The 114,461-nt window shown below is 74.0% G+C and carries 97 protein-coding genes; 63 read left to right on the forward strand and 34 right to left on the reverse strand.

The features are described from left to right. Positions 1–154: 154 nt before the first annotated feature. Both ACH4OA_RS20130 and ACH4OA_RS20135 read right to left on the reverse strand, forming a co-directional pair. On the reverse strand, positions 155–505 hold the full coding sequence (locus tag ACH4OA_RS20130) for a hypothetical protein (protein ID WP_397970009.1): 351 nt from the start codon (positions 503–505) through the stop codon (positions 155–157). Between the two features lie 111 nt (positions 506–616). Next, positions 617–1,399 (reverse strand): SDR family NAD(P)-dependent oxidoreductase, encoded by a 783-nt coding sequence (locus ACH4OA_RS20135; RefSeq protein WP_397970011.1) that lies wholly within the window; start codon positions 1,397–1,399, stop codon positions 617–619. Positions 1,400–1,466: 67 nt separating this feature from the next. On the opposite strand from ACH4OA_RS20135, the gene ACH4OA_RS20140 reads away from it, so the two are divergent. From ACH4OA_RS20140 to tsaE, 5 genes are all read left to right on the forward strand, one after another. Beyond that, positions 1,467–1,838 carry a holo-ACP synthase gene (locus ACH4OA_RS20140; RefSeq protein ID WP_365880130.1) on the forward strand — a complete coding sequence of 124 codons (372 nt, stop codon included), beginning with the start codon at positions 1,467–1,469 and terminating at the stop codon, positions 1,836–1,838. Between the two features lie 53 nt (positions 1,839–1,891). Next, the gene (locus ACH4OA_RS20145) at positions 1,892–3,325 is read left to right on the forward strand and encodes an NAD(P)H-hydrate dehydratase (protein ID WP_397970013.1); all 1,434 of its coding nucleotides are present in this window, start codon (positions 1,892–1,894) and stop codon (positions 3,323–3,325) included. Between the two features lie 364 nt (positions 3,326–3,689). Beyond that, the gene (alr, locus tag ACH4OA_RS20150; RefSeq protein WP_397946696.1) at positions 3,690–4,853 is read left to right on the forward strand and encodes an alanine racemase; all 1,164 of its coding nucleotides are present in this window, start codon (positions 3,690–3,692) and stop codon (positions 4,851–4,853) included. 105 nt (positions 4,854–4,958) lie between these two features. Then, complete coding sequence (locus tag ACH4OA_RS20155; RefSeq protein ID WP_397938252.1) at positions 4,959–6,224, forward strand: alpha/beta fold hydrolase; 1,266 nt, start codon at positions 4,959–4,961, stop codon at positions 6,222–6,224. Then, the gene (gene tsaE, locus ACH4OA_RS20160) at positions 6,184–6,702 is read left to right on the forward strand and encodes a tRNA (adenosine(37)-N6)-threonylcarbamoyltransferase complex ATPase subunit type 1 TsaE (RefSeq protein ID WP_397970015.1); all 519 of its coding nucleotides are present in this window, start codon (positions 6,184–6,186) and stop codon (positions 6,700–6,702) included. The genes ACH4OA_RS20155 and tsaE overlap by 41 nt, the downstream gene beginning before the upstream one ends. Before the next feature lie 565 nt (positions 6,703–7,267). Here tsaE and ACH4OA_RS20165 read toward each other — a convergent pair. Both ACH4OA_RS20165 and ACH4OA_RS20170 read right to left on the reverse strand, forming a co-directional pair. Continuing rightward, complete coding sequence (locus ACH4OA_RS20165; protein WP_397970017.1) at positions 7,268–7,444, reverse strand: hypothetical protein; 177 nt, start codon at positions 7,442–7,444, stop codon at positions 7,268–7,270. Between the two features lie 26 nt (positions 7,445–7,470). Then, positions 7,471–8,031, reverse strand: coding sequence for a hypothetical protein (locus tag ACH4OA_RS20170; protein WP_397938248.1), 561 nt, complete (start codon positions 8,029–8,031; stop codon positions 7,471–7,473). A gap of 113 nt (positions 8,032–8,144) precedes the next feature. On the opposite strand from ACH4OA_RS20170, the gene tsaB reads away from it, so the two are divergent. The 5 genes from tsaB (at position 8,145) to ACH4OA_RS20195 (ending at position 12,020) form a co-directional block, all read left to right on the forward strand. Beyond that, positions 8,145–8,801: a tRNA (adenosine(37)-N6)-threonylcarbamoyltransferase complex dimerization subunit type 1 TsaB gene (gene tsaB / locus ACH4OA_RS20175; RefSeq protein WP_365880142.1), complete on the forward strand. Its 657-nt coding sequence runs from the start codon at positions 8,145–8,147 to the stop codon at positions 8,799–8,801. Between the two features lie 29 nt (positions 8,802–8,830). Then, a complete protein-coding gene (gene rimI / locus ACH4OA_RS20180; protein ID WP_365880152.1) occupies positions 8,831–9,331 on the forward strand; it encodes a ribosomal protein S18-alanine N-acetyltransferase in 501 nt (166 codons plus the stop codon). After that, the gene (gene tsaD, locus ACH4OA_RS20185; protein WP_365880144.1) at positions 9,324–10,418 is read left to right on the forward strand and encodes a tRNA (adenosine(37)-N6)-threonylcarbamoyltransferase complex transferase subunit TsaD; all 1,095 of its coding nucleotides are present in this window, start codon (positions 9,324–9,326) and stop codon (positions 10,416–10,418) included. The genes rimI and tsaD overlap by 8 nt, the downstream gene beginning before the upstream one ends. Continuing rightward, a complete protein-coding gene (locus ACH4OA_RS20190) occupies positions 10,415–10,672 on the forward strand; it encodes a hypothetical protein (protein ID WP_365880146.1) in 258 nt (85 codons plus the stop codon). The genes tsaD and ACH4OA_RS20190 overlap by 4 nt, the downstream gene beginning before the upstream one ends. A 310-nt stretch (positions 10,673–10,982) precedes the next feature. After that, positions 10,983–12,020: a LacI family DNA-binding transcriptional regulator gene (locus ACH4OA_RS20195; RefSeq protein WP_397946691.1), complete on the forward strand. Its 1,038-nt coding sequence runs from the start codon at positions 10,983–10,985 to the stop codon at positions 12,018–12,020. Between the two features lie 65 nt (positions 12,021–12,085). Here the strand turns inward: ACH4OA_RS20195 and ACH4OA_RS20200 are convergent, their stop codons facing one another. After that, positions 12,086–13,252, reverse strand: coding sequence for a methyltransferase domain-containing protein (locus ACH4OA_RS20200; protein WP_397970019.1), 1,167 nt, complete (start codon positions 13,250–13,252; stop codon positions 12,086–12,088). A 90-nt stretch (positions 13,253–13,342) separates the two neighbouring features. Between ACH4OA_RS20200 and ACH4OA_RS20205 the strand changes: the two genes are divergently transcribed. The 4 genes from ACH4OA_RS20205 to groL all read left to right on the forward strand — a co-directional run bounded on the left by ACH4OA_RS20205 (position 13,343) and on the right by groL (position 17,350). Further along, positions 13,343–14,242: a polysaccharide deacetylase family protein gene (locus ACH4OA_RS20205; protein WP_365942175.1), complete on the forward strand. Its 900-nt coding sequence runs from the start codon at positions 13,343–13,345 to the stop codon at positions 14,240–14,242. Further along, the gene (locus ACH4OA_RS20210; RefSeq protein WP_397938241.1) at positions 14,239–15,051 is read left to right on the forward strand and encodes a polysaccharide deacetylase family protein; all 813 of its coding nucleotides are present in this window, start codon (positions 14,239–14,241) and stop codon (positions 15,049–15,051) included. The genes ACH4OA_RS20205 and ACH4OA_RS20210 overlap by 4 nt, the downstream gene beginning before the upstream one ends. A gap of 249 nt (positions 15,052–15,300) precedes the next feature. Further along, the gene (groES, locus tag ACH4OA_RS20215; RefSeq protein ID WP_004955293.1) at positions 15,301–15,609 is read left to right on the forward strand and encodes a co-chaperone GroES; all 309 of its coding nucleotides are present in this window, start codon (positions 15,301–15,303) and stop codon (positions 15,607–15,609) included. A gap of 115 nt (positions 15,610–15,724) precedes the next feature. Further along, the gene (gene groL, locus ACH4OA_RS20220; RefSeq protein WP_397938238.1) at positions 15,725–17,350 is read left to right on the forward strand and encodes a chaperonin GroEL; all 1,626 of its coding nucleotides are present in this window, start codon (positions 15,725–15,727) and stop codon (positions 17,348–17,350) included. 114 nt (positions 17,351–17,464) lie between these two features. Here the strand turns inward: groL and ACH4OA_RS20225 are convergent, their stop codons facing one another. Further along, positions 17,465–18,238: an SDR family NAD(P)-dependent oxidoreductase gene (locus ACH4OA_RS20225; protein WP_397970021.1), complete on the reverse strand. Its 774-nt coding sequence runs from the start codon at positions 18,236–18,238 to the stop codon at positions 17,465–17,467. Between the two features lie 105 nt (positions 18,239–18,343). Beyond that, complete coding sequence (locus tag ACH4OA_RS20230) at positions 18,344–19,012, reverse strand: MOSC domain-containing protein (RefSeq protein WP_397946688.1); 669 nt, start codon at positions 19,010–19,012, stop codon at positions 18,344–18,346. 80 nt (positions 19,013–19,092) lie between these two features. Here ACH4OA_RS20230 and ACH4OA_RS20235 point away from each other — a divergent pair, with 80 nt between their 5' ends. Further along, positions 19,093–19,992, forward strand: coding sequence for a LysR family transcriptional regulator (locus ACH4OA_RS20235; protein ID WP_365881252.1), 900 nt, complete (start codon positions 19,093–19,095; stop codon positions 19,990–19,992). 94 nt (positions 19,993–20,086) lie between these two features. Here ACH4OA_RS20235 and ACH4OA_RS20240 read toward each other — a convergent pair whose 3' ends face one another. Further along, complete coding sequence (locus ACH4OA_RS20240; protein WP_365881250.1) at positions 20,087–20,416, reverse strand: WhiB family transcriptional regulator; 330 nt, start codon at positions 20,414–20,416, stop codon at positions 20,087–20,089. Between the two features lie 381 nt (positions 20,417–20,797). On the opposite strand from ACH4OA_RS20240, the gene ACH4OA_RS20245 reads away from it, so the two are divergent. From ACH4OA_RS20245 to ACH4OA_RS20260, 4 genes are all read left to right on the forward strand, one after another. Next, on the forward strand, positions 20,798–21,409 hold the full coding sequence (locus tag ACH4OA_RS20245; RefSeq protein ID WP_003948568.1) for a response regulator transcription factor: 612 nt from the start codon (positions 20,798–20,800) through the stop codon (positions 21,407–21,409). Between the two features lie 606 nt (positions 21,410–22,015). After that, positions 22,016–22,603, forward strand: coding sequence for a sigma-70 family RNA polymerase sigma factor (locus ACH4OA_RS20250; protein ID WP_365881248.1), 588 nt, complete (start codon positions 22,016–22,018; stop codon positions 22,601–22,603). Between the two features lie 162 nt (positions 22,604–22,765). Continuing rightward, positions 22,766–24,274 carry an IMP dehydrogenase gene (guaB, locus tag ACH4OA_RS20255; protein ID WP_397946685.1) on the forward strand — a complete coding sequence of 503 codons (1,509 nt, stop codon included), beginning with the start codon at positions 22,766–22,768 and terminating at the stop codon, positions 24,272–24,274. A gap of 137 nt (positions 24,275–24,411) precedes the next feature. After that, complete coding sequence (locus tag ACH4OA_RS20260; protein ID WP_365942249.1) at positions 24,412–25,536, forward strand: GuaB3 family IMP dehydrogenase-related protein; 1,125 nt, start codon at positions 24,412–24,414, stop codon at positions 25,534–25,536. Positions 25,537–26,092: 556 nt separating this feature from the next. On the opposite strand, the gene ACH4OA_RS20265 is transcribed toward ACH4OA_RS20260, so the two are convergent. Continuing rightward, positions 26,093–27,301, reverse strand: coding sequence for a nucleotide sugar dehydrogenase (locus ACH4OA_RS20265; RefSeq protein WP_365880838.1), 1,209 nt, complete (start codon positions 27,299–27,301; stop codon positions 26,093–26,095). Positions 27,302–27,583: 282 nt separating this feature from the next. On the opposite strand from ACH4OA_RS20265, the gene ACH4OA_RS20270 reads away from it, so the two are divergent. The 8 genes from ACH4OA_RS20270 to ACH4OA_RS20305 all read left to right on the forward strand — a co-directional run bounded on the left by ACH4OA_RS20270 (position 27,584) and on the right by ACH4OA_RS20305 (position 42,774). Beyond that, a complete protein-coding gene (locus tag ACH4OA_RS20270; RefSeq protein ID WP_397938229.1) occupies positions 27,584–29,290 on the forward strand; it encodes a glycerol-3-phosphate dehydrogenase/oxidase in 1,707 nt (568 codons plus the stop codon). A 221-nt stretch (positions 29,291–29,511) separates the two neighbouring features. After that, positions 29,512–31,560 (forward strand): serine/threonine-protein kinase, encoded by a 2,049-nt coding sequence (locus ACH4OA_RS20275; protein WP_397970023.1) that lies wholly within the window; start codon positions 29,512–29,514, stop codon positions 31,558–31,560. A 164-nt stretch (positions 31,561–31,724) separates the two neighbouring features. Continuing rightward, positions 31,725–34,256, forward strand: a complete 2,532-nt coding sequence (locus ACH4OA_RS20280; RefSeq protein ID WP_397970025.1) for a protein kinase — start codon at positions 31,725–31,727, stop codon at positions 34,254–34,256. A gap of 161 nt (positions 34,257–34,417) precedes the next feature. Continuing rightward, the gene (locus tag ACH4OA_RS20285) at positions 34,418–36,166 is read left to right on the forward strand and encodes a serine/threonine-protein kinase (protein WP_397970027.1); all 1,749 of its coding nucleotides are present in this window, start codon (positions 34,418–34,420) and stop codon (positions 36,164–36,166) included. A gap of 100 nt (positions 36,167–36,266) precedes the next feature. Then, positions 36,267–37,982 (forward strand): protein kinase, encoded by a 1,716-nt coding sequence (locus ACH4OA_RS20290; protein WP_397970029.1) that lies wholly within the window; start codon positions 36,267–36,269, stop codon positions 37,980–37,982. 119 nt (positions 37,983–38,101) lie between these two features. Next, the gene (locus tag ACH4OA_RS20295; protein WP_397970031.1) at positions 38,102–39,163 is read left to right on the forward strand and encodes a protein kinase; all 1,062 of its coding nucleotides are present in this window, start codon (positions 38,102–38,104) and stop codon (positions 39,161–39,163) included. 127 nt (positions 39,164–39,290) lie between these two features. Then, a complete protein-coding gene (locus ACH4OA_RS20300) occupies positions 39,291–40,904 on the forward strand; it encodes a succinic semialdehyde dehydrogenase (RefSeq protein ID WP_365878053.1) in 1,614 nt (537 codons plus the stop codon). Positions 40,905–40,968: 64 nt separating this feature from the next. Further along, positions 40,969–42,774, forward strand: a complete 1,806-nt coding sequence (locus tag ACH4OA_RS20305; RefSeq protein ID WP_397970033.1) for a GMC oxidoreductase — start codon at positions 40,969–40,971, stop codon at positions 42,772–42,774. A 400-nt stretch (positions 42,775–43,174) separates the two neighbouring features. On the opposite strand, the gene ACH4OA_RS20310 is transcribed toward ACH4OA_RS20305, so the two are convergent. Beyond that, entirely contained in the window at positions 43,175–43,450 is a 276-nt protein-coding gene (locus ACH4OA_RS20310; RefSeq protein ID WP_365878057.1) for a chorismate mutase, read from the reverse strand. Positions 43,451–43,732: 282 nt separating this feature from the next. On the opposite strand from ACH4OA_RS20310, the gene guaA reads away from it, so the two are divergent. Continuing rightward, positions 43,733–45,313, forward strand: a complete 1,581-nt coding sequence (gene guaA / locus ACH4OA_RS20315; RefSeq protein ID WP_365878059.1) for a glutamine-hydrolyzing GMP synthase — start codon at positions 43,733–43,735, stop codon at positions 45,311–45,313. Between the two features lie 24 nt (positions 45,314–45,337). Here the strand turns inward: guaA and ACH4OA_RS20320 are convergent, their stop codons facing one another. After that, a complete protein-coding gene (locus ACH4OA_RS20320; RefSeq protein WP_365878061.1) occupies positions 45,338–45,805 on the reverse strand; it encodes a pyridoxamine 5'-phosphate oxidase family protein in 468 nt (155 codons plus the stop codon). Positions 45,806–45,947: 142 nt separating this feature from the next. Between ACH4OA_RS20320 and ACH4OA_RS20325 the strand changes: the two genes are divergently transcribed. From ACH4OA_RS20325 to ACH4OA_RS20335, 3 genes are all read left to right on the forward strand, one after another. Then, positions 45,948–46,742, forward strand: coding sequence for a class II aldolase/adducin family protein (locus ACH4OA_RS20325; RefSeq protein ID WP_365878063.1), 795 nt, complete (start codon positions 45,948–45,950; stop codon positions 46,740–46,742). A gap of 241 nt (positions 46,743–46,983) precedes the next feature. Next, positions 46,984–48,264: an IPT/TIG domain-containing protein gene (locus ACH4OA_RS20330; RefSeq protein WP_397970035.1), complete on the forward strand. Its 1,281-nt coding sequence runs from the start codon at positions 46,984–46,986 to the stop codon at positions 48,262–48,264. 127 nt (positions 48,265–48,391) lie between these two features. Further along, complete coding sequence (locus ACH4OA_RS20335) at positions 48,392–48,916, forward strand: DoxX family protein (protein ID WP_397970037.1); 525 nt, start codon at positions 48,392–48,394, stop codon at positions 48,914–48,916. Here the strand turns inward: ACH4OA_RS20335 and ACH4OA_RS20340 are convergent. Both ACH4OA_RS20340 and ACH4OA_RS20345 read right to left on the reverse strand, forming a co-directional pair. Continuing rightward, on the reverse strand, positions 48,907–49,122 hold the full coding sequence (locus tag ACH4OA_RS20340) for a hypothetical protein (RefSeq protein WP_397938211.1): 216 nt from the start codon (positions 49,120–49,122) through the stop codon (positions 48,907–48,909). The genes ACH4OA_RS20335 and ACH4OA_RS20340 overlap by 10 nt on opposite strands. Next, entirely contained in the window at positions 49,109–50,617 is a 1,509-nt protein-coding gene (locus tag ACH4OA_RS20345; RefSeq protein ID WP_397970039.1) for a PspC domain-containing protein, read from the reverse strand. The genes ACH4OA_RS20340 and ACH4OA_RS20345 overlap by 14 nt, the downstream gene beginning before the upstream one ends. Before the next feature lie 221 nt (positions 50,618–50,838). On the opposite strand from ACH4OA_RS20345, the gene ACH4OA_RS20350 reads away from it, so the two are divergent. Continuing rightward, positions 50,839–52,128 (forward strand): PspC domain-containing protein, encoded by a 1,290-nt coding sequence (locus ACH4OA_RS20350; RefSeq protein WP_397938207.1) that lies wholly within the window; start codon positions 50,839–50,841, stop codon positions 52,126–52,128. Then, a complete protein-coding gene (locus ACH4OA_RS20355) occupies positions 52,125–52,868 on the forward strand; it encodes a response regulator transcription factor (RefSeq protein ID WP_365878074.1) in 744 nt (247 codons plus the stop codon). Before ACH4OA_RS20350 ends, ACH4OA_RS20355 begins: the two co-directional genes overlap by 4 nt. Before the next feature lie 41 nt (positions 52,869–52,909). On the opposite strand, the gene ACH4OA_RS20360 is transcribed toward ACH4OA_RS20355, so the two are convergent. Then, the gene (locus ACH4OA_RS20360; protein ID WP_397946675.1) at positions 52,910–53,971 is read right to left on the reverse strand and encodes an NlpC/P60 family protein; all 1,062 of its coding nucleotides are present in this window, start codon (positions 53,969–53,971) and stop codon (positions 52,910–52,912) included. 585 nt (positions 53,972–54,556) lie between these two features. On the opposite strand from ACH4OA_RS20360, the gene ACH4OA_RS20365 reads away from it, so the two are divergent. Beyond that, complete coding sequence (locus tag ACH4OA_RS20365) at positions 54,557–54,910, forward strand: hypothetical protein (protein ID WP_397970041.1); 354 nt, start codon at positions 54,557–54,559, stop codon at positions 54,908–54,910. 65 nt (positions 54,911–54,975) lie between these two features. Here ACH4OA_RS20365 and ACH4OA_RS20370 read toward each other — a convergent pair whose 3' ends face one another. Beyond that, on the reverse strand, positions 54,976–56,757 hold the full coding sequence (locus tag ACH4OA_RS20370; RefSeq protein WP_397970043.1) for an NlpC/P60 family protein: 1,782 nt from the start codon (positions 56,755–56,757) through the stop codon (positions 54,976–54,978). 428 nt (positions 56,758–57,185) lie between these two features. Between ACH4OA_RS20370 and pcrA the strand changes: the two genes are divergently transcribed. After that, on the forward strand, positions 57,186–59,675 hold the full coding sequence (gene pcrA, locus ACH4OA_RS20375) for a DNA helicase PcrA (RefSeq protein WP_397970045.1): 2,490 nt from the start codon (positions 57,186–57,188) through the stop codon (positions 59,673–59,675). Positions 59,676–59,722: 47 nt separating this feature from the next. Here pcrA and ACH4OA_RS20380 read toward each other — a convergent pair whose 3' ends face one another. Next, on the reverse strand, positions 59,723–61,267 hold the full coding sequence (locus tag ACH4OA_RS20380) for a peptidoglycan DD-metalloendopeptidase family protein (protein WP_397970047.1): 1,545 nt from the start codon (positions 61,265–61,267) through the stop codon (positions 59,723–59,725). Between the two features lie 253 nt (positions 61,268–61,520). Next, positions 61,521–62,369: an esterase/lipase family protein gene (locus ACH4OA_RS20385; RefSeq protein WP_397938194.1), complete on the reverse strand. Its 849-nt coding sequence runs from the start codon at positions 62,367–62,369 to the stop codon at positions 61,521–61,523. 219 nt (positions 62,370–62,588) lie between these two features. On the opposite strand from ACH4OA_RS20385, the gene ACH4OA_RS20390 reads away from it, so the two are divergent. Beyond that, the gene (locus ACH4OA_RS20390) at positions 62,589–63,011 is read left to right on the forward strand and encodes a cobalamin B12-binding domain-containing protein (RefSeq protein WP_365882343.1); all 423 of its coding nucleotides are present in this window, start codon (positions 62,589–62,591) and stop codon (positions 63,009–63,011) included. Between the two features lie 534 nt (positions 63,012–63,545). On the opposite strand, the gene ACH4OA_RS20395 is transcribed toward ACH4OA_RS20390, so the two are convergent. Both ACH4OA_RS20395 and ACH4OA_RS20400 read right to left on the reverse strand, forming a co-directional pair. Further along, positions 63,546–65,261 (reverse strand): DUF5691 domain-containing protein, encoded by a 1,716-nt coding sequence (locus ACH4OA_RS20395; RefSeq protein WP_397970049.1) that lies wholly within the window; start codon positions 65,259–65,261, stop codon positions 63,546–63,548. A 59-nt stretch (positions 65,262–65,320) separates the two neighbouring features. Further along, positions 65,321–66,676: an SWIM zinc finger family protein gene (locus tag ACH4OA_RS20400; protein ID WP_397970051.1), complete on the reverse strand. Its 1,356-nt coding sequence runs from the start codon at positions 66,674–66,676 to the stop codon at positions 65,321–65,323. A gap of 132 nt (positions 66,677–66,808) precedes the next feature. Here ACH4OA_RS20400 and ACH4OA_RS20405 point away from each other — a divergent pair, with 132 nt between their 5' ends. The 5 genes from ACH4OA_RS20405 to sucD all read left to right on the forward strand — a co-directional run bounded on the left by ACH4OA_RS20405 (position 66,809) and on the right by sucD (position 74,025). Continuing rightward, complete coding sequence (locus ACH4OA_RS20405) at positions 66,809–67,939, forward strand: AAA family ATPase (protein WP_365883536.1); 1,131 nt, start codon at positions 66,809–66,811, stop codon at positions 67,937–67,939. Then, positions 67,936–70,476 (forward strand): DUF5682 family protein, encoded by a 2,541-nt coding sequence (locus tag ACH4OA_RS20410; protein WP_397970052.1) that lies wholly within the window; start codon positions 67,936–67,938, stop codon positions 70,474–70,476. Before ACH4OA_RS20405 ends, ACH4OA_RS20410 begins: the two co-directional genes overlap by 4 nt. Then, on the forward strand, positions 70,473–71,678 hold the full coding sequence (locus tag ACH4OA_RS20415; RefSeq protein WP_397970054.1) for a VWA domain-containing protein: 1,206 nt from the start codon (positions 70,473–70,475) through the stop codon (positions 71,676–71,678). Before ACH4OA_RS20410 ends, ACH4OA_RS20415 begins: the two co-directional genes overlap by 4 nt. Before the next feature lie 260 nt (positions 71,679–71,938). Next, positions 71,939–73,114, forward strand: a complete 1,176-nt coding sequence (sucC, locus tag ACH4OA_RS20420; protein ID WP_365883080.1) for an ADP-forming succinate--CoA ligase subunit beta — start codon at positions 71,939–71,941, stop codon at positions 73,112–73,114. A gap of 26 nt (positions 73,115–73,140) precedes the next feature. Then, a complete protein-coding gene (gene sucD / locus ACH4OA_RS20425) occupies positions 73,141–74,025 on the forward strand; it encodes a succinate--CoA ligase subunit alpha (RefSeq protein ID WP_161288794.1) in 885 nt (294 codons plus the stop codon). A gap of 116 nt (positions 74,026–74,141) precedes the next feature. On the opposite strand, the gene ACH4OA_RS20430 is transcribed toward sucD, so the two are convergent. Next, positions 74,142–75,101, reverse strand: a complete 960-nt coding sequence (locus tag ACH4OA_RS20430; protein WP_397938182.1) for an RNA polymerase sigma factor — start codon at positions 75,099–75,101, stop codon at positions 74,142–74,144. A gap of 93 nt (positions 75,102–75,194) precedes the next feature. On the opposite strand from ACH4OA_RS20430, the gene ACH4OA_RS20435 reads away from it, so the two are divergent. Beyond that, complete coding sequence (locus ACH4OA_RS20435; protein ID WP_397970056.1) at positions 75,195–77,006, forward strand: DUF6350 family protein; 1,812 nt, start codon at positions 75,195–75,197, stop codon at positions 77,004–77,006. Positions 77,007–77,012: 6 nt separating this feature from the next. On the opposite strand, the gene ACH4OA_RS20440 is transcribed toward ACH4OA_RS20435, so the two are convergent. Beyond that, the gene (locus ACH4OA_RS20440; RefSeq protein WP_397970058.1) at positions 77,013–78,116 is read right to left on the reverse strand and encodes a hypothetical protein; all 1,104 of its coding nucleotides are present in this window, start codon (positions 78,114–78,116) and stop codon (positions 77,013–77,015) included. Positions 78,117–78,399: 283 nt separating this feature from the next. Between ACH4OA_RS20440 and purN the strand changes: the two genes are divergently transcribed. Together purN and purH are read left to right on the forward strand one after the other, a co-directional pair. Beyond that, positions 78,400–79,038 carry a phosphoribosylglycinamide formyltransferase gene (purN, locus tag ACH4OA_RS20445; protein ID WP_365884142.1) on the forward strand — a complete coding sequence of 213 codons (639 nt, stop codon included), beginning with the start codon at positions 78,400–78,402 and terminating at the stop codon, positions 79,036–79,038. After that, a complete protein-coding gene (gene purH / locus ACH4OA_RS20450; protein WP_397970059.1) occupies positions 79,035–80,597 on the forward strand; it encodes a bifunctional phosphoribosylaminoimidazolecarboxamide formyltransferase/IMP cyclohydrolase in 1,563 nt (520 codons plus the stop codon). Before purN ends, purH begins: the two co-directional genes overlap by 4 nt. A 74-nt stretch (positions 80,598–80,671) precedes the next feature. Here the strand turns inward: purH and ACH4OA_RS20455 are convergent, their stop codons facing one another. Then, positions 80,672–81,283: a hypothetical protein gene (locus tag ACH4OA_RS20455; RefSeq protein ID WP_397938174.1), complete on the reverse strand. Its 612-nt coding sequence runs from the start codon at positions 81,281–81,283 to the stop codon at positions 80,672–80,674. A gap of 242 nt (positions 81,284–81,525) precedes the next feature. Here ACH4OA_RS20455 and ACH4OA_RS20460 point away from each other — a divergent pair, with 242 nt between their 5' ends. The 4 genes from ACH4OA_RS20460 to ACH4OA_RS20475 all read left to right on the forward strand — a co-directional run bounded on the left by ACH4OA_RS20460 (position 81,526) and on the right by ACH4OA_RS20475 (position 85,735). Beyond that, complete coding sequence (locus tag ACH4OA_RS20460) at positions 81,526–82,380, forward strand: bifunctional methylenetetrahydrofolate dehydrogenase/methenyltetrahydrofolate cyclohydrolase (protein WP_365876117.1); 855 nt, start codon at positions 81,526–81,528, stop codon at positions 82,378–82,380. Continuing rightward, a complete protein-coding gene (locus ACH4OA_RS20465) occupies positions 82,370–82,843 on the forward strand; it encodes a DUF3017 domain-containing protein (protein ID WP_397970061.1) in 474 nt (157 codons plus the stop codon). The genes ACH4OA_RS20460 and ACH4OA_RS20465 overlap by 11 nt, the downstream gene beginning before the upstream one ends. A gap of 194 nt (positions 82,844–83,037) precedes the next feature. Beyond that, positions 83,038–84,321: a DUF2690 domain-containing protein gene (locus ACH4OA_RS20470; protein ID WP_397970063.1), complete on the forward strand. Its 1,284-nt coding sequence runs from the start codon at positions 83,038–83,040 to the stop codon at positions 84,319–84,321. 424 nt (positions 84,322–84,745) lie between these two features. Then, the gene (locus ACH4OA_RS20475) at positions 84,746–85,735 is read left to right on the forward strand and encodes a malate dehydrogenase (RefSeq protein WP_397938168.1); all 990 of its coding nucleotides are present in this window, start codon (positions 84,746–84,748) and stop codon (positions 85,733–85,735) included. Positions 85,736–85,953: 218 nt separating this feature from the next. Here the strand turns inward: ACH4OA_RS20475 and ACH4OA_RS20480 are convergent, their stop codons facing one another. Next, complete coding sequence (locus tag ACH4OA_RS20480; RefSeq protein ID WP_397970114.1) at positions 85,954–87,354, reverse strand: MFS transporter; 1,401 nt, start codon at positions 87,352–87,354, stop codon at positions 85,954–85,956. A 101-nt stretch (positions 87,355–87,455) separates the two neighbouring features. Here ACH4OA_RS20480 and ACH4OA_RS20485 point away from each other — a divergent pair, with 101 nt between their 5' ends. The 7 genes from ACH4OA_RS20485 (at position 87,456) to ACH4OA_RS20515 (ending at position 97,193) form a co-directional block, all read left to right on the forward strand. After that, positions 87,456–88,382: a LysR family transcriptional regulator gene (locus tag ACH4OA_RS20485; protein WP_397946663.1), complete on the forward strand. Its 927-nt coding sequence runs from the start codon at positions 87,456–87,458 to the stop codon at positions 88,380–88,382. Positions 88,383–88,448: 66 nt separating this feature from the next. Then, positions 88,449–89,702 carry a PQQ-binding-like beta-propeller repeat protein gene (locus tag ACH4OA_RS20490; protein ID WP_397970065.1) on the forward strand — a complete coding sequence of 418 codons (1,254 nt, stop codon included), beginning with the start codon at positions 88,449–88,451 and terminating at the stop codon, positions 89,700–89,702. Positions 89,703–89,916: 214 nt separating this feature from the next. Continuing rightward, entirely contained in the window at positions 89,917–91,437 is a 1,521-nt protein-coding gene (locus tag ACH4OA_RS20495) for an aldehyde dehydrogenase family protein (protein ID WP_397946661.1), read from the forward strand. 69 nt (positions 91,438–91,506) lie between these two features. Then, positions 91,507–93,042, forward strand: a complete 1,536-nt coding sequence (locus ACH4OA_RS20500; RefSeq protein WP_397938160.1) for a GMC family oxidoreductase — start codon at positions 91,507–91,509, stop codon at positions 93,040–93,042. Continuing rightward, positions 93,039–94,307, forward strand: a complete 1,269-nt coding sequence (locus ACH4OA_RS20505) for a glycine betaine/L-proline ABC transporter ATP-binding protein (RefSeq protein ID WP_397970067.1) — start codon at positions 93,039–93,041, stop codon at positions 94,305–94,307. The genes ACH4OA_RS20500 and ACH4OA_RS20505 overlap by 4 nt, the downstream gene beginning before the upstream one ends. Beyond that, on the forward strand, positions 94,307–96,241 hold the full coding sequence (locus tag ACH4OA_RS20510; protein ID WP_397970069.1) for an ABC transporter permease: 1,935 nt from the start codon (positions 94,307–94,309) through the stop codon (positions 96,239–96,241). The genes ACH4OA_RS20505 and ACH4OA_RS20510 overlap by 1 nt, the downstream gene beginning before the upstream one ends. Before the next feature lies 1 nt (position 96,242). Then, positions 96,243–97,193 carry an ABC transporter substrate-binding protein gene (locus ACH4OA_RS20515; RefSeq protein ID WP_397938154.1) on the forward strand — a complete coding sequence of 317 codons (951 nt, stop codon included), beginning with the start codon at positions 96,243–96,245 and terminating at the stop codon, positions 97,191–97,193. 6 nt (positions 97,194–97,199) lie between these two features. On the opposite strand, the gene ACH4OA_RS20520 is transcribed toward ACH4OA_RS20515, so the two are convergent. From ACH4OA_RS20520 to ACH4OA_RS20530, 3 genes are read right to left on the reverse strand one after another with little or no spacing between them, the layout of a single operon-like run. Beyond that, positions 97,200–97,922: an isocitrate lyase/phosphoenolpyruvate mutase family protein gene (locus ACH4OA_RS20520; RefSeq protein WP_397946658.1), complete on the reverse strand. Its 723-nt coding sequence runs from the start codon at positions 97,920–97,922 to the stop codon at positions 97,200–97,202. Beyond that, a complete protein-coding gene (locus ACH4OA_RS20525) occupies positions 97,919–98,389 on the reverse strand; it encodes a carboxymuconolactone decarboxylase family protein (RefSeq protein WP_397946657.1) in 471 nt (156 codons plus the stop codon). The genes ACH4OA_RS20520 and ACH4OA_RS20525 overlap by 4 nt, the downstream gene beginning before the upstream one ends. Next, positions 98,386–98,886 carry a carboxymuconolactone decarboxylase family protein gene (locus ACH4OA_RS20530; protein WP_397970071.1) on the reverse strand — a complete coding sequence of 167 codons (501 nt, stop codon included), beginning with the start codon at positions 98,884–98,886 and terminating at the stop codon, positions 98,386–98,388. Before ACH4OA_RS20530 ends, ACH4OA_RS20525 begins: the two co-directional genes overlap by 4 nt. A 47-nt stretch (positions 98,887–98,933) precedes the next feature. Here ACH4OA_RS20530 and ACH4OA_RS20535 point away from each other — a divergent pair, with 47 nt between their 5' ends. From ACH4OA_RS20535 to ACH4OA_RS20545, 3 genes are all read left to right on the forward strand, one after another. After that, a complete protein-coding gene (locus ACH4OA_RS20535) occupies positions 98,934–100,325 on the forward strand; it encodes a PLP-dependent aminotransferase family protein (RefSeq protein WP_365878160.1) in 1,392 nt (463 codons plus the stop codon). 176 nt (positions 100,326–100,501) lie between these two features. Continuing rightward, on the forward strand, positions 100,502–100,933 hold the full coding sequence (locus tag ACH4OA_RS20540) for a hypothetical protein (RefSeq protein WP_365878158.1): 432 nt from the start codon (positions 100,502–100,504) through the stop codon (positions 100,931–100,933). A gap of 11 nt (positions 100,934–100,944) precedes the next feature. Then, the gene (locus ACH4OA_RS20545; protein WP_397946655.1) at positions 100,945–102,132 is read left to right on the forward strand and encodes a glutathionylspermidine synthase family protein; all 1,188 of its coding nucleotides are present in this window, start codon (positions 100,945–100,947) and stop codon (positions 102,130–102,132) included. Positions 102,133–102,172: 40 nt separating this feature from the next. Here the strand turns inward: ACH4OA_RS20545 and rocD are convergent, their stop codons facing one another. Continuing rightward, positions 102,173–103,378, reverse strand: a complete 1,206-nt coding sequence (gene rocD, locus ACH4OA_RS20550) for an ornithine--oxo-acid transaminase (protein WP_397970073.1) — start codon at positions 103,376–103,378, stop codon at positions 102,173–102,175. A 224-nt stretch (positions 103,379–103,602) separates the two neighbouring features. Here rocD and ACH4OA_RS20555 point away from each other — a divergent pair, with 224 nt between their 5' ends. The 4 genes from ACH4OA_RS20555 to ACH4OA_RS20570 all read left to right on the forward strand — a co-directional run bounded on the left by ACH4OA_RS20555 (position 103,603) and on the right by ACH4OA_RS20570 (position 107,891). Next, entirely contained in the window at positions 103,603–105,057 is a 1,455-nt protein-coding gene (locus tag ACH4OA_RS20555; protein ID WP_397938144.1) for a glycine hydroxymethyltransferase, read from the forward strand. Positions 105,058–105,157: 100 nt separating this feature from the next. Next, positions 105,158–106,171: a tryptophan--tRNA ligase gene (gene trpS / locus ACH4OA_RS20560; protein WP_397970074.1), complete on the forward strand. Its 1,014-nt coding sequence runs from the start codon at positions 105,158–105,160 to the stop codon at positions 106,169–106,171. 149 nt (positions 106,172–106,320) lie between these two features. Continuing rightward, positions 106,321–106,902: a 2'-5' RNA ligase family protein gene (locus ACH4OA_RS20565; protein WP_365878148.1), complete on the forward strand. Its 582-nt coding sequence runs from the start codon at positions 106,321–106,323 to the stop codon at positions 106,900–106,902. An 80-nt stretch (positions 106,903–106,982) separates the two neighbouring features. Further along, complete coding sequence (locus tag ACH4OA_RS20570; RefSeq protein WP_397938140.1) at positions 106,983–107,891, forward strand: YihY/virulence factor BrkB family protein; 909 nt, start codon at positions 106,983–106,985, stop codon at positions 107,889–107,891. Here the strand turns inward: ACH4OA_RS20570 and ACH4OA_RS20575 are convergent. Further along, positions 107,839–109,089, reverse strand: coding sequence for a D-alanyl-D-alanine carboxypeptidase family protein (locus tag ACH4OA_RS20575; protein ID WP_397970075.1), 1,251 nt, complete (start codon positions 109,087–109,089; stop codon positions 107,839–107,841). The two genes, ACH4OA_RS20570 and ACH4OA_RS20575, sit on opposite strands and share 53 nt — an antisense overlap. Before the next feature lie 82 nt (positions 109,090–109,171). Here ACH4OA_RS20575 and ACH4OA_RS20580 point away from each other — a divergent pair, with 82 nt between their 5' ends. Continuing rightward, entirely contained in the window at positions 109,172–109,411 is a 240-nt protein-coding gene (locus ACH4OA_RS20580) for an SCO4848 family membrane protein (protein ID WP_365879928.1), read from the forward strand. On the opposite strand, the gene ACH4OA_RS20585 is transcribed toward ACH4OA_RS20580, so the two are convergent. The 6 genes from ACH4OA_RS20585 to sdhC form a co-directional block, all read right to left on the reverse strand. Next, a complete protein-coding gene (locus ACH4OA_RS20585; protein ID WP_397970077.1) occupies positions 109,406–110,137 on the reverse strand; it encodes a TetR/AcrR family transcriptional regulator in 732 nt (243 codons plus the stop codon). The two genes, ACH4OA_RS20580 and ACH4OA_RS20585, sit on opposite strands and share 6 nt — an antisense overlap. Positions 110,138–110,255: 118 nt before the next feature. Further along, entirely contained in the window at positions 110,256–110,666 is a 411-nt protein-coding gene (locus tag ACH4OA_RS20590) for a VOC family protein (protein WP_365879924.1), read from the reverse strand. 188 nt (positions 110,667–110,854) lie between these two features. Continuing rightward, complete coding sequence (locus ACH4OA_RS20595; protein ID WP_365879922.1) at positions 110,855–111,634, reverse strand: succinate dehydrogenase iron-sulfur subunit; 780 nt, start codon at positions 111,632–111,634, stop codon at positions 110,855–110,857. After that, positions 111,634–113,388: a succinate dehydrogenase flavoprotein subunit gene (sdhA, locus tag ACH4OA_RS20600; RefSeq protein WP_397946651.1), complete on the reverse strand. Its 1,755-nt coding sequence runs from the start codon at positions 113,386–113,388 to the stop codon at positions 111,634–111,636. The genes ACH4OA_RS20595 and sdhA overlap by 1 nt, the downstream gene beginning before the upstream one ends. Before the next feature lie 19 nt (positions 113,389–113,407). Further along, positions 113,408–113,890, reverse strand: a complete 483-nt coding sequence (locus ACH4OA_RS20605; protein ID WP_365879918.1) for a succinate dehydrogenase hydrophobic membrane anchor subunit — start codon at positions 113,888–113,890, stop codon at positions 113,408–113,410. Positions 113,891–113,895: 5 nt separating this feature from the next. Then, complete coding sequence (sdhC, locus tag ACH4OA_RS20610) at positions 113,896–114,276, reverse strand: succinate dehydrogenase, cytochrome b556 subunit (RefSeq protein ID WP_365879916.1); 381 nt, start codon at positions 114,274–114,276, stop codon at positions 113,896–113,898. Positions 114,277–114,461 lie beyond the last annotated feature (185 nt).

Consider the following 114,461-nt stretch of genomic DNA (forward strand, 5'->3'; position numbering starts at 1 on the left):
GGGCCCCGCCGTGGACCGGGGGGGGGCCGGGCGCGGGGGGGGGGGGGCCGGGCGGGGGGGGGGGGGGGGGGGGCGGGCCGGCCGCCCCCCCCGGGTCCGGCCGGCCGTCCACCCCGGGTCCGGCCGGCCGCCCGCTCCGGGGCCGGCCGGCCGGTCACCAGTTGATGCAGGTCTTCGGCACCCAGCCGGTCTTCTTGTCGCCGCCGTAGTACCACAGGTTGCTCTTCTTGCCGCAGGCCGTGTACGAGCCGCCCTTGAACGCCTTGCCGTCGTTGCAGACCGCGCCCTTCTTGCCCTTGCCCCAGATGCCGACGGCCGTGGCGGTCGTCTTCGGGGAGGTGCGGACGTTGACGGTCTCCTTGGCCTTGACGTTGACGATCGCCTTGCTGCAGTCCCGGGGCAGGGACGCGGCGGAGGCGGTGCCGGCGGCGGCGACGCCGCCGGTGAGGGCGGTGCCCACGAGGGCGGCGGTGGTGAGCGCGGTGCCCAGAGACTTCAACTTCACAGTGGTTCCTCCCGTTTGCGGTGCACGGGCGTTCCGTCGCTCGACGGAAAGCCGGTCACCCGGAAGGCTACTGGGCACGCGGCTCGCGATGATCTTCGGGTCGGCGGGAGGTCAGTGCACGGAGAAGCCGCCGTCCACATGGACCGACTGGCCCGTGACGTAGGCGGAGGCGCGGCTCGCCAGGAACACCGCCGCGCCCGCGAAGTCCTCGGCGAGCCCGTTGCGGCCGGTCATCGTGCGCGCGGCCAGCGCCGCCACCCGCTCCGGATCGGACGACAGCCGCGCGTTGAGCGGCGTCATCACGAAGCCCGGCACCAGGGTGTTGCAGGTGACGCCGTACGGCGACCAGGCCTCGGCCTGCGAACGGGCCAGCGACTCCAGCGCGCCCTTCGACACGCCGTACGCGCCGCTCTGCACGAACGCCCGGTGCGCCTGCTGGGAGGTGATGTGGATGATCCGGCCGAAGCCCCGCTCCGCCATGCCGGGCCCGAACCGCTGGCCCAGCAGGAAGGGCGCGTCCAGGTTCACCGCCATGGTGGTGTCCCACACGTCCTCGCCCAGCTCGCCCAGCGGCGGACGCAGGTTGATCCCGGCCGAGTTGACGAGGATGTCCGGCTCCCCGAAGACGGCCGCGGCCTCCTCGGCGGCCGCCCGCACCCCCGCGCGCGTGCCCAGATCCGCGCTCACCCAGGCCGCCCGGCGCCCGTCCGCCGTCAACTCCTCGACCGTGGAGACCAGTTCCTCCTTGCGCCGGGCGACGACCACCACCTGGGCGCCGGCCCGTGCGAGCGCGCCCGCGACGGCCCGCCCGATGCCGGAACTGCCCCCGGTCACGACGGCGACCCGGCCGTCCAGCGAGAAGAGGTCGGAGAGATACGTGTGTGACGAGGTCATCCCCGCAGCGTAGGCGACGTGGTGTCGCCCGGGTGCCGCCCGCCGGGGCCGCCGTAGGGTGCTGGACATGAGCATTATCGGGGTGGGCATCGACGTCGCCGAGATCGACCGGTTCCGGGCGTCCCTGGAGCGGACGCCCGGGCTGGCCGACCGGTTGTTCGTCGCCCGGGAACTGCTGCTGCCCAGCGGCGAGCGGCGCGGCATCGCCTCGCTGGCGGCCCGGTTCGCCGCCAAGGAGGCGCTGGCGAAGGCGCTGGGCGCGCCGCCGGGACTGCGCTGGACCGACGCCGAGGTGTACGTGGAGGGCAGCGGGCAGCCCCGCCTGCGGGTGACCGGCACGGTGGCCGCGCGCGCCGCCGAGCTGGGCGTCCGGTCCTGGCACGTGTCGCTCAGTCACGACGCGGGCGTGGCCTCGGCCGTGGTGGTCGCCGAGGGCTGACCGGCGGCCGGCCCGGGTGTGGACGGCCGGGTTTTCGGGGCAGACTCGGTGCCATGCGTACTGCGTACAGCGTGGAGACGGTGCGGGCGGCCGAGCAGGCCCTGATGGCGCGGCTGCCGGACGGCGCGCTGATGCAGCGGGCCGCCGCCGGGCTGGCCGCCGCCTGCGCCGAACTGCTCGGCCGGGTGTACGGCAGCCGGGTGGTGCTGCTCGTCGGCAGCGGCGACAACGGCGGGGACGCCCTGTACGCGGGGGCCCGGCTGGCCCGGCGCGGCGCCGGTGTGACGGCGGTGCCGCTCACGCCCGGCCGCGCGCACGCCGGCGGGCTCGCCGCGCTGCGCCGGGCGGGCGGCAGGGTCGTCCCGGCGGACCGCGCCGAGGAGCTGATCGAGCGGGCCGGCCTGGTCGTGGACGGGATCGTCGGCATCGGCGGCCGGGGCGGCCTGCGGCCGGACGCCGAGCGGCTGGCCGGGGCGGTGGCCCGGTCCCGCGCCGCCGTCGTCGCCGTGGACCTGCCGAGCGGCGTCGACGCCGGCACGGGCGAGGTGCGGGGCGCCGCGCTGCGCGCGGACCTCACCGTCACCTTCGGCGCGTACAAGCCCGCACTGCTGGTGGACCCCGCGCGCGCGTACGCCGGTGTGGTCCGGCTCGTCGACATCGGACTGCGGCCGCCGCCCGCCGACGCCGAGCTGGAGGCCCTGCAACACGCCGACGTGGCACGGCTGTTGCCGTCCCCGTCGGCGGAGAGCGACAAGTACCGGCGGGGCGTCGTCGGGATCGCCGCCGGGTCCGGGCGGTACCCGGGCGCGGCCGTGCTCGCCGTGGCCGGGGCGCTGCGGGGCGGCGCCGGGGCCGTACGGTACGTCGGCCCGGCCGCGGACGCGGTCCTCGCGCGCTTCCCCGAGACCCTGGTCTCCGCCGCCGGGCCCGCCAAGGCCGGCCGGGTGCAGGCGTGGGTGACCGGGCCGGGCGCCGGGGACGACGCGGCGACCGTGGCCGAGGTGCTGGCCGCCGACGTGCCGGTGCTGCTCGACGCGGACGGGCTGCGGCTGGCCGACCGCGAGGCGGTACGGCGGCGTACGGCGCCGACACTGATGACCCCGCACGCCGGAGAGGCCGCCGCGCTGCTCGGGGTGCGGCGCGAGGAGGTCGAGGGCGCCCGGCTGGCGGCGGTGCGGGAACTGGCGTCGGCGTACCGGGCGGCGGTCCTGCTGAAGGGCTCGACGACGCTGGTCGCCGGGCCCGGCGGCGGGCCGGTGCGGGCCAACGCCACGGGCACGCCCTGGCTGGCCACGGCCGGCAGCGGCGACGTGCTGTCCGGGCTCGCCGGGTCCCTGCTGGCGGCCGGTCTTGACCCGGTGGACGCCGGCAGCGTGGCGGCGTACCTGCACGGCCTGGCAGGCCGCTTCGCCGCGACCGGCGCCCCCACGGGCGCCCATGACGTGGCCGCACACATCCCCCAGGCCTGGCGAGAGGTACGCACCTGACCCCGGGGGAGGGGCCGGGCAGCGCCCCGAAGGGGCGCGGGGAACTGCGCGACCGGCCACGACGGTCCGGGGGCCCGGTGACGGGCGTGGGGCCCACGGCGGGATCGAACGGACGGGCATCCGGGGGGAGGGCCGGGCGGCGCCCCCGAAGGGGCGCGGGGAACTGCGCGACCGGCCACGACGGACCCGAGGCCCGGAGACGACCATGGGCCCCACGGCGGAGCCGGACGGACCGCCCCGGTCGCAAGAAGCCCGGGTCCGGTGACGGCCGGGCAAGGGGCACGGTGGAGCCGGGCGGACCGGTGTCCGGGGCCGGAGCCCACCGCCGGGGGCGGCCGGCGGGCTCTGAGAGACTGGGGGCGCCATGACTGAGACAGCAGCTGTGCCGACCGCCGCCCTGCGCGCCCGCGCCGAGATCGATCTGGGCGCCCTGCGCGCCAACGTGGAGACCCTGCGCGCCCGGGCGAAGGACGCCGCCGTGATGGCCGTGGTCAAGTCCGACGCGTACGGCCACGGCGCCGTGGCGTGCGCCCGGGAGGCCGTCGCCGCCGGCGCCACCTGGCTCGGCACGGCCACGGCCGAGGAAGCCCTCGCGCTGCGCGCGGCCGGCCTGTCCGGGCGCGTCCTGTGCTGGCTGTGGGTGCCGGGCGGCCCCTGGCGGCAGGCCATCGAGGCCGACATCGACGTGTCGCTGAGCGCGATGTGGGCCCTGCGCGAGGTCACCGCCGCCGCCCGCGCGGCGGGCCGCCCCGCGCGCGTCCAGCTCAAGGCCGACACCGGGCTCGGCCGCAACGGCTGCCAGCCCGGGGCGGACTGGGCCGAACTGGTCGCCGCCGCCCTGCGCGCCGAGGCCGAGGGCCTGGTCCGGATCACCGGACTGTGGTCGCACTTCGCGTGCGCCGACGAGCCGGGCCACCCGTCCATCGCCGCCCAGCTCACCCGGTTCCGGGAGATGGTGGCGTACGCCGAACAGCGCGGCGTACGGCCCGAGGTGCGGCACATCGCCAACTCGCCGGCCGCGCTCACCCTGCCCGAGTCCCACTTCGACCTGGTCCGCGCGGGCATCGCCGTGTACGGCGTCTCGCCCAGCCCGGAGCTGGGCACCCCGGCGGACTTCGGACTGCGCCCGGTGATGACGCTCAGCGCCGCGCTGGCCCTCGTCAAGCGCGTCCCGGGCGGACACGGCGTCAGCTACGGCCACCACTACGTCACCCCGGGCGAGACCACCCTCGGGCTGGTGCCGGTCGGGTACGCGGACGGCATCCCGCGGCACGCCTCCGGCAGCGGGCCGGTGCTGGTCGACGGCAAGTGGCGGACGGTCGCCGGGCGGGTCGCGATGGACCAGTTCGTGGTGGACCTCGGCGGCGACGAACCCCCGGTGGGCACGGAGGCGGTGCTGTTCGGGCCGGGCGACCGCGGCGAGCCCACCGCCGAGGACTGGGCGCAGGCCTGCGGCACCATCGCGTACGAGATCGTCACGCGCATCGGCAGCCGTGTTCCCCGCGTCCATGTGAACGGGTCCACGTGAGCGCGTCCCGCGTCCCGGTGGACCGGCGCGGGTGAACCGGGTGCGCGGCGGCACCGTCCGCCCCGCCCCTCCAGGCGGACTCCGGCAGGCGAAGAGGAGCGGTACGTGAGCGACAGCAGCGCGGAGGCCGTGGCGGACGTCGTCGCCGCGGCTGCCGCCGCCTCCGCCGCGGGGGCGGCCGGGAGCTGGCGCAGGGCGACCGGCATCGCCGGCGCCGCGGTGGGCGTGCTCGCCGCCGGCGCGGCGGCCGGTGTCGCCCTGGAGCGGATGACGGTGAGCCGCGGGATGCGCCGCAGGGCCCGGCTGGCACTGGACGCGACGGGACCGTACGGCACCCTGCGCGGCACGCCCGGCAAGGCGTACGCCGACGACGGCACCGAGCTGTACTACGAGGTCGACGAGGCCGAGCCCGATCCGGGACCCGAGGTCTCGCCGCGCCGGCGCCGCCTCTTCGGCCGCAAGGCGCCCGCCCCGGTCACCGTGGTCTTCTGCCACGGCTACTGCCTCAACCAGGACTCCTGGCACTTCCAGCGGGCGGCCCTGCGCGGGGTGGTGCGCACCGTGCACTGGGACCAGCGCAGCCACGGCCGGTCCGGGCGGGGCGTGGCCCAGAGCCGGGACCGCGAGCCCGTCACCATCGACCAGCTCGGCCGCGATCTGAAGGCCGTGCTCGACGCCGCCGCGCCGGACGGCCCGCTGGTGCTGGTCGGTCACTCGATGGGCGGAATGACGATGATGGCCCTCGCCGCCCACTACCCCGAGCTGATCCGGGACCGGGTCGTCGCCACCGCCTTCGTGGGCACCTCCTCAGGGCGGCTCGGCGAGGTGAACTTCGGCCTCCCGGTGGCCGGCGTGAACGCGGTGCGCCGGATACTGCCCGGGGTGCTGCGGGCGCTCGGCCAGCAGGCGGAGCTGGTGGAGAAGGGGCGCCGGGCCACCGCCGACCTGTTCGCCGGGATCATCAAGCGGTACTCGTTCGCGGGCCGGGACGTCGACCCGGCGGTGGAACGGTTCGCCGAGCGGATGATCGAGTCCACGCCGATCGACGTGGTCGCCGAGTTCTACCCGGCCTTCACCGAGCACGACAAGACCGAGGCGCTCGCCTTCTTCCGGGGCATACCGGTGCTGGTGCTGGCCGGGGTGCGGGACCTCGTCACGCCCAGCGAGCACAGCGAGGCCATCGCCGGTCTGCTGCCCGACGCCGAGCTGGTGCTCGTGCCGGACGCCGGGCACCTGGTGATGCTGGAGCACCCGGAAGTGGTCACCGACCGCCTCGCCGACCTGCTCACCCGTGCGGGCGCGGTGCCGGCAGGGGCTACCGTAAGTGGCTATGGAACGACCAGCAGCACCAGCAGCACACGAGGCCGCTGAGACCCGGTTGACCATCACCTCGCCCGACCGGATGCGGGAGCTGGGCCGGCGGCTGGCCACGCTGCTGCGCGCGGGTGACCTGGTGATGCTCTCCGGGGAACTCGGCGCGGGCAAGACCACCCTGACCCGCGGGCTCGGCGAAGGACTCGGGGTACGCGGCGCGGTCACCTCGCCCACCTTCGTGATCGCCCGGGTCCACCCGTCCCTCGGCGCCGGCCCGCCCCTGGTGCACGTCGACGCCTACCGGCTCGGCGGCGGCCTGGACGAGATGGAGGACCTGGACCTCGACGTCTCGCTGTCCGACTCGGTGATCGTCGTGGAGTGGGGCGAGGGCAAGGTGGAGGAGCTGACCGACGACCGGCTCCAGGTCGTCATCCACCGGGCCGTGGGCGACACCACGGACGAGGTACGGCACGTGACCCTGACCGGACTGGGCGAGCGCTGGGCCGGCGCCGGCCTGGAGTCCCTGACGGACTGAGGCACACCCGCGAACCCGGGGGCCGTGCCGGACACCCGCCCCCGGCGCCGCACCCGCCCGACGCCCCGCGCCGTTCGTCGCGCCCGGCTACCCACGGGCCACCGGCACGCCGTTCGTCGCGCCCGGCTACGCGGAGGACCGGCGGATGGCGGCCCTCGGCACGCTGATCGTCGCGTCCGGCCGGCGGGTGGCGGCCCTCGGTACCCCGGGCGCCGCGCTCGGCCGGCGGATGACGGTCACCGGCACGCCGGGTGCCGCGCCCGGCCGGCGAATGGCGGTCCTCGGCCCCCTGGCGTCGCGCTCGGCTACTCGCGGGCCACCGACGTGCCGGTCGCCGCGCCCGGCCGGCGGATCACGGCCGTCGGCATGACGGCCCTCGGCACGCCGGGCGTCGCGCTCGGCTACACGGACGACCGGCACCCCGAGCGCCGCGTCCGGCCGACGGATGACGGCCTTCGGCATGGCTGGCGCCGCACCCGCCCGGCGCCCCGCCAGGCTCCCTGCGGAGCGACCACGGAACGGCTGGCGGACCACGGCCGCTCCGGGCGCCGGGCGCCGCGCCCGGCTACCCACGGACCATCGGCGCGCCGTTCGTCGCGCTCGGCTGTTCGTGGGCCATCGGCGCGCCGGTCGCCGTGTCCGGCGGGCGGATGGCGGCCCCCGGCGCGCCGATCGTCGTAGCCGACTGGCGGATCACGACCACCGGCACTCCGGGCGTCGCGCCCGGTTGCTCGCGGGCCACCGGCCGTAGCCGATCGCCGCCGTCGGCTACCGGATCACGACCACCGGTACGCCGATCGTCGCGAACTGCCACAGCGCGTCCCCGTCCGCCCGGCTCTCCCGGATGCCGCCCGTCTTCACGCTCGGGTCGGCCATCATCGTGCCCGAGCCGCTGTTCACCGCCGCGCTGAACCCGATCACCACCCCGTCCACGCTGGTGAACCGCACCACGTGCTCCACGGGCAGCCCGTCCGTTCCGGTGGCCGCGTTCGACCGGGACGTGACCCAGTACGTGCCCGGCACCGGGTCGACGGTGCCCGGACGCACCGGGAAGGTGTGCCGTACCCGGTTCCCGGGCGCGACCAGCCAGACCCGGTCGTCGTCCACCGAGTACACCACCCGTTCACCCGATCCGGAGCCGCCCGGCAGCGCCGTCGGGTTGTGCCGGTCCCGGGGCGCCTTCGTCGCGGCCGCCGCGGACGCGCTCGCCGCCGGTCCGCCGCGCAGAGCCAGGGGAGCGGTCGCCTGCGCCCGGTACGCCAGGAAGCCGACCGTTCCCAGGGCCACCGCGGTGAGGCCGGCCACGATCCCCGAGCTGGTCCCTGCCACCTGCGCCCACCTCTGCGTCGAGCGATATGTCGTACTTCGTACAGACCGTAGCAGCCGGTGAGCGTTCGCCCCGGGCGGCCGTGCGCGAGCCGCGGGAGCCGTAGGCTGTTCGCGTGCTCTTGCTCGCTCTGGATACCGCAACACCCGCCGTCACCGTCGCGCTGCACGACGGCACGGACGTCATCGCCTCGTCGAGCCAGGTGGACGCGCGCCGGCACGGGGAGCTGCTGCTGCCGGCCGTCGACCGGGTCCTGGCCGAGGCCGGACTGAAGCTGGAGGCCGTCACCGGCATCGTCGTCGGCACCGGTCCCGGCCCCTACACCGGGCTGCGCGTCGGCCTGATGACCGCCGACACCTTCGGCCTGGCGCTCGGCGTCCCGGTGCACGGCGTGTGCACCCTGGACGGCCTCGCCTACGCCGCCGACATCGAGGAGGGCCCCTTCGTCGTGGCGACCGACGCCCGGCGCAAGGAGGTCTACTGGGCGACCTACGCCGACTCCCGGACCCGGCTGACCGGCCCGGCCGTGGACCGCCCCGCCGACATCGCCGAGCGGGTCGCGGGACTGCCGGCCGTCGGCGCGGGCGCGCTGCTCTACCCGGACACGTTCCCGGTCGCCCACGAGCCCGCGCACGTGTCCGCCGCCGCCCTCGCCTCGCTCGCGGCCGAGAAGCTGGCCGCGGGCGGGGAACTGTCCGCGCCCCGGCCGCTGTACCTGCGCCGCCCGGACGCCCAGGTCCCCAAGAACTACAAGGTGGTCACCCCCAAGTGACACAGCCGGCCCCTCCCCGACTGCGCGAGATGCGCTGGTGGGACATCGACCCGGTCCTGGAGCTGGAGAAGGACCTGTTCCCCGAGGACGCCTGGTCCCGGGGGATGTTCTGGTCCGAGCTGGCCCACGCCCGGGGCCCGCAGGCCACCCGGTGCTATCTCGTCGCCGAGTGCGACGGCGGCCGGATCGCCGGGTACGCGGGCCTGGCCTCGGCCGGCGAGCTGGCCGACGTCCAGACCATCGCCGTCGCCCGCGACCACCAGGGCACCGGCCTCGGCGCACGGCTGCTGACCGAGCTGCTGCGCGCGGCGACCGCGTTCGAGTGCCACGAGGTGATGCTCGAGTGCCGGGTCGACAACATCCGCGCCCAGAAGCTCTACGAGCGCTTCGGCTTCGTGCCCATCGGCTTCCGGCGCGGTTACTACCAGCCCGGCAACGTGGACGCCCTGGTGATGCGTCTGACCACGGGATCCGACAGCGGCCCGGCCGCGGGATCCGCCCCCGTACAAGGAACCGAGATCAATGACTGACTCACGCGACGAGCCTCTCGTACTCGGCATCGAGACCTCCTGTGACGAGACCGGCGTCGGCATCGTGCGCGGCACCACCCTGCTGGCGGACGCCGTCGCCTCCAGCGTCGACGAGCACGCGCGCTTCGGCGGTGTCGTGCCCGAGGTGGCCTCCCGGGCCCACCTGGAGGCGATGGTGCCGACCATCGACCGCGCGCTGAAGCAGGCCGGGGTCAGCGCCAAGGACCTGGACGGCATCGCGGTCACCGCGGGCCCCGGCCTCGCGGGCGCCCTGCTCGTCGGCGTGTCGGCGGCCAAGGCGTACGCCTACGCCCTCGGCAAGCCCCTGTACGGCGTCAACCACCTGGCCTCCCACATCTGCGTGGACCAGCTGGAGCACGGCCCGCTGCCCGAGCCGACGATGGCCCTGCTGGTGTCCGGCGGCCACTCCTCGCTGCTGCTGTCCTCGGACATCACCTCCGACGTGCGCCCGATGGGCGCCACCATCGACGACGCGGCCGGCGAGGCGTTCGACAAGATCGCCCGCGTGCTCGACCTGGGCTTCCCCGGCGGCCCGGTCATCGACCGGTACGCCAAGGAGGGCGACCCGCGGGCGATCGCCTTCCCGCGCGGCCTGACCGGCCCCCGCGACCCGGCGTACGACTTCTCCTTCTCCGGTCTGAAGACCGCCGTGGCCCGCTGGATCGAGGCCCGGCGCGCGGCCGGCGAGGAGGTCCCGGTCCGCGATGTGGCCGCCTCCTTCCAGGAGGCCGTGGTCGACGTGCTCACCCGCAAGGCCGTGCGCGCCTGCAAGGACGAGGGCGTCGACCACCTGATGATCGGCGGCGGGGTGGCGGCCAACTCCCGGCTGCGCGCCCTCGCCCAGGAGCGCTGCGAGGCGGCCGGCATCCGGCTGCGCGTGCCGCGCCCCAAGCTGTGCACGGACAACGGCGCGATGGTGGCCGCGCTGGGCGCCGAGATGGTCGCCCGGAACCGGGCCCCCTCCGGCTGGGACCTGTCCGCCGACTCCTCGCTGCCGGTGACCGACCCGCACGTGCCGGCCCACGACCATGTGCACGAGGTGAGCAAGGAGAACCTGTACTCGTGACCGTGGCACTGATGTGGGAGGCGCGGGCGGCCGAGGGGCGGGGCGCGGAGCTGCTCGCCTGGGTGCGCGGCCGGCGCCTGGAGCGGGAGCCGCTGCGCCGGGAGATCCTCCGCGCGCCGCAGGACCGGGTGCTGGTCATCACGTGGTGGGAGGCGCCGTACGACGCCCCGCTCCCGGAACTGCCCGACCCGGACCCGGAGCTGGTGACACGGGCCGTGCACCGGTGGCGGTTCGAGGCGGTGGCGGACGGCTGAACTTGCGCCCGGCACCCCCGTCTGCGCTATGATCATCACACAGCGAACGGCCGGAACACCGGCCCGGACGCCGTGCGTTGGTGGTCCAAGGAAAGACGTCCCGCTTCCTGCGGGGAGATGCAGGTGCAAGGCCTGCCCGGCGCTCCACTCGTCACCCCGCCTCCCGGATTCCGGGAGGCGGGGTGTTCGCGTTCCCCCGTCCGGTGCCCTCGGCTGATCGAATCTTTCGCAATGTTTCCCGAATGTTGCGTCGGGCCCTTGGCGTGCGCGGTGCTTCGTGGAGAGGACCCGCGGCGCTACGATCGCGGATATGAAGCCTTCGAAGCCCGCAGAAACACAGACGGCGACCCTCGCCGAGATCGCCCGTGAGGCCGGTGTCTCCGCTCCGACTGTTTCGAAGGTCCTCAACGGCCGTGCCGACGTCGCCCCGGCGACCCGCAGCCGGGTCGAGGAGCTGCTGCGCTCCTACGGCTACCGGCGGCGCCGCGCCGAGGCCTCCCGCTCGCCCCTGATCGACCTGGTCTTCCACGAGCTGGAGAGCGCCTGGGCGATGGAGGTCATCCGGGGTGTGGAGAACGTGGCCAGGGACGCCGGGCTGAGCGTCGTCCTGTCGGAGTCGGCGGGCCGGCTCACCCCGGGCCGGACCTGGGCCGACCAGGTGGCCGCCCGCCGCCCGCACGGCGTGGTGCTGGTGCTGTCCGAGCTGGACGAGTCCCAGCGGGCGCTGCTGACCAGCCGCTCCATCCCGTTCGTGGTGATGGACCCGGCCGGCGACCCGGGCCCGGACGTGCCGTCCATCGGCGCCACCAACTGGCAGGGCGGACTCGCCGCCACCCGGCACCTGGTGGAACTCGGCCACACCCGGATCGGCGCCATCAGCGGCCCGTCCCGCATGATGTGCAGCCGGGCCCGGGTCGACGGCTACCGGGCGGCCCTGGAGACGGCCGGGCTGCCCGCCGATCCCGCGCTCGTGGTGGCCGGCGACTTCCATCACGACGCCGGCTACCGGCTGGGCCTGGAACTGCTGCGCCGCCCGGACCGGCCCACCGCCGTCTTCGCCGGCAACGACCTCCAGGCCCTCGGCCTGTACGAGGCCGCCCGCGAGCTGGGCCTGCGCATCCCCGAGGACCTCAGCGTCGTCGGCTTCGACGATCTCCCGGTGGCCCGCTGGGTGGGCCCGCCGCTGACGACCGTACGGCAGCCGCTGACCGAGATGGCCGAGGCCGCGGCCCGGCTGGTGCTGGAGCTGGGACGGGCCGAGGACGAGCGGGCGACGACCCGGGTGGAGCTGGCGACGAGCCTGGTGGTGCGCTCCAGCACCGCCGCACCGGCGGCCGCCGCCGGGTGAGGACTGCGTTCCGCTCGTGACGCGGCACGCGGAGATCCGCGCGCGTCCGGTGCCGGGCGCGGGCGTCACCGCAGCGGGTGGCCGATCAGCATCGTCGGCGCCCCCGCCACCCGGGTGAGGAAGACGGTGGCCGCGTTCGGCCCCTCCGGCCTGACCTTGCGGCGCAGTTCCTCCGGCTCCACCGCCGAGCCGCGTTTCTTCACGGTGAGCGTGCCGACCCCGCGCTCGCGCAGCAGGGCCCTGAGCCGCTTGAGGTGGAACGGCAGCCGGTCGGTGATCTCGTAGGCGGCGGCGTACGGCGTGGGCCGCGCCTCGTCGGCGGTGATGTAGGCGATCGTCGGGTCGAGGAGCCCGCCGCCGACCTCCTCGGCCACCTCCGCCACCAGATGCGCGCGGATGACCGCGCCGTCCGGCTCGTACAGGTACCGGCCCACCGGCCGCACCGCGGGATCGGGCAGGCCGCGGCCGAGCAGCGTCCGCGGGCCCGGCAGCAGCGTGGCCCGCACCGCGCCCGGCGCCCCGGTCCCGAACCACAGCACCGCCTCCTTCACATCGCCGCCGTCGGAGATCCACTCGGCCTCGGCCTCGGCCGGGACGGTCTCGTGCGGGATGCCGGGGGCGATCTTCAGCGCGGCGCGGGGCGCGCGGCGGGCGGCCTCGACCGCCCAGGACAGCGGCGGCGAGTACGCCTCCGGGTCGAACACCCGGCCGCGTCCGCCGCGCCGGGCCGGGTCCACGAACACCGCGTCGTACCCGGCGGTGTCCACCTCCGTGACATCGGCCTCGCGCACCTCGATGAGCCCGGCCAGGCCCAGCGCCTCCGCGTTCGCCCGGGCCGTCGCGGCGGTCAGCGGGTCGCGGTCCACGGCCAGCACCCGGATTCCCGCCCGCGCCAGCGCGATCGCGTCCCCGCCGATGCCGCAGCACAGGTCGGCGACGGAGGTCACGCCCAGCTCCGTCAGCCGCCGGGCCCGGTACGCCGCCACGCTCGCCCGGGTCGACTGCTCGACCCCGTTCGGGGTGAAGAACATCCGCCCGGCGTCCCCGGCCCCGAACTTCGCCACCGCCCGCTGCCGCAGCCGGGCCTGGCCCAGCGCGGCCGAGACCAGTTCGGCGGGGTGGTCGCGGCGCAGCCGGGTGGCCACCGCGAGTTCCCGCGCGGGCTCGGTGTCGCGCACCTCGTCGAGGAGGGCGCGGCCTTCGGGGGTGAGGAGCAGAGCGAGGTCGTTCACCGGCTCATTGTGGGCCAGTCGGTGGATGACGTGCCCGCTGCGGCGGTGTCGCCCCGGACCGGGGGCCGCGGCCTGGGAGGATCCGGCACCATGCGAGCAGTAGGACAAAATGACAAAATTCCGACACGCGTCGCGCGGGTGGCGGCGGGCTCCACCGCCCTCGCACTGGCCGCCCTCCTGTCCGGCTGCGCCGGCGATCCCGCGCCCGTCACGGGCCACGGCGGCCCCGCCCGTCCGCCGGACGCCCGGGCCCGCCAGGCCGCCGAACACGCCCGGCTGGCCGCCGCCGCCCGGCGCTGGGGCCTCGCCCGCGCCCCGCTCACGCCCCCGGCCCCGCCGGCCCGCAAGCCCGTCATCACGCCCCGCGACGGCTTCGAGGTGGACGGCCAGGAGGAGGACGGCCTCCCGCCGGTCTTCACCACCATCCCCACCCGGCACAAGGTCGTCTTCCTCACCATCGACGACGGCGCCGAGAAGGACCCGGCGTTCCTGCGCATGATGAGCGAGCTGAAGGTGCCGTACACGGCCTTCCTCAGCGACTACCTCGTCAAGGAGGACTACGGCTACTTCCGCCGGATGCAGGCCCAGGGCGTCACCCTGAACAATCACACCCTCACCCACCCCTACCTGCCCGGCCTGTCCTACGAGGAGCAGAAGGACGAGATCTGCGGCATGCAGGCCGTCATCAAGAAGCAGTTCGGCAAGGCGCCCACCGTCTTCCGGCCGCCGTACGGCAACTACAACGGCGACACCCTGCGCGCCGCCCGGACGTGCGGGATCAAGTACGCGCCCATCTGGGACGAGGAGGTGTTCGTCGACCACTGGGAGTACCGCGACTGGGACCGCCGGCTGCACCCCGGCGACATCGTCCTGACCCACTTCCGCGGCCGGGACGACTGGAACGGCACGATGGTGGACGACATGCGCCGCTTCCTGGACAAGGTCACCCGCGAGGGCTACGCCGTGGCCCGCCTGGAGGACTACCTGTGAGGCGCGGGCGGGGCCCGGCCGCGGTCCTCGCCGCGGCCCTGCTCCTGACGGGCTGCGCCCAGTCCGTCGACCCCATCGAACGCCTCGGCAAGAAGGCCGCCGAAGGGGTGCGCCCGCACGCCGCCGCACCCGGCCACGCGTACCGGCGCTGGGGCCTGACCCGCCCGCTCGCCCGCTTCCCGGCGCACCCGGCCCGCCCGCTCGCCGCGCGCCCGGCGGCCCGCGGCCTGCCCGTGGTGGTCGACCGCGTCCCCACCCGCGACCCGGTCGTCTTCCTCACCTACGACGACGGCGCCGACCGCGATCCGCGCTTCGCCGACATGGTCCGCGACCTGCGGCTGCCCCTCACCCTGTTCCCCGGCGACCGCCTCGCCGCGCTCGGGGACCGCCGGCTGGCCCGGCTGCGCGCGCTCGGCGCCGGCATCGGGAACCGCACCGCCGGCCGGCGGGGCCCGGCCGGACTGCCGTACGCCCGCCGACGCGCCGAGATCTGCGGCCGGCAGGACCGCCTGCGCACCCGCCTCGGCGTCCGCCCGCGCTTCTTCCGCCCGGCCCACGGCTCCCCCGACCCGGCCACCCTGCGCGCCGCGGCCGACTGCGGCATCTCCGCGATCGTCCTGTGGCGCGCGGCCCTCACCCCGGCCGGCCTCGTCTGCGCCCACGGCCCCCGCCGCCTCGGCCCCGGCGACATCGTCCTGGTGGAGCCCGGCGAACCGGCGGACGCGCCCCTGCGCGAGCGCACGGCACGGGTGCTGAGGGAGGCTCAGGCCAGGGGCCTGACGGCGGCCCGCCTGGAGGACTATCTGTAACTCCGATTTTTCCGGCAACTCCGGGCCGCGGAACCACCCCCACGCGCTGTTCCGAGGCCGCCGCGCCGCGCGTCATTGGCACTCCGCTTGACCGAGTGCTAATCGCGGTCATAGTCTCAGCTCTGGCACTCAGCAGGTGAGAGTGCCAACAAAAGCGACGGGCAGGTCCGGCACCCGCGACGACGGATCGACCTGGTCGCCACCTCAGACAGTTAACCCCGTGAGATCTCCGAAGGGGGAGGTCGGATCGTGACGACCGCCAGCTCCAAGGTTGCCATCAAGCCGCTCGAGGACCGCATCGTGGTCCAGCCGCTCGACGCCGAGCAGACCACGGCCTCTGGCCTGGTCATCCCGGACACCGCGAAGGAGAAGCCCCAGGAGGGCGCCGTCCTCGCCGTGGGCCCGGGCCGGTTCGAGAACGGCGAGCGTCTCCCGCTCGACGTCAAGGTGGGCGACGTCGTCCTCTACAGCAAGTACGGCGGCACCGAGGTGAAGTACAACGGTGACGAGTACCTCGTCCTCTCGGCTCGCGACGTGCTCGCGATCATCGAGAAGTAATCACCTCAAGCAATCCGCTTGAGCTGCGCCCCTGGCCCCCGAGCCCGATAACAAGCCGGGCGCCCGGGGCGCAGCGTCTTTTCACCTACAGATTCCCGAGAGGGCTCCCGCTGTCATGGCGAAGATCCTGAAGTTCGACGAGGACGCCCGTCGCGCCCTTGAGCGCGGCGTCAACAAGCTGGCGGACACCGTCAAGGTGACGATCGGCCCCCGTGGCCGCAACGTCGTCATCGACAAGAAGTTCGGTGCCCCCACCATCACCAACGACGGTGTCACGATCGCCCGCGAGGTGGAGATCGAGGACCCGTACGAGAACCTCGGCGCGCAGCTGGTGAAGGAGGTGGCGACCAAGACCAACGACATCGCGGGTGACGGCACCACCACCGCCACCGTCCTCGCCCAGGCGCTGGTCCGCGAGGGCCTGAAGAACGTCGCCGCCGGCGCCTCCCCGGCCGCCCTGAAGAAGGGCATCGACGCCGCCGTCAAGGCCGTCTCCGAGGAGCTGCTCGCCTCGGCCCGCCCGATCGACGAGAAGTCCGACATCGCCGCCGTCGCCGCGCTGTCCGCCCAGGACCAGCAGGTCGGCGAGCTGATCGCCGAGGCCATGGACAAGGTCGGCAAGGACGGTGTCATCACCGTCGAGGAGTCCAACACCTTCGGTCTGGAGCTGGACTTCACCGAGGGCATGGCCTTCGACAAGGGCTACCTGTCGCCGTACTTCGTGACGGACCAGGAGCGCATGGAGGCCGTCCTCGAGGACCCCTACATCCTCATCAACCAGGGCAAGATCTCCGCGATCACCGAGCTGCTGCCGCTGCTGGAGAAGGTCATCCAGGCCGGCTCCTCCAAGCCGCTGCTGATCATCGCCGAGGACCTCGAGGGCGAGGCCCTGTCGACCCTGGTCGTCAACAAGATCCGCGGCACCTTCAACGCCGTCGCGGTGAAGGCCCCCGGCTTCGGCGACCGCCGCAAGGCGATGCTCCAGGACATGGCCGTCCTCACCGGCGCCACCGTCATCTCCGAAGAGGTCGGCCTCAAGCTGGACCAGGTCGGCACCGACGTGCTCGGCTCGGCCCGCCGCGTCACCGTCACCAAGGACGACACCACGATCGTCGACGGCAGCGGCAAGTCCGAGGACATCCAGGGCCGCGTCGCGCAGATCAAGGCCGAGATCGAGTCCACCGACTCCGACTGGGACCGCGAGAAGCTCCAGGAGCGCCTCGCGAAGCTGGCCGGCGGCGTGTGCGTGATCAAGGTCGGCGCCGCCACCGAGGTGGAGCTGAAGGAGAAGAAGCACCGTCTGGAGGACGCCATCTCCGCGACCCGCGCCGCGGTCGAGGAGGGCATCGTCTCCGGTGGCGGTTCCGCTCTGGTCCACGCCTCCAAGGTCCTCGAGGGCAACCTCGACAAGACCGGCGACGAGGCCACCGGTGTCGCCGTGGTCCGCAACGCCGTGGTCGAGCCGCTGCGCTGGATCGGCGAGAACGCCGGCCAGGAGGGCTACGTCATCGTGTCCAAGGTCAAGGACCTGGACAAGGGGCAGGGCTACAACGCCGCCACCGGCGAGTACGGCGACCTGATCAAGGCCGGCGTCATCGACCCGGTCAAGGTCACCCGCTCCGCTCTGGAGAACGCCGCCTCCATCGCCTCCCTGCTGCTCACGACCGAGGCCCTGGTCGTCGAGAAGAAGGAAGAGGAAGAGCCGGCCGCCGGCGGTCACAGCCACGGCCACGCCCACTGAGGCGACAGCTTCCGGGCGAAGGCCCGGCACCCCTCGAGGTGCCGGGCCTTCGCCTTGTCCGCCGTTCCCGCGCGTCCGGCGCGCCGGGCCGCCGCACCCCCTGCGCCACGGCCGCTACTGCGGCCCGTACTTGCGGCCCGTGCGGGAGCTGATCCCGCCCAGCAGCCCGCGCGGCGCCACCTTCACCAGACCCATCAGCGCCTTGTAGCGCGGGTCCGGGATGGAGACCGTCCTGCCGCGCGCGAGGTCGGCCAGGGCCGCCGCGACCAGTTTGTCGGCGTCCAGCCACATCCAGCCGGGGATGTTGTCCGTGCCCATCCCGGCCCGCTGGTGGAACTCGGTGCGCACGAACCCCGGGCACAGCGCCATCAGCCGGACCCCGCTGCCCGCCAGGTCCTTCGCCGCGCCCTGGGTGAACTGCACCACCCACGCCTTGGACGCGCCGTACGTGCCGCGCGGGACGAAGGCGGCCACCGAGGCGACGTTCACCACCCCGCCCCGGCCGCGCTCGCGCATCGCCCCGGCCGCCGCCGACGTCAGCCGGAGCACCGCCTCGCAGTGCACCTTGAGCATCCGCAGCTCGTCCGCCATCGACACGTCCAGATAGCGGCCCTTGTTGCCGAAACCGGCGTTGTTGACCAGCAGGTCGACCGGGTTCTTGCGGTCGCCGAGGCGGCCGGCCACCGCCTCGATGCCCTCGTCCCGCGCGAGGTCGGCGGTCAGCACCTCCACCTCGACGCCGTGCCGGTCGTGCAGGTCCGTCGCCTGTTCGCGCAGCCGCCCGGTATCCCGGGCCACCAGCACCAGGTCCTGCCCGTCAGCCGCCAGCCGCCGCGCGAACGCGGCACCGATCCCCGCGGTCGATCCCGTAATCAGAGCCGTTGTCATGGCCCAAGGGTAGTGACCCGGACCGACAGCCTCCGCTGTCCGCGCGCCCCGCGTGGCCGCGCCCGCCGACGGGCGCGGACACGCGGCCGCAGTCGCCGACGCCCCTCAGCCGCCGTGCTCCGCCACGTACTTCCGGGCCTTCTCCAGCGCCTCCGGGTGCAGCGCCGTGCCCGCCGCGAGCAGCCGGGGCAGCAGCTCGTGCTCGGTGGTGGACGCGCGGAACTCCATCGTCGCCGTCACCTCGTGGTCCGGCCGGTACACGATCTCGATCGGATCGCCCGCCCGGATCTCACCCGGCTCGATCACCCGGAGGTAGGCACCCGTCGCGCCCTTCCGGGTGAACCTCCTGACCCAGCCGCGCTCGCCCATGTGGCCCTGGAACGTGGCGCACGGGATGCGGCCGGAGGTCACCTCCAGCACCAGTTCGGCACCGATCCGCCAGCGCTCGCCGATCAGCGCCCCGGAGACGTCCAGGCCGTCCGTCGTCAGGTTCTCGCCGAAGCAGCCGTTGGGCAGCGACCGGCCCAGCTCCCGCTCCCAGTCGTCGAGGTCCTCGCGGGCGAAGGCGTACACCGCCTGGTCGTTGCCGCCGTGATGGCGCAGGTCGCACACCGTGTCCCCGGCCAGTCCGCTCGCGCCGACGCCCTTGGGCCCGGGCGCCGCGACCCGGACCGGGCCCTCGGCCGGTTGCTTGTCGATACCGGTCACACCGTCCGGCTGGTTCGTATAGGGCACCTGCCGGGGCCGGCCCACATTGACGGAGAGCAGCTTCATCCCAGCACGCTAAGCGATCGGCGCCCAAAGCGGCGACGCATTAACAGTGGCGTTATCCAAGGCTGCCTTATGCTCAAGGGGTGATCGAGGCCCGTCATCTCCGTGTCCTGCGCGCCGTCGCCACCACCGGGTCCTTCTCGGCGGCCGGCCGCGAACTCGGCTGCACCCAGCCCGCCGTCAGCCAGCAGATGAAGGCCCTGGAAGCCTCGGTCGGCACCCCGCTGCTGGTCCGCAACGGCCGCGAGCTGCGCCTCACCCAGGCCGGGGAGGCCCTGGTCCGGCACGCCGCGGGCATCCTCGCCGGGCTCACCGCGGCCGAGGAGGAGGTCGCCGCCATCGCCGGCCTGCGCGCCGGCCGGGTCCGGCTGGTCTCCTTCCCGAGCGGCAGCTCCACGCTGGTCCCGACCGCCCTGGCCGCCCTGCGCGCCGCCCACCCCGGCACCCGCGTCTCCCTGGAGGAGGCCGAGCCGCCCCGGTCCGTCGGACTGCTGCGCGAAGGGGACTGCGACGTGGCGCTGGCCTTCCGCTACGAGGGCGCCGCGGTCGCCGAGGACTGGGACGACCTCGTCGTACGCCCGCTGCTGCGCGACCGGCTGGTCGCCCTGGTGCCCGAACGGCACCGGCTCGCGCGCGCGGAGTCCGTGGCCATCGGCGAGCTGGCCCAGGAACCCTGGATCGCGGGCTGTCCGCGCTGCCGCGGCCAGCTGGTGGAGGTGTGCGAGGGAGCCGGGTTCACCCCGCGCATCGACTTCGCCACCGACGACTATCCGGCCGTGGTCGGCCTGGTCGGCGCGGGCCTCGGGGTCGCCGTGCTGCCACAGCTGGCCGTGGAGTCGGTACGGCCGCGCGGCGTGCGCACGGTACGGCTGGAACCGGCGGTACGGCGGGAGATCGTCGCCCTGACCCTGCCCGACCTGGCCCAGGTGCCGGCCGTGTCGGCGACGCTGGAGCAGCTGGCCCGGGCGGCCGGGCGCGGCTGAGGGGCACGGCGCCCGCCCGGGGGCACGCGCGCCCGTGCCCAAGGGGGCGGAACGGATGCGCCGGTCGGCGGTCCGTGAGTGCAGAAACGTTCCTTCAGTGATCCTGGGCGGTCTCCCCGCTGGTGGTGGAGGCGACCACCAGGCGGTTGCGTGCCCGCCCCATCAGCTCCTCGCGCTCGTCCTCGGTCAGGCCGCCCCAGACGCCGTACGGCTCGCGCACGGCCAGCGCGTGCGCCGCGCACTCCGCACGGACCGGGCACCTCATGCAGACCTCTTTGGCCGAGTTCTCGCGAGCGCTCCGAGCCGCCCCGCGCTCGCCCTCCGGGTGGAAGAAGAGCGAGCTGTCCACGCCGCGGCAAGCAGCCAGCAGCTGCCAGTCCCATAGGTCCGCGTTCGGTCCGGGAAGGCGGGAGAAATCTGCCATTACGTGACCCCTTGTCGCCGATCTGGGCGGGTACGGTGCCGACGACCGTACGTCTCCGGTCTAAGGAGATGAAAATATGACTCATTGCGAATCTAGCCCCGGACACTACGAAACGGGAAGAAAAGGGGCCGAATGGGGCATAGGTTGTGATGAAAAGTTGAGAGTCCGTTGAGCATGTCTGCACCGTGTCGGTGCCCTCACATAGAGTGCCGAAGACGGCACGCGGGCCCGTAACTCTTTCGAGTGACCGTCGTTGAGAGTGCGGAGGCGGTTGAAGACAGAAGCGCTCGGGCAGGCGTCCGAGACGGTCGACCGCACAGGTGACGATTCCGTACCAGCCTGGAGGCTCAAGGTGACGCGCATCAGCTGCGGAGGGCGGTCATGACATCCGTCCTCGTCTGCGACGACTCCCCGCTTGCCCGAGAAGCGCTCCGCCGCGCGGTCGCGACCGTGCCCGGTGTCGAGCGTGTGACGACGGCGGCCAACGGCGAGGAAGTCCTCCGCCGCTGGGGCGCCGACCGCTCCGACCTCATTCTGATGGACGTGCGCATGCCCGGCCTGGGCGGCGTGGAAACCGTGCGCCGGCTGCTCTCCGCAGACCCGGGCGCGCGGATCATCATGCTCACCGTCGCCGAGGACCTGGACGGAGTGGCCCTCGCGGTCGCCGCCGGCGCGCGCGGCTATCTGCACAAGGACGCCTCGCGCGCGGAGCTGCGGGCCACGGTGACGCAGGCGCTCGCCGACCCGACCTGGCGGCTGGCCCCGCGCCGGCTGCGCTCGGCCGAGATGGGCGCCGCGCCGACGCTCACCGCGCGGGAGATCCAGGTGCTGGAGGGCATGAGCCACGGCCGCTCGAACGCCGAGATCGGCCGTGAGCTGTTCCTCTCCGAGGACACCGTCAAGACGCACGCGCGCCGCCTGTTCAAGAAGCTGGGCGCCTCGGACCGGGCCCACGCGGTGGCCCTCGGCTTCCGCTGGGGACTGGTCCGCTGACCGGTCCGGCCGGGCTTGCGGTCCCGTCCCGCGCACGGCTCCCCGCCGGGCCGGCCGACGGGACGGCGGGAGCCCGCCGGAGCCCGCCGGGGAGCGGGCGCGCTCCGGCCCGGCCGCCGGGGTGCCCCGGTGAACCCCGGCCGGGTGGCACCCCGGCGGCGCGTGCGGTCGCGCCGACGCCGACGGGCGGCCCCGGCGCCGTGCCGGGCCCGTGCGGCCGCCGCACGGCTCCCGCGCGGCCCGCGCGCGCGTGCGCGGCGGAATCCCGCGGGCGGGACGGCGGTGCCGTACGCTCCGGACGGCCGCCCGGTCCGCCGTACGCCCGGACAGCGCACCGTACCCCCGTGGTGGTCCGCGGGGCACCGCGGCACGAGAGGGGTCCGGCGCGGCCCCACAGGGTCTGCGCAAGGCGGCCCGCCGGACGCGCGCTGCTCGTTTCGGCGCGGATGCCGCATCCTTGGTGATGTGGAGTCTCTCGGGGACGAGTCGGTCGAGCGGAAGGGGAGGGCGCAGGGGATGAGTGCCGGCGCACCTGCTCATAACGCTTCGGTGCACAACCACGGGCGCGATGCGACGGACCGGACGGCCGCAGGGCACCATGGACCGATGCGCGACGACGAGGCGGGCACGGCCCACGGCGGGATCGGTGCGCTCGTGCATCGTGCCGTCGACGGGGACGAGCAGGCCACGCACGATCTGCTCGCCCGGGTCCACCCGCTGGCGCTGCGCTACTGCCGCACCCGGCTGTCGCGGCTGCCCGGCGACGCGCGCCACTTCGTGGAGGACCTCGCCCAGGAGGTCTGCGTGGCGGTGCTGCTCGCCCTGCCCCGCTACCGCGACACCGGCCGGCCCTTCGAGGCGTTCGTCTTCGCCATCGCCTCCCACAAGGTCGCCGACCTCCAGCGCGCCGCGATGCGCCATCCCGGATCGACGGCGGTGCCGTCCGACGAGATGCCGGAGCGGCCCGACGACTCCCTCGGCCCGGAGGAGCGCGCCCTGCTCAGCAGCGACGCCGAGTGGGCCAAGAAACTGCTGGCCAACCTCCCGGAGAACCAGCGCGAGCTGCTCCTGCTGCGCATCGCCGTGGGCTTGACCGCGGAGGAGACCGGGCAGATGTTGGGAATGTCACCCGGCGCGGTCCGCGTGGCCCAGCACCGGGCGCTGAGCCGTCTCCGGGCGCTCGCCGAGCAGTAACACCGGGCGGGACGGCCCCACCGCCCGCCCCTTGAGCGGGCGCGTTCCCGTTTCCGTACGAACATACGAAGCCTGAAGCGACCCCGTACCGTGGAATTTGCTAGCGACGCTTCCCGTTAGCATGGACATCCGCACCGATCAAGGCCATTTGGGGAAGGTGTCATGACTGCAAACGTCGACGGAGTGCCCGGTAAATTCGCGACACTCGGGCTGACCTACGACGACGTGCTGCTGCTGCCGGGCCCGTCGGACATGGCACCCGACGAGATCGACACCGCCTCGTACGTCTCCAAGAACGTGCGGGTCAACATCCCGCTGCTGTCCGCCGCCATGGACAAGGTGACCGAGTCCCGCATGGCGATCGCGATGGCCCGCCAGGGCGGTGTCGGCGTCCTGCACCGCAACCTCTCCATCGAGGACCAGGCCAACCAGGTCGACCTGGTGAAGCGGTCCGAGTCCGGCATGGTCACCGACCCGATCACCATCCACCCGGAGGCCACGCTCGCCGAGGCCGACGCGCTGTGCGCCAAGTTCCGCATCAGCGGTGTCCCGGTGACCGACGGCGACAAGAAGCTCCTCGGCATCGTCACCAACCGTGACATGGCCTTCGAGAGCGACCGCGGCCGCCGCGTGCACGAGGTCATGACGCCGATGCCGCTGGTCACCGGCAAGGTCGGCATCTCCGGCCCGGAGGCCATGGAGCTGCTGCGCAAGCACAAGATCGAGAAGCTGCCGCTGGTCGACGACGAGGGCGTCCTCAAGGGCCTGATCACGGTCAAGGACTTCGTCAAGGCGGAGCAGTACCCGAACGCCGCCAAGGACGCCGAGGGCCGCCTGCTGGTCGGCGCCGCGGTCGGTGTGGCCGGTGACGCCTTCGAGCGCGCCCAGGCCCTGATCGAGGCCGGTGTCGACTTCATCGTCGTGGACACCGCGCACGGCCACTCCCGGCTGGTCGGCGACATGATCGCCAAGATCAAGTCGAACTCCGGCGGTGTCGACGTCATCGGCGGCAACGTGGCGACGCGCGACGGCGCCCAGGCCCTGGTCGACGCGGGCGCCGACGGCATCAAGGTCGGTGTCGGACCGGGCTCCATCTGTACGACCCGCGTGGTCGCCGGCGTCGGCGTCCCGCAGGTCACCGCGATCTACGAGGCCGCGCTCGCCGCCAAGGCCGCCGGTGTCCCGGTGATCGGCGACGGCGGTCTGCAGTACTCGGGCGACATCGCCAAGGCCCTGGTCGCGGGCGCCGACACGGTGATGCTCGGCTCGCTGCTCGCGGGCTGCGAGGAGTCCCCGGGCGAGCTGCTCTTCATCAACGGCAAGCAGTTCAAGTCCTACCGCGGCATGGGCTCGCTCGGCGCCATGCAGACCCGCGGCGACCGCAGGTCCTTCTCCAAGGACCGCTACTTCCAGGAGGGCGTCGCCTCCGACGAGCAGCTGATCCCCGAGGGCATCGAGGGCCAGGTGCCCTACCGCGGCCCGCTGTCCTCGGTCGTCCACCAGCTCGTCGGCGGTCTGCGCCAGTCGATGTTCTACGTCGGCGGCCGGACCGTGCCCGAGCTGCAGGAGGGCGGCCGGTTCGTGCGGATCACCTCGGCGGGCCTGAAGGAGAGCCACCCGCACGACATCCAGATGACGGTCGAGGCGCCGAACTACAGCGGCAAGAAGTGACGCACGCGCACGCCTGAGGTGCCCAGAGGGCGGTCCCGGAGCATCCGGGGCCGCCCTCGTCGTGCCTGAGGAGGACCGCTGTCGCAGCGGTCGGCGATACTGGAAGACGCTGCAACGCATCAGGGAAAGGCCAAGACGTGACTGAGATCGAGATCGGGCGCGGCAAGCGCGGGCGCAGGGCGTACGCCTTCGACGACATCGCCGTCGTCCCCAGCCGCCGTACGCGGGACCCGAAGGAGGTCTCGATCGCCTGGCAGATCGACGCCTACCGCTTCGAGCTGCCGTTCCTGGCCGCTCCCATGGACTCGGTGGTCTCCCCGGCCACCGCGATCCGCATCGGGGAGCTGGGCGGCCTCGGCGTGCTGAACCTGGAGGGTCTGTGGACGCGCCACGAGGACCCGCAGCCGCTGCTGGACGAGATCGCCGGGCTGCCCGCCGAGCAGGCGACCCGCCGCCTCCAGGAGATCTACGCGGCGCCGATCAAGGAGGAGCTGATCGGCGCCCGCCTCAAGGAGGTGCGTGACTCCGGCGTGGTCACGGCCGCCGCGCTCTCCCCGCAGCGCACCGCCCAGTTCTCCAAGGCGGTCGTGGACGCGGGCGTGGACCTCTTCGTCATCCGGGGCACGACGGTCTCGGCGGAGCACGTGTCGTCCTCGCACGAGCCGCTGAACCTGAAGCAGTTCATCTACGAGCTGGACGTCCCGGTGATCGTCGGCGGCTGCGCCACCTACACGGCGGCGCTGCACCTGATGCGCACGGGTGCCGCGGGCGTCCTGGTCGGCTTCGGCGGCGGCGCCGCGCACACCACGCGCAACGTCCTCGGCATCCAGGTCCCGATGGCCACGGCCGTCGCCGACGTGGCCGCGGCCCGCCGGGACTACATGGACGAGTCCGGCGGCCGGTACGTGCACGTGATCGCGGACGGCGGTGTCGGCTGGTCCGGCGACCTGGCCAAGGCGATCGCCTGCGGTGCCGACGCGGTGATGATGGGCTCCCCGCTGGCCCGTGCCACGGACGCGCCCGGCAAGGGCCACCACTGGGGCATGGAGGCGGTCAACGAGGAGCTGCCCCGCGGCAAGAAGGTCGACCTGGGCACGGTCGGCACGATCGAGGAGATCCTCACCGGCCCGTCCCGCACCCCGGACGGCTCGATGAACTTCTTCGGCGCCCTGCGCCGCGCCATGGCCACCACCGGCTACAGCGAGCTGAAGGAGTTCCAGCGGGTCGAGGTCACGGTGGCGGACAGCCAGCACCGACGCTGACCGCCGCCGGCACCCACGGCACCCGAAAGGCCGGCCGCCCCACACGGGCGGCCGGCCTTCCGCATGCCCGAGACCGGCGCTTGCGGGGGCGCTTTGCGCGCGAGGGGGCGCGTGGTTGCGTTCGGGGCGAATGTGGGCCGAACGGGCGTAGCGGGGGCGGTAACGTCCGTGATCGGCGACCGCAGCTCTCTGGGCCGCCCCCTTCCAAGGACACGGACCGGACCCCGCCCTCGGGGCCCGGCCCGAACTCCAACGGACCGTCTACCGGGGCCACTGGGCGGCAACGTGGAAGGGGGCGCGCCAATGGGCCGTCACCGCAAGCCCAACCGCTGGGATCTCATTCGGCTTCGGCTGGTGAAGTTCCGGAGGAGGTGGATCTTGCGGATCCACGGCCGGTGAGCGGCCGTCCCTATAGAGAGTAGGGACGGACACCCGGAAACCGGCCAGGAGCCTGCCGCAGTGCCCGCTGCGGTGGGCTCCACCTGATTCCAACGTACCGGCGCCGGGCCTCTCGTGCCACCGCCTCGCGGCCCCCGCACTCCCGCGCGCCCCCCCGTCACAACCGGTGCGCCGCCCCCGTCGGGGTGGCGCCCCGGGTGTCCAGCAGCAGCTGGGCCTTCACCGACAGGGCCTGCAAGTCGTACGTCCGGTGCTGCTGGAGCAGGATCGTGAGGTCGGCGTCGGCGGCGGCCTCGTACAGGGAGTCCGCGCGCGGCACGGGCCGGTCCAGGACGTTCCAGGCGGGCACGTACGGGTCGTGGTAGCTCACGGACGCGCCGAACTGCATCAGCCGGACGGCGACCTCCTGGGCGGGCGTGCCCTGGAGGTCGGCGCGGTCCGCCTTGTAGGTGACGCCGAGCAGCAGGATCCGGGCCCCGCGCGCGGACTTGCCGTGCTCGTTCAGCAGCGTGGCCGCGCGCTGGACGACGTACCGGGGCATCCGGCTGTTGACCTGCTGGGCCAGCTCGACCATGCGCAGGGTGCGGGTCGCGTGCCCGGTCAGGTCCTGCGGGACGCCGTGCCCGCCGACGCCGGGGCCGGGCCGGAACGCCTGGAAGCCGAACGGCCTGGTCTCGGCGCAGCGGATGACGTCCCACAGGTCCACGCCCAGCTCGTGGCAGAGGACGGCCATCTCGTTGACCAGCGCGATGTTCACGTGCCGGTAGTTGGTCTCCAGCAGTTGCACGGTCTCTGCCTCGCGCAGGCCGCGCGCGCGGACCACCTTGTCGGTGAGCCGGGCGTAAAACGCGGCGGCGGACTCGGTGCAGGCGGGCGTGAGGCCGCCGATGACCTTCGGCGTGCCGGCCGGCGGGTGGCCGCGGCCGCCGGGGTCGACCCGGCTGGGGGAGTAGGCCAGGTGGAAGTCGCGGCCGGCGCGCAGCCCGGAGCCCTCCTCCAGCAGCGGGCGCAGGAACGTGTCCGTCGTCCCCGGCAGCACCGGCGACTCCAGGATGACCGTGGTGTGCGCGCGCAGCCGCGCCGCCAGGGCGCGGGCGGCCGTCTCGACCTGGCCGAGGTCGAACCCGCCGTCGGTGCCGCGCGGGGTGGGCGCGCAGATCACCGCGGTGCGCACCCGGCCGAGCTGGGCCGGGTCGGTGACGGGACGGAAGCCGGCGGAGTGCATCCGGCGCAGCTCGGCGGGGCTGAGCGGCCCCGCCTCGGGGCCGGTGGCGTAGCCGAGGGTGGAGATGCCGGCGGCGACGGCGGCCTGGGCGAGCGGCGAGCCGTAGGGACCGAGTCCGATGACGGCGAGGTCTGCGGGCATGGCGTGAAGCCGTCCTTCCCAGTAACCGATGCGGGACAGGTACGCAACCGCTGTGGACAGCAAGAGCGAGTGCACTGTCAGACTAGGTACACATATGACCGCTATGTGTGATTGTGTTCGTGTGTCTTCCCAGGCTTGTGCGCGAGTTGTCCACAGGCCGGGAGCCCGTGGTGGCTGAAGCCGGGCAACCCGGTCAGACTTTGGGCATGAGGGAGGGATGAACCGGGCTACGCCCACCGGGTGCGGCCGACGCGAGCGAGGGTGCGACAGCGGGAGGCAGCGGTGAGGACAGCGACTCTGGGACCGGCGCAGCGCGCCGAGGCGCTGGCGGCCATGGCGGAACGCGAACTGGACGTGCTGGTGGTCGGCGGCGGCGTGGTCGGGGCCGGCACCGCGCTGGACGCGGTCACCCGCGGCCTGTCGACCGGCCTGGTCGAGGCCCGCGACTGGGCGTCCGGCACCTCCAGCCGGTCCAGCAAACTCGTCCACGGCGGTCTGCGCTATCTGGAGATGCTCGACTTCGCCCTGGTCCGCGAGGCCCTCAAGGAGCGCGGGCTGCTGCTGGAGCGCCTCGCCCCGCACCTGGTCAAACCGGTGCCGTTCCTCTATCCGCTCCAGCACAAGGGCTGGGAGCGGCTGTACGCGGGCTCGGGCGTCGCGCTGTACGACGCGATGTCGATGGCCCGCGGCCACGGCCGGGGCCTGCCCGTGCACCGCCACCTGAGCCGCCGTCACGCCCTGCGCGTGGCGCCCTGCCTGAAGAAGGACGCCCTGGTCGGCGCCCTCCAGTACTACGACGCGCAGATGGACGACGCCCGCTTCGTGGCCACCCTGGTGCGCACGGCGGCGTCGTACGGCGCGAAGGCGGCCAACGGCGCGCGCGTGACCGGGTTCCTGCGCGAGGGCGAGCGGGTCGTCGGCGCCCGGGTGCAGGACGTGGAGGGCGGCGGGGAGTACGAGATCCGCGCCAAGCAGGTCGTCAACGCCACCGGCGTGTGGACCGACGACACCCAGGCCATGGTGGGCGAGCGCGGCCAGTTCCACGTCCGCGCCTCCAAGGGCATCCACCTGGTCGTGCCCAAGGACCGCGTCCACTCCACCACCGGCCTGATCCTGCGCACCGAGAAGTCCGTCCTGTTCGTCATCCCCTGGGGCCGGCACTGGATCATCGGCACCACCGACACCGACTGGGACCTGGACAAGGCGCACCCGGCCGCCTCCAGCGCCGACATCGACTACCTGCTGGAACACGTCAACTCGGTCCTGGCCGTGCCGCTCGGCCGCGACGACGTGGAGGGGGTGTACGCCGGGCTGCGCCCACTGCTGGCCGGCGAGTCCGACGCCACCAGCAAGCTGTCCCGTGAGCACACGGTCGCCCATCCGGCGCCCGGACTGGTGGTCGTGGCGGGCGGCAAGTACACCACCTACCGGGTGATGGCGAAGGACGCCGTCGACGAGGCCGTGCACGGCCTCGACATGCGGGTCGCGGACTGCGTCACGGAGGAGACCCCGCTGATCGGCGCGGAGGGCTACCAGGCGCTGTGGAACGCGCGGGCGCGGATCGCCGCCCGCACCGGACTGCACGTGGTGCGCGTGGAGCACCTGCTGAACCGGTACGGCTCGCTGGCCGAGGAGGTGCTGGACCTCGTCGCCGCCGACCCCGCGCTCGGCGAGCCGCTGCACGCCGCCGACGACTACCTGCGCGCCGAGGTGGTGTACGCCGCCTCGCACGAGGGCGCCCGGCACCTGGACGACGTCCTGACCCGCCGCACCCGCATCTCCATCGAGACCTTCGACCGGGGCACCCGCAGCGCCCGGGAGGCGGCCGAGCTGATGGCACCGGTGCTCGGCTGGGACGCCGGCCAGGTCGAGCGCGAGGTCGCGCACTACGAGAAGCGGGTGGAGGCCGAGCGCGAGTCCCAGCGCCAGCCGGACGACCAGACGGCGGACGCGGCCAGGCTGGGCGCGCCGGACATCGTGCCGCTCTGAGGGCACCGCCGAGCCCGGCCGCCGCGGCACCGCGCGCCTGAAACGGGGTCAGCCGCGCGGTGCCCCGAGCACTGTGGCGGGGGTGACGGACGGAACGCCCGCTTCACGGCGGCTCCGGCAGCCGACGGGGCGGGGCCCGGCCACGGGCACCCTGGGCGTCGGGCACTTGTCGGGTGAGAGACAATGGAGGCTCTGTCAGGGCGGGTTGTATGAGGGGACGCATGTCGGAGGCGGAGCGGGCGGGTTCATCTCGTCAGGAGACTCGTCAGGACAAGAGCGAGCGGCGTCTCCTCGCCGGGCGGTACCGGCTGGGAGACGTGCTGGGCCGGGGCGGCATGGGCACGGTCTGGCGCGCCGAGGACGAGACCCTCGGCCGGACGGTCGCCGTCAAGGAACTGCGGTTCCCGTCGAACATCGACGAGGAGGAGAAGCGGCGCCTGATCACGCGCACCCTGCGCGAGGCCAAGGCGATCGCCCGGATCCGCAACAACAGCGCGGTCACGGTCTTCGACGTGGTCGACGAGGACGACCGGCCCTGGATCGTGATGGAACTGGTCGAGGGCAAGTCCCTGGCCGAGGTCATCCGCGAGGACGGCGTGCTGGACCCGACGCGCGCCGCCGAGGTGGGGCTCGCCATCCTGGACGTGCTGCGCTCCGCGCACCGGGAGGGCATCCTGCACCGGGACGTGAAGCCGTCCAACGTGCTCATCGCCGAGGACGGCCGGGTCGTGCTCACCGACTTCGGCATCGCGCAGGTCGAGGGCGACCCGTCCATCACCTCCACCGGCATGCTCGTCGGCGCCCCCTCCTACATCTCCCCGGAGCGCGCCCGCGGCCACAAGCCCGGCCCGGCGGCCGACCTGTGGTCCCTCGGCGGCCTGCTGTACGCGGCGGTCGAGGGCACCCCGCCGTACGACAAGGGTTCGGCGATCGCCACGCTCACCGCGGTGATGACCGAGTCCCTGGACGAACCGAAGAACGCGGGACCGCTGCGGGACGTCATCTACGGCCTGCTGAACAAGGACCCGGCCAAGCGGCTCGACGACGCCGGGGCCCGGGCGATGCTCAACGCGGTGATCCACGCGCCCGAGCCGCAGCCGATGGACGCCACGCGGGTGGTCCCGCTGCCGGTCCAGCCCGGCGGGCCCGCCGGGGGCCGGCGGGGCGAGGAGGCCGGGGAGAAGCTGCGCGGCGCGCTGCGCTCGGTGCGCAAGGCGGCCGGCGCCGCCGGCGGCGCGGCGGCGGCCCGTGGGCGGACCGGCGGCGAGCCGGCCGCGCCCGGTGCGGCCGGCCCCGCGGGAGCCGGGAGCGCGGTCCCCGGCGGCCCCGGCGCCGGTGCCGGAACGCGGCCGGGCGCCGTGGGCGGGCCGGGTGCCGGTCCCGCCGGCTGGCCGGCGAGCCCGGCGGCGGGCGCCGCCGCCGGGACGAAGGCCGCCGCGGGCACGTCGGGTTCCGGCTGGCCCGTGGTGCCGCCGCCGGACCTGGACCTGCCGCCGCGCGCGGTGCCGAGGGCGCCGCTGACCGATGTGGTGCCCAGGCGCACCCTGGTGGTCATCGTCGCGGTGGTCGTGCTCGCGGTGCTCGGGACCGTGCTGGCCATCGCCTTCAGCGGCGACGACGGCACGGACGGTCAGAGCAGCGGGGCCAAGGCCGGCGCCTCCGCCCGGCCGGACACGAGCACGGACGGCGGCAAGGACACCGGGACGCACACGGACGGCGCGAGCACGGCGGCCACGGCCACCGGTCCCACGGCGGACACCGGCGCGAGCCGGCCGGCCGACGGCTCCGGCGGTTCCGGTGCGTCCGGTTCCGCCGAAGCGAAGGGCGGCGGCAGCGCACCGGCCGTGACCACCCGCAAGGGCGGCCAGGGCTACTCGATCGGGCTGCCCGCGGGCTGGAAGTACCGGACCAACGGCAGCGCCGGCGACCGCTACACCGGGCCCCGCGGGCAGAAGCTGCTCGTCGCCTGGACCGGCACGCCCAAGGGCGACCCGGTGGCGGACTGGAGGAACCAGGAGCGGTACATGGTGCGCTCCCAGTACCACCGGATCCGCATCGAGAAGGTGGGCTACCGCGGCTGGAACACCGCCGACTGGGAGTTCACCTACACCGAGGGCGGCACCGGGTACCGCACGATCGACCGGGGTTTCGTGGTCGACGACCACCTCGGTTACGCGCTGATGTACACCGCCCGGGCCGCCGACTGGCACGGCGACCTGCGCAAGGACACATGGAAGACGCTGACGAAGTCCTTCGGCCCCAAGTCGTAATCATCCCGCGCCGCTTTGGTGCGTGATAATCCGTCATCCTCTCCGTGCGGGTTGCCTCTGGCACGTATCGTGAAGGGTCGCGGACCCTACGCAGCCGCATGCGTGTGCGAGACGGGTCCGTGAGACGAGCGGATGCGACGAACCGGGCGGCCGGGGGAGGCACAGTGGACGACTACGCGGGCCGGGTGCTCGCCGACCGCTACCGCCTGCCGCTGCCGCCGGCCGACGCCTACGAACTCACCGAGACCCGCGCCTTCGACACCTACAGCGGTCAGGAAGTCCTCATCCGGCAGGTGCCGCTGCCCGAGGTCGTCGAGGCCGAGGTGCTCGACGCCGAGGGGCTGCCCGACGGGTTCACCGCGCGGGAGCGCACCGTCCGCCGGGCGCCGCAGGCCAGGGCCGCCACCCGGCAGCCCGCCGACCCGGTGGTGCGGCGCGCCGTGGAGGCCGCGCAGGCGGCGGCCGGCGTCCCCGACCATCCGCGTCTGGACCAGGTCTTCGACGTGTTCGCCGAGGGCGGGTCGCTGTGGATCGTCAGCGAACTGGTGGCCGCGCGTCCGCTGGCCGCCCTGCTCACCGGCGAGCCGCTGTCGCCGTACCGGGCGGCCGAGGTCGCCTCCGACGTGCTGATGGCCCTGCGGGTGCTGCACGCCCACGGCTGGGTGCACCGCAACGTCACCCTGCGCACGGTCCTGGTCTGCGACGACGGCCGGGTGATGCTGACCGGTCTCGCGGTCGGCGCGGCGGAGGAGGCGCTGTGCGGGTACGACCCCGTACCGGCTCCGGACGGCCCGGCCGAGGACGTGGCCGGGGACGCGGAGGAGACGTCCGGTGCGGACGGCCCCCCGGACACCGGCGGGCCGTACTCCGACCCCGACCCCGAGGCCGCGCGACGGGCCGCCATCCAGGCGCGGGCGGCCGGCGCGCTGCCGGTGCCGGGCACGAACGGGGAGCCCGGCCCGGCTGGGCAGCCGGCGCTGGGCAGCGGCGCGGACGTCCGGGCGGCCCGGGCCGGGGCCATCGCCGCCTACCGCGCGGGTGCCCGGGCCGCCGCTCGGGTGCAGGAGACCCGGCAGACCCCGCGCCCCGCCCTGCCGCAGGCCGGCGACGGCACCGGCGCCGGCCGGACCGAGGGCGCGGCAGAGCCGTCGTACCCCGCGGACCCGGGCGGCCCGGTGCCGCCCGGCGGCATAGCCGGTCCCCACGCCGGGCCCGGCAACCCCTGGCACGGCGCGGCTCCCCGCCCCGGGGCCGGCGGTCCGCTCCCGGACGCCGGCCCGTTCCCCGCCCTGGACACCGGCACCCGGCGGCCGGGTCCGCCCCCGGCGCACGACCGGGAGTACGGCGCACCGCGGTCGCCCGCCGGCGCGGTCCGCCCGGCCGGCCCCGGCCACCCCGCCGGGGCACCCGCCTCGCCCGCGCGGCCCTCCGCCGGCTGGGACGCTCCCGGCGCCGCGCGCCGCGGACCCGGCAGCGCGCTCGCCGCCGAGCGGGCGCGGCAGGTGCGGATGACCGTGGTGGGGCCGGTGACCGAGCGATGGGCGCCCGAGCAGGCCGGACCCGTGCACGAGAACTGGCAGCTGGCGGCGCCGATCGGTCCCGCCACCGACCTGTGGGCGCTGGGCGCGCTGCTGTTCCGCGCCGTGCAGGGACACGCGCCGTACCCGGAGGAGTCGACGGCCGAGCTGGTGCAGCTGGTGTGCGCCGAGCCGCCCGCCTTCGCCGAGGAGTGCGGCCCGCTGCGGCCGGTCGTGGAGTCGCTGCTGCGCCAGGACCCCACCGAGCGGCCGGATGTCGAGGAACTGAGCGGCTGGCTGCGGTCCCTGGTGCGCTCGGCGCCGGAACCGGACGCCGGCACGCGTGTCGTGCCGGTGCCGCCCGCCGACCCCAGGCGGCTGCCGATCGTACGGCGCCGCGGCGAGCTGGTGCGCCGACGCCGGGCCCGGCCGCCCGCCGTGTCCGCGCACGGCCGGCACAAGCGCGGCCGGGAGGTGGCCCGTTCGCCGCGCGGCCTCGGCCGGACCCTGCTGGTGCTGATCCTCCTGCTGCTGGCCGGCGCGGTCGCGTACGCCATGCTCTTCCTGCCGAAGGAGCAGGACGGCGAGGCCCGGCGCACCGGCGGCGCCGGGGAGCCCGCGCCCGCGCACACCCGGCAGCCCGCCACCGGGCAGAGCGTGCCGGACGGCGGCGCCCCGGCCTCCGTGCCCGCCACCGGCACGGCGACCGGCGACGACCCGTCCGTACCCGACGGGTTCACCGTGCGCACGGACCCGGACGGCTTCCGGATCGCCGTCGCCCAGGGCTGGGGCCGCACCCCGAAGAACGGCAGCGGCCAAGTGGTTTACGCGCACGGGGACTTCGAGCTGATCGTCGTCCCCGGCCGGGACGGCGCGTCCGCCTACGGCACCGACCCGATGGCCTACCAGCGGGACAAGGAACGCGAACTCCAGCCGTACCGGGACACGAGCTGGGCCACGGCCACCGGTCTGCGGACCACGACGGTGGGCGAACGGACCTGGGCGGAGGGCCAGTTCACCTGGACCGACGGGCAGGGCCGGGACCGGTTCGTGCGCAATATGGCGCTGCTGCTCGACGGCCGCTACCACATCGTCCAGGTGCGCGGTCCCGATGCCGAGCGGGACGAGGTGACCCGGTTGTACGAGCAGGCGGCCGCGACGTACCGCTACACCGGCTGAAACCGTGCGCCCCGGGGCCGGGCACGGCCGTCCGGTTCCCGCTCCCGTGCCGAAATGACCATCGTCACAGTGCGGTTCCCGATGTACCCCGCCGGTTCCCTGGGTGCGGGGCGGTCCTTAGTCTGAGGCTGTCAAAAGCATTGCGGGGCAACGTGAATCAGATGCAGGGCCTGCTCATAGCGGGCCGCTACCGGCTCGCCGACTCCATCGGCAGCGGCGGCATGGGCCGGGTGTGGCGCGCCCACGACGAAGTGCTGCACCGGATGGTCGCCGTCAAGGAGCTGACCGCCGCGCTCTACGCCACCGGCAGCGACCAGACGGTGCTGCTCGCCCGCACCCGCGCCGAGGCGCGGGCCGCCGCGCGCATCAACCACTCCGCCGTCGTCACCGTGCACGACGTCCTCGAACACGACGGCCGCCCGTGGATCGTGATGGAGCTGGTCGAGGGCGGCTCGCTGGCCGACCTGGTCAAGGAGCGGGGCCGCGTCGAACCGGCGGAGGCCGCCCGGATCGGGCTGTGGGTGCTGCGGGCGCTGCGCGCCGCGCACACCGCCGGCGTGCTGCACCGGGACGTCAAGCCCGGCAACGTGCTGCTCGGCGCCGACCGCCGGGTGCTGCTCACCGACTTCGGCATCGCCCAGATCGAGGGCGACTCCACCATCACCCGCACCGGCGAGGTCGTCGGCTCCGTCGACTACCTGGCCCCCGAGCGGGTGCGCGGCCACGACCCCGGCCCGGCCTCCGACCTGTGGGCGCTCGGCGCCACGCTGTACACCGCGGTCGAGGGGCGCTCGCCGTTCCGGCGGACCTCGCCGCTGAGCACCATGCAGGCGATCGTCGAGGAGGACACGGGCGAGCCGCAACACGCCGGCCCGCTCGGTCCGGTCATCGCCGCGCTGCTGCGCAAGGACCCGGCCCGGCGGCCGGGCACGGACGAGGCGGAGCAGATGCTCGCCGAGGCGGCCGAGGGCCGCCGGCCGCGCACCGCGCAGGCGTTCGTGCCGACCCAGGGCGGGGGCGCGCCCGCCCACGGCCCGGAACACGGGGGTCAAGGCCACCCGGGCCAGGGCCACCCGGGTCAGGGTTATTCGACCCATGACCACCCGGGCCAGGGCCACGCGGATCAGGGGCACTTGGGCCATGGCCCGGCCGGATATCCGACCGGTGCCGCCCTGCCCGCGGCGGCGGGCCCGGTCCCGTTGGTGACCGCCGTGGCGCCCGTCCCGCCCGGCGGCTCCCTGCCGCCCCGGCCCCGGCGCCGGCTGCGCGTGCTCGCGCTCGTCGTCGCCCTCGCGGCCGTGCTCGGCGCCGGCGCGGCGGTGGCCGTCCGGGAGTGGAACGGCCTGGAACAGACTGACGGGACCGGCCGGACCACGAGCCAGGACGTCACCTCGCCCTCCGCGAACGGCAGCGCCACGCCCGGCTTCGACGGCACGGTGCCGGCTTCCTGGCACCGGTACGACGACGAGTGGGGCTTCAGCCTCTATCTGCCCAAGGGCTGGTCACGGCAGGTCGTCGGCGTCCCCGGCGCGCTGCGGCAGGTCGACTACACGCCCGACGGCGGCGAGCACTTCGTCCGGATCTCCATCGACACCTCGCCGGACTTCAAGGACGCCTACGCGCACCAGCTCGACCTGGACGAGCAGCTCGCGCGGCGGCTGGCCGACTACCGGCGGGTCCGGCTGGAGAAGAACGTCTACCGCGACCTCGGCGGCTCGGTCTGGGAGTGCGCCTGGACCGCGAGGCCGAAGGACACCCGCTTCCCGGGGCCGCGGCACGCCGAGGAGCAGACGTACATATCCCGGGACGGCACCGAATACGTGATCTACATATCGTCGCCCGCCGCCGACTGGGCGCGCACCGACAAGCAGTTCCGGGCGGTCCTCCAGGGCTGGCAGCAGCCGCGCTGAACGCGCCGGCGGCACCGCGCCTCACTCCGGAGACGGACCGGTGCCCGGCCCACGACCGGATTTCGAGGACGCGGACGCCCGCTGCGGCATGATGGGGCGCATGGGGACCGAGGGAGCCTTCCGGCTGATCGCGGGCCGTTACCGCCTGGAGGAACGCGTCGGGCGCGGCGGCATGGGCGTCGTGTGGCGGGCGACCGACCAGGTGCTGGGCCGTCAGGTGGCGGTCAAGGAACTGCTGCCGGACGACTCGCTCCCGGACGACGACGCACGGCGCCGCCGCGACCGTACGTTCCGCGAGGCCCGCGCCGTCTGCCAGTTACGGCACCCGCACATCATCGTCGTGCACGACGTGGTGCAGCAGGACGAGCGGCCGTATCTGGTGATGGAGCTGGTCGACGGCGGCTCGCTCGCCGAGCACATCGACCGGCACGGCCCGGTCGACGCCGCCGAGGCCGCGCGGATCGGCATCGCCCTGCTGAGCGCGGTGCGCACCGCGCACGAGGCGGGCGTCCTGCACCGGGACATCAAGCCCGCCAACGTCCTGATCGAGTCCGGCACCGACCGGGTGGTCCTCACCGACTTCGGCATCGCCCAGGTGGAGGGCGCCACCACACTCACCGAGACCGGCGCGTTCGTCGGCTCGCCCGAATACACCGCCCCCGAGCGGATGTCCGGGCTGCGCACCGGACCGGAGTCCGACCTGTGGTCGCTGGGCGCGCTGCTGTGCACGGTGCTCAGCGGCGAGTCGCCGTTCCGGCGCGACTCGCTCGGCGGCATCCTGCACGCCGTCGTCTCCGACGAGATCCGCCCGCCGGCCCAGGCCGAGCCGCTGCTGCCCGTCGTCCTCGGCCTGCTGGAGCGCGACCCCGGCCGGCGGCTGGGCGCGGCGGACGCCGAGTGGATGCTGCGGATGTACCTGGCGACCGGCCGGACACCGGCCGCGCCCGGCGGCGGCCAGGGCGCGACGGGAACGCACGGCGGCGGCCTCATGCACCGGATCGGCGGCGGCCGTACGCCGAGGATCACGCTGCCCGCTCCGCCGACCGAGCCGGACGGCACCCCGCCGTCCGGCTGGGCCGGACCGCCGGCCCAGCCGCCGCCGGCCCGGCCGGCACCGCGCGGGGTGCTGGTGGCGGCGCTGCTCGTCGCCGCGCTGACCGGGGCGGGCGTGTCGGCGGCGGCGCTGCTGCTGCACCAGGGCGGGGGCGCGGGCGGCACCCCGGGCGGTACGGCCACCACCCCGGCCACCGGGACCGGCACGGGCCCCGCCCACACGCCGTCGGGCACGCCCCCGTCCCGGGCACCGACCGGCACCCCGGCCACCCCCACGCCCACCACCCCCGGCCCGGTCACCTCCGGCGCGCACACCGCGCCCTCCGGCTACCGCACCGCCCGCGACCCGGCCGGCTTCTCCCTCGCCGTACCCGAGGACTTCACCCGCGGCCCGCAGGGCGAACGCGTCTTCTACTACTCGACGGGACGGACCTTCCGCCTCGGCATCAAGGTCACCGGCCCGCAACCGGGCGGCCCGCAGGCCGTGCTGGAACGCGCCTCGGCCAACGGCAGCGCCGACCACCCCGGTTACCACGACGGCCGGGTCACCCCGGCCACCCACCGCGGACGCCCCGCCGCGCTCTGGGAGTACACCTGGAACGGCTTCAGCACGGCGGAGGGCCCGCGCCACACGTACGACCTGTGCTGGGAGGAGAGCGGCCGGTTCTACGACGTCTGGGTGTCGGCGCCGGTCGGGAAGGTGCGCGAGGCGCGGGAGTACTTCGACGTGGCCGTCGACACGTTCTCCGTCGCCGGTCCGTGACCGGTCCGCGCCGGCCGGGGCGGGGCGAGCGGGACGGTTCCGGACGCGGACGCCACGCCGGGGCTTGGGGTACGGCGCCCGTTTCGACAACGGCGTGGCGCGCACGGTACTCATGGGACATGACCGAAGACGGCGAACACCCGCCCGGCGTACGGCTGATCGGCGGCCGCTACCGGCTGACCGGGCGCCTCGGGTCCGGCCCGGCCGGGACCGTGTGGCGGGCCCGGGACGAGCAGGGGCAGCGGACGGTCGCCGTCAAGGAGCCGCTGCTGCCCGGCCATCCGGTCTCCGACGAGGAGAGCCGGCGCGCCGCGCACCGGCTCCACCACGAGGCCCGCGCCGCCACCCGGGTGCGGCACCCCTCGGCGGTGACGGTGTACGACGTCGTCACCGAGGCCGGGATCCCGTGGATCGTGATGGAACTGGTGGCGGGCGAGTCGCTGCGCGAGGTGCTGCGGCGCGGACCGCTGCCGGCCGCGGAGGCCGCGCGGATCGGGCTCGCCGTGCTGGGCGCGCTGCGCGCCGCGCACGCCGTCGGCATCGTGCACCGGGACATCAAACCGGCCAACGTCCTGCTGGAGTCCGGCACCGGGCGCGTCGTCCTGACCGACTTCGGCATCGGCGACTCGCACGCCGAGGACGCGCCGGACGGCTTCGTGGCACCCGAGCGGGCGGCCGGGCCCGGCGCCGGACCGGCCTCCGACCTGTGGTCCCTGGGCGCGCTGCTGCGCACCGCCCTTGGGGACACGGACCCCGGGCCGCTGGGTCCGCTGCTGGCCCGGCTGCACGCCGTCGAGCCGACGGCCCGCCCGGACGCGACGGAGACCGAAACCGCACTCCGCGCCTGCCTGCCCCCCGCGGCCGTACCACCACCGGCCCCGGCCCCGGTCACTGCGGTGGCGGCTCCGGATGCGACGGCGCCGGCCCCGGACTCCGCCGTGGCGGCTCGTGATTCGGCGGCCCCGGACTCCGCCGTAGCGGCTCACGATTCGCCGGCCCCGGCCACCGCCATGGCCACCCCGGACTCTCCGGCGCCCGCCCCCGACACCGCCGTACCGTCCGCGGATTCCGCCGGGGCCGGCCCGGAGCCCGATGCCGCGCCGCCGGCCCCGGCCCCGGCCCGTCGCGCGTCCCTGGCCGCGCTCGGTCTGCGGCTCGCCAGAAAATCCGGCACCGACTGAACCGTCCCCGTCAACGCCCTGATCAGCACATTCGCTGCCAGTGATCACTGGCAGCGTGTGCATGGTCCGTGAAAGCCCGTTACCGACGGGTACACAAAGCCCCCCGGACCGGCATACCCTGCGCGTCATGACGGACACGCAGGCTCCGCAGACCGCCGGTACCAACCCGCTCGCGCCCGCCCCCGACGGTGCCCGCACCGCCGCCGACGTGGTCACGCCGGAGGTGGTGGCCCGGCTCACCAAGGGCGTCACCGGATCCGGCCGTACCGCCAACCACTCGCCGCTCACCGGCGAAAAGCTGGCGGACCTGCCCGAATCCGGCCCCGAGGACATCCGCGACGCCTTCGCGGCGGCCCGGACCGCGCAGGCCGTGTGGGCGAGGATCCCGGTGCGGCGGCGGGCCGCCGTGCTGCTGCGCTTCCACGACCTGCTGCTGGAGCGGCAGGCCGAGGTCCTGGACCTGATCCAGCTGGAGACCGGCAAGGCCCGGCTGCACGCGCAGGAGGAGGTGCAGGCCGTAACCGTCGCCGCCCGGCACTATGGCCGCCGTGCCACCGCTTATCTGCGCCCCAAGCGGCACGCGGGCGCCATACCCGCCCTGACCAAGGTCGCCGAACTGCGGCACCCGCGCGGGGTCGTGGGCCAGATCGCCCCCTGGAACTACCCGCTGGAGCTGTCCATCGGCGACGCCCTGCCCGCCTTCGTCGCGGGCAACGCCGTGGTGATGAAGCCGGACACGGAGACCTGCCTCACCGCGCTGTGGGCGCGTGACCTGCTGATCGAGGCCGGACTGCCCGAAGGCGTCTTCCAGGTCGTCCTCGGCGAGGGCCCGGCCGTCGGCCCCGAACTGGTCCGGCACGCCGACTTCGTCTCCTTCACCGGCTCCACCCGCACCGGCCGCGAGGTCGCCGTCGGCGCCGCCGCCCGCCTGGTCGGCGTCTCGCTCGAACTCGGCGGCAAGAACGCCATGCTGGTGCTGGACGACGCCGACATCGAGAAGGCCGCCGCCGGCGCCGTCCGCGCCTGCTTCTCCTCCGCCGGCCAGCTCTGCATCTCCATCGAGCGGCTGTACGTCCACGAGTCCGTGGCCGACGCCTTCCTGGAGCGGTTCGTCGCCCGCACCCGGGCCATGCGGCTGGGCAACTCCCTCGCCTACGGCGCCGACATGGGCTCGCTGGCCGGCGAACGCCAGCTGAAGACCGTCGAACGGCATGTCCAGGAGGCCGTCGCCCAGGGCGCGAAGGTGCTCGCCGGCGGCGTCGCCCGTCCCGACATCGGCCCGTACTTCTTCGAACCGACCATCCTGGACGGCGTGGAGCCGGCCATGGCCGTGTGCGAGGAGGAGACCTTCGGCCCGGTCGTCTCGGTCTACCGCTTCCGCGGTGACGAGGAGGCCGTCGAGCGCGCCAACGCCACGCCGTACGGGCTGAACGCGTCCGTGTGGACGACGAACGCCCGCCGCGGCCGGGACATCGCCGCACGGCTGCGCACCGGCACGGTCAACATCAACGAGGGCTTCGCCCCCGCCTACGGCAGCGTGCAGTCCCCGATGGGCGGCATGAAGGACTCCGGTCTCGGCCGCCGCCACGGCTCCGAGGGCATCCTCAAGTACACCGAGTCCCAAACGGTGGCGCAGCAGCGGCTGCTGCCGATGGCGCCCTCGCTGGGCATGGACGACGAGGCGTACGCCCGGTTCATGAGCACGAGCCTGCGCCTGATGAAGGCGTTCCGGTTCCGCTAGCGGTCCGCCGGGAGTTCCGCCGCAAGTTCCACGGGAAACACCCCGTTCTCGACGAGGAGAGCACGTGTCGCAGGAGAAGTCTGTCCAGACCCGGGACGAGGAGGGGTACGACTACGACGTGATCGTCGTCGGCTCCGGATTCGGCGGCTCGGTGTCGGCCCTCCGGCTCACCGAGAAGGGCTACCGGGTCGGCGTGCTGGAGGCGGGCCGCCGCTTCACCCGCGCCACCCTGCCGAAGAACTCCTGGGACCTGAAGAACTACCTGTGGGCCCCGAAACTCGGCCTGTTCGGCATCCAGCGGATCCATCTGCTGGGCAACGTCATGGTGCTGGCCGGCGCGGGCGTCGGCGGCGGCTCGCTCAACTACGCCAACACCCTCTACGTGCCGCCGAAGCCCTTCTTCGACGATCCCCAGTGGCGGCACATCACCGACTGGCAGCAGGAGCTGGAGCCGTACTACGACCAGGCCCGGCGCATGCTCGGGGTCCGGCTCAACCCGACCCTGACCCCGTCGGACGTGCATCTGCGGGCGGCGGCCCGGCGGATGGGCGTCGGCGACACGTTCCACCTGGCGCCGGTCGGGGTGTTCTTCGGGGACGGCGAGGACGCGGACGGCGCGGCGCGGGCCCGGCCCGGCGAGCGGGTGGCGGACCCCTACTTCGGCGGGGCCGGCCCGGAGCGGAGGGCCTGCACCGAGTGCGGCGAGTGCATGACCGGCTGCCGGCACGGCGCCAAGAACACCCTCAACGAGAACTACCTCCACCTGGCCGAGAAGGCGGGCGCGGTCGTCCACCCGATGACGACCGTGGTGTCCGTCACGGACGACTCGCGGGGCGGCTACGCGGTGGCGACCCTGCCGACGGACCGGAAGCGGAAGGGCGCGGGCCGCCTCTTCACCGCCCGCCGGGTGGTCCTCGCGGCCGGCACCTACGGCACCCAGACCCTGCTGCACCGCATGAAGGCCGGCGGTCACCTGCCCTACCTCTCCCGGCGGCTGGGCGAGCTGACCCGCACCAACTCCGAGGCGCTGGTCGGCGCGCAGACCGACGACCGCCGCTACCGCCGGGCCACCGGCGAGTCCCGGGCCGACTTCACCCGGGGCGTGGCCATCACCTCCTCGATCCACCCCGACGAGAACACCCACATCGAGCCGGTCCGCTACGGCAAGGGCTCCAACTCGATGGGCAGCCTGTCGATCCTCCAGGTGCCGTACGCGGAGGGTTCCTCGCGCGTGCTGGCCTGGCTGGCGAACGCGGCCCGGCACCCGCTGCTGGTCGCCCGCTCCCTGTCCAACCGGCGCTGGTCGGAGCGGACCATCATCGGCCTGGTCATGCAGTCCCTGGACAACTCGCTGACCACCTACCTGAAGACCGACGGCGTCGGCCGGGGCCTGCTCACCGCCCGGCAGGGGCACGGCGCCCCGAACCCCCGGCAGATCAGGGCCGCGACCGAGGCGGCCTCCGCACTCGCCGCCGAGATCAACGGCTTCGCCGGCAGCAACGTCGGCGAGCTGATGGGCACCCCGCTCACCGCCCACTTCCTCGGCGGCTGTCCCATCGGCGACTCCCCGGACACGGGCGTGATCGACCCGTACCACCGGCTCTACGGCCATCCCGGGATCTCGGTCGTGGACGGCGCGGCGGTCTCGGCGAACCTGGGCGTGAACCCCTCGCTGACCATCACGGCGCAGGCCGAGCGGGCGATGTCGTTCTGGCCGAACAAGGGCGAGGAGGATCCGCGGCCGGCGCCGGGAGCGGCGTACGAGCGGCTGCGTCCGGTGGAGCCCCAGGCTCCCGCGGTACCGGCGGAGGCGTTCGGCGCGCTGCGGCTGCCATTCCTCGGGATACCGGCCGTGCCGCCGAAGAAGTGACAGGGACCTGCATCCCCCTCCGAAAGCAGGTCCCTCCCACCGTTTCTTGATCCGGCAGGTTTGATCAGCGAAAAGCTGAAAGGGTTGCTTCGAAGCCCGGGACTTCTCATGTGACGTGCAGCACAAATAAGTGCCTGTCCGGCGGGGCACGGTCCGCCGGCCGGCCCCGGGCGTCCCCGGAGCCGGCCGTTTCTCCTGCCCGGCCGGACCGCTGTCCCTTGCGGTCCGGCCGGTGTTCCGGAGCGAGGTCCCACGGCGCACGGCACGACCCGTACGCCTCATCGCTCCGCTGAGCCACGCGTGGTTTCGTCGGGCCCGCCCCTGGCTGGCACGGACACTTTCCTCAACGAGGCGGTGCGCGCGCCGGTCACGCTCCGGACGGGTGAGAGCGGGACCGGGGTCAGACGCGGCCCCGGCTCAGCTCCAGCAGGGTCATGGCGAGGGCGGTGCCGGGCTTGCCGAGGGCGTCCCGGTAGCGGCCGAGGATCTCCATCTCGCGGGAGAGGTGCACCCGCCGTCCGCCGGCGGCGATCCGGGTCCGCTGGACGACGGCGGAGACGCCCATCCGCTCCTGCACGAGGGCGATGATCCGCTCGTCGAGCGCGTCGATGCGCTCCCGGGCGTCGGCGATGATCGCTTCCGGGGTGGCGGCCGCTGCCGCGGGAAGGGTGGTCATATCGGGCTCCTCGGTCGGAAGGACGGAAGCCCCGGAACGGCGGAACCCGGTGAACGACAGGCGCCCCGGGCCTTGTCGGCCCGGGGCGCCTGGGAAGTCGCTTGGCGGTTGGCTCAAGCAGCACGACCATGGCAGCCGGCGGGCCGGGTGCCATAGGTAAAGACGAAGGTCGAGTGCTTGCGCATGCGGCCAGTATGCCACGGCGGCTTGGCTCGGAGGTCTCACGGCCGCCCCGTTAGAATCGGAAGCACAGGCCCCCGCCCGACCACCAGAAGGCACCCCGTGTCATCAGCGACCCAGTCTGCCGCCTCCTCCGACACCGTCCTGGTCGTCGACTTCGGCGCGCAGTACGCCCAGCTCATCGCCCGTCGCGTCCGCGAGGCGCGGGTCTACAGCGAGATCGTGCCGAGCACCATGCCGGTCCGCGAGATGCTCGCCAAGCAGCCCGCGGCGATCATCCTCTCCGGAGGTCCCTCGTCGGTCTACGAGGAGGGCGCCCCCCGCCTCGACCGCGAGCTCTTCGAGTCCGGCGTGCCCGTCTTCGGCATGTGCTACGGCTTCCAGCTGATGGCGCAGGCCCTTGGCGGCACCGTCGACAACACCGGCGCCCGCGAGTACGGCCGTACCGGTCTGCACGTCTCCAAGGCGTCCTCCACCCTCTTCGAGGGCACCCCGGACGAGCAGCACGTGTGGATGTCCCACGGCGACGCCTGCTCCGCCGCCCCTGACGGCTTCACGGTCACCGCGTCCACGGACGTCGTCCCGGTCGCCGCCTTCGAGAACGACGACAAGAAGCTCTACGGCGTCCAGTACCACCCCGAGGTCATGCACTCCACGCACGGCCAGCAGGTGCTGGAGCACTTCCTGTACCGCGGGGCCGGCCTGAAGCCGGACTGGACCACGGGCAACGTCATCGAGGAGCAGGTCCAGGCCATCCGCGAGCTGGTCGGCGACAAGCGCGCGATCTGCGGCCTGTCCGGCGGCGTGGACTCCGCCGTCGCCGCCGCCCTCGTCCAGAAGGCCATCGGCTCCCAGCTGACCTGCGTCTACGTCGACCACGGCCTGATGCGCAAGGGCGAGACCGAGCAGGTCGAGAAGGACTTCGTCGCGGCCACCGGCGTCCAGCTGAAGGTCGTCGACGCCGAGGAGCGCTTCCTGAAGGCGCTCGCCGGGGTCTCCGACCCCGAGGAGAAGCGGAAGATCATCGGCCGCGAGTTCATCCGCGTCTTCGAGCAGGCGCAGGCCGAGATCATCGCCGACGAGGGCCCGGCCGTGGAATTCCTGGTCCAGGGCACCCTCTACCCGGACGTGGTGGAGTCCGGCGGCGGCACCGGCGCGGCGAACATCAAGTCGCACCACAACGTCGGCGGCCTGCCCGAGGACCTCGAGTTCAAGCTGATCGAGCCGCTGCGCAAGCTGTTCAAGGACGAGGTCCGCATGGTCGGCCAGGAACTGGGCCTGCCGGAGGAGATCGTCCAGCGCCAGCCGTTCCCCGGCCCCGGCCTGGGCATCCGGATCGTCGGCGAGGTCACCAAGGAGCGCCTGGACCTGCTGCGCGAGGCCGACGCCATCGCCCGCGAGGAGCTGACCGCGGCCGGCCTGGACCGCGACATCTGGCAGTGCCCGGTCGTCCTGCTCGCGGACGTCCGCAGCGTGGGTGTCCAGGGCGACGGCCGCACCTACGGCCACCCGATCGTGCTGCGCCCGGTCTCCTCCGAGGACGCCATGACCGCCGACTGGTCCCGGCTGCCGTACGACGTCCTCGCCCGCATCTCGACCCGCATCACCAACGAGGTCCGCGACGTCAACCGCGTCGTCCTCGACGTGACGAGCAAGCCCCCGGGCACCATCGAGTGGGAGTAGGCCCCCGGGGCCTGCCGGCGGGTCCTAGGCGCGCTTGAGCGTGCGCACGGGCCGGCCGGGTGTCCAGACCTGGGTGACGAGATACGCGTCGTCCTCGACCCAGGTCCGGACGACCTCCGTCAGCTCGGTGCGGAAGAGGTGGAACGGCTGCGGCGGTTCCACCTCTTTCACGTACGCCGCCTTCTCCGCGCCCTCCCCGACCTCGAACGCCCGCCCGCCGATCCGGACGTCCCCGCCGCCCATGTCCGTGCCGTCGCCGGGATTGGCCTGGAGGGTGAAGCGCGGATCGCGCCGCAGGTCTAGGGCCTTGACGGAGCCCGGCATCATGCCGAGCCACAGCTGACCGCCCAGGAAGCGGACCTCCAGACCGGAGGTGCGGGGCGAACCGTCCTTGCGGAGGGTCGCGAGGACATGGTGCCGGTAGGCGCCGAAGCGTTCCTCGGCGATCGCGGCCAGCGCGGGCGCGGCGGTGCGGAAAGCGTGCCAGTTCATGAGCACGAGCCTCCCGCACCATCCGGACACCTTCTGTCGGGTATTCGCCGCGGATCTCGTCTTTCACGGAACATCCCTGCCTTTTCGCGCCCACCGCCGGTAACTTCCGGCCCGTAACGCCACCCGCCTCGCTGGAGGATTCATGCACGGGCCCACCCCGCCCCTGCCGTTGCCCACCGACCGGCTGCACTTCGCCATGCCGCCGATGCACGAGTCGGCCGAGGCCGAACGCCGGCACCGCAAGGAGCGGCTCGCGGGCGCCCTGCGGATCTTCGGACGGGCGGGGTTCGAGGACGGGGTGTCCGGCCACATAACGGCCCGGGACCCGGAGTACACCGACTGCTTCTGGGTCAACCCGTTCGGGATGCCGTTCAAGCACGTCACGGTCGGCGATCTCGTCCTCGCCAATCAGGACGGGCAGGTCGTCGAGGGCCGCTACCACGTCAACCAGGCCGCCTTCACCGTCCACGCCCAGGTGCACGCCGCCCGTCCCGACGTCGTGGCCGTCGCCCACTGCCACTCCGTGCACGGCCGCGCCCTCGCCGCCCTCGGCGACCTGATCGACCCCATCACCCAGGAGAGCTGCGCCTTCTACGAGGACATCGCCCTCTACGACACCTACACCGGCGTCACCGTCGACGCCGGCGAGGGCCGCCGGATCGCTGCCACCCTGGGCTCCCGCAAGGCGCTCGTGCTGCGCAACCACGGGCTGCTCACCGTCGGCGACTCGGTGGACGCGGCCGCCTGGTGGTTTCTGTCCCTGGACCGCTCCTGCCAGGTCCAGCTGACGGCGAAGGCCGCGGGCCGGCCGGTGCTCATCGACCACAAGGCGGCCGTCGCCACCCGCGAACAGCTCGGCGGCGACCTGGTGGCCTGGATCAACTATCAGCCGCTGTGGCAGGACATCAGCCGCGCCGAACCGGACCTGCTCGGCTGAGCCCCCGCCGGACAGCCGCACCGCACCCGGCATCCGGTCGCCCCGGGGCTCCCGTGGCCGGGTCAACCCGGCGGCCCCGGCCTCACCCTCCCGTTCTCCCCCCAGAACCCGGACCGACCACCCCGAAGGGCCCGCGGTAGGGCACAATTCGCAGTCGGCACAGGGGAGTTGCCCGGCCGCAGCGCGCACCGCGGGTGCCGGCGGCGGGGCCGGCGGGGCGTGGGGAAGGCGGGCGTCGGGCGTGGTGGTGCGGGAGACGAGGAAGGGCACGGACGCGGACGGCGTCCACGCGGGCGGCTGCGCCTGCGGGGACTGCCCGCACGGCGCCCGGGAGGGACACCGGCGGGCCGTCGCCGCGTTCCTGCGCCGGCGCGATGAGCTCGCCGCCGGGCTGGGGCTGCCGGCGGCCGTGGCGCACTCGGCTCCGGCGTCCCGCCAGTGGGTGTCCGAGGAACTGACCCAGCGGGCCGAGGCCGTCGCCGAGCGGAGCCGGGCCGAGGGCGCGGTCCGGCTCGCCCGGCTGTGGCTGCGGACGGTGTGCGCGGTGTGGGGCGCGGTCGTCGTGCTCCTGCTCGCCGAGGCGCTCACCGCGATCGGCGCGGGCTGGACCGGCGCCCGCACCGCGGCCCTGCTCGCCGCGCTCGCCGTCGCCGGCGCGCTGACCGCCGCCTGCCTCCTGCACCGGGCGCGCGGCGGAGCGCTCGCCCCGTTGATCGGCGAGGACAACCGCATCTCCACCTCCCGTACCGTCGCCGCCTGCTGGGTGCTGTTCGTCGGCTATGCCGTCCTGCTGCTGGCCGCCCGCCTGGCCGCCGCCTCCGGCCACGCCGGACGCGACGCGCTGATCTCCGGCCTCGATCTGGCGCGCGGCGCGGGCGTGGTGACCGTCCTCGCCGTCGTCTGCGGCATCGCCGTCCTGGTCCGCCGGGTGGTGGGCGTGCGCATCCTCGCCCAGCGGCTGCAGAAGGTGCCCTCCCACCGCCCGCGCGCCGCCGACCTGCTCACCGACGACTCCGGCCGGGGCGCCTTCACCGACATCCAGTACGTCGCCATCAGCGCCGTAGCCCTGCTGTTCGCCGCCGTACGGCTGGCCCGCCGCCCCGACCGGCTGCCCGACCTGCCCTGGGGCCTGGCCGTGGTGGTGCTGATCTCCGCCGCGACCTACCTGGCCGGCAAGTACGCCGAGGGCGGCCGGCCGGTCGTCCTCTCGGTGGTCCGCGCCCGTGAGCCCGGCGCCCTCGACGGCCCGGTCCGCACCGGCGACGACATCGAGATCCGCGGCAGCGGCTTCGTCCCGCCCGGCGCGCAGTCCGCCGACCGGCTCTCCCGGCTGGTCGTCCGCATCGGCGCCGTCGACGTGCACGTCCCCCTGGTCCCCGTCACCGGCGGCTTCCGCAACCCCACGGACACCACCCTGACCGTGTCCGTGCCCGCCGACGTCGAGCCCGGCCCGGTGGACGTCCAGGTGGTGACGGCGGCCGGCGTGGCGACGAACCGGTACCCGCTCCAGGTGACGGAGTGAACACCAGGCGGCTCGCGCCGGACCCCCGAAATCCGGAAAATCATCCTGGACAGGATTGAACGGGCTCCCTTCGTCATACGTATCGTCACAAGAGGGGCGCACGGCGTGTGAAAGGCGGCTGGCAGCGATGACTTACGGCATGCGGATGGATACGCATATCCACCGGCTGGACGGCCCCCGCGGCAAGCGGGACTCCGCCACCCGCTACGCCCTGCTGCCGCTGCGCCTCTTCCTGGGTGCCACCTTCGTCTACGCCGGCCTGGACAAGCTCACCGACAGCTCCTTCCTGCGCTCTGGCGGCGCCGGCTCGATCGGCGACACCCTGCGCGCGGCCCGTGACTCCGCCGCGGTCCCGGCCCTGATCGACCTGGCCCTGGAGAACCCGGCCGGCTTCGGCTACGCCATCGCCCTCGGTGAGCTGGCCGTCGGCATCGGCACCCTGCTCGGTCTCTTCGGGCGCCTCGCCGCGCTCGGCGGCGCGCTGATCTCGCTCAGCCTCTGGCTGACGGTGAGCTGGGCGACCACCCCCTACTACTACGGCAACGACCTCGCCTATCTGATGGCCTGGCTGCCCCTCGTCCTCGCCGGCGCCCCCTACCTCTCCCTCGACGCTGCCTGGCGGTCCCGGCGGCGCTCCGGCGGCTATCTCTGACCGTCCTCGGCACCACCCCGTCTGCGGATCCCCCGGGTCAGCGCGGCCGTGAGGCCGGCCAGGCACAGGCCGCCCACGACCAGGGGGATCACCGCGGTCCACGGTGTCTCCCATAGTCCGCCCGCGTCGCCCAGATAGGCCGCGGCGGTCGCGGTGAGGAAGAGCCCGGCGACCAGCTTCCCGGGCTGGAACTCATGACGCAGCACGGCTGACCTCCACCTGTCCCACTCCGACGCCGAGCGTCAGCTCCAGCGTGCCCGGCTTCCCGGCGCCCTCGGACCCGCCCTTGACCGGCGTCAGCGTCACGTCCTTGTGCCCCCCGGGCCGTACGTCCACGTCGTTCCTTCGCTCCCCGGGCAACCGGATGTCGCCCATGCCCACATCGATGTCCATGCGCACGGTCACGTCCGCCGGCACGATCACCGTCAGCCGTCCCGCGCCCACCCGGGCGTCCGTGGCGACGGTCCGCCCCGCGGCCGGGTGCACCCGGGTCAAATCCAGGGTGGCCCGGCCCGTCCCGAGGTCGTATTCGGACCGCACCCCGGCCGCCGCGGCCGGCTTCCAGGCCGCCTCCCGCCAGTCGGCGGTGATGTCCCTGGGCAGGGCCACCGCACCGGCGAGCAGGGCCGCCGTGACCAGTGCCAGGAACACCGTCCCGGCCCCGGTCCGGCCCAGGAACGCGCTGAGCGCGATGCCCAGCCCGAACACCGCCAGCGCGCACGCCAGACCGGTCTGCAGACTGGCCCCCAGCGGTTGGGTGTGCCAGTCGGCCCTGGCGCCCAGGCCGCCCGCCAGCAGGGCGAGCAGGAACACCCAGCCGCCGATCCAGCGCGGGCCGCGCGGTCTCGGAGGCTCCGGCCAGGGCGGACGTATCGCCGCCGGGTGCGTCCAGGGAGTGGCGAGGCCGACGTCCAGGACCGAGGTGACGTCCCGCACGCGGGCCTCGCCGGGCCCCCACAGATAGCCGGTGCCGCCGACATGGGTGCCGTCCTTGACGATCGGGTCGCGCCACCACGAGGGATAGGTGGCGACGACCGGCGGCGCCTGGGCCTCCGGCGGCGCGTCGGCGGCGGCCTGCGCGGCCAGCGGATCGGCATCGGGGGCGTCCCGGTGCCGCGACCAGTACCCGGCGCCCGCGAGCAGCAGCGAGAGCACCGTGGCGAACGCCAGCACCGCGCCGTTTCTCAGCATCGTCAGGAAGATTCCGCAGCCGACCAGCGCGAACAGCACGGCGGCCAGCGCCTGGCCGTCGACCCGGCCGGTGAACAGCTTGCGCAGCTCGTTCTCCTCCTCGTCCGCGTACGGCACCAGGAGCCAGGCGAAGCCGTAGAAGATGAGGCCCAGGCCGCCGGTCGCGGACAGCACGGCCAGCGTGATCCGGAAGATCACCGGGTCCATGCCGGTCTGCCGTCCGAGTCCCGCGCACACGCCCGCGATCATCTTGTGCGCGCGGTCGCGCCGGAACCGGTCGGGAAGCGTGTCGGAACCGGTGCCCGTGTCGGTGTTGTGGTCGGTGCCGGTGTTGCTGTCCGCGTGGGTGCGGGCGTGGGTGTGGGTGTGGCTGTCGGCTGGGGTGCCGGCGCCGGCCGCTCCTGTCTCTCCCGTCGCGGCGGGCGCGGCATCCGTCGGCCCGGTGCCCGGAACCGGGCGCGGGCCGGGGCCGGGTCCCGGACCCGTCGCGGCGTGCTCGTGATCCGTCATGCGTCCATGGTGACGGCCCGTCCGCCGCCGCGGCAGTCGGGACGACCCTGGACCAACCCTGAAATCGGCCCTGAGCCGGGGCGGGGAAGCGTTCGAGCGGCACCCGCCGCCGACGGCCACCGCACGGACCGCCCACCCGGACCGGCCCCGACGGAACATCAGGGGCGTCTCCGGGACCGACCCTGATGCTCCGCCCCGCCGCCCATGTGACCATCGTTGGCATGCCGGAAGCCGCAAGCCCGCCACTCGACGACCCGCGGCCCCCGCGCAAGCTCTACCGCAGCAGCGACGGACGCTGGCTCGGCGGAGTGGCGCGGGGGCTCGCCGGCCATCTCGGGCTGCCCGTCGTCTGGGTGCGGCTCGTCTTCGTCGGCCTGTTCACCGCCGACGGGCTCGGAGCGCTGCTCTACGCCGCGTTCTGGTTCTTCGTCCCGCTGGGCATCGGCGGCGTCGGCGACCAGAAGCCGTCCCTGGTGGGCACGGAGACCTCGCCGGGCGGCCGCCGCAGACTGGTGGCCCGCAAGCCGGACCTGGGGCAGATCGTCGCCCTGCTCCTCATGGTCGTCGTCTCCGTCGCCTTCGTGGGCAGCGTGAACCTGGGCAGCGCCGCCAAGGCGTACCTGGTGCCCGTCGTGCTCGTCGCGGCCGGTGTCGCCCTGGTCTGGCGCCAGGCGGACAACGCCCGCCGGGCCCGCTGGGTCGAGGCCGGCCGCCGGCGCCGCACCCTCACCCTGCTGCGCGCGGCCGGCGGCGTCCTGCTCGTCACGGCCGGCGTCTCCGCCGTCTTCGTCCTCCAGGGCTCGACCGCCCACCTCGGTGCGGTCCTGCAGGCCGCGCTCGCCGTCCTCGTCGGCATCACCCTGCTCGCCGGCCCGTATCTGGTCCGCATGACCCAGGACCTCTCCGAGGAGCGGCTGATGCGCATCCGCGCCCAGGAACGCGCCGAGGTCGCCGCCCACGTGCACGACTCCGTGCTGCACACCCTCACCCTGATCCAGCGCAACGCCGAGAACGCGGGTGAGGTCCGCCGGCTCGCCCGCGCCCAGGAGCGCGACCTGCGCACCTGGCTGTACAAGCCGGAGGGCACCGGCAAGGACGAGGCGGACGAACCCGACACGGTCGCCGAGGCGGTGCGGCGCAGCGCGGCGGAGGTGGAGGACAAGCACGGCGTGCCCATCGAGGTCGTGATCGTCGGCGACTGCCCGCTGGACGAGAGGACGGGCGCGCAGATGCAGGCCGCGCGCGAGGCGATGGTGAACGCCGCCAAGTACGGTGGCGCGGGCGGTGCCGTACAGGTCTACGCCGAAGTCGAGGCGAAGACGGTCTTCGTGTCCGTCCGGGACCGCGGTCCCGGATTCGACCCCGAGGCGATACCCGCCGACCGGATGGGTGTCAGAGAATCGATCATCGGCCGCATGGAGCGCAACGGCGGTACGGCCCGGCTGCGGGCGGTGCCCGGCGGCGGCACCGAGGTCGAGCTGGAGATGGAGAGGGCGGAGAAGACGTCATGAGCGACGCGACCGAGGCGAACGGCACGGCGGAAGCGGCGGAGGCGGCCGAGTCCGGGAGGCCCGGCGGCGGCGCGGGCGGGCGGCACGTACGGGTGGTGCTCGTGGACGACCACCGGATGTTCCGCACCGGCGTCCGGGCCGAGATCGGCCAGACCGCCGAGACCGGGGTCGAGGTGGTCGGCGAGGCCGCGGACGTCGACCAGGCGGTCGCGGTCATCACCACCACCCGGCCCGAGGTCGTCCTCCTCGACGTGCACCTGCCCGGCGGCGGCGGGGTCGAGGTGCTGCGCCGGTGCGCGGCGCTGACGGCGGACGCCGAGCGGCCCGTCCGCTTCCTCGCGCTGTCCGTGTCGGACGCCGCGGAGGACGTGATCGGGGTGATCCGCGGCGGCGCCCGCGGCTACGTCACCAAGACCATCACCGGCGCCGACCTGATCGACTCGATCTTCCGCGTGCAGGAGGGCGACGCCGTCTTCTCCCCACGGCTGGCCGGGTTCGTCCTGGACGCCTTCGCCTCCACCGACGCCCCGCCCGTGGACGAGGACCTGGACCGACTGACCCAGCGGGAACGCGAGGTGCTGCGCCTGATCGCCCGTGGCTACGCCTACAAGGAGATCGCCAAGCAGTTGTTCATCTCGGTGAAGACGGTGGAGTCCCATGTCTCGGCGGTCCTGCGCAAGCTGCAGCTGTCCAACCGGCATGAGCTGACCCGCTGGGCCACCGCACGCCGCCTGGTCTGACCCCGGCTGAACCCCTGCGGCACCCGCCCGCGCCCGGCCTCTCACGCGACCCTGGTCGCGCCCGCGAACGGCATCTGGTCGATCGGGGCCAGGCGGACCGGTGCCGACGGGTTCGGGGCGTGGATCATGCGGCCGTCGCCCACGTAGATGCCGACGTGACTGACCCCGGAGTAGAAGAAGACCAGGTCGCCCGGTCGCAGTTCGGAGCGGGAGACTCGTCGTCCCGCGTTGATCTGGGCGTATGTGGTGCGGGGCAGGGAGATGCCGGCGGCGCGGTAGGCGGCCAAGGCCAGGCCCGAGCAGTCGAAGGCGTGCGGGCCGGTGGCACCCCACACATAGGGGCTGCCCAGCTTGGCGTAGGCGTACGCCACGGCTGCCGCCGCGCGCCCGGCCGGAGCCGGTGCGGACCCGGCCCGCTCCAGTGGCTCCCGCGCGTCCGCGGCCGACCGGGAGGCGTGTCCCGGGGTGCCGGCGCCGACGGCATCGGCGCGCTGCCGCGGATCCAGCCGTGCCAGCAGCCGCCGGGCCTCGGCCAGCTTGCCGGTGACGGTCTTCTTCTGCCGTCGCAGCTCGGCCTGCCGCGAGCGCAGCGACGTCAGCTCCAGGCGCGCGGCACCGCGCAGCCGCTCGATCTCCCGCAGGTGCAGGCGCACCCGCGACACCGCGGCGGCCTGCCGGTCGCCGGCCCGCTCGGCGAGGGCGGCGCCGTTCAGATAGTGGTCGGGGTCGCTGGAGAGGGCCAGTTGCCAGGCCGGGGCGATGGTGCCGTCCCGGTACTGGGCCGCCGCGATCGAGCCCAGCGTGTCCCGGGCCGAGTTGAGCTTCTGCTGCCGGCGGGCGGTCTGGTCCTGTAGCGCGCTCAGCCGTCGCTGGGCCGCGGCCACCTGTTCCTTCGCCCCGTCGTACGTCTCGGTCGCGGCCTCGGCCTCCCGGTACAGCGCGTCCACCTCGGTCTTCACCTGCGCCGGCGTCAGCTGTGGCTCGGCGTGCGCCGTCCCGTCGAGGCCGGTCGCGGTGGCCGCGCCCGCCAGGGCGAGCGTGGCGGCCGCGCGGACCGTATGGCCGCCGAGCGGGCGTTGCGGGGGCTTGCGGTGGGCTGCCACCTGGAACCGTCACGTCCTTCCGTATGACTCGTACGACCGGGCGGTCCGTACGTCCCGAGGCGGCCCGCGTGGAGGGGGCCGCCGCCGGATCTATCCCGGCGGGGTGACCGGTTGCCGCCCCTGGTCCGGGCGGCGGTGGGGAGCCGGGCACCTGGGGGAGGACGCTAGGCCGGACAGTGACGAGAAGGTAACGGTGTGTGCGGAACTGGCTTGGATGGGCTGTTGCGTGACTGTTTGCGACTGTCTTGCTGGCGTGAAGTCGTCGTGTTTACGGAGCGTGGTGATCGAAATGGGGAAAACAGAGGCTGGTGGGTGTGGTGGGGTGTTATGGGGGGCTTTCGGTTGGCTGGAGGCGGGGTTGCGGTGACGGTGGGAGCGGGTGGGGATGAGGGGCGGACGGCAGGGCTCGTGGTGGTGTCCGGTGCGGGTCGGCGGAAGGGGCGGTGGGGTACGGCTGCGGGGCCCGGTGGGGTCCGGTCGGGGGTGTCTGGGGCGGGTCGGTGGGGGTGTCCGGTGGGGTTCGGCTCGGGTGTCCGGTGGGCCCGGTGAGGGGGAGGGCCGGGCCGCTGGCTAGGCTCCGGCTCCATGGACGTACTCATCCATCTCTTCGTCGGCCTGCACATCATCGGTATCGCCGCACTGCTCGGCGGTTTCCTCACCCAGATGAAGGCGATGGGCCAGGGCACGGCCCGGTTCGTGCCGGGGATGCTGCACGGTGCGATCACCATGCTGGTCACCGGTGTGACCCTGGTCGGCCTCAACCAGGCCGACGACCACCACGTCAACACCATCAAGATCGGTGTGAAGCTGGCTCTGCTGATCGTGATCCTCGGCCTGGTCTACGTGAAGCGCGACGAGGAGCGGATCGACAAGGGCCTCTTCGGACTGGTCGGCCTGCTGACCATGGCCAACATCTTCATCGCCGTCCTGTGGACCTGAGCCTCCGGGGCATCCGCCGGGGCTGATCTTCGTCGCGTCCCGCGTCCCGCGTCCCGCGTCCCGGGTCAGCCCGGCCGTACCACGCTGTGGACGGCCGTCTCGCCGAGGGCGGAGACCGGTTCCTCGCGGACGTACGCGCCGGGCCTCGGGGCGTGGATCACCATGCCGTCGCCCGTGCACAGCCCGACATGGCCGGCGTCGTCGTGGAAGAAGACGAGGTCTCCGGGGCGGGCCTCGGCCGGCGGGACCGGGGTGCCGACGCCGGCCTGCTCGGCTGCCGTGCGCGGGAGCGTGACGCCGGCCGACTTCCAGGCGGCCCGCGTGAGCCCGGCGCAGTCGTACGAGCCGGGGCCCGCGGCGCCCCACACACACGGCTTGCCGAGCTGGGCGCGGGCGAAGGCGAGGGCCTTGCTGGCCTTGGTCGGATACGCGCCGGACGGCGTGGCGGCGGCCGGGGCACTCCGTTGCGACAGCAGCACGCGCGCGAGGGCGAGCTTTTTCCGCACGGCCGCCTTGGCCGCCCTCGGCCCGGCGGAGACGGCCGCGCCCTGATCGTCCGCCGGTCTGGGGTGGGCGGTGTACCGGGTGGCCGGTGGCGTGGCCGCACCGCGAGTGGGGGCCGTGGCCGCCGGGTCGGGACGGGGCGGGGTGGTCTGGCCGACGTTGCCCGCAGACCGGCCGGTGCTGTGTCCAGGTTGGCCGGTACCGGATGCCGGCTGGTCGGTACCGTGTCGGGGCTGGTCGGTGCCGCGCGCGGGTTGCCTCACGACGTTCCCTGGTTGGCCGGTGCCGTACCCGGGCTGTCCTGTGCCGCGCTGGGCCGGGACCGTACCGCCCCCGGGCTGGCTGGAGCCGTACCCGGGCTGTCTCGTGCCGCGCTGGGCCGGGATCGTGCCGTACCCGGGCTGGCTGGTGGCGTGCTGGGCCGGGACCGTGCCGCTCCCGGGCTGGCTGGTGACGTGCTGGGCCGGGACCGTACCGCTCCCGGGCTGGCTGGAGCCGTACCCGGGCTGTGCCGTGCCGCGCTGGGCCGGGACCGTACCGCTCCCGGGCTGGCTGGTGGCGTGCTGGGCCGGGACCGTACCGTGCTGCGCGGTGAGGGCGCGAAGGGCGGGAATGCTGCGGTGCCGGGCTCGCCGGGCGACCTCTTCGCGCAGCCGCTGGAGGCTGTCCGCCTGGCCCGACGGTATCCCGGCGGGCTCGGTCGGCCGGGTCGGCCCGGCCCCGTTCACCCGCCCCTCCCAGGCGGCCCATGCGGTGCGTTCGGCCGTGCCGGCCCGTTCCGTACGCCCGGTCGGCTTCGGGGGACCAGTCCGCTGAGCACGCCCAGCGGGCCACTCACCGCCCTCGGCCAGACCGGCACTCTCGACCCCGTCGGCCCGCCCGGCCGCCCAGGCCCACTGAGCACGCCCCACGGATTCCCCGCGCCGCCCCATCGGTTCGCCCAGCCTCACGGGCTCCTCGGGCCACACCGGTGCCCCAGGCCCCACCAGTTCCCCCCGCCCCACCGGTTCCCGCCCGGCCCGTTCCCCGCGCCCCGTTTCCCCGCGTCCCGTCCGCTCGCCACTCCTCGTCCGCTCGCCGCGCCCCGCCAGTTCCCCACGCCCCGTCCGCTCCCTGCCCGTACCGGACGTCATCGCCTCCGCTGCCGACTCCGCGTGGCGGTACAGGTCCTCGATCTTGCGCTCGACCTCCTCCGCGGTGGGCCGCATGTGGCCGGGCACGGGTGGGGCGTCGGCGGGCTGGGCCAGGACGGCCACGGAGGTGAGGGCGGCGGTGGCGAGGGCGGGGGCGGGCAGGCCCGCCGCCTGGGTGCCGCCGGGGCGCGGCTTGCGGTGCGACGCCAAGGGAGGCGACTCCTTCCGTGCTGCCGCCTGCCGGACCGTGGCGGGGTGGCTGCGGGCCTGCGGAGCGCCGACGGAGGTTCGGGCGGGAGCCGGCCGACGCACCCCAGGACCGTGGGTCCCGGCTCCGGGCGCCGTGCGGGCGCGCCGGATTCGGCGGAGGCCGCACGGCTCGGCGAGGTTCGCCGGAGGGGGGTCGTGCGGCCTGACGGCAACCTAGCCAACCCGTGAGTGTTCTGTGAAGGTTGGTGCACGCTATGTCCGATACATTTCCGTGACCTGGGCGCGGGCCGTCGCGTGGGTGAGCAGGTGTTTCCGCTGGGTGAGCGGCGGCGGGACGCCGGGCCCGGGAAGATCAACTGTCCGGGAAAGGGGCCATGTTCCGGGGACGGCGACCGGTTGTCGGTGGGGCGCCCTAGACTCGTAGGGCGATGAGCAGCCTCTTTGACGACAGCTTCCTGGCGGACCTCCAGCCCCCTCGCGGGCGCGAGGAGGAGCCCCCGCCGCCGCCCGAGGACGATCACCGTCCGGAACCGCTCCCGGACGATCTGTTCGGCGGGAAGTTCGACGTGCCGCCGGACCGGGACGCCCACTACCGCGACGGTGCCCCGCGGCCCGTGATCGACTCGGCGACGCTGCTGGCGGGGCTGAACGAGAACCAGCGCGCCGCGGTCGTGCACGCCGGCTCCCCGCTGCTCATCGTCGCCGGCGCCGGCTCCGGCAAGACCCGCGTGCTCACCCACCGCATCGCCCACCTGCTGGCCGAGCGGAACGTGCACCCGGGCCAGGTCCTCGCGATCACCTTCACCAACAAGGCCGCCGGCGAGATGAAGGAGCGCGTCGAGCAGCTCGTCGGCCCGCGCGCGAACGCGATGTGGGTGATGACCTTCCACAGCGCGTGCGTGCGCATCCTGCGCCGGGAGAGCAAGAAGCTGGGCTTCACCTCGTCGTTCTCGATCTACGACGCCGCCGACAGCAAGCGCCTGATGGCCCTGGTCTGCCGTGACCTGGACCTGGACCCCAAGCGCTTCCCGCCCAAGTCCTTCAGCGCCAAGATCAGCAACCTGAAGAACGAGCTGATCGACGAGGAGGACTTCGCCGCCCAGGCCGCCGACGGCTTCGAGAAGACCCTGGCCCAGGCGTACGCCCTGTACCAGTCGCGGCTGCGCGAGGCGAACGCGCTGGACTTCGACGACCTGATCATGACGACGGTCCATCTGCTGCGCGCCTTCCCGGACGTCGCCGAGCACTACCGCCGCCGCTTCCGGCACGTCCTGGTGGACGAGTACCAGGACACCAACCACGCCCAGTACGCCCTCGTCCGCGAGCTGGTCGGCACCGGGGAGCGGGCCGCCGCCGACGCCGGCGCACCGCACGGCGAGGACGACGTGCCGCCGGCCGAACTCTGCGTCGTGGGCGACGCGGACCAGTCGATCTACGCCTTCCGGGGCGCGACGATCCGCAACATCCTCCAGTTCGAGGAGGACTACCCGGACGCGACGACGATCCTGCTGGAGCAGAACTACCGCTCCACGCAGACCATCCTGTCCGCCGCCAACGCGGTCATCGAGCGCAACGAGTCCCGCCGCCCGAAGAACCTGTGGACCAACGCCGGCGAGGGCGCCCGCATCACCGGGTACGTCGCCGACACCGAGCACGACGAGGCCCAGTTCGTCGCCGACGAGATAGACCGCCTGGTCGACGCGGGCGACGCGCGGGCGGGAGACGTCGCCGTCTTCTACCGCACCAACGCCCAGTCGCGTGTCTTCGAAGAGGTCTTCATCCGCGTCGGCCTGCCCTACAAGGTCGTCGGCGGCGTCCGCTTCTACGAGCGCAAGGAAGTCCGGGACGTCCTCGCCTACCTGCGCGTCCTCGCCAACCCCGAGGACTCCGTGCCGCTGCGCCGCATCCTCAACGTGCCCAAGCGGGGCATCGGCGACCGCGCCGAGGCGATGGTCGACGCCCTCGCCCAGCGCGAGAAGATCAGCTTCCCGCAGGCCCTGAAGCGGGTGGACGAGGCGTACGGCATGGCCGCGCGCTCCACCAACGCGGTCAAGCGGTTCAACGCGCTGATGGAGGAGCTGCGCACGATCGTCGAGTCCGGTGCCGGACCGGCCACGGTCCTCGAAGCGGTCCTCGAACGCACCGGTTACCTGGCCGAGTTGCAGTCCTCCACCGACCCGCAGGACGAGACCCGCATCGAGAACCTCCAGGAACTCGCGGCCGTGGCCCTGGAGTTCGAGCAGGAACGCGGGGAGGACGAGCAGGGCACGCTGGCCGAGTTCCTGGAGCGGGTCGCGCTGGTCGCCGACTCCGACCAGATCCCCGACGAGGAGGGCGGCGACGGCGTCATCACGCTGATGACCCTGCACACCGCCAAGGGCCTGGAGTTCCCGGTGGTGTTCCTGACCGGCATGGAGGACGGCGTCTTCCCGCACATGCGCGCCCTCGGCCAGACCAAGGAGCTGGAGGAGGAGCGGCGCCTGGCGTACGTCGGCATCACGCGCGCGCGGGAGCGGCTGTACCTCACCCGGTCGGCGATGCGCAGCGCCTGGGGCCAGCCGTCGTACAACCCGCCCTCCCGTTTCCTGGAGGAGATCCCGGCCACCCATGTGGACTGGAAGCGGACGGGCGCCATGGCGCCGGTGTCCTCCGGTCCGGCGTCCGGGATCGCGGCCTCGCTCTCCTCGACCCGTTCGCGTTCCTCGGCGTCGGGCGCGTCCGGGTTCGCCACCCGGCGCACGGCGGAGAAGCCGGTGCCCGCGCTGGCCGTCGGGGACCGGGTCACCCACGACCAGTTCGGACTCGGCACGGTCGTCGGCGTGAAGGGCACGGGGGCGAACGCGGAGGCGACGATCGACTTCGGCGACACCAAGCCGAAGCGGCTGCTGCTGCGGTACGCGCCGGTGGAGAAGCTGTAGCGGACGTGCGACGGGCCCCGCCGACAGCGGGGCCCCGGCAGGACGGGCTACGTGGGGTCGAGCCCGTGGCTGCGCAGCCACGGCAGCGGGTCTATGGCGGACCCGCCCGCCGGCCGCACCTCGAAGTGCAGGTGGGGTCCGGTGGAGTTGCCGGAGTTGCCGGAGTAGGCGATGGGGTCGCCGGCCTTGACGGGCGTACCGGAGGCGACGCGGTAGCTGGAGAGATGGCAGTACCAGGTCTCCGTACCGTCCATCGCCGTCACGATCATCATGTTGCCGTAGGCACTGTTCCACTTGGTGGTGACGGTGCCGTCGGTCGCGGCCATCACCGGGGTGCCGTAGGAGACGGGGAAGTCGATGCCGGTGTGCACCGACATCCAGTTGATGCCCGCCTGCCCGAAGTAGGCGCTCAGCCCGTGCTGGCCGACCGGCAGGGCGAACTTGGGCCGCAGCCGCTCCTTGAGCGCGGCCTCCGCGGCGGCCTTCTTCTTCTCCAGCTCCTGCTGCGTCTTGAGGTCGATCCGCTCCTGCGTGCGGCTCGCCCGGTGGGCGAAGTCGGTGGCGCCGGCGGAAAGGGTCGTGAGCTGGCTGTCCAGCTTGCTGTTGGCGACGGACGGCTGGACGGGCTGGGCGTCCGCGGTCGTGGTCGAGGTGTCCTTGGAGTCGTCGGCGAGCGCCCCGACCGAGGCGGCGGCGATGCCGGCGACGCCCATCACGCAGGCCGAGGGCACGGCGACGGTCAGCAGCGCGGATCGCTTGGCGGGCGTACGGCGCCGGGAGCGCGCCGCGCCACGTGCGCCGGCGCGGGTCGTCGGCGCCGGGACGATCTCCTCCTGGCCGTCCAGCAGGCCGGTCACGGCGGGCAGTTCACCGGTGGCGTCCGGCTCGTCCGCATCGGAGGCGGAGGGCGGAGCGTCGAAGCCGGTGTCCTCGTACGGCACCTGCGCGAAGCCCGCGGTGTCCTCCGGGTCGCCGGTCCGCTCGTATGCGGCGTGCGGGTCGTGCGGGTCGCCGGTCGTCTCGAACGTCGCGGTGGCCTGCTGGTCGAACGGCTCGCCGTCCTGCCCGGGTTCCGTCCGCCCGGTCTGCCCGGCGGAGTTCCACTGCGTGGCGTCGTACGCGCCGGTGTCGAAGGTCTGGGTGCCCCACTCCCACTGCTGGGTGGGGCCGGTGGTGTCGGACCGGTCGGGCTGCTGCCAACTGCTCGTGTCCCACTGGCCGCTGGTGTGGTTTCCGGTGGCCTGAGCGGGTACTCCCCAGGTGGTGCTGTCGTAGACACCGGAGTCGTAGGCGGCGTGCTGGGCGGCGTACGGGTCGGGGGCCGGGAACTGGCCGGCGCCGGTCTGCCACTGGGTGGTGTCGTAGGCGCCGGTGGTGTGTTCGTCGCCCGGGAGGCCGCCGAAGAGCGGGTCGGCGTGGAAGGCCGTGGCACTTCCGGAACCGTCGCTGAAACCGGTGGCGTCGTAACCGCCGTACGTGGTGAGGTCGTCGTAGGAGGCTTCCTGTGCCTCGTACGGCGTGTAGTGCCCGGTGGAGGCGTCGGAAGCCGGGGCCGGGGTGGTCATGGTCCCCGACGGGTGACGGTCGTTCACCAACTTCTCTTTCGCCTCGACAACAGGGGCTGCCAGAGCAGTGCGGCGACTGTACCCGGCAGTACCTGGGCGCGACAATCTTCCGCCGGGTCCGCGTGGGCCGGAAACGGGCATTCGGCCGTGTTTCGGGGGGACCGGGACGGGACTTTGGCCTTGCGTTCGAAGGATGTTCGATGTCGAGTGGCGATGTGCCGGCTGTGTATGGCCCGTGCGAACCCCGGAACGACTCCCTCCGCTCGCGGTGCGGCCGGTGTCAGGCGACCGTCAGGCCCTCGGTGACCCGGTCTTCGGCATGCGGTGCGTCGAGGGCTTCGCGTATCCCGGCCGCTACGGCGGGATGCACGGGCAGGGCGAGGTGCCCGATGCCGGACATCCGGACGTTGTGCGCGTCGAGGTCGGGGTGCTCCAGGCAGGCCGTCTCCAGCGGGACCATCAGGGAGTCCAGGTCGCTCCAGAAGCTCACGAAGCGGGTCCGGCAGCCGGGCGCGGGCCGGGCCAGCTCCTCGATCACCGGCGAGCCCGGCCGCATCTGCCGCACGATCGGATGCGCGTCGGCCAGCGGCGCCACCCGGGTCCCGGAGTGCGGGGTACCGAGCGTGACCAGTGTGCGCACCCGCAGGTCACCGCCGAGGCACTGGACGTAATAACGCGCGATCAGGCCGCCGAGGCTGTGCCCCACGATGTCGACCCGGGGACTGCCGGTGCGCTCGCAGATCTCCTCGATGTGCCGGCCTAGCAGTTCGGCGGCGATGCGTATGTCGCAGGTGAGCGGAGAGTAGTTGAGCGACTCGACCCGCTGCCGGCCGTGCTGGGCGAGGGCGCGGCGCAGCAGGACGAACACCGAGCGGTTGTCGATGAAGCCGTGGAGCAGGACGACCGGCGGGCCGGAGCGGTCCGGCAGCCGGGCGGTGCCGTCACCGGCGGGCAGGTGCGCGGAGCGGTGCTCCTGGATCAGGCCGGTCGGATAGAGCAGCAGGTGGCCCGCCAGGATCGCGGCCTCCAGGGCGGTCGCCCGCAGCAGTGTCACGGACAGTCCGGCCAGTCTGCCCGGCCACAGGCGCCGGCAGAGCGGCAGGAGCGGCATCACCCCGGTGACCTTCATTGGCCGACCTCCTGTCGGCACACCGGGGAACGGCTCGAGCCCCGTGTGCCCTCATGTCCCACCATGTGATTTCCCCCTCGGTGGGCTCCGTAAAACTGCCCGGTGCGAGATGCTGGAGATAACGTTCGTTCACTTCGCGACGGTGGCGGAACGCGCCAAAAGTGCGGTACTTGTCGGTACGGAAGCGATCGCTTCCGTGGTCGCTTGATGGAGGCAGTGATGGGTGTGGCAGCCGGTCCGATCCGCGTGGTGGTCGCCAAGCCGGGGCTCGACGGCCACGATCGCGGGGCCAAGGTCATCGCGCGGGCCCTGCGCGACGCCGGTATGGAGGTCATCTACACCGGCCTCCACCAGACGCCGGAACAGATCGTCGACACCGCCGTCCAGGAGGACGCCGACGCGATCGGCCTGTCCATCCTCTCCGGGGCCCACAACACCCTGTTCGCCGCGGTCATCGACCTGCTCAAGGAGCGGGAGGCCGAGGACATCCTCGTCTTCGGCGGCGGCATCATCCCGGAGGAGGACATCGCGCCGCTGAAGGAGAAGGGTGTCGCCGGGATCTTCACCCCGGGCGCGACGACCACGGAGATCGTGGAGTGGGTCCGGGAGAACGTCCGTCAGCCGGCCGCGTCCGGCGGCTGAGGAGCGGTTCCCCGGGCTGGGCGCTCTTCGGACCGGCCACTGCATCTCCGTATCGGGTGGGTGAGCGCCCGGGTCCGGCGGGTGGGGTGCCCGTGTCCGGAAGGCCAGGCGCCCGTCTGCGGGCTGACCGGCCTCATTCCGGGTCGGGCCCCGCACCGTGCGGCTGGGCACCCGCACCGGCGGCTGGTCCTCCGTCCGCCGGGCTGCCCCGCTTGTGGTCGGGTTCCGGGCGTCCTCGCTCAGCGGCCGACCGCCCGTCTCCGGGAGGCCGGCGCGTGTCTGCGGCAGGCGACCGCCCATGACCGGAGGCCGGGCGCTCCTCTGCGGTAGCCCAGTGCCCGTGTCCGGGGGCCGACTGCCCGTGTCTGGGGCCGGGCGCTCGTCAGTAGTGGCTGGACTCCTTCCTGCCTCGCCTCAGGCTTCCGTCTGCGGCGGCTCACCGCGCCGGGCTCACCGCCCCGGGCTCACCGCGCCGGGCTCACCGCGCCGGGCTCACCGCGCCGGGCTCACCGCGCCGGGCTCACCGCCCCGGGCTCACCGCGCCGGAGAAGGCGACCCGGCGCTCCCCGCCACCGGCTCGTCGGCGGTAGGGGCGGGCGTCGTCGCGGATGACGCGACGGGAGGGGCGGGCGGTGTCAGTTCGCGTGCCATCGTCGCCCGCAGCCGCAGGGTGGTGACCAGCCGCTGGAACGCCTCCGCCCAGTACCCGCCGGCACCCGGCGCCGCGTCCTCCGGTTCGTCGGGTATCGCCAGCAGCGCCTCCAGTCGCACGGCCTCCGCCGGGTCCAGGCAGCGTTCGGCCAGTCCCATCACACCGCTGAAGCTCCACGGGTAACTTCCGGCGTCCCGGGCGATGTTGAGCGCGTCCACCACAGCGTGGCCCAGCGGCGCGGCCCAGGGCACCGCGCATCCCCCGAGGAGCTGGAACGCCTCCGACAGACCGTGCGTGGCGATGAACCCGGCCACCCACACGGCCCGTTCCTCCGGCTCCAGCGCGGCCAGCAGCTTCGCCCGCTCGGCCAAGGACACCGCGCCCGGGCCGCCGGCCTCCGGTGCCGACGGCGAGCCGAGCAGCGCCCGCGACCACGCGGCGTCCCGCTGCCGGACCGCCGCCCGGCACCAGGCCGCGTGCAGTTCGCCCTGCCAGCCGTCCGCCACCGGCAGCGCCACGATCTCCTCGGGCCCGCGCCCGCCGAGCCGCTCCGGCCAGGTGCCGAGTGGCGTCGCCTCCACCAACTGGCCCAGCCACCAGGACCGTTCGCCCCGGCCCGCCGGTGGTGTGGCCACCACGCCGTCCCGCTCCATGTCCGCGTCGCATTCGAGCGGTGGCTCCACCACGATCGCCGGTGCGTTCCCGGTACGGTCCAGGGCCACGCACGCCGTGGCCCGTACGGCCATCCGCGCGGCCAGCGCCGAGCCGGGCAGTGCCGACAGCAGCTCCGCCGCCGTCGCCCGGACATTGCGGCTGCGGTCACCCAGCGCCTGTTCGAGGAACGGCTCGTCCGCGGCCGACAGGCCCGTGCGCAGCGAGTCGAGGAACATCAGCCGGTCCTCCGCCCGCTCCGTCGCCCACGTCGACGCCAGCAGCTCGCGCCCCGGCGCGGGCGTCCGCGCCCGCAGCGCGCCGAGCAGCGCCGCCCGCTCGGCGAACAGCCCCTCCTGCCACAGCCGGTGCACCGCCTCGGCGTCCTCGGTGTCGGGCAGTGTCGCGCCGCCGCCGGGGGCCGCGCGCAGCGCGAACCGCCACTCCGGGTTCAGCCGGGCCAGCCACAGCGCGCGCGGGCCCGCGAACGCCAGCGCGGCCGGGCGCAGGTCGGTGCGGCCACGGGCCGCGTCCAGCAGCGCGGGCAGCGCTTGCGGAGGCGCCGCGTACCCGTGCGCGTTGGCCGCCGCGAGCCACTGCGGCAGCAACTCCATGAGGTCCGGTGAGCTGCCGCGCCGGCCGCCGCCCGCGCCGCCGGACCGGTCGGCCAGCAGGGTGGTGAGCCGGCGCGCCGCCGGTGCGGGCAGCGGCGGGCGGGGATCGGCGGGCGCGTGCGCGGGCCGGGCCGCCGCCGGCGCGGGCCGCAGCCCGGCCCGTCGTCGTACGGTCGCCACGGCCGCCGCGTCGAGCAGCGCGGCCGGGGCCGTGCGGCCCGGCGGGGTGTGCGCCGGGGCGCGCCGGTCGGTGCCCAGGAGCGCGGTGGTGACCAGCTCTTCCCAGGTGCTGTCCGGCAGCGCCGTGCCGCCGTCGGCCGGTGAACCGTTCATCGCGTTCCCTTCCCTTCCCTTCCCTTCACCTGCCCGCGCGTGTGCGGGGGCACGGCCGGTCAGCACAGCGGCACCGCCTCGCCGGTCTCGTCCGGCCAGGCCGTGAGCGGGGTGAAGCCGCGGTGGCCGCACTCCCCGAAGACGGTGACGGGGGCGCCGCCGGACAGCGCGACCAGCCGCCACAGGCCGGGCCGGGTGCGGGCGGCCCGGGTCAGCGGCAGGGCCGTGTCCGTGCCGGCGTCGGCCAGTTGCCACCGGTCGCCGTCCGGGACCGGTATCACCCGCTCCAAGGTCACCGGGACCGACTCCAACCATGGGTCGTCGCGCAGCGCCTCGCCGTACCGGGCCGCCGCCTCGGTGGTGGTCGTGCCCGGCGGGCGGAACGCGGCCGGGGCCGGCGGGGCGAACCGCTCGCCCAGGGCGGCCCGGGACTGCCCCGCGCCCGGATACCCGGACAGCTCCGCCTCCAGGGCCAGGCCGACCGGCAGCGACAGCTCCGGTGCGCGGCCCGCCGGGCCGTAGGACAGCAGCAGCCTGGTCGTGCCCGACCCGGCGCCGTGCAGCCATATCCGGCGCGTCGTCAGCTTCGGGTCCGTCACGTCGTACTGCGCGAGGACCAGCCAGTGGTCGCGCACCGGCGGGCCGTCCGGTGCGACGGGCAGGCCGAGCCGGTGGCGGACCGTGGCCGCCAGGGCGCCCGGGAGCCGGTCGCGGCGCAGCCAGCCCTGGTCGAGCAGGTGCAGCAGCGCGCACTCCTCCAGCAGCCGGGCCGGCCAGCCCGCGCCGGACGCCGGGATCGCGCCCAGCTCCCGGACGCGCGCGGCCAGCCCCGGCGCCTGGGCGTCGACCATGCGGGCCGCCGTCTCGTCCCACAGGCCGTACCCCGCCTGTTCGGCCGCGGCCAGGCCGCCGCGCAGCAGGTCCGCGAGGCGCTGCTCCAGCTCGGTCGCGCCCGCCGTGACCCGTTCGGCCCGGCGCTCGGCCCGCCGCCGGGCCGCCTCCGGATCGGCGGGGCCGGCCACCGAAGCCGCCTCGGCCTGCGTCTTCTTGGCCTCGGCCCGGCCGCGCCGGCCCGCGAGCCACTGCCCGGCCCAGTCCGGCGGGCGCGCGCCGGCCGGCACCGCGCCCTCGTCACCCGCCCACAGCAGCAGCAGTCCGAGCGCGTGCTTGCACGGGAACTTACGGCTGGGACAACTGCACTTGTACGCCGGCCCGGCCGCGTCGGCCAGGTCCACCACCGTCTGGTACGGCCTGCTGCCGCTGCCCTTGCACAGCCCCCACACCGTCCCCTCTCCGCTCCCGGTCCCGGACCACGGTCCGGCCGCGCCGAGTCTGCTCCCCGCCTTGCGTGACGCGGCGTCAGGCGCCAGCGCGAGCACCTGTTCCGCGGTCCACCGCACCCCCTGCTCAGTCATGTCACCGACGGTAGGTCCCGCCACTGACAATCGGTCCGGTGAGCGCGTTTGTGCAGGTCAGAGCGATTGTCAGTGGCGTGGTGCACGGTTGGTGGCAGATCCGAACCGGCCGAGCTGGAGGGGGCCTCAGCCATGACTGTGTCCGTGGAACCGACGACCGCCGAGACCGACCGCGGCGCGAGCGCGCAGGTGTTGCGTCCGCACGCCGAGCACGCCTTCGCGGCCGAACTCGCCGCGCTCGCCGCGCAGGACGACCGGCCGCGCCCGGCCCGCTGGAAGCTGTCGCCGTGGGCGGTGGCGACGTACCTGCTGGGCGGCACCCTGCCGGACGGCACGGTGATCACCCCCAAGTACGTGGGGCCGCGCCGGATCGTCGAGGTGGCCGTCACCACCCTCGCCACCGACCGTGCCCTGCTCCTGCTCGGCGTGCCCGGCACCGCCAAGACCTGGGTGTCGGAGCACCTGGCCGCCGCCGTCAGCGGAGACTCGACGCTGCTGGTGCAGGGCACGGCCGGCACCCCGGAGGAGGCGATCCGCTACGGCTGGAACTACGCGCGGCTCCTCGCCCACGGGCCGAGCCGCGACGCCCTCGTGCCCAGCCCCGTCATGCGGGCCATGGCCGAGGGCATGACGGCCCGCGTGGAGGAGCTGACCCGTATCCCTGCCGACGTGCAGGACACGCTGATCACGATCCTGTCCGAGAAGACGCTGCCCATCCCCGAGCTGGGCGAGGAGGTCCAGGCGGTCCGCGGCTTCAACCTCATCGCCACCGCCAACGACCGCGACCGCGGGGTCAACGACCTCTCCAGCGCGCTGCGCCGCCGCTTCAACACGGTGGTGCTGCCGCTGCCGGAGAGCGCCGACGCCGAGGTCTCCATCGTCACCCGCCGGGTGGAGCAGCTCGGCCGCTCCCTGGACCTGCCGGCCGCGCCCGACGGCATCGAGGAGATCCGCCGGGTCGTCACCGTCTTCCGCGAGCTGCGCGACGGCGTCACCACGGACGGGCGGACGAAGGTGAAGTCGCCCAGCGGCACCCTGTCCACGGCGGAGGCCATCTCCGTTGTCACCAACGGCCTGGCGCTCGCCGCCCACTTCGGCGACGGCGTGCTGCGGCCGGGCGATGTCGCCGCCGGCATCCTCGGGGCCGTCGTCCGCGACCCGGCGGCCGACCGGGTCGTCTGGCAGGAGTACCTGGAGACGGTCGTCCGCGAGCGCGCGGGCTGGACGGACTTCTACCGCGCCTGCCGGGAGGTCAGCGCATGACCGGCGCGCCCGGGAGCACGGCGTACGGCACCGGGCCGCTGCTGCTCGGCGTGCGGCACCACGGGCCCGGCTCCGCGCGGGCGGTGCGGGCCGCGCTGGACGCCGCCCGGCCCGCCGCCGTCCTCGTCGAGGGCCCGCCCGAGGCCGACGCGCTGATCCCGCTGGCCGCCGACCCGGATCTGCGGCCCCCGGTCGCCCTGCTCGCGCACGCCGTGGACGAGCCCGGCCGCTCGGCCTTCTGGCCGTTCGCCGGCTTCAGCCCGGAGTGGGTGGCCATCCGGTGGGCCCTGGAGCACGGCGTCCCGGCCCGCTTCATCGACCTGCCCGCCGCGCACACGCTTGCGTGGGAGGAGGCGGAACCGGACGGGTCCGGTTCCGGTGACGCGGAGGAGGTCCGGGTCGATCCCCTCGCGGTGCTCGCCCAGACGGCCGGATACGACGACCCCGAGCGCTGGTGGGAGGACGTCGTCGAACACCGGGGTCCGGGCGCGCGCGACCCCTTCGCGCCGTTCACCGCCGTGGCGGAGGCCATGGGCGCGCTGCGCGAACGGTACGGCGTCGGCGGCCGGACCAGGGACCTCGTCCGCGAGGCCCACATGCGGCTGCGGCTGCGGGACGCGCGCAAGGAGCACGGGGACGCCGTGGCCGTGGTGTGCGGGGCCTGGCATGTGCCGGCGCTGCGCGAGAAGACCACCGTCACCGCCGACCGGGCCCTGCTCAAGGGTCTGCCCAGAATCAAGACCGATCTGACCTGGGTGCCGTGGACGCACCGCAGACTGGCCCGGTCCGGCGGATACGGCGCGGGCATCGACGCGCCCGGCTGGTACGCGCATCTGTTCCACGCCCCCGACCGGCCCGTCGAGCGCTGGCTGACCAAGGTGGCCGGGCTGCTGCGCGAGGAGGACCGGATCGTCTCCTCCGCGCACGTCATCGAGGCCGTACGGCTCGCGGAGACGCTGGCGGCATTGCGCGGCCGCCCGCTGCCCGGCCTGGGCGAGACCACCGACGCGGTGCGCGCGGTGCTGTGCGAGGGCTCGGACGTGCCGCTGGCGCTGGTGCACGACCGGCTGGTCGTCGGGGACGTCCTGGGCGAGGTGCCGGAGTCGGCGCCCGCGGTGCCGTTGCAGCGCGACCTGGCCCGGCAGCAGCGCGCCCTGCGGCTCAAGCCCGAGGCCCTGGAGCGCGAGCTGGAGCTGGACCTGCGCGGCGGCACCGACGCCGGCCGCAGCAGGCTGCTGCACCGGCTGCGGCTGCTCGGCGTCGGCTGGGGCGAGCCCGCCCGGTCCCGGAGCGGCACGGGCACCTTCCGGGAGACCTGGCGGCTGCGCTGGGAGCCCGAGCTGTCGGTGCGGGTCGCCGAGGCGGGCGTGTGGGGGACGACCGTACAGGCGGCGGCGCAGGCCAAGGCCGAGGCCGACGCGACGGCCGCGCGCGCCCTGGCCGACGTCACCGCGCTCGCCGAGCGGTGCCTGCTGGCCGGCCTGCCGGACGCGCTGCCCGTGGTCATGCGGGTGCTCGCCGACCGCGCCGCCCTCGACACGGACGTCGGCCACCTCGCCCAGGCACTGCCCGCCCTGGTCCGCTCGCTGCGCTACGGCGATGTGCGCGGCACCGACACCGGCGCGCTGGCCGAGGTCGCCGCGGGCCTCGCCGAGCGGGTCTTCGTCGGCCTGCCCCCGGCCTGTGCCGCCCTCGACGCGGACGCGGCGGAGGAGATGCGCGGCCATGTGGACGCCGTGCACACGGCGGTCGGACTGCTGACGGAGAGCCTGACCGCGGCGGTCACGGACGACGCGGACGACCGAGATCCGGAAGGGGAGCGGGACGACCGCGCCCCAGCCGGGGAGCAGGACGGCGGCGGCTCAGGTGCGGGACGGGACGGTAGCCGGGACCACGGCGCAGGTGAGGCGCTCCGGGGTGCGGGACCGGACCGGGGCCGTGGTGGCGGGCTGCGGGAGCGCTGGCGGGGCGTGCTGCGGGTGTTGTCGCTGCGGGACACCGCGCCCGGTGTCATCCGGGGGCGGGCCGTGCGGCTGCTGCTGGACGACGGCGCGCTGCGGCCCGAGGAGGCGGCCCGGCTGATGGGGCTCGCGCTGTCGCCGGGCACGCCGCCCGCCGCTGCCGCCGCCTGGGTCGAGGGCTTCGCCGGCGGCGGGGGCGGACTGCTGCTGGTGCACGACGAGCGGCTGCTCGGCCTGCTGGACACCTGGCTGACCGGGGTGCCGGCGGACGCCTTCACGGACGTGCTGCCGCTGCTGCGGCGCACCTTCACGGCGTACGAGCCGGGCGTCCGCAGAACCCTCGGCGAACTGGTGCGGCGGGGACCGGGCGACCGTCCGGGCGCAGCCGCCGCCCGGACGGTGGCGGTCCCCGGCTTCGCCGCCGAACCGGACACCCGGCGCGCCGACGCCGTCCTGCCGGTGCTGCGCCTGCTGCTCGGCCTGGCGGAGGACGACGGCACGGCGTACGGCACGCCCCGGGACGGCACGGCTCAGGGCAGGACGGAACACGACAGCCTCGCGGGGGTGGGCACATGACGCACGGGACACACACGACACACACGACGGCCGAGCGGGCGGCGACGCCGGAGACCGACCCGGCGCGGGAGCGGCTGCGCCGGTGGCGGCTGGTGCTCGGCGGCGACCAGGCCGACGGCACCGGATACACACTGTCCGGCCGGGACGCGGCGATGGACGGCACCCTGGCCGCGCTCTACGGCCGCGGCGACGCGCCGCGGCAGGGCCGGGACCGGTCGGCGGGCCTCGGTGCCTCGGCGCCGTCCGTCGCCCGCTGGCTCGGCGACATCCGCCGGTACTTCCCGTCCTCCGTGGTCCAGGTCATGCAGCGCGACGCGATCGACCGGCTGGGCCTGGCCTCGCTGCTGCTGGAGCCCGAGATGCTGGAGGCGGTGGAGGCCGACGTGCACCTGGTCGGCACGCTGCTGTCGCTGCACAAGGCGATGCCGGAGACGACCCGGGAGACGGCCCGCGCGGTCGTGCGCAAGGTGGTCGAGGACCTGGAGAAACGGGTGGCCACCCGCACCCGCGCCACCCTCACCGGCGCCCTGGACCGCAGCGCGCGCGTCCAGCGCCCGCGCCACCACGACATCGACTGGAACCGCACCATCGCGGCCAACCTCAAGCACTACCTCCCCGAGTACCGCACGGTCGTACCGGAGCGGCTCGTCGGCTACGGCCGGGCCGCGCGGTCGGTGAAGAAGGAGGTCGTGCTCTGCATCGACCAGTCCGGTTCGATGGCGGCGTCCGTGGTGTACGCGTCGGTGTTCGGGGCGGTCCTGGCCTCCATGCGGTCGATCAGCACCCGGCTGGTCGTCTTCGACACGGCGGTCGTCGACCTCACCGACCAGCTCGACGACCCCGTCGACGTGCTCTTCGGCACCCAGCTCGGCGGCGGCACGGACATCAACCGGGCGCTCGCCTACTGCCAGGCGCAGATCACCCGGCCCGCCGAGACCGTCGTCGTGCTGATCAGCGACCTGTACGAGGGCGGCATCCGCGACGAGATGCTCAAGCGGGTCGCGGCGATGAAGGCGTCCGGGGTGCAGTTCGTGGCGCTGCTCGCGCTGTCGGACGAGGGCGCGCCCGCGTACGACCGCGAGCACGCGGCGGCGCTCGCCGCGCTCGGCGCGCCGGCCTTCGCCTGCACCCCCGACCTGTTCCCCGAGGTGATGGCGGCGGCGCTGGAGAAACGGCCGCTGCCGCTTCCGGAGCGGACGTGACGCGCGGGCGCGTCACCCGCCGGACGGCACAGGGGCGGCACTGCGTGCCAGGGAAACCGGCATCATGTGACAGGTATCACCGCTCGGGTGTGACCCTCGATTTAGGGAGGCCCCGCAAGCGGCGATAACCTGCGAGACGGACATGCCGCGCGCTCGGACACCGTGTGCGCCTCCCTTGTGACAAGCGGACGTCACGTTGCCCTTCGCGGCACGCCCACGCATCCAACGAACCGCGAGATCACTGATAGGGACGGAAGCGCGTGGACCTGTTCGAGTACCAGGCGAGGGACCTCTTCGCCAAGCACGATGTACCGGTGCTGGCCGGTGAAGTCATCGACACGCCTGAGGCGGCGCGCGAGATCACCGAGCGGCTCGGCGGCAAGTCCGTCGTCAAGGCGCAGGTGAAGGTCGGTGGCCGCGGTAAGGCCGGTGGCGTGAAGCTGGCCGCCAGCCCGGACGAGGCCGTCGCCCGCGCGACCGACATCCTGGGCATGGACATCAAGGGCCACACGGTCCACAAGGTCATGATCGCCGAGACGGCCCCGGAGATCGTCGAGGAGTACTACGTCTCCTTCCTCCTCGACCGTGCCAACCGCACCTTCCTCTCCATCGCCTCCGTCGAGGGCGGCATGGAGATCGAGGAGGTGGCGGCCACCCGCCCCGAGGCCGTCGCCAAGACCGCGATCGACGCCATCGACGGTGTGGACGAGGCCAAGGCCCGCGAGATCGTGGAGGCCGCCAAGTTCCCGGCCGAGGTCGCCGACAAGGTGGCCCACGTCCTGGTCCGGCTCTGGGACACCTTCATCAAGTCGGACGCCCTCCTGGTCGAGGTCAACCCGCTCGCGAAGGTCGCCTCCGGTGACGTCATCGCGCTCGACGGCAAGGTGTCGCTCGACGACAACGCCGAGTTCCGGCACGAGTGGGCCGAGCTGCACGACAAGGCCGCGGCCAACCCGCTCGAGGCCGCGGCCAAGGAGAAGGGCCTCAACTACGTCAAGCTGGACGGCGAGGTCGGCATCATCGGCAACGGCGCCGGTCTCGTGATGAGCACCCTGGACGTCGTCGCGTACGCCGGTGAGAAGCACGGTGGCGTCAAGCCCGCCAACTTCCTGGACATCGGCGGCGGTGCCTCCGCCCAGGTGATGGCGAACGGCCTGGAGATCATCCTGGGCGACCCGGACGTCAAGTCCGTCTTCGTGAACGTCTTCGGCGGCATCACCGCCTGCGACGAGGTCGCCAACGGCATCGTGCAGGCCCTGAAGCTGCTGGAGGACCGCGGCGAGAAGGTCGAGAAGCCGCTCGTCGTCCGCCTCGACGGCAACAACGCCGAGCTGGGCCGGAAGATCCTCACGGACGCCAACCACCCGCTGGTGCAGCGCGTCGACACCATGGACGGCGCGGCCGACAAGGCCGCCGAGCTGGCCGCCGCCAAGTAAGCACGAGGACGAGGACTCAAACCACCATGGCTATCTGGCTCAACAAGGACAGCAAGGTCATCGTCCAGGGCATGACCGGCGCCACCGGCATGAAGCACACCAAGCTCATGCTCGGTGACGGCACGAGCGTCGTGGGCGGCGTGAACCCGCGCAAGGCGGGTCAGACCGTGGACTTCGACGGCACCGAGGTACCCGTCTTCGGCACCGTCAAGGAGGCCATCGAGAAGACCGGCGCCAACGTCTCCGTCATCTTCGTGCCGGAGAAGTTCACCAAGGACGCGGTCGTCGAGGCCATCGACGCCGAGATCCCGCTGGCCGTCGTCATCACCGAGGGCATCGCCGTGCACGACTCGGCCTCCTTCTGGGCGTACGCCGGCAAGAAGGGCAACAAGACCCGCATCATCGGCCCGAACTGCCCCGGCATCATCACCCCGGGCCAGTCGAACGTCGGCATCATCCCGGGCGACATCACCAAGCCGGGCCGCATCGGCCTGGTGTCGAAGTCCGGCACGCTGACGTACCAGATGATGTACGAGCTGCGGGACATCGGCTTCTCCACCGCCGTCGGCATCGGTGGCGACCCGATCATCGGCACCACGCACATCGACGCCCTGGCCGCGTTCCAGGACGACCCCGACACCGACCTGATCGTGATGATCGGTGAGATCGGCGGCGACGCCGAGGAGCGCGCGGCCGCGTTCATCAAGGAGAACGTGACGAAGCCGGTCGTCGGTTACGTCGCGGGCTTCACCGCGCCCGAGGGCAAGACCATGGGTCACGCCGGCGCCATCGTCTCCGGTTCCTCCGGCACCGCACAGGCCAAGAAGGAAGCCCTGGAGGCGGCCGGCGTCAAGGTCGGCAAGACCCCGACCGAGACGGCGAAGCTGGCCCGGGAGATCCTGAGCGCCTGAGCGTTCCGGCTCGACGACAGGTAGGCCCGTCCCCCCGCCCGGGGCCGGGCCTACCGGCGTCTGACCGCCGCTCACCGTGGCGCACCGCCACCCGGTGCGCGTCACCCAGCCGACCGTCACCGTGGCTGGGGTGCCACCCGCTCCGGTCCGCCGGTGCGCCGCAGCTTCGCCCGCAGCGCCTGTTCCTCCCGTGACAGCGGCCCCAGCCCGGCCGGGGCAGGCACGCCCTCGACCGCCCGCGCCGGGGCCACCGGCGCCTCGTACCGCGTCGGTGCCGTCCGCAGCGTGAGCGTCGTCGCGCCGACGATCGTCACCGTGAAGGCGATGGCCGCCCGGGTCCAGAAGACGTTCCGGCGTTCGCAGCCGGTCCGGACGATCGTCGCCCCGGGCGCGCTCAGCCGCTCGGCCGAGGCCAGTTCCAGCAGCCGGCGGTGGAGCGCGGCCGGATCGGCCAGCTCGGGCAGCCGCTCGGCCACCGCCTCCCGGGCGTGGGTCAGCCGTCTCGCGGCGGCCGGTGTGCTGGCCTCCGTCTCCGCCGCCGTCTCCGGCAGGCCCAGGCCCACACCGTCGTACAGGACCAGGGTGCGCCGGTACGACGGCGGCAGTCCGAGCAGCGCGTGCAGCAGTTCCCGGTCGGCGGCGTCGGCGGGCGGGGGCTCCGGGGAGCGGTGGCGCGGACGGAAGCGGTGCCAGGGGGAGAGCGCGCAGTCGTAGGCCACCGCCCGCACCCAGCCGGCCGGATCGCGGTCCCGGGCCACGTCCGGCCAGCGCTGCCAGGCCAGCTGGAAGGCCCGTTCCACGGCCTCGCGGGCCAGCTCGCGGCGCCCGGTGAGCAGATAGGCCTGGCGTACGAGGGCCGGGGCGCAGAAGGCGTAGAGCGCGTCGAAGGCCTGATCGGGTGTCAAGTGCCGGGAGTTGCCGGTGCCGCCGTCCCGTTGCTCCGGTTCCTCGATTCCGGGGTCCGGGCCCGCCTGCCCGGACGCCGTCTGAGCCGGCGTCAGCGACCGGGACCGGCGCACGCGTCGGCGTCTGCCCGGCGGTGGCGGCGGGCCGGCAGGAGTCTGCGTCGTCACCATGCGCCCTTTCGTGGGAAAAAGAACATAAACATATATTGGGCGACACATCGGGGGTTCGCCTGTTACGCCGGGAAAGCGCGTGTCGTTGGGAGCATGGCCGGTGTGATCCAGCTGACCGTCCGCCACCCGTTGTCGTCGCCCGCGCTCTCCCGGCTCCGCGACCGCTCGCCCGGACTCGCCGCCGGCCTGCTGGCCGGTGCCGTCGCCGCCGGTCTGGGCCTCGGCGCGCTGGCGGTGCTCGTCATGGTGCTGTGGGTCAGTTCGCCGTACCCGGACAGCGGACCGGACGGCGCGCTGCACGTCGCCGCCGGCCTGTGGCTGCTGGCCCACGGCGTCGAACTGGTCCGCACCGGCACCCTCTCCGGCGCTCCCGTGCCCGTCGGCGTCACCCCGCTGCTGCTGCCCGTCCTGCCGGTGTGGCTGGTGTACCGGGCGGCGCGGGACGTCACCGACGCCTCCGCCGAACCGGACGGCCCGCCCCCGGTGCCGGCGCGCACCGCGTGGACGGGCGTGGTCGTCGGCTATCTGGGTGTCGGCATCGCCGCGGGCCTGTACTGCTCCGGCGGCGAACTGCGCCCGCACTGGGGATGGCTGACGCTCTGTCTGCCGGCCGTGACGGCGAGCGCGGCCGGCGTCGGGGTCTGGGCGGGGTACGGCCACCCGCGCGAACCGCTGTCGCGCGTGCTGGCGGTGGTGCCGGGCCGGGTGCGGCGGCTGGTGCTCGGCACCGACGAGCGGGCCAGGCTGGGCGCGGCGGTACGCGCCGCCGGTGCCGCCACGGCGGTCCTGCTCGGCGGCGGTGCCCTGCTGGCCGGGGTGTCACTGGTGTGGCACGGCGCGCCGGCGCGGGCCTCCTTCCTCCAGCTGGCGGAGGGCTGGACGGGCCGGTTCGCCGTACTGCTGCTCGCGGTGGCGCTCGTGCCCAACGCCGCGGTGTGGGCCGCGTCCTACGCCCTCGGCCCCGGCTTCGCCCTCGGCACCGGACACCTGGTCACCCCGTTCGCCTCCGGCCCGGCCCCGCTGCTGCCGCCGTTCCCGCTGCTGGCCGCGGTGCCGGACCCGGGCGCCGGTGCGCCGCAGAACTGGGCGGCGGCAGCGGTGCCGGCGGTGGCCGGGATGGTGGCGGGCTGGTTCGTGGCGCGGGCAGCCGTACGGCGGCCGAGGCCCGGGGCGGCGGCGCGGGCCCGCTGGTCGGCCGGCCAGACCGCCGGGGTGGTCCTGCTGACGGCGGTGGTCTGCGCGGCGGCCGTCGCCCTGCTCGCCGCGTTCGCGGGCGGCCCCGTGGGCGTGGCCGCGCTGGCCCGCTTCGGCCCGTTGTGGCTGCGGGCCGGGGCGGCGGCCGGGGCCTGGACTCCGGTGTGCGCGCTGCCGGTGGCGCTGCTCGCCCGGCTGTGGCACCTGCGCCGGCCCGCGCACGCCGACGGCCGTGCGGAGCGGGGCGCGGGGGCGGGGAGCACGACGCTGACGGGAGCGACGGCCAAGGGAGCCAAGACGGTGGACCGGGCCGCTGCGGCGAAGTCGAAGTCGGCGGGGCCGGCGGACGCGGGGAGGGCGGAAGGCGCGGACAAGGTGACGGCGCCCCGGCCAGCGGTCGGCACCGGGGACGCCGAGGCGGACCTCTACGATTTCGTGCCGGCCGAAGACCCCTTCCCGACGTCGTTCGCCGAGCCGCTGCCCGGTGACCGGTACGACGACGACGCCCGCACCTCCCGCTGGGCGCCCCTGACGGAGACCGAGTCCCAGCCCGCCCCCGCCCCCGCCCCCTGGCCCCCCGCGGACCAACCGGCCAGCGACCGGCCATTCACAGGCCAGCCGCCCATGGACCAACCGGCCACCGCCCGGCCGTTCACCGGCCAACCGCCCATGGACGCCGGTCCCGACTCCCGGCCGGTCTGCTCCGAGTGAGCGGCGTCAGCCGTCCTGGCCGCCCAGCACGCCCCGCAGCTCGTGCGGCAGCAGGCTGTCGCAGGACTGCTTGGCCTCGTGGGTGAGGGCGTCGCTGACGCAGGTGTAGTAGTCGCGGTAGACGAGCTGGACGGTGAAGGACGACGCCACCAGGACCAGCGCGAGGGACGCCGTGACCAGGCCGCCGACGGCCGCCGTCGTGTGGGGCCGGCCGGCCGGGGGCGCCGGAGGTGCGGGGGCCGCCGGGGGCGCGGGGGCCGCTGCGGGAGCCGCCGGTGCGTCCGGGGCCGGGCGGCGCGGCTTGGCGCGCAGCGCGCTGCTGCCCCAGTACAGGGCCAGGGCACCCAGCAGCAGGGCCACGTACGGCCAGCTGAACAGGGCGAAGAAGACGGACCACATGCCGGAGAGCAGGGCGTACCGCGCGCGGCGCTGGGCCGGGTCGGCCGGGTCCCAGCGGGCCGGCGGACCGGTGGGCCCGCCGGGACCCTGCGGGCCGCCGCCCGGCCGCTCGCCGAAGCCGCCGGGGGAGCGGCCGGGCTGCTGATCGCTCCACTGACTGCCCCAGGGCGTATAACCCCCGGGACCCTGTCCCTGACTCGGGCCGTGCCCCGGACCCTGCCCGGGACCACCCTGCCCGGCACCACCCTGCCCCGCACCGGAACCCTGCTGTCCCTGCCCCTGGCCTCCACCGGAGCCCTGCCAGGGCCCGTACCCGGGACCCGCGCCGTACCCGGGACCCGCGCCGTGCCCGGGACCCGCCGGGCCGCCGGGATGGCGAGGCCGCCACGGCTGGTCCGGAGTGCCCTCCGGCGGCGGCGCGAACGGATTGTCGTCCTGGCGCTCACCGCCCGGCCCGGAACCGCCCGCCCCGGGCGCACCGGTACCGCGCCCGGACCCGTCCGGCCCGGCCGCACCCGCACCCCGCCCGGAGCCGTTCCGCCCCGAGCCGTCCCCGTGCCCGGAGCCGCCCTGCCCCGAGCCGTCGGGGCCGCCCCGTGGGCTTCCCGCCGGCGGGGAGGAGGGGCGCTCCCGCAGCAGTGCGGCGCCACGCTCGCCTCCCTGGGCCGGGCGCGGCGGGAACGTGAGGAGTCGCAGGCTGCGATCGGGCATCAAAAGAGCGTCTTCCCCTAGGTGACGTGCGTCAGTCCGACGTGAGCTTTCCACCCCGTGAACGCACCGCACGACGACCGCGTTCCCGAGGTTGCTCTTTCGTGATTCCCCGCGAACGCTACCTTCCGGCCGGCCACCCGTCCCGAGGGGCCCGTCCTGAGTGCCGGTATCGTTGCTGACGGCCGGCCGCTTCGTAGACTTCCCCGTATCCGGGGTCGCGAAGCATTTGTACGACTGTACAAACGGCCGCACCACGGATCGCCACCCGAGAAAGGGCCCCATCGTGGCCGCCACCTCCGCCGGCCCGGCTGCCAAGCGCCTCGTCGTGCTGGTCTCCGGCTCCGGCACCAATCTGCAGGCGCTGCTGGACGAGATCGCCGCCGCCGGCCCCGAGGCGTACGGCGCCGAGGTCGTGGCCGTGGGCGCCGACCGCGAGGGCATCGAGGGACTGGCCCGGGCCGAGCGCGCCGGGATCACCACCTTCGTGTGCAAGGTGAAGGACCACGGCACCCGCGAGGAGTGGGACGCGGCCCTCGCCGAGGCCGTCGCCGCGCACGCGCCCGACCTCGTGGTCTCCGCCGGGTTCATGAAGATCGTGGGCAAGGAGTTCCTGGCCCGGTTCGGCGGCCGGTTCGTCAACACCCACCCGGCCCTGCTGCCCAGTTTTCCCGGCGCCCACGGCGTCCGTGACGCGCTCGCGTACGGCGCCAAGGTCACCGGCTGCACCGTCCACTTCGTCGACGACGGCGTCGACACCGGGCCGATCATCGCTCAGGGCGTGGTCGAGGTCCGGGACGAGGACGACGAGAGCGCGCTGCACGAGCGCATCAAGGACGTCGAGCGAAGGCTGCTCGTCGAGGTCGTGGGGCGGCTCGCCCGCAACGGCTATCGCATTGAGGGACGAAAGGTAGTTATCCAGTGACCGCCGAGAGCAACAAGCGGGCCATCCGTCGCGCGCTCGTCAGCGTCTACGACAAGACCGGTCTGGAGGAGCTGGCCCGCGGGCTGCACGAGGCCGGTGTGGAACTGGTCTCGACCGGCTCCACGGCAGGCCGGATCGCCGCCGCCGGCGTCCCCGTCACCAAGGTCGAGGAGCTGACCGGCTTCCCCGAGTGCCTGGACGGCCGGGTGAAGACCCTGCACCCGAAGGTGCACGCGGGCATCCTCGCCGACCTGCGCCTGGACAGCCACCGCGCGCAGCTCGCCGAGCTGGGCGTGGAGCCGTTCGACCTGGTCGTGGTCAACCTCTACCCGTTCCGGGAGACCGTCGCCTCCGGCGCCTCGCCCGACGAGTGCGTGGAGCAGATCGACATCGGCGGCCCCTCCATGGTCCGCGCCGCCGCCAAGAACCACCCGTCCGTGGCCGTGGTCACCAGCCCGGAGCGGTACGCCGACGTGCTCGCCGCGGTGCGCGACGGCGGCTTCGACCTCGGCGCGCGCAAGCGGCTGGCCGCCGAGGCGTTCCGGCACACCGCCGAGTACGACCTCGCGGTCTCCTCCTGGTTCGCCTCGTCGTACGCGCCCGCCGACGACTCCGGCTTCCCGGAGTTCGTGGGCGTCGCCTACCAGCGCAAGAACACCCTGCGCTACGGCGAGAACCCGCACCAGAACGCCGCCCTGTACGTCGACGGCACCGGCGGGCTCGCCGAGGCCGAGCAGCTGCACGGCAAGGAGATGTCGTACAACAACTACACGGACACGGACGCCGCCCGCCGTGCCGCGTACGACCACGCCGAGCCCTGCGTCGCGATCATCAAGCACGCCAACCCCTGCGGCATCGCGGTGGGCGCGGACGTCGCCGAGGCGCACCGCAAGGCGCACGCCTGCGACCCGGTCTCCGCGTACGGCGGTGTGATCGCCGTGAACCGGCCGGTCAGCAAGGAGCTGGCCGAGCAGGTCGCCGAGATCTTCACCGAGGTCATCGTGGCCCCGGACTACGAGGAGGGCGCGCTGGAGGCCCTCACCAAGAAGAAGAACATCCGGGTGCTGCGCTGCCCGTCCGGCCCGGCCCAGACCGTCGAGGTCAAGCCGGTCGACGGCGGCGCGCTGCTCCAGGTCGCCGACCGGCTCCAGGCCGAGGGCGACGACCCGGCCGGCTGGACGCTGGCCAGTGGTGAGGCGCTGTCCGAGGCGGAGCTGAGGGAGCTGGCCTTCGCCTGGAAGGCGTGCCGTGCCGTGAAGTCCAACGCGATCCTGCTCGCCAAGGACGGCGCGTCGGTCGGTGTCGGCATGGGCCAGGTCAACCGCGTCGACTCCTGCAAGCTGGCCGTCGAGCGGGCCGGCGAGGAGCGGGCCCGGGGCGCGTACGCGGCCTCCGACGCCTTCTTCCCGTTCCCCGACGGACCGCAGATCCTGATCGACGCCGGTGTCCGGGCGATCGTCCAGCCGGGCGGCTCGATCCGGGACGAGCAGGTCGTGGCGGCCGCCAAGGAGGCGGGCGTGACCATGTACTTCACCGGCACCCGCCACTTCTTCCACTGATCCCGAGCGGTCCGTACACACGCGTGGTCCCGCCCGTCGTCCGACGGGCGGGACCACGCGTGCGTGTGCCGCAATCAGTACCGCGGGCGCTTGAACCAGGCCGAGGCCGAGCTGTTGACCATCGACGCCAGGATGATGCCGCCGAACGCCAGCGAGATGATGCCGCCGAAGGTCCCCGAACCGCCGCCGCCGTTCACGATGTTGACCAGGCTGCCGAGCAGCAGCAGGGACGCGTACACGATCGTCGTGACGCGGATGCCGCCGCCGCCCTTCTTGAACTTCACGCCGAGGAAGATGGACAGGGTGCCCAGCGCCAGCATCAGCAGCGCGAACGCGATCAGCGCGCCGGTGGCCGTGCTGGTGTCGTCACCCGAGCCGAAGCCGTTGGAGACGTCCTGCGTGGCGCCGGCGGCGATGCCGAGGAACAGACCGGCCAGGTACTGGAAGCCCGCCAGGATGAACAGCAGCACCCGCGCGGTCTTGATCAGGCCCGGCATCTCCATCGGCACGCCGTAGCCGTACGGCTGCTGCACCGGGGGCGCGGCCGGGTAGCCGTAGCCCGGCTGCTGGCCCTGCGGGGCGGCGGGATAGCCGTAGCCGGGCTGGCCCTGCGGCTGCTGCGGCGGGTAGCCCGGCTGCTGGCCCTGCGGCGGGCCGTACGGGTTGTTCGGGTCGCCGAAGCTCATGGCGGTGTTCCTCCGTCTGCGTTGCTCAAGTGCGGGGACGACGCGCGGCACATTCGGAGGAGAAGTTCTACAGATGCGGTCCGTCCCCCCGGTACTGCCCGCGGCACTGTGCGCTCATCGTTCTTTAACAGCCTCTTACTTGTCCAGCCGGATACGTCAGGTGTTGTGCAAGTGCAACATCACTGATCAAGCCGTGACACCCGGATTGGAACCGGGGCCGGGTCATCCGCGAGGATGGGGGCATGACCGCCCAGATTCTCGATGGCAAGGCCACCGCAGCCGCGATCAAGTCCGATCTGACCGCCCGCGTGGCGGCGCTGAAGGAGAAGGGCGTCACGCCCGGCCTCGGCACGATCCTCGTCGGGGACGACCCCGGCAGCCAGAAGTACGTCGCCGGCAAGCACCGCGACTGCGCCCAGGTGGGCATCGCCTCCATCCAGCGCGAGTTGCCGGCCACCGCCACCCAGGAGGAGATCGAGGCGGTCGTCCGCGAGCTGAACGAGGACCCGGCCTGCACCGGCTACATCGTCCAGCTGCCGCTGCCCAGGGGCATCGACGAGAACCGCATCCTGGAGCTGATGGACCCGGCCAAGGACGCCGACGGCCTGCACCCGATGAACCTCGGCCGCCTCGTCCTGAACGAGCCCGCCCCGCTGCCCTGCACCCCGAACGGCATCCTCACCCTGCTCCGCCGCCACGGCGTGGAGATCAAGGGCGCCGAGGTGGTGGTCGTCGGCCGCGGTGTCACCATCGGCCGTCCGATGCCGCTGCTGCTCACCCGCCGCAGCGAGAACGCCACCGTCACCCAGTGCCACACCGGCACCCGGGACCTCTCCGCCCACCTCAAGCGCGCCGACATCATCGTCGCGGCGGCCGGCTCGCCGCACCTGATCCGCGCCGAGGACGTCAAGCCGGGCGCGGCCGTGCTGGACGTCGGCGTCTCCCGCAACGCGGAGGGCCGGATCGTCGGCGACGTCCACCCGGACGTGACCGAGGTGGCCGGCTGGATCTCCCCGAACCCCGGCGGTGTCGGCCCGATGACCCGGGCGCAGCTGCTGGTCAACGTGGTCGAGGCGGCGGAGCGCAGTGCCGGCTGAGGACGTCCGCGGGCAGGCGGAGCCGACCGTCCGCGACGCGGTCAGCGCGCCGGACGCCGAGGGGCGTCCGCGCCGCGTCACCCGCCGCTTCCCGCTCTTCACCAGGGACACCGCCCGGCCGGAGGGCGGCGGCCGGGCCGCGGCCGGCGACGCTCCGGCGCCCGCCCGGCAGTGGCCCCTGCTCACCGTGGTCGGCCTGGTGGCGCTCGGCCTGCTGGTGACCGCGCTGGACGCGTTCCGCCCGGGGACGCTGATCGTCGGCGCCGCGCTGCTGACCGGCGCGGTGCTGCGCTGGCTGCGGCCGGACGTCGGCATGCTCGCCGTACGCTCCCGCTTCACGGACATCGTGACCTACGGCGTCCTGGGCCTGGTGATCGTCCTGCTCGCCCTGATGATCCAGCCCGACCCGCTGCTGAAACTGCCGTTCCTGAAGGACATCCTGCACTTCACACTCGCCAAGTAGCGCACCCCGCACGACCGGTGGCCCGCCCTCCCTCCGGGGACGCGGGCCACCGCCGTACCTCCCGGCGCCCGGCGCGGCTCCCGCTCGGGTGCGGCCGGCCCCGGGAACTGGGATCCTTGGGCCGGCGCGGTCCCGTTGGGTGGCCGGGGAGCCGCGCGAGATCGACAGCACGACCGGGGGAAGAGGGAAGACCCATGCCTCGTTGGAACGCCTTGCCGGACGATCTGGACCCGCGGATCGAGGAGTTCACCGGCCGGCTCCGGCAACTCGTGGACCGCAGCGGACTGTCCGTCGCCGAACTGGCCGGCCGGACGGGCTACGGCGCGTCGTCCTGGGAGCGGTACCTGAGCGGCCGGCTGCTGGCGCCCAAGGGCGCGGTCATCGCGCTCGCCGAGGCCGCCGGCGCCCCGCCCGGCCCGCTGACCACCCTGTGGGAGCTGGCCGAACGCGCCTGGACCCGGGCGGAGGTACGGCAGGACAGCACCCGGGACGCGCTGCGCGCCGCCGCATCCCGGGCGGCGCTCGGGGACGTGGCGACGGCGGCGGAACCGGCGGCCGGCACGGAGGCGGGGACCGGGGCGGCCCGGCTCGTCACCAAGGGCGCGGGAGCCGCCCGGCGGGCCGGGACGGGCGGTGACAGCGCCGTGCCGGGGACCGCGGGTGTCTCCGGAGCACCGCCGGCCGTGCCCGCGACCGGGGTCATCCCCGCCCAGCCGTCGGCGGACACGCCCGTCAAGAACTCCTGGGGACTGGCCGGTTACCGGGGCCCGTCCACGGCGAGCGCCCGCCCGGTGCCCCGGCCCGCCGCCCGCCCGGACACCTCGGCGTCCACCCCGGCCGCCACCCCCGCCACCCCGGCCGCCGCCCTCGCCGCGCCGTCCGCCGGCCCCGACACCCCCGCCCGCCCGGCCCGGACGCAGGGCACCCCGGCAGCCGGGACCGTACGGCCCGCGCCGCAGCGCCCGGAGCCGGGGGAGCGCTGGTCCGCGCGCCGGCAGCAGCTGACGATGTTCCTCGCGGGCCTGGTCGGTGTGCTCGTCCTCATCGGCGGGGTCGTCTTCTTCACCCACCGGGGCGGCGACGACCAGGGGAAGGCCGCCGGACGGCCCACCCCCTCGGCCTCCGCCCGGACCAGCCTGCCGCCCGGCGTCAAGTGCGCCGGGTCCGCCTGCGCCGGCCAGGACGCCGAGGCCATGGGGTGCAGCGGGGACCTGGTGACCACCGCCAAGACCGCCACCGTGGGCACCACCACCCTGGAGGTCCGCTACAGCAAGGTCTGCGGCACGGCCTGGGGCCGCATCACCAGCGGGGCGCCGGGCGACACCGTGCGGGTCACCGCGGGCAAGGAGCGGCAGAGCGGCGACATCACCGCGGCGGGGGACACGATCGGGTACACCCCGATGGTCGTCGTACGCAGCCCGGCGCAGGCCAGGGCGTGCGCCACGCTGGCCTCGGGCCAGTCCGGCTGCACGGAGTGACGGGCGGCGCGCGGCGGCGGGGAGACGGGGGCGAGGCGCGGCGCGCGGCGGCGGGGAGACGGGGATGCGGCGCCGGGGCAGATGCCGGGGAGAAAAAAAGAAGAGCCGATTCCGGTACGCGCGCATAACGCCGCCGATCCGGGGCACACGAAACGTACCCCCACGGGAGTCCGGTACCCCGGCCCCCACGGCGGCCGTCCCCGGTCCCTCCTCTCCCTGACCCGGACGGCCGCCCCCCTCTTTTTCCGGCGCCGGCGGGCCGGTACGTCCGGGTGATCCCCTTGTGGGGTGAGCCACACGGCCCCGGACGTCCGGCCTGTCGGATGCGCGATAGCCTGACCGCTGGATCTCTCTTGATGCCAAGAGATCGATCATCCGCCCGGGGCAGGGACGCCCCACCGCCAGCTGTCATACGGAGAACGCCATGACCCGCACTCCCGTGAACGTCACCGTCACCGGCGCGGCCGGCCAGATCGGTTACGCCCTGCTCTTCCGCATCGCCTCCGGCCAGCTGCTCGGCGCGGACGTGCCGGTCCGCCTCCGCCTCCTGGAGATCACGCCGGCGCTCAAGGCCGCCGAGGGCACCGCGATGGAGCTGGACGACTGCGCCTTCCCGCTGCTCCAGGGCATCGACATCACGGACGACCCGAACGTCGCCTTCGACGGCGCCAACGTGGCCCTGCTGGTAGGCGCCCGGCCGCGCACCAAGGGCATGGAGCGCGGTGACCTGCTGGAGGCCAACGGCGGCATCTTCAAGCCGCAGGGCAAGGCCATCAACGACCACGCCGCGGACGACATCAAGGTGCTCGTCGTCGGCAACCCGGCCAACACCAACGCGCTCATCGCGCAGGCCGCCGCGCCGGACGTCCCGGCCGAGCGCTTCACCGCGATGACCCGCCTGGACCACAACCGCGCGCTCACCCAGCTCGCGAAGAAGACGGGCACCACGGTCGCCGACATCAAGCGGCTGACCATCTGGGGCAACCACTCCGCCACCCAGTACCCGGACATCTTCCACGCCACCGTGGCCGGCAAGAACGCCGCCGAGGCCGTGAACGACGAGAAGTGGCTGGCCGAGGACTTCATCCCGACCGTCGCCAAGCGCGGTGCCGCGATCATCGAGGCCCGTGGCGCGTCCTCCGCCGCCTCCGCCGCGAACGCCGCCATCGACCACGTCCACACCTGGGTCAACGGCACCGCCGAGGGTGACTGGACGTCCATGGGCATCCCGTCGGACGGCTCCTACGGCGTCCCGGAGGGCCTCATCTCCTCCTTCCCGGTCGTCTGCAAGGACGGCACGTACGAGATCGTCCAGGGCCTGGACATCAACGAGTTCTCCCGCGCCCGCATCGACGCCTCCGTCCAGGAGCTGGCGGAGGAGCGCGAGGCGGTCCGCGGTCTCGGCCTCATCTGAGCTGACGTGGTGTGACACCGGCGCCGGTGCGCTATAGTTGATCACGCACCGGCCGCCGGAAACGGCACCAGGTGATGCGTTGGTGGTCCAAGGAAAGACGCCCCGCTTCCTGCGGGGAGATGCAGGTGCAAGGCCTGCCCGGCGCTCCGCACACGAGGTCCCCTCCCGCAGCACGCGGGAGGGGACCTCGTCGTTTCCGGCGCCCTCCGCGCGCCGGTTCAGCCCACCGGTTCCCTCGTCGCCGCGGCCCGCGCGGCCGGACGGCCCGGACGCGCACCGGAGTCCCGGTACCCCGCGACGACCACGGCGGTGGCTACCAGCACCGTCACCCCCACCACCCGCAGCGCCGGTCCCATACCGCTCGCGAAGCCGGTGTGCCCGGCCAACGCGGTGCCGGCGACGGCGACACCGAGCGCGGCGCCGGTCTCCCGGGCCGAGGTGCCGAGACCGGAGCCGAGGCCCGCCTGGTGCGGCGGCAGGCAGAGCACCACGCCCAGCGTGAGCGCCGGCATGGCCAGGCCGGCGCCCGCCGAGATGACCAGCAGCCAGCAGGCGTACAGCGGGTAGGGCGTGTGCGCGTCCGCGGTGGACGCGGCCAGCAGACCGGCGCCGACGAGCCCCAGCCCGGTGCCGATCACCGGCCGCGGCCGCGCCGACCAGCGCGCCGCGAGCTTCGGCACCAGGGCCATCCCGACGATCAGCGGCACGATCGCGACCCCCGTCACCGCCGGGCCGAAGCCCTTGACCTCCTGGAGGTACCGCGCGTTGACGAAGAACAGCGCGAACAGGCCGAAGAAGCCCGTCGCCAGGCCGAGCGTGGTCGCGCGCAGGGCGCCGGAGCGGAAGACGCGCGGGTCGAACAGCGGGGCGGACGAGCGCAGGGCGCGCGCGGTGAACGCGGTCAGCAGCAGGGCGCCCGCCGTGAACGCGGCCAGGACGCGCACCGAGGTCCAGCCGCGGCCGGGGCCCTCGATGATGCCGGACAGCACCGCGACCAGGCCGGCGGTGAGCAGCAGGGTGCCGGCCGGGTCCGGGCCGCCGTGCGCGGAGCGGGCGGTGCGCGGGACGGTCACCGCGACGGCGGCGGCGAGGACGGCGGCCAGCGGCACCATCGCGGCGAACAGCGCCCGCCAGGACAGGAACTGGCCGGCCAGACCGCCGCCCAGGTTGCCCGCCAGGCCGCCGAGACCGAGGGCCAGTGTCCAGGACGCCATCGCCTGGGCGCGGCGCTCGGGCCCGGCCAGGTGCACCAGGACCGACATCGTCGCCGGGGTGATCAGCGCGGCCCCGGCGCCGGACAGGGCCCGGCCCGCGATCAGCACCGCCGGACCGGACGCCAGCGCGCCGGCCGCGGCGCCCCCGGCGAACAGGGCCAGACCGGCGAGCAGGGCGCCCTTGCGGCCGTAGCGGTCACCGAGCGCGCCGGCCGGGATCAGCAGGCCGGCGAAGACGATGACATAGGCGTCGACCGTCCACAGCAACTGGGTGTGCGAGGGGTGCAGGCCGGAGGACACGAGCTGCGGCAGCAGCAGGTTGACGGCGGCGACCATGCTCTGCGCGACCAGGACACAGGCGCACAGCGTGAGCAGGACGGGGCGGTTCAGGGCGTGCGCGGGCACGGCTCCTCCCGGGAGCTGGTGGGTGGTGGCGGGATGCGTCCTCACCGTAGGCTCGCCACCGACCTGCCTTCCAGTGCAACCTTCGCAAGGAATACCTGCACATGACGCAATCCACGGGCCTGGACCTGAATCTGCTGCTCGCGCTGGACGTGCTGCTGGAGGAGGAGAGCGTGCGGGGCGCCGCCCGGCGGCTGCACCTGTCCGAGCCCGCGATGAGCCGCACCCTCGGCCGGATCCGCAAGGCGCTCGGCGACCCCGTGCTGGTCCGCGCCGGCCGCCGGATGGTGCCGACCCCGCACGCGCTGGCCGTACGCGCCGAGGTGAGCGCCGTGGTGGAGCGGGCCCGCGCCCTGTTCGCGCCCGGCCGCGACACCGACCTGCGCACGGTGACCCGCACCTTCACGCTCCTCGGTCACGACGCGACGGCCGCCACCCTCGGCGCGGCCCTCCTCGCCCGCGCCGCGCGCGAGGCGCCCGGCATCCGCCTGCGCTTCCTGTCCGAGAGCCACGTGGACGGTCCGTTCCTGCGCCAGGGCACCGCCGACCTGGAGATCGGCGTGATCGACTCGGCCGCGCCCGAGGTGCGGGTGGAGACCGTGCGCGAGGACCGCATGCTGGGCGTCGTACGGGCCGGACACCCGCTGCTGCGGGGAGAGTTGACCCCCGAGCGGTTCGCCCGGACGGCCGGGCACCTGAGCGTCTCCCGGCGCGGCCGGCAGCACGGACCGATCGACGACGCCCTCGGACAACTCGGCCTGGAACGCGAGGTGGTGGGCAGCGTCGGCAGCTACCCGGCCTCGCTGTTCGTGCTGCGCGAGACCGACCTGATCGGGCTGATCAGCCGGTGGAGCCGGCCGCTGGCCGACGCCCTCGGGCTGGTCGTCTTCGACATCCCGCTCCCGCTGCCCGCGATGACGGTCGGGCTCGCCTGGCATCCCCGGCACGACGCCGACCCGGCCCACGCCTGGCTGCGCCGCTGCGTACGGGAGCTGCTGGGGGAGGAAGCGGCGGGCTCCGCGCGCATGTGAGGGTGCCGTGGGGGTATCGGGTGGTGGTCGTCCGACCGGGCCGACCGTCGATCAGGGGGTACTTCCATGGGAGCGTCAACTCGCCGTACTCGCAGAAGACTTGGCGTCGCCGGGGTCGCCGCCGTCATGGCGCTGGCCTTCACCGGTTCGCCCCAGGCGGCCACCTTTGTGCCGGGCCGGACCGCCACCGCGGCCGAGCTGACGGACGCGACGCTCGGCTACCGCGCCGACGGCCGGGCGGACGGCCTCGTCGCCGGGGCCACGGCGGCACCGCCGTACCGGAAGCTGTGGAGCCGGGACTTCGGGACCGTCGTCTCCGCGCCGGTCGCGGTCGGCGACAAGGTGTACGCCGTCGTGAACGCGGACGACGGCACCGAGGGCGGCCCGCGCATGATGCTCGTCGGGCTCCGGGCCGGCACCGGCAAGGACCTGTGGCCGGCCGTCTCCCTGGAGAAGAACGAGACCGGGGCCGGGGTGTCGTACGGGGGCGGCCTGCTCTACACGCAGACCTCGCGCGGCACGATCGCCGCCTGGAACCCGGCCACCGGACGGCGGATCTGGTCGGTGACCCTCGACTCGGCCTCGATGCAGTACCCGCCCGTCTGGTACGGCGGCCTGCTCTACCTCCAGGACGGCCGCGGCACCGCGTTCGCCCTGCGCGCCGACACCGGCGCCCGGGTGTGGAAGGCGCCCCTGTCGCAGTACTCCTGGGCGCCCACCGTCGTCGACGCCTCCGGTGTGTGGATCGGCTTCGACGGCGTCGCCTGGCACCACCTCGACCGCAGGACCGGTGCCGAACTGCACCGCTTCCGGGTGCCCGACGTCTCGGGCGCCTACGGCAACCCGGTCGCGCTGGGCGCCGGCGCGGCCTGGATGCGCAGCAGCGACTACGGCGACGAGTCGGTCACCGCCTACGACCGCAAGACCGGCGCCGCCGTGCGGAAACTGCCCGCGGACGCGACCCCGGCCTTCGGCCCCGGCCGGGTGTACGTGGCGTACCGCGGCAAGGTCAGGGCCTACAGCACCAGCACCTACAAGGCCGCCTGGACCTACACCAGCTCCGTCGGCGCGGCCACCGTGCGTCTCGTGGCGGGCGGCTACGTGTACGTCGAGGACGCCGACGGCCGGCTCGTCGTGCTCGACCGGACGACCGGCAAGACCGTCTGGTCGTACCGGCGTTACCCCGCGCCGCCGCCCATGTCGCCGATCCTCGCCGAGGACGACTGGCGCGGGTTCGTCGTGCCCGGCATCGCCACGGCCAAGGGCCGGCTCTTCGTACCCGGCGCCGAAGGCACCCTGACGGCGTTCGGCAAGCGGTAGGGCCCGGCCCCCCACGGCGTGCTTCCCCGGCCGCCGCGACGAGCGCGGCGCACTTCCTCTTTGTCCGCTATCACCGGCGTTTTCCGTGACCCCGCGCACTTTCCGCCATCGATTGCGCATGCGAAACCGGCGCTCTGGGCAGGCGGCGACGGTCCCCGAGCGTGACACCTGGGTGACACAGGGGCACGGAACAGGAACGGAAGGCGATACCGAGATGGCGGACAGAACCGAACGGCACGGCCGGGCGACCATCCACGCGGACGGCGAGTGGCGGGAAGCGGTCTCCGGCGCGACCCGGGAGATCCTCGATCCGGCGGACGCCCGGCCGTTCGCCGTGGTTGCGGAGGGCGACGCGCAGGACGCCGATCGCGCGGTGACCGCCGCCCGGCACGCCTTCGACCACGGCCCCTGGCCGCACACCCCGGCCGCCGAACGTGCCGCCCTGCTGCGCCGCGTCGCCGCTCTCCTGGCGCGCGACCGCGAGGAACTCGGCCTGCTGGAGAGCCGGGACGCGGGCAAGACCGTCGAGGAGGGGCGCGTCGACATCGACTGCGTCGCCGACGCCTTCCGCTACTTCGCCGACCTCGTCGCCGCCGAGGCTCCCGGCCGGGTGGTCGACGCGGGCTCCGCGGAGATCCACAGCGTGGTCGTCCACGAACCCGTCGGCGTCTGCGCGCTGATCACCCCCTGGAACTACCCGCTGCTCCAGGCCAGTTGGAAGATCGCCCCGGCGCTCGCCGCCGGCAACACCTTCGTGGTCAAGCCCAGCGAGATCACCCCGATGACCACCATCGCGCTGATCGGCCTGCTGACCGAGGCCGGCCTGCCGCCGGGCGTCGCCAACCTCGTCACCGGACCCGGCCACAGCGTCGGCGCCCGGCTCGCCGAGCACCCCGACGTCGACCTGGTCTCCTTCACCGGCGGCCTGACCAGCGGCGTCAAGGTCGCCCAGGCCGCCGCGCCCACCGTCAAGAAGGTCGCCCTCGAACTCGGCGGCAAGAACCCCAACGTCGTCTTCGCCGACGTCTGCGCCACCGACGAGGGCTTCGACACGGCCGTGGACCAGGCCCTGAACGCGGCCTTCATCCACAGCGGCCAGGTCTGCTCGGCCGGCGCCCGCCTCATCGTGGAGGAGTCCGTCCGGGACCGCTTCGTCACCGAACTCGCCGACCGCGCCCGGCGGATCCGCCTCGGCCGGGGCACCGAGGACGGCGTCGAGTGCGGCCCGCTCGTCTCCGCGGCACAGCGCGAGAAGGTGGAGGCGTACGTCGCCTCCGCGCTCGCCGAGGGCGCGGTGCTGCGCTGCGGGGGCAGGCGGCCCGGCCCGGCGCCCGAGCGCCCCGCGTCCGGCTACTTCTACGAGCCGACCGTCCTCGACGCCTGCCATCGTGACATGAAGGTCGTCCGCGAGGAGGTCTTCGGCCCGGTCCTCACCGTCGAGACCTTCCGCACCGAGGAGGAGGCCGTCCGGCTCGCCAACGACACCGAGTACGGCCTCGCCGGCGCCGTCTGGAGCGCGGACACCGCGAGGGCCCGCCGGGTGGCGTCCCGGCTGCGCCACGGCACCGTCTGGATCAACGACTTCCACCCCTACCTGCCGCAGGCGGAGTGGGGCGGCTTCGGCAGGAGCGGCACCGGACGCGAACTCGGCCCCGCCGGACTCGCCGAGTACCGCGAGACCAAGCACGTCTACCAGAACCTCGCCCCGCGCCCGGTGCGCTGGTTCGCCGGCTGAACCGCCCCGCCCGGCGCACCCCACCGCGGCGCCGGAGCAGTATCCCCACACCCCTGGAGTAGCACCCCCATGTCCGAGACCACGCCCCACGTCTACGACTACGTCGTCATCGGCGGCGGCACGGCGGGCTCCGTCATCGCCTCCCGCCTCACCGAGAACCCCGACGTCACCGTCGCCGTCATCGAGGGCGGCCCGAGCGACGTCGGCCGCGACGACGTGCTCACCCTGCGCCGCTGGATGGGCCTGCTCGGCGGCGAACTCGACTACGACTACCCGACCGTGGAGCAGCCCCGCGGCAACTCCCACATCCGGCACAGCCGCGCCCGCGTGCTCGGCGGCTGCTCCTCCCACAACACGCTCATCTCCTTCAAGCCGCTGCCCTCCGACTGGGACGAGTGGGAGGCCGCCGGCGCCAAGGGCTGGGGCGCCGCCCCCATGGAGCCCTACTTCGGCCGGCTGAAGAACAACATCGTCACCGTCGACGAGAAGGACCGCAACGCCATCGCCCGCGACTTCGTCGACGCGGCCCGGTCGGCACTCGGGGTACCCCGCGTCGAGGGCTTCAACCGCGAGCCGTTCGACGACGGCGTCGGCTTCTTCGACCTCGCCTACCACCCGGAGGACAACAAGCGCTCCTCCGCCTCCGTGGCCTATCTGCACCCGGTGCTCGACGAGCGCCCCAACCTGCGGATCTTCCTGGAGACCTGGGCGTACCGGCTGGAGCTGGCCGGCACCCGCGCCGAGGGCGTGCGGGTGCGCACCGAGGACGGCGAGGACCTGCTGATCCGGGCCCGGCACGAGGTGGTCCTGTGCGCGGGCGCCGTCGACTCCCCGCGGCTGCTGCTGCACTCGGGCATCGGACCGCGCGGCGACCTCGAAGCGCTCGGCATCCCCGTCGCGCACGATCTGCCGGGCGTCGGCGAGAACCTGCTCGACCACCCCGAGTCCGTCATCGTCTGGGAGACCCACGGCCCGATCCCGGAGAACTCCGCGATGGACTCCGACGCGGGCCTGTTCGTCCGCCGCGACCCCTCCCACGCGGGCCCGGACCTGATGTTCCACTTCTACCAGATCCCGTTCACCGACAACCCCGAGCGCCTCGGCTACACGCGCCCGGCGCACGGCGTGTCGATGACCCCGAACATCCCCAAGCCCAGGAGCCGCGGCCGGCTCTACCTGACCAGCGCCGACCCGTCCGTGAAGCCCGCCCTGGACTTCCGCTACTTCACCGACGAGGACGACTACGACGCCCGCACCCTGGTCGACGGCATCCGCATCGCCCGCGAGATCGCCGGGACCGAACCGCTGGCCGGCTGGCTCAAGCGCGAGGTGTGCCCCGGCCCGGAGATCACCGGCGACGCCGAGCTGAGCGAGTACGCCCGCAAGGCCGCGCACACCGTCTACCACCCGGCCGGCACCTGCAGGATGGGCGCCGCCGACGACGAACTCGCCGTGGTCGACCCGGAGCTGAGAATCCGCGGTCTCGACGGCGTCCGGATCGCCGACGCGTCCGTCTTCCCGGCCATGACCGCCGTCAACCCGATGGTCGCGGTCCTCATGGTCGGGGAGAAGGCCGCCGATCTGATCGGAGGTGACGTGCGATGACCCTCGCCGTCCCCACGCGCAAACCGCCCACCGCCACCGAGCCCGTCTTCTCCGTGTCCGGCCTGTGGAAGGTCTTCGGGCCCCGGCCGGGCCGCGTCCCCGCCGACCCCGCGCTCAGCGCGCTCGGCCCCGCCGAACTGCGCGCCCGCACCGGCTGCACCGCCGCCGTCCGGGACGTCTCCTTCGACGTCCGCAAGGGCGAGGTCTTCGTCGTCATGGGCCTGTCCGGTTCCGGCAAGTCCACCCTGGTCCGCTGTCTGACCCGGCTGATCGAGCCGACGGCGGGCACGATCGCCATCGACGGCGAGGACGTCCGCGCGATGGACCGGTCCCGGCTGCGCGAACTGCGCCGGCACCGGGCCGCGATGGTCTTCCAGCACTTCGGCCTGCTCCCGCACCGCACGGTCCTCGACAACGTCGCCTACGGCCTGGAGATCCAGGGCGTCGGCAAGTCCGAACGCCGGGAGCGAGCCGCCGAGTTCGTCGCCAAGGTCGGCCTGGAAGGCATGGAGAGGCGCCGGCCCGGCCAGCTCTCCGGCGGCCAGCGCCAGCGGGTGGGGCTGGCCCGGGCGCTGGCCGTGGACCCCGAGGTGCTGCTGTTCGACGAGCCGTTCAGCGCGCTCGACCCGCTCATCCGCCGCGACATGCAGGACGAGGTGACCCGCCTGCACCGCGAGGAGGGCCGCACGATGGTCTTCATCACCCACGACCTGAGCGAGGCCCTGAAACTCGGCGACCGCATCGCCCTGATGCGCGACGGCCGCGTGGTCCAGCTGGGCACCCCGGAGGAGATCGTCGGCTCCCCGGCCGACGACTACGTCCGCGCGTTCGTCCGGGACGTCCCGCGCGAACAGGTGCTGACCTGCCGTACGGCCATGCGCCCGCTGTCCCCCGAGGACACGGCCACCGGACCGGCCGTCCGGCCGGAGGCCACGGTCGCCGAGGCCATCGAGGCCGTCGCCCGCGCGGGCGCCCCGGCCCGGGTGATGGCCGCCGGCCGCTGCCTCGGCGTGGTCGACCAGGAACGGCTGCTCGGCGTGGTGGCCGGCGTGGACCCTGTCACCACGAGCGCCGCGCCGGCGCCGGGTGTGGACTCCGGGACCATGAGCGCCCCCCAGGCGCCGGGTATGGACCCGGGGACCACGAGCGCCGCCGCGCCGCCGTCCGCCCGGCCCGCGCAAGCGCCCCCGTCCGGCTCCGGCGCCGTCCCGGAGAGCCCCCGCCCCGCTCCGTCCGGCCCCCGCACCACCCCGGAGGCCGTCTGATGGCCACGCTCACCGCCCCGGTCGCCCGCTCCGCCGCCCCCCGCCTCCTGCGGAGCCGGGCCGCGGGCAAACTCCTCGTGCTGGCCCTCCTCACCGCGGCCCTCGTGCCCCTCGTGGGCCGCTGGGGCCACGGAACCTGGCCGCACGCGCTCACGGTCGACCTCTCCGGGCCGCTGGCGTCGGCCAGCGACTGGATCATCGACCACCGGGACAGCCACCCGCTGTTCCTGTACTTCTTCGGGCACGTCAGCAACGCGGTCGTCATCGCCGTACGCGCCGTCTACGTCACCCTCCTCGGCGCGGGCTGGGCCGGCGTCACCGTGTTCGGCGCCCTGCTCGCCTGGCGCGTCGCCGGTGTCCGGCTGGCCGCCGGCACCGCCCTCGCCCTCCTCGCCTGCGGCGCCCTGGGCATGTGGGTGCCGGCCATGCAGACCCTGGCGCTGATGACCGTGGCCGTCCTCGCCTCCGTGCTGGTGGGTGCGCTCCTCGGCCTCGCCGGCGGGCTCTCCGGCCGGCTCGACCGCGCCCTGCGCCCGGTCCTGGACACCATGCAGGTGCTCCCGGCCTTCGCCTACCTCCTCCCCGTCGTCCTGGTCTTCGGCATCGGTGTCCCCGCGGCCGTCCTCGCCACCGTCGTCTACGCCGCCCCGCCGATGGCCCGGCTCACCGCGCTCGGCCTGCGCGGTGCCGACCCCGAAGTCCTGGAGGCCGTGGAGTCGCTCGGTGCCACCCGCCGCCAGCGGCTGCTGACCGCCCGTATCCCGCTGGCCCGCAGGGAACTGCTGCTGGGCCTCAACCAGACGATCATGATGGCGCTGTCCATGGCGGTCATCGCCGCCGTCATCGGCGCCGGCGGCCTCGGCGACCGCGTCTACCAGGCGCTCGCCTCGGTCGACGTCGGCGCCGCCCTCGCCGCCGGCCTCCCGATCGTGCTGCTCGCGGTCGTGCTGGACCGGGTGACCGCGGCGGCGGGCGACGGCACCGCCCGCCCGAGGACCATCGGCTGGCCCTACGCCCTGGCCGTCACCGCGGCCGCCGCCCTCGGCGCCCGGCTGCTCGGCGCGTCCGACTGGCCCGCCGGCCGGGTCCTGGACATCGCCGCGCCGGTCGACCGGGCCGTCGACTGGATGACCGGCCACCTCTACTCCGGGGTCCCGGTCGTCGGCGGCACGGCCGACTGGGCGGGCCGCTTCACCACCTGGGTGCTCGATCCCGTCCGCGACGGCCTGCAAGCGCTGCCCTGGTGGGCGGTGCTGCTCCTGGTCGCCGTCCCGGCCTGGCTGATCGGCACCTGGCGCACCGCGCTGACCGCCGTCCTCGCCATGGCGGCGATCGGGGTGCTCGGCGTGTGGGAGCCGGCGCTCGACACCCTCTCCCAGGTGCTGGCCGCCGTCGCCGTCACCCTGGTCCTCGGCCTCGCCACCGGCGTCGCCGCGGCCCGCAGCGACCGCGTCGAACGCGCCCTGCGGCCCGTCCTGGACGTCTTCCAGACCATGCCGCAGTTCGTGTACCTGATCCCGGTCGTCGCCCTGTTCGGCGTCGGCCGCGCCCCGGCCGTCGCCGCCGCCGTCGTCTACGCCCTGCCGGCCGTCGTCCGGATCACCGCGCAGGGCCTGCGCCAGGTCGACCAGGCGGCACTGGAGTCCGCGCGCTCGCTCGGCGCGACCGGCCGGCAGCAGCTGTGGCAGGTGCAGCTCCCGCTCGCCCGGCGCGCGCTGCTGCTCGCCGTCAACCAGGGCGTGGTCCTGGTCCTCGCCGTCGTCATCATCGGCGGCCTGGTCGGCGGCGGCGCCCTCGGCTACGACGTCGCCTTCGGCCTCGCCCAGGGCGACCTGGCGACCGGTCTGGTGGCCGGCGCGGCCATCGTCTGCCTGGGCCTGATGCTGGACCGGGTCACCCAGCCGACCGGGCGCCGTCCCGGGAAGGGAGCCTGACATGCGCCGGAGCGCGATCACGGCCGCCGCCGCCGTGCTGACCCTGACCACCGGGTGCGGGGCCGCCGACATGACCAGGCAGGCCAGCCCGTTCGCCGACGCCCGGGGCGCGAAGACGGTCACCCTGTCCGTGCAGTCCTGGGTGGGCGCGCAGTCCGACGCGGCCGTCGCCCGGTACATCCTGGAGCACAAGCTGGGCTACCGCGTCGACACCGTCCAGGTGGACGAGGTGCCGGCCTGGGACGCGCTGAGCCAGGGCCGGGTCGACGCCCTGCTGGAGGACTGGGGCCACCCGGACCAGGAGAAGCGGTACGTCGAGGACAAGAAGACGGTCGTGTCCGGCGGCGGCCTCGGCGTGACCGGGCACATCGGCTGGTTCGTGCCGACGTACCTGGCCAAGCGGCACCCGGACATCACCGACTGGCGCCACCTGGACCAGTACGCCCCGCTGTTCCGGACCGCGGAGAGCGGCGGCAAGGGCCAGCTGATGGACGGCTCGCCGTCCTACGTCACCCACGACAAGGCCCTGGTGAACAACCTGGACCTGGACTACCGGGTCGTCTTCGCCGGCTCCGAGGCCGCGCAGATCACCCAGATCAAGCAGTTCGCCAAGGAGAGGAAGCCCTTCCTGACGTACTGGTACTCGCCCCAGTGGCTGTTCGAGAAGGTGCCCATGACCGAGGTGCGGCTGCCGCCGTACAAGGAGGGCTGCGACGCGGACGCGGCGAAGATCGCCTGCGCCTATCCGCACACCCCGCTGAAGAAGTACCTCAACGCCCGGTTCGCCGCGTCCGGCGGCGCGGCGGCGGCCTTCCTGAAGAAGTTCCGGTGGACCACCGAGGACCAGAACGAGGTCTCCTTGATGATCGCCGAGCAGAAGACCGACCCACAGGAAGCGGCGAGGAAGTGGGTGGACAGCCACCCGTCCGTCTGGAAGAAGTGGCTGCCCTGAGCGGCTTTACTCCGTCAGGCCGGCGGCGATCTCCCGCAGCGCGGCCGTGGCCCGCCGCTGGAGGCCGGGGCCGAACGTGACCCGGGTGGCCCCGAGTCCGCCGAGCGCGGCGGGCGAGGGGCCGTCCCCGTCCAGCCGGGCCAGCAGGTTCAGCGGGCCCTCGATCCCGGACCGCAGCAGCGGCACCAGCTCCGGCGGGGCGAGGATCGGGTACACGCACTCGGCGCCCGCCGCGCGGTACAGCGCGGCCCGCTCGATGGCCTGCTCCGGGTCGCCGTCGCCGTGCACGAAGACGTCGACGCGGGCGTTGACGAACAGGTGCCCGGCGGCGGCCTCCCGCACCCCGGCGAGGAACTCGGCGTGCGCGTGCGGGTCCTTCAGGACACCGTCCTCGGAGTCCTCAAGGTTGCAGCCGGCCACGCCCGCCTCCAGCAGCCGTCCGGTCAGCTCCCCGGGCGTGAGCCCGTAGCCGCCCTCGACGTCCGCCGACACCGGCACGTCCACCGCGCGCGCGATCCGGGCGACCGCGGCGAACATCTCGTCGGCCGGGGTGGCCCCGTCCTCGTACCCGAGCGAGGCGGCCACCCCGGCGCTCGGCGTGGCCAGCGCCGGGAACCCGGCCGCCGCGAAGACCCGCGCGCTCGCCGCGTCCCACGGCCCGGGCAGCACCAGCGGCCGGTCCGGCAGGCGCCCCCGGTGCAGGGCGCGGAACTCCTCCGCCCGGCTCATGGCTGCCGCCCGCCCGGCGGCACCCGGCGGCTGACCATCAGCCGGTTCCAGGTGTTGATGACGGTGATCAGGGCGATGAGGTGGGCGAGTGCGGTCTGTGTGAAGTGCCCGGCCGCCTCGGTGTAGACCCGGTCGGGCACGAAGCCCTTCCCGGACTCCGTCCGCGAGCCGTCCCCCGTCAGCAGGGTGACCGCCTCGGTCAGCGCCAGCGCGGCCCGCTCCCGGTCGCTGTAGAGGTCCTCGGTCTCCTCCCATGCGGTGAGGAAGTGGATGCGGTCCTCCGACTCGCCCTGCCGCCGGGCCAGGCGCAGGTGCATGTCGAGGCAGAACGCGCAGTGGTTGAGCTGCGAGGCGCGGATCATGACCAGTTCGGCCAGGACCGGGTCGTCCAGCCCCTTCTTCGCCGCCGCGCCGGCCGCGGCCAGCGCCTGGTAGACCTCGGGGTCCAGCAGCTGGGTACGGCTCACTTGTACTGTCCCGGCTGGTAGTGACCCGGCGGGGTCCGGGTGGTCACGCCGAACCGGTTCCAGGCGTTGATCACCGCGATCGCGGCGATCAGCTGGGCCAGCTCGGCCTCGTCGAAGTGCTCGGCCGCGCGCTCGTAGACCTCGTCCGGCACGAAGCCGTCGGTGAGGACGGTGACCGCGTCGGTCAGCTCCAGCGCCGCCAGCTCCTTCGCGGTGTAGTAGTGCCGCGACTCCTCCCACGCGCTGAGCTGCACGACCCGCTCCACGCTCTCGCCGGCCGCGAGGGCGTCCTTGGAGTGCATGTCGAGGCAGAGCGCGCAGCGGTTGAGCTGCGAGGCGCGGATCTTGACCAGCTCGGCCAGCCGCGGGTCCAGGCCCTTCCTGGCGGCGGCGTCCAGCTTGATCATCGCCTTGTAGACCTCGGGCGCGTGCTGGGCCCAGCTCAGCCGCGCGGGCTCTTCGTGGGCGTAGGTGACGGGTTCCGTTGCGGTGTTCATGTCTTCGACCCTAGAAGCCGGGCAGCCCAGGGGTATGGTCCATTCCCATGGCGAGTTCCTGGGCCACTTTGGGCGTCGACCTGCACCTCGAACCGGCCGCATCGGGCGGCCTGCGCCGGGGCCTGACCGATGCCCTGCGCGACGCGGTCCGCACCGGCCGGCTCGCGCCCGGCACCCGGCTGCCGTCCTCCCGGACCCTCGCCGCCGACCTCGGGGTCGCCCGCAACACCGTCGCCGAGGTCTACGCCGACCTGGTCGCGGAGGGCTGGCTGACCGCCCGGCAGGGCTCCGGCACCCGGGTCGCGGACCGGGTGGTGGTCCCGCCGGCCGGCCCCGCCGGGCCGGGCCGCCGGGAACCCGGCCGCCTCGCCCACAGCCTCGTCCCCGGCACGCCCGACCTCGCCTCCTTCCCGCGCGCCGAGTGGCTCAAGGCGGCCCGCCGCGCGCTGGCCACGGCCCCGTTCGACGCGCTCGGCTACGGCGACCCGCGCGGCCGGCGGGAGCTGCGCACCGCGCTCGCCGGCTACCTCGCCCGGGTCCGCGGCGTGCGCGCCACACCGGACACCGTGGTGATCACCTCCGGGTTCTCGCACGCCCTGCGCCTGCTCGGCCCGCTGCTGCGGGCGCGCGGGGTGCGCGCCGCGGCGGTGGAGTCCTACGGCCTCGACTACCACTGGCGGCTGCTGCGCGGCGCCGGACTCGCCACGCCCGCGCTGCCCTACGACGCGCTCGGCACCGACCCCCGCGCCCCGGACGGCGCCGGCGCGGTCCTGCTCACCCCGGCCCACCAGTTCCCGATGGGCACACCGCTGCACCCGGACCGGCGGGCCGCCGTCGTGGACTGGGCCCGGCGCACCGGCGGGCTGGTCCTGGAGGACGACTACGACGGGGAGTTCCGCTACGACCGCCAGCCCGTCGGCGCGCTCCAGGGCCTGGACCCGGACCGGGTGGTGTACCTGGGCACCGCCAGCAAGTCGCTGGCGCCCGGACTGCGGCTGGGCTGGGCGGTGCTGCCGCCGTCCCTGGTGGACGAGGTGGTCGCGGCCAAGGGCCACGTCGACACCTGCCCGGTGCTGGACCAGCTGACCCTGGCCGAGTTCCTCGCCTCCGGCGCCTACGACCGGCACGTCCGCTCCGCCCGGCTGCGCTACCGGCGCCGCCGGGACGCCCTCGCCGCGGCCGTGGCAGACCGGGCGCCCACGGTACGGGTCACGGGCATCGCGGCCGGGCTGCACGCGGTGCTGCGGCTGCCGCCGGGCCTGGAGCGGCCGGTGGTCCAGGCGGCCGGCCTCCAGGGACTGGCCCTGCACGGCCTGGCCTTCTACCGCCACCCCGAGGCCGTGGCCGACCCCCTGGAGGCGCTGGTCGTCGGCTACGGCACCCCGCCGGACAGCGCCTGGGCGGGCGCCCTGGAGGCCCTGTGCCGGGCACTGCCGTGACAGCCCGGACACCGCCGCGCCGCCCCCGCCGGGCGCCCCGGGGACCCGCTCCGGGGAAGCCCGCTCCCGGAATCCCGCCCGGGAAGATCCACCCCCGGCGGGCCACGCCGCTCCCGACGGCTCTAGGCTGACCGCCGAACGTCCCATCCACAGGGCCATGACGGGGGAGACACACCATGGCGCAGACCCGAAGTCAGCTCCGTTCCGGCACGGTCGTCCTCGGCGGCGTGGGACTGCTGGCCGCCGCGCTCACCGCCTGCTCCTCCGAACCGGACAAGCGCTGCGTCGACCGCGACAGCTACGACGTGGTCAAGGGCTACAAGGTCGTCGCCGACAAGAACTGCAAGACCTCCTCTCCGGCCGGCGGCACCACGACGGGCCGGAAGAAGCCCGTCAGGAAGGGCGTCAAGCGGCCGGCCGACGCGGCCTGGTACTACAAGGGCGAGGAGAAGGGCGGCTGGGTCGACGGCGGCTCCTTCACCAAGCCCGGCGGCTCGGGCGGGAGTTCGGGCGGCTCGTCGTCCGGCGGCTCGTCGTCCGGCGGTGACGACGGCAACGGGGTCCACCGCGGCGGCTTCGGCGGCGGCAAGGGCAGCTCCGGCGGCTGAGGGACACGCGCATGGAACGCCGTACCCTCACCCCCCGGCCCGGCTGGCAGCAGATTGTCGAGGCCCAGGGCCTGGTCTACCCGCTCACCCGCCACCCCGACGGCTCGCTGCGCCCCTACTGGGACGAGAGCGCCTACTACGTCTTCACCCTCGACGAGGTCGAGGCGCTGGAGGAGACGGTCGCGGAACTGCACCGCATGTGCCTCGCGGCGGCCGCGCACCTCGTCGCCGAGGACCGGCTCGCCGACCTCGGCATCACCGACCCGCGGCTGGCCGCCGCGGTCACCGAGTCCTGGCACCGCCGCGCCGAACTGCCCACCGTCTACGGCCGCTTCGACCTTCGCTACGACGGCACGGGCCCGGCGAAGCTGCTGGAGTACAACGCCGACACGCCCACCTCGCTGGTCGAGGCGGCCTCCCCGCAGTGGTTCTGGATGGAGGAGCGCTTCCCCGGCGCCGACCAGTGGAACTCCCTGCACGAACGCCTGGTGGAGGCCTGGCGCGCCCAGTCCGCCCTGCTGCCGCCCGGCAGCCCGCTGCACTTCGCGCACTCCGCCGCCGACGAACTCGGCGAGGACCTGATGACGGTCGCCTACCTCAAGGAGACGGCGGAACAGGCGGGCCTGGACACCGACTGGCTCGCCATGGAGGAGATCGGCTGGGACACCCTCTCCGGCCGCTTCGTCGACAACCGGCTCCGCTTCATCCGCGGCATCTTCAAGCTGTACCCGTGGGAGTGGCTCACCGCCGACGCCTTCGGCGGCCACGTCCTGGACACCCTGGACAACGGCGGCGGCACCGGCAGCACCCTGTGGATCGAACCGGCCTGGAAGATGCTCCTCAGCAACAAGGCCCTGCTGGCCGTCCTCTGGGAGCTGTACCCCGGCCACCCCAACCTGCTGCCCGCCTACCTCGACGGCCCCCGCGACCTGGCCGCCACCACCGGCTACGTCGCCAAGCCCCTGCTGGGCCGCGAGGGCGAGGGCATCACCGTCCACCCGCCGGGCTCCCCGCCGCCGCCCCCGCGCGAGGACCCCTGCTGCTACCAGCAACTGGCCCCCCTCCCCGCCTTCGCCGGCCACCACACCGTCCTCGGCACCTGGGTCGTCGGCGGCGCCCCGGCGGGCCTCGGCATCCGCGAGTCCACGGGCCTGATCACGGACGAGTACGCCCGCTTCCTGCCCCACGTGATCCTCTGACCACGGCCGCCGACGGCGGACGGGCACGGCCGGACACGCCCTAGCCGCCCAGCACCGCCCGTAGCTGCTCCACCCCCCAGTCCAGGTCCTCCTCCCCGATCACCAGCGGTGGCGCGAGCCGGATCGTCGGCCCGTGGGTCTCCCTGGCCAGGACCCCGCGGGCCAGCAGCCGCTCGCAGACCTCCCGCCCGGTGCCCGCCGCCGGGGAGACGTCCACCCCGGCCCACAGCCCGCGCCCGCGCACCGCCGTCACCCGGCCCGGGCCGGCCAGCCCGCCCAGCAGCCCGTGCAGCCGCTCGCCCAGCCGGGCCGCCCGCTCCTGGTACTCCCCGGTCCGCAGCATCGCGATCACCTCCAGCGCCACCGCGCAGGCCAGCGGGTTGCCGCCGAACGTCGACCCGTGCTCGCCCGGCCGGAACACCCCGAGCACCGCCGCGCTCGACACCACCGCCGACACCGGCACGATCCCGCCGCCCAGCGCCTTGCCCAGCACGTACACGTCCGGCACCACGCCCTCGTGCTCGCACGCGAACGTCCGCCCGGTGCGGCCCAGCCCGGACTGGATCTCGTCGGCCACGAAGAGGACGTTCCGCTCCCGCGTCAGCTCCCGCACACCCGCCAGATAGCCGGCCGGCGGCACGATCACCCCGGCCTCGCCCTGCACCGGCTCCAGCAGCACGGCCACCGCGTTCTCGGTGAGCGCCGCCCGCAGCGCGGTCAGGTCGCCGTACGGCACGATCTCGAACCCGGGCGTGTACGGCCCGAAGTCCGCGCGGGCCGCCGGGTCCGTGGAGAAGCTGATCACCGTGGTCGTACGGCCGTGGAAGTTGCCGCCCGCCACCACGATCTTCGCCCTCCCGGCGGGCACGCCCTTCACCCGGTAGCCCCACTTCCGGGCCGTCTTGACGGCGCCCTCCACCGCCTCCGCGCCGGTGTTCGCCGGCAGCACCATCTCCATCCCGCACAGCTGCGCCAGCTCGGCGCAGAACGCCGCGAACCGGTCGTGGTGGAAGGCGCGGGAGGTCAGCGTCACCCGCTCCAGCTGCCGCCCGGCCGCCGCCACCAGCCGCGGGTTGCCGTGCCCGAAGTTGAGCGCGGAGTAACCGGCCAGCAGGTCCAGATAGCGCCGCCCCGCCACATCCGTCACCCACGCGCCCCGACCCGTGGCGATCACCACCGGCAGCGGGCGGTAGGTGGGCGCGCAGTGCGCGCCGGCGGTGGCGATCAGGTCTTCCGCACTGGGCACGGCCCCTCCCGGATCCGGCCGGACACGACGGTGAGCCCCCTTCTTACCGCCGCCCGGATGCCGGACGCGGCATCTTCACCGCCCGGCGCGCCCGGTAGGCTGGCGACGGGCCGTGACTGGCGCGCTGGGATGGGACGGACCATCGGGGAGCGGCCCGAGCGGGACGAGTGCCGTGCGCCTGGGCCGAACGTGAACGCTGTACGCACACCGTCCGGAGGTCCCCGATGCCCGAGAACGCCGCCCCCCTCTCCACCGAGTCCACCGCCTTCCGCGCCGCCCTGGACGTGATCCGCGCCGTCGAGCCGCGCGTCGCCGACGCCATCGGCCAGGAGGTCGCCGACCAGCGCGAGATGCTCAAGCTGATCGCCTCCGAGAACTACGCCTCCCCGGCGACCCTGCTGGCGATGGGCAACTGGTTCAGCGACAAGTACGCCGAGGGCACCGTCGGCCGCCGCTTCTACGCCGGCTGCCGCAACGTCGACACCGTGGAGTCCCTCGCCGCCGAGCACGCCCGCGAGCTGTTCGGCGCCCGCCACGCCTACGTCCAGCCGCACTCCGGCATCGACGCCAACCTCGTCGCCTTCTGGGCCGTCCTCGCCGACCGCGTCGAGGCCCCGTTCCTGGAGAAGACCGGCGTCCGCCAGATCAACGACCTGACCGAGGCCGACTGGGCCGAGCTGCGCCACGCCTTCGGCAACCAGCGGATGCTCGGCATGTCCCTGGACGCCGGCGGCCACCTCACCCACGGCTTCCGGCCGAACATCTCGGGCAAGATGTTCGACCAGCGCTCCTACGGCACCGACCCGGCCACCGGCCTGATCGACTACGACGCCCTGCGCGCCCAGGCCCGCGACTTCAAGCCGCTGATCATCGTCGCGGGCTACTCGGCCTACCCCCGGCTGGTGAACTTCCGGATCATGCGCGAGATCGCCGACGAGGTCGGCGCGACCCTCATGGTCGACATGGCGCACTTCGCCGGCCTGGTCGCGGGCAAGGTCCTCACCGGCGACTTCGACCCGGTCCCGCACGCCCAGATCGTCACCACCACCACCCACAAGTCCCTGCGCGGCCCGCGCGGCGGCATGGTGCTGTGCGACGACTCCCTCAAGGACCAGGTGGACCGCGGCTGCCCGATGGTGCTCGGCGGCCCGCTCCCGCACGTCATGGCCGCCAAGGCCGTCGCCCTCGCCGAGGCCCGGCAGCCCGCCTTCCAGGACTACGCCCAGCGCATCGTGGACAACTCCCGCGCGCTGGCGGAGGGCCTGCTGCGCCGGGGCGCCACCCTGGTCACCGGCGGCACCGACAACCACCTGAACCTGATCGACGTCGCCACCTCCTACGGCCTGACCGGCCGCCAGGCGGAGGCGGCCCTGCTCGACTCCGGCATCGTCACCAACCGCAACGCCATCCCGGCCGACCCGAACGGCGCCTGGTACACCTCCGGCATCCGCGTCGGCACGCCCGCGCTCACCACCCGCGGCCTGGGCACGGCCGAGATGGACGAGGTGGCGGGCCTGATCGACCGCGTGCTGACCACCACCGAGCCCGGCACCACCAAGTCGGGCGCCCCGTCCAAGGCGGCCCACGTCCTGGACGAGAAGGTCGCGCGGGAGATCGCCGGGCGGGCCACGGACCTGGTGGCCGGCTTCCCGCTCTACCCGCAGGTCGACCTCGGCTGAGGCGTCCCGCACGCGGCGGAGGGAACCGCGCGGCCGGCCCGCACCGGCCCGCGGTTCCCCACGCACCGAACGCCCCGCGCTCTCTGAGACAATGAGAGGCATGGCGACTGACCGACCCCGCGTGCTGTCCGGCATCCAGCCCACCGCCGGCTCGTTCCACCTCGGCAACTACCTCGGCGCCGTCCGCCAGTGGGTGGCCCTCCAGGAGTCCCACGACGCGTTCTACATGGTCGTCGACCTGCACGCGATCACGGTCCCCCAGGACCCGAAGGAACTGCGCGCCAACACCCGCCTGGCCGTGGCACAGCTGCTGGCCGCCGGTCTGGACCCCGACCGCTGCACCCTCTTCGTGCAGAGCCACGTCCCCGAGCACGCCCAGCTCGCCTGGGTCATGAACTGCCTCACCGGTTTCGGCGAGGCCGGCCGCATGACCCAGTTCAAGGACAAGGCCGCCAAGCAGGGCGCCGACCGGGCCTCCGTCGGCCTGTTCACCTACCCGGTCCTCCAGGTCGCGGACATCCTGCTGTACCAGGCCCACGAGGTGCCGGTCGGCGAGGACCAGCGCCAGCACATCGAGCTGACCCGCGACCTCGCCGAGCGCTTCAACGGCCGCTTCGGCGACACCTTCACGATCCCCAAGCCGTACATCCTCAAGGAGACGGCGAAGATCTACGACCTCCAGGACCCGACGGTCAAGATGAGCAAGTCGGCGTCCACGCCGAAGGGCCTCGTCAACCTCCTCGACGAGCCGAAGACCACGGCGAAGAAGGTCAAGAGCGCGGTCACCGACACCGACACGGTGATCCGCTACGACGTCGCCGCCAAGCCGGGCGTCTCCAACCTCCTCACCATCTACTCCACGCTCACCGGCCGGACCGTCGCCGAGCTGGAGCAGGAGTACGAGGGCAAGATGTACGGCGCGCTCAAGACCGACCTCGCCGAGGTCATGGTGGAGTTCGTGACGCCGTTCCGCGAGCGCACCCACCAGTACCTGGACGACGCCGAGACGCTGGACGCGATCCTCGCCAAGGGCGCCGAGAAGGCGCGCGCCGTCGCCGCCGAGACCCTCGCGCAGGCGTACGACCGCGTGGGCTTCCTGCCGGCCAAGCACTGAGGCGTACGACCGCACGGGCCCGCGCGGGCGGAGCGCCGTACATCACTTCCGCTGCGCCTGCCCACAGGACATCCATGGCCGTACAGTCGATACCCGACGGCCCGGACGAGACGGCCGAGATGACGACAGACGCGACGACAGGAGACGACGTGGGGACCGTAACGATCGGCGTGTCGATCGCGGTCCCGGAGCCGCACGGCAGCCTGCTCCAGGAGCGGCGCGCGGGCTTCGGCGACGCCGCGGCTCACGGCATCCCCACCCACGTCACGCTGTTGCCGCCGACCGAGGTGGACGAGGCCGCCCTGCCCGCGATCGACGCGCACCTCGCCGAGGTCGCCGCGGCGGGCCGGCCGTTCCCGATGCGGCTGTCCGGCACCGGCACCTTCCGGCCCCTGTCGCCGGTGGTGTACGTGCGGGTGGTGCGGGGCGCCGACGCCTGCACCCGGCTCCAGCAGCGCATCCGGGACGCGTCCGGCCCGGTGGCGCGCGAACTGCAGTTCCCGTACCACCCGCACGTCACCGTCGCGCACGGCATCGACGAGCCGGCCATGGACCGCGCCTTCGCGGAACTGGCGGACTACGCGGCTGAGTGGCCGTGCACCGGCTTCGCGCTGTACGAGCAGGGCGCCGACGGCGTGTGGCGCAAGCTGCGCGAGTACGCCTTCGGCGGACCCGTCGTGCCGACCCAGCCGGGGCACACGGACGCGTACGCCCCACGGGTCGCGCCGTAGCCGACCGTATCGTCCGCATATGACCGTGCCGGCGGAGAAACGCGGTGATGACCTCGCCGCACAGCGGGCACAGTCGCATCATGGACTGGCTGAAGAGGCTCCCCGGGATCGGGCCGATCGTCACCCGGCTGACGGCCACGCACGCGTGGCGGTGCTACGAGCGGCTCGACCGGGTGAAGTGGGCCCGGCTGGCCGCCGCCATGACGTTCGTCAGTTTCGTGGCGCTGTTCCCGCTGCTGACCGTGGCCGCCGCGATCACCGCCGCCACGCTCAGCCCGGCCAGCGAGCGGGCCGTCGAGCACCGCATCGCCGCCCAGTTCCCGGGCCTGTCCGACCAGCTGGACCTCACGACCCTGGTGGACAACGCGGGCACGGTCGGCGTCATCGCGGGCGCGGCCCTGCTGTTCACCGGCATCGGCTGGGTCGGCCAAGTGCGGGACTGTCTGCGTGCGGTGTGGGAGCTGCCGGACCCCGACGAGAACCCGGTCCTCGCCAAGGCCAAGGACGCCGGCATCCTGCTCGGCTTCGGCGGCGCCCTGCTGGTCACCCTCGCCGTGTCCACCCTCGCCTCGGCCGCCGTGGGCCTGCTGTCCCGGCGGATCGGCCTGGACGAGCACGGCTGGGGCGTGGTGCTGCTCCAGGTCGCCGCGTTCGTCGTCGCCGTGCTCGCCGACTTCCTGGTGCTGCTCTACGTCCTGACCCTGCTGCCCGGGGTGGAGCCGCCGCGGCGCCGCCTGCTGGTCGCCGCGCTGCTCGGCGCGGTCGGCTTCGAACTGCTGAAGCTGCTGCTCAGCGGCTATGTCCAGGGAGTCGCGGCGAAGAGCATGTACGGCGCGTTCGGGGTGCCCGTGGCGCTGCTGCTGTGGATCAACTTCACCGCGAAACTCGTGCTGTTCTGCGCCTCCTGGACGGCGACCGGGAGCAAGGAGACCGAACTCAGGGACGCGTCCGGCGGCGCATCAGCTCCGGCAGCGGCCAGCGGCGGTTGACCAGGTAGGCCCCGCCGCCGAGCAGCACCAGCAGACCGCCCGCGACGCCCAGGGCGATCCCGGCGCCGCCGGCGCCGGACGCGGTGGCGGCGCTCGCCACCGGCTTCGCGCCCGTCCCGCCGGTGCCGCCGGCCGGCTGCTGCGGGCCCGGCCCGGCGGTGGCGCCGGCGTCCGGCCGGCCGGTGGCCGACGCGGCGCTGCGCGGCGGCACCAGCTCGCCCACCGGATCGACCTTGCCGACCGCCTGGAAGCCCCAGTCGAGCAGCTTCGCGGTCTCCTTGTAGACCTCGTTGTGCTCGTGCTTCTCCGGGTTCATCACCGTGACCAGCAGCACCTTGCCGCTCCGCTCGGCGACCGAGGTGAAGGTGGCGCCCGCGTGCGTGGTGTTGCCGTTCTTCACGCCCGCGATGCCCGGGTAGACGGGCACGTCGCTGTCGCCGCTGAGCAGCCGGTTGGTGTTGCGGATCTCGGCGGAGCCGAACGTGGCGCTGACCGTCGAGCAGTAGTCGCGGAAGTCCTTCTTCTGCAGCCCGGAGCGGGCGAACAGCGACAGGTCGTACGCCGACGACAGCTGCCCCGGCGCGTCGTAGCCGTCCGGCGAGACCACGTCCGTGTCCAGCGCCTGGAGTTCCCCGGCGTGGTCCTGCATGTCCCGCACCGTCTGCCGGACCCCGCCGTTCATCGCGGACAGCACGTGCACCGCGTCGTTGCCCGAGCGCAGGAAGACCCCGAGCCACAGGTCGTGGACGGAGTAGGTGGTGCCCGGCTTTATCCCGACCACGCTGGAACCGGCGCCCACCCCCTTCAGGTCCGCCGGAGCCACCTTGTACCGGGTGTCCTTGGGGAAGCGGGGCAGCACGGTGTCCGCGAACAGCATCTTCAGCGTGCTGGCCGGGGGCAGCCGCCAGTGCGCGTTGTGCGCGGCGAGGACCTCGCCCGACTCGGCGTCGGAGACGATCCAGGAGCGGGCGGTCAGCTCCTTGGGCAGCACCGGGACGCCCGGGGCGAGGTTGACCTGGGTGCCCGGCATCCCGAGCCGGGCCCCGCCGAGCGTCGACATCGCGGCCGGGGGAGTGGCCGTCGGGCTCGTCGTGGGGTCCGGCGCGGCGAGGGCGGCGGGCGCGGTGACGCCCAGGGACAGCGCGGTGGCGGAGGCGATCAGCAGGGCACGCCGGCCGGCGGTCCCCGGGGCGGCCACGGACCGCGCGGTCCCGGCAGCGGCCCCACCCCCGGCCCCACCCCCGGCACGGACCCGGCCGCCGGACGGCGATACTGGACGCATGAAGCTCAGCCGCCCTGTCTCCTGGTTCCTGCTCGCCTTCGGCGTGTGGAGCTGGGTCATCTGGGTCACTTTCGTCAAGAATCTCGTCAAGGACGGCAGCGGACTCGCCTTCGACGACGGCCACCCGACCGCGTATTTCTGGGTGCACCTGCTGCTGGCGGTCGCTTCCTTCGTATGGGGGACGGCCATCGGGGTCATCGGGTTGCGCGGACTGCGCGCACTGCGCCGGATGTCATAGCCGCCCGGGGTCCGGCAGCAGCCGGGTCATCCCCGGCAGGAAGTCCGTGAACAGCTCGTGGACCTCCAGGACCAGCGGCCGCAGCACCCGGAACCGGGCCAGCGCCACCCCGCGCGCGGTCAGCCGGGCCCCGCGCCGCGCCAGCCGGTAGCTGCGCTCGCGGTCCTCGGTGCGGTCGAAGATCCAGTACAGGATCAGGCCCATCTGGGACAGCCACATCAACTCGGGCAGCACGTCCCGCAGTTCCGGGGCCACCTTGGACTTCGTGCCGGCCAGCACCGCCCGGTGCACGCCGATGGCCTGTTCGCGGGCGTGCTCGCTCTCCGGCGAGAAGGGGCTGAGCGGGCTGTCCGGGTCGGCGGCGTTCTTGAAGAACTGGACCGCGAACTCGTGGTACGGCCGGGCGATGTCCAGCCACGCCGTCAGCACGCCCGCGAGCCGCGCCTCCAGCTCGGTCTCCCGCTCCAGCACCGCCCGCACCGCCGCCTGGTGCTCGACGGCGATCCGGTCGTAGAAGCCCTGGATCAGGTGTTCCTTGCCGTCGAAGTAGTAGTAGGCGTTGCCGACGGAGACACCGGCCTCCGTGGCGATGGCCCGCATGGTCGTCTTGTCGTACCCGCGCTCCTGGAACAGCCGCATCGCGGTCTGCAGGATCAGCGCGCGGGTCTGCTCGGACTTGCTGCTGTGGGGACCGGCCGCTGCGGGGCCGTCGTTCTTCGCGGGCACGGTAGGAGAGCCTAACGAGTGGTCCGGACCGGGCTCTGGCCGGACGGTGGTGCGGGCCCGGCCCCGCGCGCCGCCGTCCGGCCCGGGGGCCGCCGGGCCGCTGCCGACGCGCCCTCGCTCAGCTTCTGCGGCCCAGCGCCGGGCGCTTGGTGTAGTCCGTGAAGCCCACGAGGTTGCCCCAGGGATCGGCGATCTCCACGGTCCAGCCGGTGGCCCCCTGAGTGATCTCGTCCAGGGGCGGGATGCCGGCGGCGGCCAGGTCCCGCGCCGCCGCCCGCGCGTCCGCCACCTCCAGCCAGATCCGCGGCGCGGGCCAGTGCGGCGGCCGCTGCCGCAGCCCCTCCTCGGCGCGCAGCAGGATGCCGGGGGTCTCCGCACCGATCCTCAGCAGCGCGATCCCGGCCTCGTCGAGGCGGAAGCCCACGGCGAAGCCGGCCCGCTCGTAGAAGGCGACGGCCTCGCCGAGGTCGCCGACGGGGAGCAGCACGTTGTCGAACCCGAGCAGTTCGTACGACTCTTCGTCTGACATGTCGTCACATTAAGAGTCCGGGTGCCCGGAAGCGAGGAGCCCCACCGCACGGGGCGCGCGGTCACCGCGGGAAGTCCGGGACCGGGCCGGTGCGCGGCACGCGTGCTCGGCGTGCGCCGTACGACGAGGCCCCGCCCGCCGGAACGAACCGGCGGACGGGGCCCGGGTGAGCCGCAGGCATACGGCGGTCAGTAGCGGCGCGTGATCAGGGCGCGCTTGACCTCCTGGATCGCCTTCGTGACCTCGATACCGCGCGGGCAGGCGTCCGTGCAGTTGAAGGTGGTGCGGCAGCGCCACACGCCGTCGCGGTCGTTGAGGATCTCCAGCCGCTGCTCCCCGGCCTCGTCACGCGAGTCGAAGATGAAGCGGTGGGCGTTCACGATCGCGGCCGGGCCGAAGTACTGGCCGTCGTTCCAGAACACCGGGCAGGAGGAGGTGCAGGCCGCGCAGAGGATGCACTTCGTGGTGTCGTCGAAGCGCTCGCGGTCCTCCGGCGACTGCAGCCGCTCGCGGGTCGGCTCGTTCGTGTCCTTGGTGACCAGGAACGGCATGACGTCCCGGTACGCCTGGAAGAACGGGTCCATGTCCACGACCAGGTCCTTCAGGACCGTCAGGCCCTTGATGGGCTCGACCGTGATCGGCTTCTCCGGGTTGATGTCCTTGATCAGCGTCTTGCAGGCGAGGCGGTTCTTGCCGTTGATCCGCATCGCGTCCGAACCGCAGATGCCGTGGGCGCACGAGCGGCGGAAGGTGAGGGTGCCGTCGAGGTCCCACTTGATCTTGTGGAGGCCGTCGAGGACGCGCTCCTTGGGGTCGATCTCCAGCTGGAAGTCTTCCCAGACGGCCTCCGCCGCGACCTCCGGGTTGAACCGGCGGATGCGGAAGGTGACCGTGATGTAGGGGGAGTCGGCGAAACCGGGCTCGGGCCGGCCGGCCGCGTCCGCCTTGTCCAGGACAGGGGTAGCCATCAGTACTTACGCTCCATCGGCTGGTAGCGGGTCTGGACGACCGGCTTGTAGTCGAGACGGATGGTCTCCGAGCCGTCGGCGCCGACCTCGCGGTACGCCATGGTGTGGCGCATGAAGTTGACGTCGTCGCGGTTCGGGTAGTCCTCGCGGTAGTGACCGCCGCGGGACTCCTTGCGGGCCAGCGCCGAGACGGCCATGACCTCGGCCAGGTCCAGCAGGTTGCCCAGCTCGATGGCCTCCAGCAGGTCCGTGTTGAACCGCTTGCCCTTGTCCTGGATCGCCACGTTCTTGTAGCGCTCCCGGAGTTCGGCGATCTTCTCGACGGCCGTCTTGATCGTCTGCTCGGTGCGGAACACCATGACGTTGGCGTCCATGGTCTCCTGCAGCTCGCGGCGGAGCGTGGCCACCCGCTCGCTGCCGGTGGAGGTGCGCAGCCGCTCGATCTGCTCGACCACCAGGGACTCCGGGTTCTCCGGCAGCTCCACGTAGTCGGCCTTCGCCGCGTACTCGGCGGCGGCGATGCCCGCGCGGCGGCCGAAGACGTTGATGTCCAGCAGCGAGTTGGTGCCGAGCCGGTTGGCGCCGTGCACGGAGACGCAGGCCACCTCGCCGGCCGCGTACAGACCCGGGACGACCGTGGTGTTGTCCGCCAGGACCTCACCCTCGACGTTCGTCGGGATGCCGCCCATCGCGTAGTGCGCGGTCGGCTGGATCGGGATCGGGTCCGTGTACGGCTCGATGCCCAGGTAGGTGCGCGCGAACTCGGTGATGTCCGGCAGCTTGGCGTCGAGCTGCTCCGGCGGCAGGTGGGTCAGGTCCAGGTAGACGTGGTCGCCCTCGGGACCGCAGCCCCGGCCCTCGCGGATCTCCGTGTAGATGGAGCGGGACACGACGTCACGCGACGCCAGGTCCTTCATGACGGGAGCGTACTTCTCCATGAAGCGCTCGCCGTCCTTGTTGCGCAGGATGCCGCCCTCGCCGCGGGCGCCCTCGGTGAGCAGGATGCCCATGCGCCAGATGCCGGTCGGGTGGAACTGGAAGAACTCCATGTCCTCCAGCGGCAGCCCGCGCCGGTAGACCGCGGCCTGGCCGTCACCGGTCAGGGTGTGCGCGTTGGAGGTCACCTTGAAGAACTTGCCGGTGCCGCCCGAGGCGTAGATCACGGCCTTCGCCTGGAAGATGTGGATCTCGCCGGTGGCCAGCTCGTACGCCACGACGCCGGCGGACCGCTTGACGCCGTCGACCTCGGTGATCAGCTGGTCCAGGACGTAGAACTCGTTGAAGAACTCCACGCCCTCCTTGACGCAGTTCTGGTACAGCGTCTGGAGGATCATGTGGCCGGTGCGGTCCGCGGCGTAGCAGGACCGGCGGACCGGGGCCTCGCCGTGGTTGCGGGAGTGGCCGCCGAAGCGGCGCTGGTCGATGGTGCCGTTCGGGGTCCGGTTGAACGGCAGGCCCATCTTCTCCAGGTCGAGGACGGCGTCGATGGCCTCCTTCGCCAGGATCTCGGCGGCGTCCTGGTCGACCAGGTAGTCACCGCCCTTGACCGTGTCGAAGGTGTGCCACTCCCAGTTGTCCTCCTCCACGTTGGCGAGCGCGGCGGCCATGCCGCCCTGCGCGGCGCCCGTGTGGGAGCGGGTGGGGTAGAGCTTGGTCAGGACCGCGGTGCGGCTGCGCTTCGTCGCCTCGATGGCGGCGCGCATGCCCGCGCCGCCGGCGCCGACGATGACGGTGTCGTACTTGTGGATCTTCATGATTCTCGCAGCCCCGTGCCTAGCGGATGTTCGGGTCGAAGGTGAAGATCACCAGCGTGCCCAGCAGGATGGTGAACACCGTGGCGGTGTAGAGCAGCGCCTTCAGCCACAGCCGGGAGGCCGGCCGCTCGGCGTAGTCGTTGATGACCGTGCGCAGGCCGTTGGCGCCGTGCAGCATCGCCAGCCAGAGCATCAGCAGGTCCCACACCTGCCAGAACGGGGACGCCCAGCGGCCGGCCACGAAGGCGAAGCCGATCTTGGAGACGCCGCCGTCCAGCACGAGCTGGATCAGCAGGTGACCGAGGACGAGCACGACCAGCACGATGCCGGACAGGCGCATGAACAGCCATGCCGCCAGCTCGAAGTTGCCCCGGGTCGACCTCGGGGACTTCTTGGTGCGCTTGCGCGGCGCCTCGATCAGCGGGGCCGGGTTGTCGACGGTGTAGACGGGGGCGCCTTCGACGGGGCCGACTCCGGACGCGGTGGTTTCAGTGGTGGACATGGGCCTCAGCTCCCGAACAGAACACGAGCGGCGTGGCCGAGGACCGGGTAGATCGCCCCGGCCATCAGGACGACCCAGACACCCATCACGGCCCAGAACATCTGCTTCTGGTAGCGCGGGCCCTGCGACCAGAAGTCGACGGCGATGACGCGCAGGCCGTTGAGCGCGTGGAAGAGGATGGCGGCGACGAGGCCGTACTCCAGCAGCGCGACGATCGGGGTCTTGTACGTGGCTACGACCTTGTCGTAGTCCTCGGGGGAAACACGCACGAGAGCGGTGTCCAGGACGTGAACGAACAGGAAGAAGAAGATGAGGACGCCGGTGACTCGATGAGCCACCCAGGACCACATTCCTTCCCGGCCGCGGTACAGCGTTCCAGCCGGCACGGAAGAACCCTCCGGGAGCGGGGACTAGGGCCGCGCCGGCTTCTCTGTCGGTCGGGCCCGGCCGGGTACGGTCCACCGGCCCTCTGCATGGTATCCATGCCCCGGCCGGTGGCTTACGGGGGGCCTACTTGTGTGATCGAACTGGCACCGGACGGGCTATCCGCGCGGCCGTCCGGGGGGTGACG

It is taken from the genome of Streptomyces sp. NPDC017095, from assembly GCF_044332325.1.
Lineage (GTDB): Bacteria > Actinomycetota > Actinomycetes > Streptomycetales > Streptomycetaceae > Streptomyces.

Bases quoted from the DNA above. Each gene is read 5' to 3' on its own strand.
- ACH4OA_RS20135 (WP_397970011.1), bottom strand. From the start codon at position 1,399: ATGACCTCGTCACACACGTATCTCTCCGACCTCTTCTCGCTGGACGGC.
- ACH4OA_RS20140 (WP_365880130.1), top strand. From the start codon at position 1,467: ATGAGCATTATCGGGGTGGGCATCGACGTCGCCGAGATCGACCGGTTC.
- ACH4OA_RS20145 (WP_397970013.1), top strand. From the start codon at position 1,892: ATGCGTACTGCGTACAGCGTGGAGACGGTGCGGGCGGCCGAGCAGGCC.
- alr (WP_397946696.1), top strand. From the start codon at position 3,690: ATGACTGAGACAGCAGCTGTGCCGACCGCCGCCCTGCGCGCCCGCGCC.
- tsaE (WP_397970015.1), top strand. From the start codon at position 6,184: ATGGAACGACCAGCAGCACCAGCAGCACACGAGGCCGCTGAGACCCGG.
- rimI (WP_365880152.1), top strand. From the start codon at position 8,831: ATGCGCTGGTGGGACATCGACCCGGTCCTGGAGCTGGAGAAGGACCTG.
- tsaD (WP_365880144.1), top strand. From the start codon at position 9,324: ATGACTGACTCACGCGACGAGCCTCTCGTACTCGGCATCGAGACCTCC.
- ACH4OA_RS20195 (WP_397946691.1), top strand. From the start codon at position 10,983: ATGAAGCCTTCGAAGCCCGCAGAAACACAGACGGCGACCCTCGCCGAG.
- ACH4OA_RS20205 (WP_365942175.1), top strand. From the start codon at position 13,343: ATGCGAGCAGTAGGACAAAATGACAAAATTCCGACACGCGTCGCGCGG.
- groL (WP_397938238.1), top strand. From the start codon at position 15,725: ATGGCGAAGATCCTGAAGTTCGACGAGGACGCCCGTCGCGCCCTTGAG.
- ACH4OA_RS20225 (WP_397970021.1), bottom strand. From the start codon at position 18,238: ATGACAACGGCTCTGATTACGGGATCGACCGCGGGGATCGGTGCCGCG.
- ACH4OA_RS20230 (WP_397946688.1), bottom strand. From the start codon at position 19,012: ATGAAGCTGCTCTCCGTCAATGTGGGCCGGCCCCGGCAGGTGCCCTAT.
- ACH4OA_RS20240 (WP_365881250.1), bottom strand. From the start codon at position 20,416: ATGGCAGATTTCTCCCGCCTTCCCGGACCGAACGCGGACCTATGGGAC.
- ACH4OA_RS20245 (WP_003948568.1), top strand. From the start codon at position 20,798: ATGACATCCGTCCTCGTCTGCGACGACTCCCCGCTTGCCCGAGAAGCG.
- ACH4OA_RS20250 (WP_365881248.1), top strand. From the start codon at position 22,016: ATGCGCGACGACGAGGCGGGCACGGCCCACGGCGGGATCGGTGCGCTC.
- guaB (WP_397946685.1), top strand. From the start codon at position 22,766: ATGACTGCAAACGTCGACGGAGTGCCCGGTAAATTCGCGACACTCGGG.
- ACH4OA_RS20265 (WP_365880838.1), bottom strand. From the start codon at position 27,301: ATGCCCGCAGACCTCGCCGTCATCGGACTCGGTCCCTACGGCTCGCCG.
- ACH4OA_RS20275 (WP_397970023.1), top strand. From the start codon at position 29,512: ATGTCGGAGGCGGAGCGGGCGGGTTCATCTCGTCAGGAGACTCGTCAG.
- ACH4OA_RS20285 (WP_397970027.1), top strand. From the start codon at position 34,418: ATGCAGGGCCTGCTCATAGCGGGCCGCTACCGGCTCGCCGACTCCATC.
- ACH4OA_RS20290 (WP_397970029.1), top strand. From the start codon at position 36,267: ATGGGGACCGAGGGAGCCTTCCGGCTGATCGCGGGCCGTTACCGCCTG.
- ACH4OA_RS20295 (WP_397970031.1), top strand. From the start codon at position 38,102: ATGACCGAAGACGGCGAACACCCGCCCGGCGTACGGCTGATCGGCGGC.
- ACH4OA_RS20300 (WP_365878053.1), top strand. From the start codon at position 39,291: ATGACGGACACGCAGGCTCCGCAGACCGCCGGTACCAACCCGCTCGCG.
- ACH4OA_RS20310 (WP_365878057.1), bottom strand. From the start codon at position 43,450: ATGACCACCCTTCCCGCGGCAGCGGCCGCCACCCCGGAAGCGATCATC.
- ACH4OA_RS20320 (WP_365878061.1), bottom strand. From the start codon at position 45,805: ATGAACTGGCACGCTTTCCGCACCGCCGCGCCCGCGCTGGCCGCGATC.
- ACH4OA_RS20325 (WP_365878063.1), top strand. From the start codon at position 45,948: ATGCACGGGCCCACCCCGCCCCTGCCGTTGCCCACCGACCGGCTGCAC.
- ACH4OA_RS20335 (WP_397970037.1), top strand. From the start codon at position 48,392: ATGACTTACGGCATGCGGATGGATACGCATATCCACCGGCTGGACGGC.
- ACH4OA_RS20345 (WP_397970039.1), bottom strand. From the start codon at position 50,617: ATGACGGATCACGAGCACGCCGCGACGGGTCCGGGACCCGGCCCCGGC.
- ACH4OA_RS20350 (WP_397938207.1), top strand. From the start codon at position 50,839: ATGCCGGAAGCCGCAAGCCCGCCACTCGACGACCCGCGGCCCCCGCGC.
- ACH4OA_RS20355 (WP_365878074.1), top strand. From the start codon at position 52,125: ATGAGCGACGCGACCGAGGCGAACGGCACGGCGGAAGCGGCGGAGGCG.
- ACH4OA_RS20365 (WP_397970041.1), top strand. From the start codon at position 54,557: ATGGACGTACTCATCCATCTCTTCGTCGGCCTGCACATCATCGGTATC.
- pcrA (WP_397970045.1), top strand. From the start codon at position 57,186: ATGAGCAGCCTCTTTGACGACAGCTTCCTGGCGGACCTCCAGCCCCCT.
- ACH4OA_RS20385 (WP_397938194.1), bottom strand. From the start codon at position 62,369: ATGAAGGTCACCGGGGTGATGCCGCTCCTGCCGCTCTGCCGGCGCCTG.
- ACH4OA_RS20390 (WP_365882343.1), top strand. From the start codon at position 62,589: ATGGGTGTGGCAGCCGGTCCGATCCGCGTGGTGGTCGCCAAGCCGGGG.
- ACH4OA_RS20395 (WP_397970049.1), bottom strand. From the start codon at position 65,261: ATGAACGGTTCACCGGCCGACGGCGGCACGGCGCTGCCGGACAGCACC.
- ACH4OA_RS20400 (WP_397970051.1), bottom strand. From the start codon at position 66,676: ATGACTGAGCAGGGGGTGCGGTGGACCGCGGAACAGGTGCTCGCGCTG.
- ACH4OA_RS20405 (WP_365883536.1), top strand. From the start codon at position 66,809: ATGACTGTGTCCGTGGAACCGACGACCGCCGAGACCGACCGCGGCGCG.
- ACH4OA_RS20410 (WP_397970052.1), top strand. From the start codon at position 67,936: ATGACCGGCGCGCCCGGGAGCACGGCGTACGGCACCGGGCCGCTGCTG.
- ACH4OA_RS20415 (WP_397970054.1), top strand. From the start codon at position 70,473: ATGACGCACGGGACACACACGACACACACGACGGCCGAGCGGGCGGCG.
- sucD (WP_161288794.1), top strand. From the start codon at position 73,141: ATGGCTATCTGGCTCAACAAGGACAGCAAGGTCATCGTCCAGGGCATG.
- ACH4OA_RS20430 (WP_397938182.1), bottom strand. From the start codon at position 75,101: ATGGTGACGACGCAGACTCCTGCCGGCCCGCCGCCACCGCCGGGCAGA.
- ACH4OA_RS20435 (WP_397970056.1), top strand. From the start codon at position 75,195: ATGGCCGGTGTGATCCAGCTGACCGTCCGCCACCCGTTGTCGTCGCCC.
- ACH4OA_RS20440 (WP_397970058.1), bottom strand. From the start codon at position 78,116: ATGCCCGATCGCAGCCTGCGACTCCTCACGTTCCCGCCGCGCCCGGCC.
- ACH4OA_RS20455 (WP_397938174.1), bottom strand. From the start codon at position 81,283: ATGAGCTTCGGCGACCCGAACAACCCGTACGGCCCGCCGCAGGGCCAG.
- ACH4OA_RS20460 (WP_365876117.1), top strand. From the start codon at position 81,526: ATGACCGCCCAGATTCTCGATGGCAAGGCCACCGCAGCCGCGATCAAG.
- ACH4OA_RS20470 (WP_397970063.1), top strand. From the start codon at position 83,038: ATGCCTCGTTGGAACGCCTTGCCGGACGATCTGGACCCGCGGATCGAG.
- ACH4OA_RS20475 (WP_397938168.1), top strand. From the start codon at position 84,746: ATGACCCGCACTCCCGTGAACGTCACCGTCACCGGCGCGGCCGGCCAG.
- ACH4OA_RS20485 (WP_397946663.1), top strand. From the start codon at position 87,456: ATGACGCAATCCACGGGCCTGGACCTGAATCTGCTGCTCGCGCTGGAC.
- ACH4OA_RS20490 (WP_397970065.1), top strand. From the start codon at position 88,449: ATGGGAGCGTCAACTCGCCGTACTCGCAGAAGACTTGGCGTCGCCGGG.
- ACH4OA_RS20495 (WP_397946661.1), top strand. From the start codon at position 89,917: ATGGCGGACAGAACCGAACGGCACGGCCGGGCGACCATCCACGCGGAC.
- ACH4OA_RS20500 (WP_397938160.1), top strand. From the start codon at position 91,507: ATGTCCGAGACCACGCCCCACGTCTACGACTACGTCGTCATCGGCGGC.
- ACH4OA_RS20505 (WP_397970067.1), top strand. From the start codon at position 93,039: ATGACCCTCGCCGTCCCCACGCGCAAACCGCCCACCGCCACCGAGCCC.
- ACH4OA_RS20510 (WP_397970069.1), top strand. From the start codon at position 94,307: ATGGCCACGCTCACCGCCCCGGTCGCCCGCTCCGCCGCCCCCCGCCTC.
- ACH4OA_RS20515 (WP_397938154.1), top strand. From the start codon at position 96,243: ATGCGCCGGAGCGCGATCACGGCCGCCGCCGCCGTGCTGACCCTGACC.
- ACH4OA_RS20520 (WP_397946658.1), bottom strand. From the start codon at position 97,922: ATGAGCCGGGCGGAGGAGTTCCGCGCCCTGCACCGGGGGCGCCTGCCG.
- ACH4OA_RS20530 (WP_397970071.1), bottom strand. From the start codon at position 98,886: ATGAACACCGCAACGGAACCCGTCACCTACGCCCACGAAGAGCCCGCG.
- ACH4OA_RS20535 (WP_365878160.1), top strand. From the start codon at position 98,934: ATGGCGAGTTCCTGGGCCACTTTGGGCGTCGACCTGCACCTCGAACCG.
- ACH4OA_RS20540 (WP_365878158.1), top strand. From the start codon at position 100,502: ATGGCGCAGACCCGAAGTCAGCTCCGTTCCGGCACGGTCGTCCTCGGC.
- ACH4OA_RS20545 (WP_397946655.1), top strand. From the start codon at position 100,945: ATGGAACGCCGTACCCTCACCCCCCGGCCCGGCTGGCAGCAGATTGTC.
- ACH4OA_RS20555 (WP_397938144.1), top strand. From the start codon at position 103,603: ATGCCCGAGAACGCCGCCCCCCTCTCCACCGAGTCCACCGCCTTCCGC.
- trpS (WP_397970074.1), top strand. From the start codon at position 105,158: ATGGCGACTGACCGACCCCGCGTGCTGTCCGGCATCCAGCCCACCGCC.
- ACH4OA_RS20570 (WP_397938140.1), top strand. From the start codon at position 106,983: ATGGACTGGCTGAAGAGGCTCCCCGGGATCGGGCCGATCGTCACCCGG.
- ACH4OA_RS20580 (WP_365879928.1), top strand. From the start codon at position 109,172: ATGAAGCTCAGCCGCCCTGTCTCCTGGTTCCTGCTCGCCTTCGGCGTG.
- ACH4OA_RS20590 (WP_365879924.1), bottom strand. From the start codon at position 110,666: ATGTCAGACGAAGAGTCGTACGAACTGCTCGGGTTCGACAACGTGCTG.
- ACH4OA_RS20595 (WP_365879922.1), bottom strand. From the start codon at position 111,634: ATGGCTACCCCTGTCCTGGACAAGGCGGACGCGGCCGGCCGGCCCGAG.
- sdhA (WP_397946651.1), bottom strand. From the start codon at position 113,388: ATGAAGATCCACAAGTACGACACCGTCATCGTCGGCGCCGGCGGCGCG.
- ACH4OA_RS20605 (WP_365879918.1), bottom strand. From the start codon at position 113,890: ATGTCCACCACTGAAACCACCGCGTCCGGAGTCGGCCCCGTCGAAGGC.